This window comes from Bradyrhizobium cosmicum (assembly GCF_032290525.1).
Lineage (GTDB): Bacteria > Pseudomonadota > Alphaproteobacteria > Rhizobiales > Xanthobacteraceae > Bradyrhizobium > Bradyrhizobium cosmicum_A.
In genome coordinates this window covers 110,005-219,655 of record NZ_JASXTA010000012.1, presented here as the reverse complement: position 1 = coordinate 219,655, position 109,651 = coordinate 110,005, and the positions used below count along the sequence as shown (strand labels likewise).

The window sequence follows — 109,651 nt, the reverse complement described above, 5'->3', positions numbered from 1 at the left end:
GCATTGATCGCGAAAAGCTTTACCCGCTCGCGGAGGCCATCAAGATGGTCAGGGAGCGCGCCAAGTCGAAGTTCGACGAGACCATCGAGGTCGCGATCAATCTCGGCGTCGATCCGCGTCACGCCGACCAGATGGTCCGCGGCGTCGTGACCCTGCCGAACGGCACCGGCCGTACGCTCCGCGTCGGCGTTTTCGCCCGCGGCGCCAAGGCCGATGAGGCCAAGGCTGCGGGTGCCGATGTCGTCGGCGCCGAGGACCTGGTCGAGAAGGTGCAGAACGGCACGATCGATTTCGACCGCTGCATCGCTACTCCCGACATGATGCCGCTGGTCGGCCGCCTCGGTAAGGTGCTCGGCCCGCGCGGCCTGATGCCGAACCCGAAGATCGGCACCGTGACCATGGACGTCACCGGCGCGGTGAAGGGTGCCAAGGGCGGCTCGGTCGAGTTCCGTGTCGAGAAGGCCGGCATCCTGCAGGCCGGCGTCGGCAAGGCCTCGTTCACCGAGGAGAAGCTGGTCGAGAACATCAAGGCCCTGGCTGACGCTGTCTCCAAGGCCAAGCCGGCCGGCTCCAAGGGCACCTACATCCAGCGCGTTGCGGTGTCCTCGACGATGGGCCCCGGCGTAAAGGTCGAGCCGGGCACCATTCTCGGCTGAGGTTTGGAAATTGCATGAGGCGAGGGGCGGAATCGGGCAACCGATTCCGCCCCTCGTCGTTTGTGGCGGCGTTCACCGGAAACAAGAACAATGGCTGACAAGGTCCTGATCTACTCGCGCTTCCCGAAGACGATGATGGCGCGCTTCGCCGAGCGGTTCGAACTGCTCGACACCGGCGGCAAACCGCCGCGGGAGGTGTTTCCGGCGAAAGAGTTGAGCGGTGTCCGCGCGATGCTCACCGCGGGCGGCTCGCCGCTGGATGCCGAGGCGATGGACCTGTTTCCGAAGCTCGGCACTATCGTCTGCTACGGCACCGGCTATGACGGCGTCGACCTCAAGGCCGCTGCCGCCCGCAACATCGCGGTCGGCCACAGCCCTGGCGCCAATGCGGCCTCGGTCGCCGACATCGCCATGACCCTGATGCTGGCGACGACACGGCGGATCCTGGTTGCCGACCAGTATGTCCGCAGCGGCGATTGGGCCGCATCGAAGCCGTCGCCGATGATGCGGCCCCAGGCCGGCATGCCCGGCCGCCGCATCGGCGTCTACGGCATGGGCGAGATCGGCCGCAAGATCGCCGCGCGCTGCGCCGCGTTCGAAAGCGACATCGGCTATTTCAGCCGCAGCAAGTACGATCTGCCCTATCAATATTTCCCGACGCTCGAGGCGCTGGCCGACTGGTGCAGCGTGCTGATGATCGCGGTGCGGGCAGGGGCCGAGACCCAGCATGCCGTCGACGCCGATATCCTCAGGCGGCTTGGCGTGGACGGCTATGTGGTCAACATCTCGCGCGGCTCGGTGATCGACGAGAAGGCCCTGGTTGCGGCGCTCACCGACAAGACCATTGCCGGCGCCGGCCTCGACGTCTTCGAGAAGGAGCCGCACGCCCCCGACGCGCTGACGGTGCTGCCGAATGTGGTGTTCGCCCCGCACATTGGCGGCCACACCCTCGAATCGCACGTTGCCATGCAGAATTGCGTGCTGGCGAACCTCACCGCGTTCTTCGAGGGCAAGCCGCTGCCTTACGGGGTCAAATCGTCCTGAATCGGACCTTATCGGCCCAGGTCAAGCCCAGCCGGCAATCGATTGGAAGTGGTGCGAATTTTGCCCTTGGCAAGAGGGCTCCGAGCGGTTAAAGAACCGCTTCCGGACGTGCCGGCCTCGGCTGGCGCGTTCGTGCACGCATTCCGAAAACTCGACAAGACAGGAGATCATTCCTTTTCAGGACGTCCGTGAGGATTTGCCGGAAAAGGAAGGAAAACCCGTCGGTTGGTGGAATGCGGGCAGGGGTCGGACGGTTCGCCGGCTGACCTTGTCCTGTCCAAGACTGCAGGCGCCCGCGCGAAATTTCGATTTCTCAACGGCTTAATCGCATGGCCTGCATAGACGGGTGAAGACCGGATTTCACTTCGCCTTCCACCTTAAGGGTGGCTGCGGAACGGGTCTGGTTCGGACCTCGACACGCCGTGGGCCTTAACGGGCTCCCGGAGGGCAGGCTTTGAATTGTCGTCTCGCCCGGCGCGTGTCCGAAGGGTTTTGCCCCGAGGTTCAGGTTTTGGGTGGGACGATGGGTGCAACCCGGCGGTCCCGCTTCTTGCGATGACCGCCAACCGGAAAGAGCTTGCTGTGGAACGAGCGGCAAAAAAGGAAGCGGTCGAACAGCTCAATGGGGTCTTCAAGACCACGAGCGTCGCGGTCGTTGCCCAATATTCCGGCCTGACCGTTGCCCAGATGCAGAAGCTGCGGACGCAGATGAAGCAGGCTGGCGCCTCGGTGAAGGTCTCGAAGAACCGTCTCGCCAAAATTGCTCTTGAAGGCACTGACGTCGTTGCCATCGGCCCCATGCTGAAGGGACCGACCGTGATCGCCACTTCGAACGATCCGGTAGCGGCGCCGAAGGTCGCCATCGAATTCGCCAAGGCGAACGAAAAGTTCGTCATCATCGGCGGCTCGATGGGCAAGACCGTCCTGAATGTCGACGGCGTGAAGGCGCTTGCCTCGCTGCCGTCGCTTGACGAACTGCGCGCCAAGATCGTCGGCCTGCTTGTGGCCCCGGCGACCAAGCTCGCTCAGCTCGCCAATGCGCCCGCGGGCAAGCTCGCGCGCGTCATCCAGGCTCATGCCTCAAAGGGCGAAGCGGCCTGACGCCCTTCGCAAAACTCAAACCCGAACCAGACTTACACGTAAGGAAACTGAACAATGGCTGACTTGCAGAAGATCGTTGACGACCTCTCGAGCCTCACCGTGCTCGAAGCTGCCGAACTGGCGAAGCTCCTCGAAGAGAAGTGGGGCGTTTCGGCTGCCGCGGCTGTCGCCGTGGCCGGCCCGGCTGGCGGTGGCGCTGCCGCCGCCCCGGCGGAAGAGAAGACCGAGTTCACGGTCGTTCTGGCCGCTGCCGGCGACAAGAAGATCGAGGTCATCAAGGAAGTCCGCGCCATCACCGGCCTGGGCCTGAAGGAAGCAAAGGACCTCGTCGAGGGCGCGCCGAAGCCTGTCAAGGAAGGCGTAAACAAGGACGAGGCCGAGAAGCTCAAGGTCCAGCTCGAGAAGGCTGGCGCGAAGGTCGAGCTCAAGTAAGCGCAAGCTTGCCGGCACGAGATCCCGGGGCGCGCATCGAGCGGGGCCCGGGATCCTGGTCCTCCCTCAAGAGGGCGGGTCAGATGCAAAAGGCGTGCGACGGGACGTCCCGACGCAGGCCGAACACGAAAAAGTGTGGGGATTTGAGGGTTTGTCCCTCGAATCTGCACTATTGTCGCCCCATATCGGGTCGACAGCACGAAAGCGCGGTGGGCAGGGATGCCAGTTTCCCTGTAAGCCGTTGGGAGAGCAAGCTATTTCGGGCTTTTGCAGTCCGTAAGACAATCGTTGTGACGGGCGGGAGTGCCTATGCGCCCCGCGCGTCGTTTTGCGTTTTGAAGGTCTGAAGAACAGATTCAGGACATGACGGCCTGAAACTGGATTTTCGGTTCCCAAAAAACGGGTTCGAAAAATTCAACCCGGGGAGCGGTGGCAACCGCGTCCTGGACGGCGCGCCCAGAGCGGGCGACGAAATGAGAGGCCACGATGGCGCAGCAGACATTCACCGGTCGCAAACGCGTTCGCAAGTTCTTCGGACATATCAAGGAAGTGGCCGAGATGCCGAACCTCATCGAGGTTCAGAAGGCGTCCTATGACCAGTTCCTGATGGTCGACGAACCCCAGGGTGGTCGTCTCGACGAGGGTCTGCAGGCGGTGTTCCGTTCGGTGTTTCCGATCTCCGACTTCTCGGGCACCTCGATGCTGGAATTCGTCCGCTACGAGTTCGAGCAGCCGAAATATGACGTCGACGAGTGCCGCCAGCGCGGCATGACCTTCGCTGCGCCCCTCAAGGTGACGCTGCGCCTCATCGTGTTCGATATCGACGAGGAAACCGGCGCGAAGTCGGTGAAGGACATCAAGGAGCAGGACGTCTACATGGGCGATATCCCGCTCATGACGATGAACGGCACCTTCATCGTCAACGGCACCGAGCGCGTCATCGTTTCGCAGATGCACCGTTCGCCCGGCGTGTTCTTCGACCACGACAAGGGCAAGACCCATTCCTCGGGCAAGCTGCTGTTCGCTGCCCGCGTCATCCCGTATCGCGGCTCCTGGCTCGACATCGAGTTCGACGCCAAGGACATCGTCTATGCGCGTATCGACCGTCGCCGCAAGATTCCGGTGACGTCGCTGATGTTCGCCCTCGGCCTCGACGGTGAGGCGATCCTGTCCACGTTCTACAAGAAGATCCTCTACAAGCGGACCAAGGAAGGCTGGCGCGTTCCGTTCGACGCCAACCGTTTCCGCGGCTACTCGACCATCAACGACCTGATCGACGCCGATACCGGCAAGGTCGTGCTCGAGGCCGGCAAGAAGCTCACCGTTCGCGGTGCGCGTCAGATGCAGGAGAAGGGCCTGAAGGCGCTGCGTCTGTCGGATGAGGAACTCGTCGGCAACTATCTCGCCGAGGACCTCGTCAACCCGAAGACGGGCGAAATCCACGCCGAAGCCGGCGAGGAGATCACCGACAAGTCGATGAAGGCCCTCAACGAGCAGGGCTACAAGGAGCTGCCGCTGCTCGACATCGACCACGTCAATGTCGGCGCCTACATCCGCAACACGCTCTCGGCCGACAAGAACATGACGCGCGAGGACGCGCTGTTCGACATCTACCGCGTGATGCGTCCGGGCGAACCGCCGACGCTGGATTCGGCGCAGGCCATGTTCCAGTCGCTGTTCTTCGACGCCGAGCGTTACGACCTCTCCGCGGTCGGCCGCGTCAAGATGAACATGCGTCTCGACCTCGATGCGCCCGACACCCAGCGCACGCTGCGCAAGGAAGACATCCTCTCCGTCATCAAGACTTTGGTGGATTTGCGCGACGGCAAGGGCGAGATCGACGACATCGACCATCTCGGCAATCGCCGTGTGCGCTCGGTCGGCGAGCTGATGGAGAACCAGTACCGCATCGGCCTCCTGCGGATGGAGCGCGCGATCAAGGAGCGCATGTCCTCGGTCGACATCGACACGGTCATGCCGCAGGACCTGATCAACGCGAAGCCGGCGGCTGCCGCCGTGCGCGAGTTCTTCGGCTCCTCGCAGCTCTCGCAGTTCATGGACCAGACCAACCCGCTGTCGGAGATCACCCACAAGCGCCGCCTATCGGCGCTTGGACCGGGCGGTCTGACCCGCGAGCGCGCCGGCTTCGAGGTGCGCGACGTGCATCCGACGCATTACGGCCGCATCTGCCCGATCGAGACGCCGGAAGGTCCGAACATCGGCCTGATCAACTCGCTCGCGACCTTCGCGCGCGTGAACAAGTACGGCTTCGTCGAGACGCCGTACCGCAAGGTCAAGGACGGCCGCGTCACCGACGAGGTCGTGTACCTCTCGGCGATGGAAGAGGGCCGTTACACGGTCGCGCAGGCCAACGTGCCGCTCGATCCGAAGGGCCGCTTCACCGAAGACCTCGTGGTCTGCCGTCATGCCGGCGAAGTCTTGCCGGTGACGCCGGACAAGGTCGACTACATGGACGTGTCGCCGAAGCAGCTCGTGTCGGTGGCCGCGGCGTTGATCCCGTTCCTCGAGAACGACGACGCCAACCGCGCGCTGATGGGCTCGAACATGCAGCGCCAGGCGGTGCCGCTGGTTCGCGCAGAGGCGCCGTTCGTCGGCACCGGCATGGAAGGCGTCGTTGCCCGCGACTCGGGTGCCGCGATCGCGGCGCGCCGTTCGGGCGTGATCGACCAGATCGACGCGACCCGCGTCGTCATCCGCGCTACGGAAGATCTCGATCCGACCAAGTCGGGCGTCGATATCTACCGTCTGATGAAGTACCAGCGTTCCAACCAGTCGACCTGCATCAACCAGCGTCCGCTGGTCAAGGTCGGCGACATCGTCAGGAAAGGCGACATCATCGCCGACGGTCCGTCGACCGATCTCGGCGAGCTCGCGCTCGGCCGTAACGTGCTCGTCGCGTTCATGCCGTGGAACGGCTACAACTTCGAAGACTCGATCCTGCTCTCCGAGCGGATCGTCAAGGAAGACGTGTTTACTTCAATTCATATCGAAGAATTCGAGGTGATGGCCCGCGACACCAAGCTCGGGCCCGAGGAAATCACCCGCGACATTCCGAACGTCTCGGAAGAAGCGCTGAAGAACCTCGACGAAGCCGGTATCGTCTATATCGGCGCGGAAGTGCGCGCCGGCGACATCCTGGTCGGCAAGATCACGCCGAAGGGCGAAAGCCCGATGACGCCGGAAGAGAAGCTCCTGCGCGCCATCTTCGGCGAGAAGGCTTCCGACGTTCGCGACACCTCGCTGCGCGTTCCTCCGGGCGTGCAGGGCACGATCGTGGAAGTGCGCGTGTTCAACCGTCACGGCGTCGACAAGGACGAGCGTGCGCTGGCGATCGAGCGGGAAGAGATCGAACGTCTGGCCAAGGACCGCGACGACGAACAGGCGATCCTGGACCGCAACGTCTACAACCGTCTTGCCGAGCTGCTCGAAGGGCGGCAGGGCATCGCCGGTCCCAAGGGCTTCAAGAAGGACACCAAGATCACCCGTGCGGTGCTCGAGGAGTACCCGAAGTCGCAGTGGTGGCTGTTCGCTTCTCCGAACGACAAGCTGATGGCCGAGATCGAGGCCATGCGGAAGCAGTACGACGAGTCGAAGAAGGGGCTGGAACAGCGCTTCCTCGACAAGGTCGAGAAGCTTCAGCGCGGCGACGAATTGCCGCCCGGCGTGATGAAGATGGTCAAGGTCTTCGTCGCGGTGAAGCGCAAGATCCAGCCCGGCGACAAGATGGCCGGCCGCCACGGCAACAAGGGCGTGGTGTCCAAGATCGTGCCGATCGAGGACATGCCGTTCCTCGAGGACGGCACGCATGCCGACATCGTGCTCAATCCGCTCGGTGTGCCCTCGCGCATGAACGTCGGGCAGATCCTCGAGACCCATCTCGGCTGGGCCTGCGCCGGCCTCGGCAAGCGTATCGGCCAGACGGTCGATGCGTACCTGTCGAAGCAGGACATCAAGCCGCTGAAGGAAACCTTGAAGAAGGTCTACGGCGACGACGAGACGATCAAGTCGCTCAACGACAACGAATTGATCGAGCTCGGCCACAACTTGAGCCGTGGCGTGCCGATCGCGACGCCGGTGTTCGACGGCGCCAAGGAAGCCGACATTGAGGAGATGCTGAAGCTTGCCGGTCTCGACGCTTCGGGTCAGTCGACCGTCTATGACGGCCGCACCGGCGATCCGTTCGATCGCAAGGTGACGGTGGGCTACATCTACATGCTCAAGCTGCACCATCTCGTCGACGACAAGATCCATGCGCGTTCAATCGGTCCGTACTCGCTCGTCACCCAGCAACCGCTGGGCGGCAAGGCGCAGTTCGGCGGCCAGCGCTTCGGCGAAATGGAGGTGTGGGCGCTCGAGGCCTACGGCGCGGCGTACACGCTCCAGGAAATGCTGACGGTGAAGTCGGACGACGTCGCCGGCCGCACCAAGGTGTACGAGGCGATCGTGCGCGGCGACGACACGTTCGAGGCCGGTATTCCGGAATCGTTCAACGTGCTGGTCAAGGAAATGCGCTCGCTCGGCCTCAACGTCGACCTGCACAACTCCAAGATGGGTCCGGCGTCGACGTCGGAAGCGGCCGAGTAATTCGACCTTTCATGCCCGGCCGTCACGGCCGGGCATTGGCGCCCCTCCCGAGGCCTTGAGGGCAGGGCGCCCCGCTCGAGTGATTTTCGAATTTGCGGCCGGAGGCGACCGGCACGCGAGGAGAAGACGATGAACCAAGAAATTATGAATCTCTTCAACCCGACGACGCCGGCTCAGGTCTTCGACCAGATCCGGATCTCGATCGCGTCTCCAGAGAAGATTCTGTCCTGGTCCTACGGCGAGATCAAGAAGCCGGAGACCATCAACTACCGTACCTTCAAGCCCGAGCGCGACGGCCTGTTCTGCGCCCGCATCTTCGGGCCGATCAAGGACTACGAGTGCTTGTGCGGCAAGTACAAGCGCATGAAGTACAAGGGCATCATCTGCGAGAAGTGCTCAGTCGAGGTCACGCTGTCGCGCGTCCGGCGCGAGCGCATGGGCCATATCGAGCTCGCGGCCCCCGTCGCCCACATCTGGTTCCTGAAGTCGTTGCCCTCGCGCATCGGCCTTCTGCTGGACATGACGCTGAAGGATCTCGAGCGGATCCTCTACTTCGAATACTACGTCGTGCTCGAGCCGGGCCTCACCGCGCTCAAGGACCGTCAGCTGCTGTCGGAAGACGAGTATCTGAAGGCGCAGGACGAGTACGGCCAGGATTCCTTCACCGCCATGATCGGCGCGGAAGCGATCCGCGAGCTGCTCAAGGGCATGGATCTCGAGAAGCTCGAGGCCTCCTTGCGCATCGAGATGCAGGAGACCGACTCCGACATCAAGCACAAGAAGCTCGCCAAGCGCCTGAAGATCGTCGAGGCGTTCCGCCACTCCGGCAACAAGCCGGAATGGATGATCATGACCGTGGTCCCGGTGATTCCGCCGGACCTGCGTCCGCTGGTGCCGCTGGACGGCGGCCGCTTCGCGACCTCGGACCTCAACGACCTCTACCGCCGCGTCATCAACCGCAACAACCGCTTGAAGCGGCTGATGGAGCTGCGCGCGCCCGATATCATCATCCGCAACGAGAAGCGCATGCTTCAGGAGGCCGTCGACGCGCTGTTCGACAACGGCCGCCGCGGCCGCGTCATCACGGGCGCCAACAAGCGCCCGCTGAAGTCGCTCGCCGACATGCTCAAGGGCAAGCAGGGCCGCTTCCGTCAGAACCTGCTCGGCAAGCGCGTCGACTATTCGGGCCGTTCGGTGATCGTGGTCGGTCCCGAGCTGCGCCTGCATCAGTGCGGCCTGCCGAAGAAGATGGCGCTCGAGCTGTTCAAGCCGTTCATCTATTCGCGGCTTGACGCCAAGGGCCTGTCCACCACCGTGAAGCAGGCCAAGAAGCTGGTCGAGAAGGAGCGGCCCGAGGTCTGGGACATCCTGGACGAGGTCATCCGCGAGCATCCGGTGCTGCTCAACCGCGCGCCGACGCTGCATCGCCTCGGCATCCAGGCGTTCGAGCCCGTGCTGATCGAGGGCAAGGCGATCCAGCTTCACCCGCTGGTCTGCGCCGCGTTCAACGCCGATTTCGACGGCGACCAGATGGCCGTGCACGTTCCGCTGTCGCTTGAAGCGCAGCTGGAAGCGCGCGTCCTGATGATGTCGACCAACAACATCCTGCATCCGGCGAACGGACAGCCGATCATCGTGCCGTCGCAGGACATCGTGCTCGGTCTCTACTACGTCTCGATCATGCGCGAAGGCCTGCCCGGCGAGGGCAAGATCTTCGGCGACATGGCCGAGCTCGAGCACGCGCTGCACGCGAAGGTCATCCACCTCCACACCAAGATCAAGTATCGGTGGCAGGGCATGGATGAGACCGGCAAGGTCTCGACGCGGTGGATCGAGACCACCGCAGGCCGCGTCATGCTGGGCAATCTGCTGCCGAAGAACCCGCGCATCTCGTACGAGATCATCAACAAGCTGATGACCAAGCGCGAGATCTCCGGCGTCATCGACCAAGTCTACCGCCACTGCGGCCAGAAGGAGACGGTGATCTTCTGCGACCGCATCATGGCGCTCGGCTTCTACAACGCGTTCAAGGCCGGCATCTCGTTCGGCAAGGACGACATGGTCGTTCCGCACTCCAAGTGGAAGATCGTCGACACCACCCGTACGCTGGCGAAGGATTTCGAGCAGCAGTACAACGACGGCCTGATCACCCATGGCGAGAAGTACAACAAGGTCGTCGACGCCTGGTCGAAGGCCACCGAAGAAATCGCTAAGGCGATGATGAAGGAGATCTCCTCGACCAAGAAGACGGCGAGCGGGGCGGATGCCGACATCAACTCGATCTACATGATGGCTCACTCCGGTGCCCGCGGTTCGCCGGCCCAGATGCGCCAGCTCGCCGGTATGCGCGGCCTGATGGCCAAGCCGTCGGGCGAGATCATCGAGACGCCGATCATCTCGAACTTCAAGGAAGGCCTCTCGGTGCTCGAGTACTTCAACTCGACCCACGGCGCCCGCAAGGGTCTCGCGGACACCGCGTTGAAGACCGCGAACTCCGGCTACCTGACCCGTCGTCTGGTCGACGTGGCGCAGGACTGCATCATCACGCAGAACGACTGCGGCACCAAGCTCGGCATCAAGATGCGCGCCATCGTCGATGCCGGCACCGTGGTTGCTTCGCTCGGTTCGCGCATCCTGGGCCGCACGGCCTGCGAAGACGTGCGCGACAGCTCGGGCAAGGTGATCATCAAGCGCGGTACGCTGATGGAAGAGAGCCATCTGGACGCCATCCAGCAGGGTGGCGTGCAGGAGGTGAAGATCCGCTCGGCTCTGACCTGCGAGCTCGTCAACGGCATTTGCGGCATGTGCTACGGCCGCGACCTCGCCCGCGGCACGCCGGTCAACCACGGTGAAGCCGTCGGCGTCATCGCGGCGCAGTCGATCGGCGAGCCTGGCACCCAGCTGACCATGCGCACCTTCCACATCGGTGGTGCGGCGCAGCTCAACGAGCAGTCGTTCGTCGAATCCAACTTCGACGGCAAGATCGTGATCCGGAACAAGGCCATCGCCCGCAACAGCGAAGGCCACCTGGTCGCGATGGTGCGCAACATGGTGATCGCGATCGTCGATGCCGACGGCACCGAGCGTGCGACGCACCGTATCCAGTACGGCTCGCGCCTGCATGTCGACGAGGGCGACATGGTCAAGCGCGGCCAGCGCATCGTCGAGTGGGATCCCTACACCCGTCCGCTGCTCACCGAGGTCGAAGGCACCATCGGCTTCGAGGATCTGGTCGAGGGGCAGTCGATCTCGGAAACGCTCGACGAGGCCACCGGTATTGCCAAGCGCGTGGTCATCGACTGGCGCTCGACCCGCGGCGGCTCGGACCTGCGTCCGGCCATCGTGGTCAAGGGCAAGGACGGCAAGGTGCTCAAGCTCGCGCGTGGCGGCGATGCCCGCTACATGCTGTCGGTCGACGCCATTCTCTCGGTCGACGTCGGAGCAAAGGTCAATACGGGCGACATCCTCGCCCGTGTCTCGACCGAAAGCGCCAAGACGCGTGACATCACCGGCGGTCTGCCGCGGGTGGCGGAACTGTTCGAGGCACGGCGTCCGAAGGATGCGGCGATCATCGCCGAAATCGCGGGCACCATCCGGTTCGGACGCGACTACAAGAACAAGCGTCGCATCTCGATCGAGCCGATGGACAAGACCGACGAGCCGCGCGAGTACCTGATCCCGAAGGGCAAGCACATCCACCTTCAGGACGGCGACGTCGTCGAAAAGGGCGACTTCATCGTGGAAGGCAACCCGGCGCCGCACGACATCCTGGCGGTCAAGGGCATCGAGGAGCTTGCGGCCTATCTGGTCAACGAAATCCAGGAGGTCTACCGGCTCCAGGGCGTGCTCATCAACGACAAGCACATCGAGGTGATTGTCCGTCAGATGCTCCAGAAGGTGGAAGTCACCGACCAGGGCGACACGGACATGATCTCGGGCGAGCAGGTCGACAAGATCGAGTTCGACGCGCTCAACGAGAAGGCCAAGGAAGAGGGCAAGAAGATCGCCACGGGCACGCCGGTTCTGCTCGGCATCACCAAGGCGAGCCTCCAGACCCGCTCCTTCTTCTCGGCGGCCTCGTTCCAGGAAACCACCCGCGTCCTCACGGAAGCGGCGGTCAACGGCAAGGTCGATCCGCTCGAAGGCCTCAAGGAGAACGTCATCGTCGGCCGGCTGATCCCGGCGGGTACCGGCGCCTCCATGGCCAAGATCCGCGAAGTCGCCGTGAAGCGCGACAAGATGATCCTCGACGAGCGCGAGAAGCAGGCGGCGGTCGTGTCGCCCGCGCCGGAAGCGGAGCTTCCTGCGCTGCCGCCTGCGGAATGATCGTTCATCCGTAGGAATACCGAGGACAATGAAAAGGCCGGCGCGAGCCGGCCTTTTTGCTGCTTTGGTTACCTGTTGCGGTGCAGGATCAACCTTTGTTCATCTTTCCTTCAGGCGCAAAAGAGCTTCTGCTAGGAGAACTTAGACCGGTGGTCCCGCCACCGGGGGCAGGGCCGGAGACCACGGAACTCTCATGCTTGATCTCGCAATCGTAGGCGGCGGCCCCGGCGGGCTGATGAGCGCCTGGTACCTGAAGCGCAAGCTCGGCGATCTCTGCCGCGTCACCATCTACGAGGCGTCCGACCGGCTCGGCGGCAAGATCGTCACGCGCAAATTCGATTCCGCGCCCGCGATGTATGAGGCCGGCGTTGCCGAGATCTACGACTACTCGATGACGGGTCCCGATCCGCTGCGCGAGCTGATCCAGCATTTCGGGCTTCAGACCATCCCGATGGACGCCGAGCAGGTGCAGTTCGGCGGCGAGCTCCTCAACGACGTCGCCGGCATGCGCCGCAAATACGGTGCCAAAACCGCGGTCGCGATCGAGGCGTTCCGCAAGCGCTGCGCTGAAATGATGTCGCCGGTGGAGTATTACGAGGGCGTCGGCGCGCACGACAACGAGAACCCGTGGGCCTACAAGACCGCGGAGCAGGTGCTCGACGAGGAAATCGAGGACGAAACGGCAAAGCGTTTCTTCAAGGTGATGGCGCGGTCGGACCTCGCGACCGAAAGCCACAACACCAACGGTCTCAACGCGCTCAAGAACTATCTGATGGACGTCGACGGCTACATCGGCCTCTATTCCATCCAGAACGGCAACGAGCAGCTGATCGAATGCCTCCAGTCGGAGGTCAGCGCCGACATCCAGCTCAATCACCGCGTGCTCACCGTCGGCAAGGCGCCGACCGGCCGCTACCAGCTCAAGATGATGAACGGCAAGGGGCCGGAGACGCGCGACTTCGACCTCGTGCTGATGTGTCTGCCTCACTCCTGGCTCGCCACCGTTGGCTGGGAAGGCGAGCAGCTCCGTAAGTCGATGGTCAAGCATGTGTCGTATTTCGACCGTCCCGCGCATTATCTGCGCGTCTCGATCCTGTTCGAGGCGCCGTTCTGGGGCGACAAGATTCCCGGCGCCTGGTTCATGTCGGAAGCCTTCGGCGGCTGTTGCGTCTACAACGAAGGCGCGCGCCACGACGTCGGCAAGCACGGCGTGCTGAACTGGCTGATTCCCGGCTCCGACGCGTTGGCCTTCGCCAACCTCTCCGATCAGGAGCTGATCGATGCCGCGCTGAAATCGCTGCCGGCCTCGCTTGGCGATGCGCGTTCGTATTTCGTGGAAGGCAAGATCCACCGCTGGCTGTCGTCGGTGAATGCGATTCCGGGCGGTCTGCCCGTGCGCGACGTCATGACCAACCATCGGCCCGAGCCGAAAGAACATCCCGGCATCGTGGTGGTCGGCGACTATCTGTTCGACTCGACGCTGAACGGCCTGCTCGACTCCTCCGATGCTGCGACCGACATCATCCTGACCGAGATGATGCGCTTGCGCCGCGAGCGCGCGCAGCAGGAGGGTAAGCCGGTCTCGGACAAGATCGACCGCGATTATTTCGAGAACTATCGCGGCCTCGGTCCCTACAGCGAGGTATGGCAGCACTTCACCGATCCCGATTATCTTGCCAAGCTGATCGGCATCGTCTGGGGCAAGCCCAAGGGCGCCAGGCTGCTGGTCGCGGGCTCGGCCAGCGGCGAGCTGGTCGGTGCGCTGCGCGATCGCGGCATCGATGCCTTCGGTATCGAGAACAACCGCGCCATCCACGCCAGGACGCCGAAAGCGCTGAAGAAGTACAACAAGCTCGGCTCGATCACCGACATGCCCTTCAAGGACGGCAGCTTCGACTTCGTGTTCGAGACCAGCCTGTGCCATGTTTCCCCGAAGCAGGTGGTCCGCGCGATCCGCGAGCTCAACCGCGTGGTCAAGACCGGCCTCGTGTTCGGCTCCGTTACCTCGGACATGGCTTCGGTGGTGATCGACCGCTACGACCTGCTGCGTGGGGTCAAGAAGCTCGGGACCTGGTGGGAATGGTCCGAACTGTTCTTCGGCAACGGCTTCGACCTGTCGATGCACCGCAAGGACTGCGCGGACGCGCTCTGGGAGGCGACGCTCGCCGCCAACAAGGGGCCCGGGCAGTGGTATGCCGACGCCGACAGCTTGCGCTATTCCTTTTTCGACAAGGTCGAGGATGAGGACGACGACTAGACGCAGGGGTCGAACCGGCCTGGCCAATTGCTTTGCCGAATTCATCGTGATCGCATAGAATCGGTGCAATAGCGGTTACCGCTATTTCCTGCTTTCTCCGCGGTCATGCCGGCCGTCAGCATCGGTTGGTTTCATGGCGTCCAAGCCCCTCCCGCCCGACAAACAGAAGCTCGCCGCGGAAGAGGCGGCCGAGCTCGAGGACAAGCTCGTCCCCGCCAAGCCGGACCTCGAAGACGACGAGGACGAAGGCGAGGAGGATGACGAGCTGGAACTCGATGACGACGATGAGGACGAGGACCTTGTCGTCTTTACCGCGCGCGAAGCCGCCGGCGCGCTCGCGACCATCCTGGGCTTCGTCAAACCCTTCCTGACGAACTACAAGCGGATGCTGTCATTCGTGGCGTTCGGCGTCTTCGTCGAGACGCTGTTCAACGTCATCATGCCGCTCAGCCTGAAGTATCTGATCGACGACGCGCTCGGCGAAGAGGATTTTCAGGCGCTGTACAAGATCCTCGGCGTGCTCGCGGTCGCCGGTATCTTCACCTCGATCGTCGCCGTCTGGTACGAGCGCTGGGACGCGCGGCTCGCTGCCTGCATCATCTCCGACGTTCGCAAGCGCCTGTTCGAGCACGTCCAGGACCTGCCGGCGGCCTATTTCGGCCGCACCAGGCGCGGCGAGATCCTGTCGCGCTTTTCCGTCGACCTCTCGGCCTTCGAGGGCTCGGTCAAGACCTTCGCCAACAGCGCGGCGCTGCCGTTCCTGGAACTGATCGCCGGCATCATCCTGATGGTGTTCCTGAACTGGCAGCTCGCCGCGGTCGCGCTGCTGGTGTTCCCGATCACGCTGATCGGCCCGCGCATCCTCACCCCGAAGGCGGTGCAGGCCAATTACGAGCAGAAGCAGAACGAAAGCGCGCTGCTCGGCATGGTGCAGGAGAATGTGGCGGCGCAGGCGGTGATCAAGGCCTTCAGCCTGCAACGCAGGATGTTCGGCTTCTTCACCTTCCGCAACGACGAGACGCGCCGCAAGATCGCCTCAGCCACGTTCCTGTCGACCATGGTGGAGCGGACCGTCACCATCTCGGTGCTGTTGCTGCACCTCGTCGTGCTCGCGATCGGCGCGTATCTGGCGACCAAGGGCCAGATCACGATCGGCACATTCGTCACCTTCGAGAGCGCGTTCTGGGAGGTCTCCTACAACATCGCCCATGTGATGCACTTCATCCCGGTGTCGATCTCCTCGGCCGCCGCGATCCGCCACATGCAGGAGCTGCTGGACGAGCCGACCCGCGGCGCCGATCGTCCCGGCGCGCCCGACCTGCCTCGCGTGACCCACGACATCACCTTCGACCGCGTGACGTTCCAGTACGAGGGCGGCCAGGCGCCGGTGCTGGACAATCTCAGCCTCAAGCTCGACGTCGGCAAGCGCATCGCCATCGTCGGCCCCTCAGGCTCCGGCAAGAGCACGCTGCTCAACCTGATCCTGCGGCTTTACGTGCCGAACGAGGGGCGCGTCACCATCGATGGCGTCGACGTCCGCAAGGTGACGCTGGATTCGCTGCGCCGGAGCATGGCGGTGGTGTTCCAGGAGAACATGCTGTTCAACATGTCGATCCGCGAAAATATCCGGCTGGGCAAGGAAGGCGCGACCGACGAGGAGGTGGAGGAGGCCGCCAGGAAGGCCGAGATCCATCGCTACATCATGAGCCTGCCGCAGCGCTACGACACACCGGTCGGCGAACGCGGCGATACGCTGTCGGGCGGGCAGCGCCAGCGTATCGCGATCGCGCGCGCGATCATCCGCAATCCATCGGTGCTGCTGCTGGACGAAGCCACCTCGGCGCTGGACCAGACCACGGAAGCCGCGATCAACCGCACGCTGCTCAAGGTCGCCAAGGGCCGCACCATGATCTGGTCGACCCACCGCCTGACCTCGGTGGTCGAGATGGACGAGATCATCGTGATCTCAGGGGGCAGGGCGATCGAGCGCGGCTCGCATGCCGAGCTGCTCGCCAGGAACGGCACCTATCGCAAGCTGTGGAACGACCAGATCCACCAGCCGCATGGCGCCGTGGCTCAGGCCGACGGCGACGATGACGACGGGGATGAAGACGACCTCGACGAGGATGATGAGGACGACGAGGAGAAGTGACCGAAGAAGTCGAGGAGGTGACCAAAGCGGGCGATCCAGTTCTCGCCGGCAAAGGTCGCGCGGCGCGGCACCGATTCTCCGATTCCGGTCGTCAAGAATCGCTCGACCTGGGCGTGACCGCTGAGTTTTCGACTCGGAAATTCGCCGGATAGCTCTCCTGCGGATCGATCAACACCGTCGAAATGCCGACATGGCCGAGCATTGCGGCGGCGGTTGAGCCGGACAATCCCCCGCCGACCATGGCAATATCGGCGTACCGCATGATGCAAATATCTGCCGAAAGAGGCAAGCTGACGCATTAACGGGAAGGAAAGCCTCAGCAGGGGTAATAAAAGTATATTTCACCCGGTATAAATGTGTTTGAGCTGGCGGAAGATGGGGCCCATAGCCTTATCGGCGAGGCGCGGTGAGTGTGGGCAAACGGCGATTTTCACAGGCGCCAGAAGCGCTTTGTGACTGTCGTTTCGCCTTGACTTGATCGACTCTCACTTATAGAAAGCGCCTCACTTAACGACAGGCGGTGAGCATCGCCAACGTCGGAACGGGCCACCCGTTGATCCCCAGGGATTTGATCCCGAAGGATCGGATCCTCACGGATCGCTAAAGACGGGCACCAAACCTCGACGAATGCCGCTCAAACGCTGTCGATCATAGCTAGGCAATGCCAGTGCGATTCTAGTTCTCTTGAGCTTGGTCTCTTGAGATCGAATTCGGATGCATGACCTCGGTGCGCAGGCCACAGCTTTACGCTGATTGGCCTGGAGACTGCGGTCCTCTGTGGCGTCGTAACGCTTTCCGCTCGGTGATGGAGCGGTTGGCGCAATTTCGCTTTGCGCGGATTGTTCCGTGCGGAGCGGCCTCGTCGGGCGGGTAGCCTCGAAAAAAATTGCGGCCCGGCAGCGGGCCGCGGCAAGACAGCGGGCCCGGAAGGGGCCGCGGCAGAACAAAGGGTAAGGCCAGGATGCCGACGATCAACCAGCTGATCGCTCAACCGCGTGAAGTGCAGAAGTCGCGCAAGAAGGTGCCGGCGTTGCAGCAGTCGCCGCAGAAGCGTGGTGTTTGCACCCGCGTCTACACCACGACCCCGAAGAAGCCGAACTCGGCGCTTCGTAAGGTCGCCAAGGTGCGCCTGACCAACGGCTTCGAGGTGATCGGCTACATTCCGGGTGAAGGTCATAACCTTCAGGAGCACTCGGTGGTCATGATCCGCGGCGGCCGCGTCAAGGACTTGCCCGGCGTGCGCTATCACATCCTCCGCGGCGTTCTGGATACCCAGGGCGTCAAGAACCGTAAGCAGCGTCGTTCGAAGTACGGCGCGAAGCGTCCGAAGTAAGCGGGAACCAGCTCCATGTCTCGTCGCCACTCAGCGGAAAAGCGCGAAGTTCTCCCGGATCCGAAGTTCGGGAACATCATCGTCACGAAGTTCATGAACTCGGTGATGTACGCCGGCAAGAAGTCGGTCGCCGAAGGTATCGTCTACGGTGCGTTCGGCATCATCGAAGCCAAGACCAAGCAGAGCCCGCTCGGCGTGTTCGAGCAGGCGCTCGAGAACGTCATGCCGACGATCGAGGTGCGCTCCCGTCGCGTCGGCGGCGCGACCTACCAGGTTCCGGTCGAAGTTCGTTCGACCCGCCGGCAGGCGCTGGGTATCCGCTGGCTGATCTCGGCTGCGCGCGAGCGCAACGAGAAGACGATGACCGAGCGGCTCTCCGCGGAGCTCCTGGATGCGTCGAACAACCGTGGCAACGCCGTCAAGAAGCGTGAAGACGTGCACCGGATGGCGGAAGCCAACCGTGCCTTCTCGCACTATCGCTGGTAACGGCGAAACAAACGGACACGCAAGGAACACCCTATGCCCCGCCAACATGCCATCGAGGACTACCGTAACTTCGGTATCATGGCGCATATCGACGCCGGCAAGACGACGACGACCGAGCGCATCCTCTATTACACCGGCAAGAGCCACAAGATCGGCGAAGTGCACGAAGGTGCCGCGACGATGGACTGGATGGAGCAGGAGCAGGAGCGTGGCATCACGATCACCTCGGCTGCGACCACCGCCTTCTGGGCCGGCAAGCGCCTGAACATCATCGACACTCCCGGCCACGTCGACTTCACCATCGAAGTCGAGCGTTCGCTGCGCGTGCTCGACGGCGCCGTCTGCGTGCTCGACTCGAACCAGGGCGTCGAGCCTCAGACCGAGACCGTCTGGCGCCAGGGCGACAAGTACAAGGTTCCGCGCATCGTCTTCGCCAACAAGATGGACAAGACCGGTGCCGACTTCTTCAAGTGCCTGGCCGACATCGTCGACCGCCTCGGCGCCAAGCCGATCGCGATCCAGCTTCCGATCGGTGCCGAGAACAACTTCAAGGGTCTCGTCGACCTCGTGAAGATGAAGGGCATCGTCTGGAACGACGAGTCGCTCGGCGCGAAGTTCGACTATGTCGACATTCCGGAAGATCTCGTCGACCAGGCCAAGGAATACCGCGAGAAGATGGTGGAAGCCGCCGTCGAGCTCGACGATGACGCATTGGCTGCCTTCCTCGACGGCAACGAGCCGGACGAAGCGACGCTGAAGCGCCTGATCCGCAAGGCGGTGCTGACCGGCGCGTTCTATCCCGTACTGTGCGGCTCGGCCTTCAAGAACAAGGGCGTGCAGCCGCTGCTCGACGCGGTGGTCGACTATCTGCCGTCGCCGATCGACGTGCCCGCGATCAAGGGCACCGACGACCGCGGCAACGAGGTCGTGCGCAAGGCCGACGACAAGGAGCCGCTCGCGCTGCTCGCGTTCAAGATCATGGACGACCCGTTTGTCGGCACCATCACCTTCTGCCGCATCTACTCTGGCGTTCTCCAGAGCGGCACCGGCGTCGTGAACTCGACGCGCGAGAAGAAGGAGCGCATCGGGCGCATGTTGCTGATGCATGCGAACAACCGCGAAGACATCAAGGAAGCCTATGCCGGCGACATCGTCGCGCTGGCCGGCCTGAAGGAAGCGCGCACCGGCGACACGCTCTGCGATCCCGACAAGCAGGTGATCCTGGAGAAGATGGAATTCCCCGAGCCGGTCATCGAGATCGCGATCGAGCCGAAGTCCAAGGCCGACCAGGAAAAGCTGGGCGTGGCGCTGGCCAAGCTCGCCGCGGAGGATCCGTCCTTCCGCGTGTCGACCGACCAGGAGTCCGGCCAGACCATCCTCAAGGGCATGGGCGAACTCCATCTCGACATCAAGGTCGACATCCTCCGTCGTACCTACAAGGTCGACGCCAACATCGGCGCGCCGCAGGTGGCGTTCCGTGAGCGCGTCACCAAGAAGGCCGAAGTCAAGTACACCCACAAGAAGCAGACCGGCGGTACCGGTCAGTTCGCGGAAGTATCGATCGTGGTCGAGCCGAACGAGCCCGGCAAGGGCTATGAGTTCGAGTCCAAGATCGTCGGCGGTGCGGTTCCGAAGGAATACATCCCCGGCGTCGAAAAGGGCCTCAACAGCGTGATGAGCTCTGGTGTCGTCGCGGGCTTCCCCGTGGTCGACGTCAAGGTTCAGCTCGTCGACGGCAAGTACCATGACGTCGACTCGTCGGCGCTCGCCTTCGAAATCGCATCGCGCGCGGCGTTCCGCGAAGCCTTGCAGAAGGGCAAGTCCGTCCTGCTCGAGCCGATCATGAAGGTCGAAGTGGTGACCCCGGAAGACTACACCGGCTCGGTCATCGGCGACCTGAATTCCCGGCGCGGTCAGATCCAGGGTCAGGACATGCGCGGCAACGCCAACGTCATCAACGCGATGGTGCCGCTCATGAACATGTTTGGTTACGTGAATAACCTGCGCTCGATGAGCCAGGGGCGCGCAACCTTCACCATGCAGTTCGACCACTACGCAGAAGCGCCGGCCAACGTGTCGGCAGAAGTCCAGAAGAAGTTTGCCTGATTGTCGTCGGTCACGAACTGACGATTGAACGGAGAGTCAAATGGCCAAAGCAAAGTTTGAACGTAACAAGCCGCACTGCAACATCGGCACCATCGGTCACGTCGACCATGGCAAGACGTCGCTGACCGCGGCGATCACCAAGGTCCTCGCCGAAGCCGGCGGTGCGACGTTCACCGCGTACGATCAGATCGACAAGGCGCCTGAAGAGAAGGCGCGCGGCATCACGATCTCGACCGCGCACGTCGAGTACGAGACGCCGAACCGCCACTACGCCCACGTCGACTGCCCCGGCCACGCCGACTACGTCAAGAACATGATCACCGGCGCCGCCCAGATGGATGGCGCGATCCTGGTCGTGTCGGCCGCTGACGGCCCGATGCCGCAGACCCGCGAGCACATCCTGCTCGCCCGCCAGGTCGGCGTGCCCGCGCTGGTCGTGTTCCTCAACAAGTGCGACATGGTCGACGATCCGGAGCTTCTCGAGCTGGTCGAGCTCGAAGTCCGCGAGCTGCTCTCGAAGTACGACTTCCCCGGCGACAAGATCCCGATCATCAAGGGCTCGGCGCTGGCCGCTCTCGAAGATTCCGACAAAAAGCTCGGCCACGACGCCATCCTCGAACTGATGAAGAACGTCGACGAGTACATCCCGCAGCCGGAGCGTCCGATCGACCAGCCGTTCCTGATGCCGGTTGAAGACGTGTTCTCGATCTCGGGCCGCGGCACCGTCGTGACCGGCCGTGTCGAGCGCGGTATCGTCAAGGTCGGCGAGGAAATCGAGATCGTCGGTCTCCGCGCCACCCAGAAGACGACTGTCACCGGCGTCGAAATGTTCCGCAAGCTGCTCGATCAGGGCCAGGCCGGCGACAACATCGGTGCGCTGCTCCGCGGCACCAAGCGCGAGGACGTCGAGCGCGGCCAGGTGCTGTGCAAGCCGGGTTCGGTCAAGCCGCACACCAAGTTCAAGGCTGAGGCGTACATCCTCACCAAGGAAGAGGGCGGTCGCCACACCCCGTTCTTCACCAACTACCGTCCGCAGTTCTACTTCCGCACCACCGACGTGACCGGTGTCGTGCACCTGCCGGAAGGCACCGAGATGGTGATGCCGGGCGACAACATCGCGATGGAAGTGCACCTGATCGTGCCGATCGCGATGGAAGAGAAGCTCCGCTTCGCGATCCGCGAAGGTGGCCGCACCGTCGGCGCCGGCGTCGTCGCCTCGATCATCGAGTAATCACGAGAATAGGGATCGGCGAGTAGCGAGTGGTGACATTCGCTATTCGCTATTCGCCACCCAACGAAGAGAGACCACGGCAATGAACGGCCAAAACATTCGTATCCGTCTCAAGGCGTTCGACCATCGTATCCTCGATACGTCGACCCGCGAGATCGTGAACACGGCGAAGCGCACCGGCGCGCAGGTCCGCGGACCCATTCCGCTGCCCACCCGCATCGAGAAGTTCACCGTCAACCGTTCGCCCCACGTCGACAAGAAGAGCCGCGAGCAGTTCGAGATGCGCACTCACAAGCGCCTGCTCGACATCGTCGATCCGACCCCGCAGACCGTCGATGCTTTGATGAAGCTCGACCTGGCCGCCGGTGTCGACGTCGAGATCAAGCTCTAAGATTTTTGGATCCCGTTCGCCCAAAGCGGACAGAAAGAACAGGAAGCAAGCCGATGCGCTCCGGAGTGATCGCACAAAAGGTCGGGATGACGCGGGTCTTTACAGAGGCCGGCGAACATATTCCCGTGACCGTGCTGAAGCTCGGCAATTGCCAGGTCGTAGGCCACCGTACCGAAGAGAAGAACGGTTACGTTGCGCTCCAGCTCGGTTCTGGCAGCCGCAAGACCGTCTACATGCCCAAGGCGGAGCGCGGCCAGTTCGCGGTCGCCAAGGTCGAGCCGAAGCGTCAGGTCGAGGAATTCCGCGTCTCCGCGGATGCCATGATCCCGGTCGGCGCCGAGATCCTCGCCGACCATTTCGTCGTCGGCCAGTTCGTCGACGTCACCGGCACCTCGGTCGGTAAGGGCTTTGCCGGCGGTATGAAGCGCTGGAACTTCGGCGGTCTGCGCGCGACGCACGGTGTGTCGGTCTCGCACCGTTCGATCGGTTCGACCGGCGGCCGTCAGGACCCCGGCAAGACCTGGAAGAACAAGAAGATGCCCGGCCACATGGGTGTCGACCGCATCACCACGCTCAATCTTCGAGTCGTTCAGCTCGATGTCGAGCGTGGCCTGATCCTCGTCGAAGGTGCCGTTCCCGGCTCCAAGGGCGGCTGGATCCGCGTGCGCGACGCCGTCAAGAAGCCGCTGCCGAAGGATGCTCCGAAGCCCGGCAAGTTCAAGGTTGCTGGCGAAGCGGAAGCCGCTCCGGCTGCGCAGGAGGCGTGAGATGGAATTGAAGGTCACGACCCTCGAAGGTAAGGAAGCCGGCTCGGTCCAGCTTTCCGACGCCATTTTCGGCCTCGAGCCGCGCCAGGACATCATTGCGCGTTGCGTGCAGTGGCAGCTCAACAAGCGTCAGGCCGGCACCCACAAGGCTAAGGGCCGCGCCGAGATCTGGCGTACCGGCAAGAAGATGTACAAGCAGAAGGGCACCGGCGGTGCTCGTCACGGCTCGGCCCGCGTGCCGCAGTTCCGCGGCGGTGGCCGTGCCTTCGGTCCGGTGGTGCGTTCGCACGCCACCGACCTGCCGAAGAAGGTCCGCGCGCTTGCCCTGAAGCATGCGCTGTCGGCCAAGGCCAAGGACGGCGATCTGCTGGTGATCGACAAGGCCGCGCTGGAAGCCGCCAAGACCAAGGCGCTGCTCGGTCACTTCTCGGGCCTCGGCTTGACCAACGCGCTGATCATCGACGGCGCCGAGCTCAACAACGGCTTTGCCGCTGCGGCCCGCAACATCCCGAACATGGACGTGCTGCCGATCCAGGGCATCAACGTCTATGACATCCTGCGCCGTCAGAAGCTCGTTCTGACCAAGGCCGCCATCGATGCGCTGGAGGCGCGCTTCAAATGACGAAGAACATCGAGCCTCGCCACTACGACGTGATCCTGTCGCCGGTCGTGACCGAAAAGGCGACGATCGCCTCGGAGCACAACAAGGTGCTGTTCAAGGTGGCCGCGAAGGCGACGAAGCCGCAGATCAAGGAAGCGATCGAGAAGCTGTTCGACGTCAAGGTCAAGAGCGTCAACACGCTGGTCCGCAAGGGCAAGACCAAGATCTTCCGCGGCAATCTCGGCTCGCAGTCGAACTCCAAGCGCGCGATCGTGACTCTCGAAGAGGGTCACCGGATCGACGTGACCACCGGTCTGTAAGGTCGTACGACGATGGCACTGAAGACATTCAATCCTACGACGCCGGGCCAGCGCCAGCTGGTCATGGTCGATCGTTCGGCCCTGTACAAGGGCAAGCCGGTCAAGGCGCTTACCGAAGGCAAGCACTCCTCGGGCGGCCGCAACAACACCGGTCGCATCACCGTGCGTTTCCGCGGCGGCGGTCACAAGCGGACGCTGCGCACCGTCGACTTCAAGCGCGACAAGGTCGATGCGCCCGCGACGGTCGAGCGGCTCGAATACGATCCGAACCGCACCGCGTTCATCGCGCTGGTCAAGTATGAGGACGGCACCCAGGCCTATATCCTGGCGCCGCAGCGCCTGGCCGTCGGCGATTCCGTGGTTGCCGGCAACTATGTCGACGTGAAGCCGGGCAACGTCATGCCGCTCGGCAACATGCCGGTCGGAACGATCATCCACAACATCGAGGTCAAGATCGGGAAGGGCGGCCAGCTCGCCCGCTCCGCAGGCACCTACGCGCAGCTCGTTGGCCGCGACCAGGACTACGTGATCATCCGCCTGAACTCGGGCGAGCAGCGCCTGGTGCACGGCCGTTGCCGCGGCACCATCGGCGCGGTCTCGAACCCGGACCACATGAACACCTCGATCGGCAAGGCCGGCCGCAACCGTTGGCTGGGCCGCAAGCCGCATAACCGCGGCGTTTCGATGAACCCGATCGACCATCCGCACGGCGGTGGTGAAGGTCGGACCTCGGGCGGTCGCCACCCGGTCACTCCGTGGGGCAAGCCGACCAAGGGCAAGAAGACCCGCTCCAACAAGTCGACCAACAAATTCATTCTCCTAAGCCGCCACAAGCGGAAGAAGTAAGGAACGCCGGACATGGTTCGTTCAGTCTGGAAAGGCCCGTTCGTCGAGGGTTCTCTGCTCAAGAAGGCAGATGCCGCCCGCGCGTCCGGCCGTCACGACGTCATCAAGATCTGGAGCCGTCGCTCGACGATCCTGCCGCAGTTCGTCGGCCTGACCTTCGGCGTCTACAACGGTCAGAAGCACGTGCCGGTGGCCGTCAACGAGGAAATGGTCGGTCACAAGTTCGGCGAGTTCTCGCCGACCCGGACCTTCCATGGCCACTCCGGGGACAAGAAAGCCAAGAAGGCTTGAGGATTAAACGATGAGCAAACCTAAGCGCGAACGGAGCCTCGCCGAGAACGAGGCCAAGGCGGTCGCCCGGATGCTGCGGGTGAGCCCGCAGAAGCTCAATCTGGTCGCCCAGCTGATCCGCGGCCGGAAGGCGGCTGCTGCGCTCGCCGATCTGCAGTTCTCGCGCAAGCGGATCGCCGTTGACGTGAAGAAGTGCCTGGAATCGGCTATCGCCAATGCCGAGAATAACCACGACCTCGACGTCGACGATCTCGTCGTGGCGCAGGCCTTCGTCGGCAACGGCCTCGTGATGAAGCGCTTTGCCGCCCGCGGTCGCGGCCGTTCGGGCCGTGTCTACAAACCATTTTCGCAGCTGACGATCATCGTTCGTCAGGTCGAAGCCGAAGCAGCGGCTTAAGGGCGCAGGAGAACACGATGGGTCAAAAGATCAATCCGATCGGTCTGCGTCTTGGCATCAACCGGACCTGGGATTCCCGCTGGTTCGCCGGCAAGCAGGAATACGGCAAGCTCCTCCACGAGGACGTCAAGATCCGCGAGATCCTGCACAAGGAGCTCAAGCAGGCGGCCGTCGCTCGCATCGTGATCGAGCGTCCGCACAAGAAGTGCCGCGTCACCATCCACTCGGCCCGTCCGGGCGTGGTGATCGGCAAGAAGGGCGCCGACATCGACAAGCTGCGCAAGAAGGTCGCGGACATCACTTCGTCCGACGTCGTCATCAACATCGTCGAGATCCGCAAGCCGGAGCTCGATGCGACGCTGGTGGCCGAATCGATCGCGCAGCAGCTGGAGCGCCGCGTGGCGTTCCGCCGTGCCATGAAACGCGCCGTGCAGTCGGCGATGCGTCTCGGCGCCGAAGGCATCCGCATCAACTGCTCGGGTCGTCTGGGCGGTGCGGAAATCGCGCGTATGGAGTGGTACCGCGAAGGTCGCGTGCCGCTGCACACGCTGCGCGCCGACATCGACTACGGCGTCGCGACCGCGTTCACGACCTTCGGCACCTGCGGCGTCAAGGTCTGGATCTTCAAGGGCGAGATCCTCGAGCACGATCCGATGGCCCAGGACAAGAGAATGGCCGAAGGCGAGACCGGCGGCGGTGGTGATCGCGGTGGTCGCGGGCGCCGTGACAACGCTGCGGCCTGACGCCAGCACAGAGAATTTGAGGGCTTGAAGCCATGATGCAACCTAAGAAAACGAAGTTCCGGAAGGCGCATAAGGGCCGTATCCACGGCGTTGCGTCTTCGGGCGCGACGTTGGCCTTCGGCCAGTTCGGCCTGAAGGCGACCGAGCCGGAGCGCGTCACCGCGCGCCAGATCGAAGCGGCTCGCCGCGCGCTGACCCGCCACATGAAGCGCGCCGGCCGGGTCTGGATCCGCGTGTTCCCCGACGTTCCGGTGTCGAAGAAGCCGGCCGAGGTCCGCATGGGCTCCGGCAAGGGCGCGCCGGAACTGTGGGTGGCGCGCGTCAAGCCGGGCCGGGTGCTGTTCGAGATCGACGGCGTCAACACCCAGACGGCACGTGAGGCGCTGACCCTGGCGGCCGCCAAGCTGCCGATCAAGACGCGCTTCGTCGAGCGCATTGCGGAGTAATGGCCATGGCCCAGATGAAGATCGAAGATATCCGCGCGATGAGCCCTGATCAGCAGGATGACGCCATCCTGAACCTGAAGAAGGAGCGCTTCAACCTGCGCTTCCAGCGCGCCACCGGGCAGCTCGAGAACACCTCGCGCCTCCGCGAGGCTCGCCGTGACATCGCCCGCATCAAGACCGTCGCCGCGCAGAAGCGCGCGAAAGAGAAGTAAGGGGCTTACGAATATGCCGAAACGTACTTTGCAAGGCGTGGTCGTCAGCGACAAGACTGCCAAGACCGTCGTAGTGCGCGTCGATCGCCGCTTCACGCACCCGATCTACAAGAAGACGATCCGCCGTTCGAAGAATTACCACGCGCACGACGAGGACAACCAGTTCAAGCCGGGCGATATGGTATGGATCGAGGAATCGAAGCCGATTTCGAAGTTGAAGCGCTGGGTCGTGATCCGGGGCGAACACAAGAAAAGCGCCTGATCTGTTGGCTTTAGCGACTGACTTCAGGGAAATGTTGAGCGCCGGCTGGGCTGGCGCAAGAGAGAAGAGGACGAGGTGCATCAATGATTCAGATGCAGACCAACCTCGACGTGGCCGACAATTCTGGCGCACGCCGTGTCATGTGTATCAAGGTGCTCGGGGGCTCCAAGCGCCGCTACGCCACGATCGGCGACATCATCGTCGTCTCGATCAAGGAAGCGATTCCGCGTGGCAAGGTGAAGAAGGGCGACGTGATGAAGGCCGTCGTGGTGCGCGTCCGCAAGGACATCCGCCGCGCCGACGGTTCGGTCATCCGCTTCGACCGCAACGCCGCCGTTCTGATCAACAACCAGTCCGAGCCGGTCGGGACCCGTATCTTCGGGCCCGTGCCGCGCGAGCTGCGCGCCAAGAACCACATGAAGATCATCTCGCTCGCGCCGGAGGTGCTGTGATGGCTGCGAAGATCCGCAAGGGCGACAAGGTCGTCGTGCTGACCGGTCGCGACAAGGGCCGCACCGGCGAAGTGTTCGAAGTGCGTCCCGACGCCGGCACGGCGCTCGTGCGCGGCATCAACATGGTCAAGCGTCACCAGAAGCAGACGCAGGCCCAGGAGGGCGGCATCATCTCGAAAGAGTCGCCGATCCAACTGTCCAACATCGCGTATGTCGGCAAGGACGGAAAGCCGACCCGCGTCGGATTCAAGATTTTGGCGGACGGCAAGAAGGTCCGCATCGCCAAGAGCTCGGGAGCTGAGATCGATGGCTGAGGCCGCTTACACGCCGCGCCTGCGCGCGGAATACGACGCGAATATCCGCACGGCGATGACCGAGAAGTTCGGTTATGAGAACGTCATGCAGGTTCCTCGCCTGGACAAGGTCGTGCTGAACATGGGCGTTGGCGATTCCGTCAACGATCGCAAGAAGGCCGAGACCGCCGCTGCCGAGCTGACCCAGATCGCCGGCCAGAAGGCGATCGTGACCTATTCGCGTGTCGCGATCGCGACCTTCAAGCTGCGTGAGAACCAGCCGATCGGCTGCAAGGTCACGCTGCGAAAGGCCCGCATGTACGAGTTCATCGATCGCCTGGTGACGGTCGCGCTGCCGCGCGTTCGCGACTTCCGCGGCCTGAACCCGAAGAGCTTCGACGGCCGCGGCAACTACTCGCTCGGCATCAAGGAGCACATCATTTTCCCCGAGATCGACTTCGACAAAGTCTCGGAAGCCCGCGGTATGGACATCACCGTCTGCACCACGGCCAAGACCGACGAAGAGGCGAGGGCCTTGTTGACCGCTTTCAATTTCCCGTTCCGGCAGTGAGACGCTGACCTAAAGCCTCTCAAACGCGGATACCCAGGAGCCAAGCATGGCAAAGAAGAGTTCAGTCGAGAAAAACAACCGGCGCAAGCGGATGGTGAAGAACGCCGCCCCGAAGCGCGAGCGGTTGAAGGCGATCATCGCCGACAAGACGCTGCCGATGGAGGAGCGGTTCGCCGCGACCCTGAAGCTGGCGGAAATGCCGCGCAATTCGTCGGCGACCCGCATCCGTCTGCGGTGCGAGCTGTCGGGGCGCCCGCGCTCGAATTACCGCAAGAACAAGCTGTCCCGTATCGCGCTGCGCGAGCTTGGCTCCAAGGGCATGGTCCCGGGCCTCGTGAAGTCGAGCTGGTAAGGAGGGTCGTTTAGATGTCTACGCACGATCCAATCAGCGATCTGATCACCCGTATCCGCAACGCGCAGATGCGCTCCAAGAACAAGGTTTCCACGCCTGGCTCGAAGATGCGCGAGAACGTCCTCGAGGTGCTGAAGAGCGAGGGCTACATCCGCGGTTACGCCACGCTCGAGCATTCCTCGGGCCGCAGCGAGATCGAGATCGAGCTGAAGTATTTCGACGGCGAGCCCGTCATCCGCGAGATCGAGCGGGTCTCCAAGCCCGGGCGTCGCGTTTACGCCTCGGTGAAGAACCTGCCGCGGGTCAACAACGGACTCGGCATTTCGGTGTTGTCGACGCCGAAGGGGATCATGGCCGACCACAGTGCGCGTGAAGCGAACGTGGGCGGTGAAGTTCTCTTCACGGTGTTCTGAGAAGGATTTTTGATCCATGTCACGTGTTGGCAAAAGGCCGGTTCCGGTGCCGTCGGGTGTTACCGCGACCGTCGACGGGCAGACCGTCAAGATGAAGGGGCCGAAGGGCCAGCTTCAGTTCGTCGTCCATGACGACGTCGAAGTGAAGCTCGAGAGCGGCCAGATCAAGGTGAACCCGCGGGTCGAGACCAACCGCGCGCGGGCGCTGTACGGTACTGCTCGCGCCCAGGTCGCGAATCTGGTCGAAGGCGTCACCAAGGGCTTCGAGAAGAAGCTCGAAATCACCGGCGTCGGTTACCGCGCGGCGATGCAGGGCAAGAACCTGCAGCTCGCGCTCGGCTACAGCCACGATGTGGTCTACGCGATCCCGGAAGGGATCACGATCACCGTGCCGAAGCCGACCGAGATCACGGTGACAGGCAGCGACATCCAGCGTGTCGGCCAGGTCGCCGCCGAGATTCGCTCCTATCGTCCGCCGGAGCCCTACAAGGGCAAGGGTGTGAAGTATGTTGGCGAATTCATCTTCCGCAAGGAAGGCAAGAAGAAGTAACGGAGCCGGTCATGTCCAAAGCCAAGGTTACGAATGCCCGGCGCAAGCGGAGTGTGCGGCTGAAGCTGCGCCGCTCCGGTGTCGGCCGCCCGCGTCTGTCCGTGTTCCGCTCGTCGAAGCACATCTACGCCCAGGTCATCGACGACCTGAAGGGCGAGACGCTGGCCTCTGCCTCCTCGCTCGAGAAGACGATGCGCGACGGCGGCAAGACCGGCGCCGACATCGATGCGGCGAAGGCGGTCGGCAAGCTGCTGGCCGAGCGCGCTGCCGAGAAGGGCGTCAAGGAAGTCGTGTTCGATCGCGGCAGCTACCTCTATCACGGGCGCGTCAAGGCTCTTGCCGACGCGGCGCGTGAGAGCGGGCTGAGCTTCTAACAGAATTTGAGGATTGAGGCGTAAGCCTCTGAAGGATTGGAAAAATGGCAGAACGCGAACAACGTGGTGGACGCGATCAACGCGGCGGACGTGACCGTCAGCAGCGCGAGGAGCGCGACAGCGAGTTCGTCGACAAGCTGGTCCACATCAACCGCGTGGCCAAGGTCGTCAAGGGCGGCAAGCGCTTCGGTTTCGCAGCGCTGGTCGTGATTGGCGATGAGAAGGGCCGCGCCGGTTTCGGTCACGGCAAGGCGCGCGAAGTGCCCGAGGCGATCCGCAAGGCAACCGAGTCCGCCAAGCGCAACCTGACCCGCGTCTCGCTGCGCGAGGGCCGCACGCTTCACCACGACATCGCCGGCCGTCATGGCGCGGGCCGTGTCTATCTGCGTGCAGCTCCGGCCGGTACCGGCATCATCGCCGGCGGCCCGATGCGCGCCGTGTTCGAGACGCTCGGCGTCCAGGACGTGGTGGCAAAGTCGATCGGCTCGTCGAACCCGTACAACATGGTTCGCGCGACCTTCGATGCGCTGAAGCATCAGGATTCGCCGCGTTCGGTCGCAGCCCGCCGCAACATCAAGGTCTCCACCCTTCAGGCCCGCCGCATTGGCGGCGATGCCGAAGTGGCTGCTGACTAACGGAAGCTTTCGGAGTAGACCACGATGGCCAAGGCCGCAAAGACGATCAAGCTCGAGCAGACCGGCAGCGCGATCCGCCGCCATCACTCGCAGCGTTCGACGCTGATCGGGCTCAAGCTCAACAAGATCGGCCGCACCAGCGAACTGCCGGATACCCCGGCGGTCCGGGGCATGATCTTGAAGGTTCACCATCTCGTTCGCATCGTCGACGAGAAGTAAGCAAGAGCGCAGGATCCCGACCAGCGGACGTCCGTTGTCGGCGAAGATCATGCGCAAGACACAAGGAGCAGGGCGATGAAGCTCAGCGATATCGCCGACAACGCCGGCTCGCGCAAGAAGCGTATGCGCGTCGGCCGCGGCATCGGTTCGGGTAAGGGCAAGCAGTCCGGCCGCGGTGGCAAGGGCCAGACCGCGCGTTCGGGCGTGCGCATCAAGGGTTTCGAAGGCGGCCAGATGCCGATGCATCGCCGTCTGCCCAAGCGCGGCTTCAACAACATCTTCCGCATCGAGTTCGCCGAGATCAATCTCGACCGGCTCCAGGATGCGGTCGATGCCAAGAAGATCGACACCGGCAGCGTCGTGAACGTCGAGGCTCTGGTGAAGGCGGGCGTGCTGCGCCGCGCCAAGGGCGGCCTGCGGCTGCTCGGCCGCGGCGAGCTCAAGTCCAAGCTCAACATCGAAGTGCACGGCGCCACCAAGACCGCGATTGAAGCGGTCGAGAAGGCCGGCGGTTCGGTAAAGATCCTCGCCCCTGCCAAGGAAGAAGGCGAGGCGGCGTAACAACTGCGTCATCGGCCCGCGGCTCGCGGGCCTTTACGCATGCGGGACGTGGACTTATCGAAGCCGAGCCCCAGATAATGTCCGGCGTCCGCTAAAGTAGCCCGGCCGCGGGCATAACGGCGCAAAAGGCGGCGGGAGAAAGTCCAAGATGGCCTCTGCAGCGGAACAACTGGCAGCCAATCTCAATTTCGGTGCGTTTGCCAAGGCTGACGAACTGAAGAAGCGCATCTGGTTCACCCTGGGTGCGCTGCTCGTTTATCGGCTCGGGACCTATATCCCGCTGCCCGGCATCGATCCCAACATCTGGGAGCAGGTGTTCCGCTCCCAGGCGGGCGGCATTCTCGGCATGTTCAACATGTTCGCCGGCGGCGGCATCCACCGCATGGCGATCTTCGCGCTGAACATCATGCCGTATATCTCGGCCTCGATCATCATCCAGCTCCTCACCACTGTCTCGCCGCAGCTCGAGGCGTTGAAGAAGGAAGGTGAGTCCGGCCGCAAGCTGCTGAACCAGTACACCCGTTATCTCACGGTCATCCTGGCCGCGTTCCAGTCCTACGGCATCGCGGTGGGCCTCGAAGGCGCCGGCAACGTCGTCAGCGACCCCGGCATGTTCTTCCGTCTGTCCACGGCGATCACGCTGACGGGCGGCACTATGTTCCTGATGTGGCTGGGCGAGCAGATCACCTCGCGCGGCATCGGCAACGGCATCTCGCTGATCATTCTCGCCGGCATCGTCGCCGAGCTGCCCGCCGCGCTCGCCAACATGCTCGAGCTCGGCCGTCAGGGCGCGATGTCGACCGGCCTGATCTTGGTCGTCATCATCATGGCGGTCGCCGTGATCGCCTTCATCGTGTTCGTGGAGCGCGCCCAGCGCCGGCTGTTGATCCAGTACCCGAAGCGCCAGGTCGGCAACAAGATGTTCGAGGGCCAGTCCTCGCATCTGCCGCTCAAGCTCAACACCTCGGGCGTGATCCCGCCGATCTTCGCGTCCTCGCTGCTGCTGCTGCCGACCACGGTTGCGAACTTCAACGCGGGCAGCGGGCCGGAATGGTTCCAATGGATCAACACTCAGCTCGGCCACGGCCGTCCGCTGTTCCTGATCATGTATCTCGCGCTGATCGTGTTCTTCGCGTTCTTCTACACCGCGATCGTGTTCAACCCGACCGAGACCGCGGACAATCTGAAGAAGCATGGCGGCTTCATTCCGGGCATCCGCCCGGGCGAGCGCACCGCGGAATATATCGACTACGTGCTGTCGCGCATCACCGTGCTCGGGGCGGTCTATCTGGCGATCGTCTGCCTGATCCCGGAGATCCTGATCTCCTATGCCTCGGTGCCGTTCTACTTCGGCGGCACCTCGCTGCTGATCGTCGTCAGCGTCACCATGGACACGGTGGCGCAGGTGCAGGGCTATCTGCTGGCGCATCAGTACGAAGGTTTGATCCGGAAGTCGAAGCTGCGCGGCCGCCGTAGATGAGCAGGGAGCTCGCGCGCCGGATCGCTTTCACGATTGGCGCGCTACTCCTTTTCAGGATCGGCACTCAGATCCCGGTCGCGGGCGTCAACACCTCGGACCTGCCGCCGACGTCCGACCTCATCGGGCGGCTCTCGCTATTCGCACTCGGCCTCATTCCCTATCTGACTGCGGCGATCCTCGTCCGGCTGCTGTTGGTGGTTTGGCGCCGCCTGATTGCGCTTGAACGGTCGGGCGAGCGCGGCCGACGCAAAGTGGCCCGTGCCACACTCGGTCTCACATTGGTTCTTGCTGCCTTTCAGGCCTTCGGCATCGCCACCGCGCTGACGACCGTTCCGGGCTTCGTCAGGAATCCCGACGGCTGGTTCGTGTTGACGGCCACGGCCACGATGGTCGGCGGGGTGTTCGTGCTGGTGTGGTTGAGCGAGCAGATCACCCGCTACGGTATCGGCAACGGTCTCGCGCTGATCTTGAGCGTCGGCATGCTCGTCTCCCTTCCGCGAGACGTTGCCGACATCATGGAGCTGGTGCGGAGCGGGGCGGTCCCGGGCAGCCTGGTGCTCGGTCATGCCGTGTTCTGGGTCGTGACCGTTGCCGTGATGGTGCTCGTCGAGGGCGCGCGGCGAAATATCCGCGTCGAGTTCGCTCCACTCAGCGTTGGCACGCGGCAGTTGCCGGTGCGCGATGCGATGCTGCCGATCAAGCTCAACAGCGCCGGATTCCTGATTCCGGTCACCGTGGCGCCGTGGCTCTTCTTTCTGCCGCTCGCCCTTGCAGGCTTCCTCCTGGGCGGTGATCACTCCCTGGTCGCCGCGGCCTACCGGCATCTCCAGCTGGGGCAGCCGGCGCACCTCATCCTCATCTCGATCGCCGTGTTCGTGCTCGCCTTCGTCTACACCGCCTATGTCGCGGACCCTGAATACACGGCGAAATCCCTGGCGCAGCGTGATGGCACAATTCCCGGTGTCGCTCCCGGCGAAGCCACGGCCGACTATCTCGATCGCGTGGTGTCATTGACGACGGTCGTCGGAGCCGTCTACCTGACATTGTTGCAGTTGATTCCGGAGGTCTTCGAGCTTTACGGGATCGGTCTGCCTTATAGTATGATCGTCAATGGTGGTGCGGCGCTGGTTGTGGTTTGCACCGCTCTTGATATCAAAACGCAGGTGCGCGACGTATCGCTCACCAATCCGGGGGGCGTACGCCGATGAGAATTATACTTCTGGGACCGCCGGGATCGGGCAAGGGGACCCAGGCGCAGCTGCTGGTGCAGCGCTATGGCATCGTCCAGCTCTCGACCGGCGAGATGTTGCGCGCGGCCGTGGCGGCCGGAACGCCGGTCGGGCTGAAGGCCAAGGAGATCATGGCCAGCGGCGGCCTCGTTCCTGATGACGTCGTGGTGGGAATCATCTCGGACCGCATCGACCAGGCGGATGCGAAGAACGGTTTCATCCTCGACGGTTTCCCGCGCACCGTGCCGCAAGCCGAGGCGCTGGACGACCTGCTCAAGCAGAAGCATCTCAAGCTCGACGCCGTGATCGAGCTCCGCGTCAACGAGAGCGCGCTGCTGAGCCGCGTCGAGACCCGCGTCGCCCAGATGCGGGAGCGCGGGGAGGAGGTCCGGGTCGACGACACCCCCGAGGTCCTGACCAAGCGGTTAGCCAGCTACCGGAATCAGACGGAACCGCTGATTCACTACTATTCCGAGCGTCGGAAGCTCTCCACCATCGACGGCATGATGGCTATCGACGAGGTCACCCGCGCCATTCATCGCCAGCTGCTGGCGCTGGGAGCGGTCGAACCCAAGACGCATGCTCGCAGCGCGGCCAAGGCGGGTCCTGCCAAGACGGGGACAACAAAGGCCAAAACAGCCAAGAAGCCGACGAAAACGGCCAAAAAGGCCGCGAAAACCGCTAAAAAGGCCGCCAAGAAGGCAGTGAAGGGCCCCAAGAAGGCTGCCAAGAAAACCGTCAAGAAAGCAGCAAAAAAGTCCGCCAGGAAGGCCGTCAAAAAGGGTGCCAAAAGGGCCACAAAAAAGGTCACGAAAAGGCGAGCCAAGCGCTAGCAGCGGTTGACGAAAGCCCCTGGAATCCCCTAATAAGCCCGCATCCAAGTCGGATAGTTTCAAACGATGCCGGGCCCCAGGAAGACCAGGGGTGGGCGTCGTGTTCGCGTTTGTGAACACCTGCCCGAGAAACCAAGCACTTAAAGACCGGTTCCTGACGAGGGGTCGGCAACAGGAGAGAAAGCCGTGGCCCGTATTGCCGGCGTGAACATTCCGACCAACAAGCGCGCGCTGATCGCGCTCCAGTACATCCATGGCATCGGCCAGAAGATCGCCGGTGAGATTCTGGAGAAGGTGAAGATCCCCGTGGATCGTCGCGTCAATCAGCTCAGCGATGCCGAAGTGCTGCAGATCCGCGAAGTGATCGACCGCGATTATCTCGTCGAGGGCGATTTGCGTCGTGAGGTCGGCATCAACATCAAGCGTCTGATGGACCTCGGCTGCTACCGCGGCCTGCGTCATCGTCGCGGTCTGCCGGTGCGCGGTCAGCGTACCCACACCAATGCGCGCACGCGCAAGGGCCCGGCCAAGGCCATCGCCGGCAAGAAGAAGTAAGTTTTCGAATCCAATCGCGGCGTGTGGCGAAAGGCGAGAACCCGTTCGCCACACGCCTTTCGTTCCACAGGTGTAGCCGCTGGCACTACGGCGGCGTTTGAGATCTTCAGGAAAGGTACTCTATGGGCAAGGAAGCCACCCGCGTTCGTCGTCGTGAGCGCAAGAACATCGCCTCCGGCGTCGCGCACGTGAATTCGTCGTTCAACAACACGACCATCACCATCACCGACGCGCAGGGCAACACGATTGCCTGGTCCTCCGCCGGTACGATGGGCTTCAAGGGCTCGCGCAAGTCGACCCCGTACGCCGCGCAGGTTGCCGCCGAGGACGTCTCGAAGAAGGCGCAGGAGCACGGCATGCGCACGCTGGAAGTCGAAGTTGCCGGTCCCGGTTCGGGCCGCGAGTCGGCGCTCCGCGCGCTCCAGGCTGCAGGCTTCACCGTCACCTCGATCCGCGACGTGACAACGATCCCGCACAACGGTTGCCGTCCCCGCAAGCGTCGGCGCGTTTAATACGAGGTCGCGGGCGCCATCGTCGCCCGCGATAACTTTTTTTAAGAAGCCGCAGGTGCGACCTGCGGCCTTTCTCCAACGCCAGAATCTGCAGTGGCAGTTTGACTGGCCTGTATGGGTGAAAACAGTGACGATCCAGAAAAATTGGCAAGAACTGATTCGGCCGAACAAGCTCCAGGTGACCCCCGGCAGCGATTCGAACCGCTTTGCGACCATCGTCGCCGAGCCGCTTGAGCGCGGTTTCGGCCAGACGCTCGGCAACGCGCTGCGCCGCATCCTGCTCTCCTCGCTCCAGGGCGCGGCGGTGCAGTCGGTGCACATCGACGGCGTGCTGCACGAGTTCTCCTCGATCGCGGGCGTCCGTGAGGACGTCACCGACATCGTGCTGAACATCAAGGACATCTCGATCAAGATGCAGGGCGAAGGCCCCAAGCGCATGGTCGTGAAGAAGTCCGGCCCGGGCGTCGTCACCGCCGGCGACATCCAGACCGTGGGTGACGTCGTGGTGCTCAATCCGGACCTCCAGATCTGCACCCTCGACGAGGGCGCCGAGATCCGCATGGAGTTCACGGTCGCCACCGGCAAGGGCTACGTGCCCGCCGAGCGCAACCGCCCCGAGGACGCGCCGATCGGCCTGATCCCGGTCGACAGCCTGTACTCGCCGGTCCGCAAGGTCTCCTACAAGGTCGAGAACACCCGTGAGGGTCAGATCCTCGATTACGACAAGCTGACCATGACGATCGAAACCAACGGCGCGCTGACGCCGGATGATTCCGTGGCCTATGCCGCGCGGATCCTCCAGGATCAGCTCAACGTGTTCGTCAACTTCGAAGAGCCGCGCAAGGAAGTCGCCCAGGAGATCATCCCGGACCTCGCCTTCAACCCGGCCTTCCTCAAGAAGGTGGACGAGCTCGAGCTGTCGGTGCGTTCGGCCAACTGTTTGAAGAACGACAACATCGTCTACATCGGCGACCTCGTGCAGAAGTCGGAAGCCGAAATGCTCCGCACCCCGAACTTCGGCCGCAAGTCGCTGAACGAGATCAAGGAAGTGCTGGCCCAGATGGGTCTGCATCTCGGCATGGAAGTGCCGGGCTGGCCGCCGGAGAACATCGACGAGCTCGCCAAGCGCTTCGAGGATCACTACTGATCTGAACTTACAACAAGCGAAAGCGCGACTTCATCGCGCTCTCGCGGGCGAACGCAGGCAGCCCACCTGAGCAACAAGTCCGACGAACCGTCGCGACGAATGGAATCTAGGGAATACAAACATGCGTCACGGCAAGGTTCATCGTAAGCTCAATCGCACCGCCGAGCATCGCCGCGCGATGTTCGCAAACATGTGCGCCGCGCTGATCAAGCACGAGCAGATCGTCACCACGCTGCCGAAGGCCAAGGAATTGCGCCCGATCGTGGAGAAGCTGATCACCCTCGGCAAGAAGGGCGGCCTCGCCATGCGCCGCCAGGCGATCTCCGAGATGCGCGACAAGGATCAGGTCAGGAAGCTGTTCGACACGCTGGCGCCCCGCTACAAGGACCGCCAGGGCGGCTACACCCGCATCATCAAGGCTGGCTTCCGCTACGGCGACAACGCCCCGATGGCGGTGATCGAGTTCGTCGATCGCGACGTCGACGCCAAGGGCCAGGATTCCGGCCCGGTGCAGGAAAAGGAAGCCGAGGCGGCGTAAGCCGTTTCAGCAGGTACGGAATTGAAAGCGGCGCCCTCGGGCGCCGCTTTTGTTTTCGGACTGGCGAAGATCCGCGAGATCATTCCTCCTTGATTCCCGCCTTTTGTGCGATCTCCTTCATTTCGGCGGTCTCCTTGCCGACGGCTCCCGCCCAATCGGTGTATCGGGCGAAGCCGGGCTCAAAGCCGACCTTGCCGAACCGCTCGATGACGGAGGGGTTGTTGATGATCTCCTCCAGCGTCGCCGACAGCTTGTCGCGAACAGCCGGTGGCAGTCCCTTGGGAGCGACGACGGCGCCCCATGACGCGAAGTCGATGTTGCCATAGCCGAGTTCGGCGAGCGTCGGCACGTCGGGCAGGAACGGCGTGCGCTTGCCCGAAAACACGGCGAGCACTTTGACAGCGCCAGCCTCGATCTGCGGCTTGACGGCGATGACGGTGTCGACGTGGTACTGGATGTGCTTGCCGATCAGGTCGTTCATCGCCGGCGCGCTGCCCTTGTAGGGCAGGTGGACCATCTTGATCCCGGCGACCGATTTGAACAGTTCGCCCGCAAAATGCGAGACGGTGGCGACGCCGAAGGACGCCAGCGACAGCTTGTCCGGATTGGCCTTCGCCTCGGCGACGAGCGCGGCCACGTCCTTGACCGGGTTGTCCTTGTAGGTGACGAGGGCCAGCGTGATCTTGCCGACCTGGCCGAGCGGCTCGAAATCCTTGGCGGCATCGTAAGGCACGCTTTCCTTCACGGCCGCGGGCAGGGTGAAGCTCGAATTCGAGCTGAAGAACAGGGTGTAACCGTCGGGCGCCGAGCGCGCGACTTCCTTGGCTGCGATCGTGGTGCCGCCGCCGGGCCGGTTCATGATGACCACGGACTTGCCGAGCCGAGTCTCCAGTTCGCCGCCGATGATGCGCGCCACCACGTCGGAGGCGCCGCCGGGCGGGAAGGGGACGATCAATTGCAGCGATCTTTCGGGATAGACCGCTTGAGCCGGCGCGAGCGAATTACCGCCCATCAGACCAAGCAACCCGAGCGTAAGAGTAAGGGCTGTTCTCTTCATCGCGCGGTTCTTCCCGTGTTCACTTGAGCAAAAAGGCCTCAGTCCAGCTTTGCAATAATCGTTCCAGCGGCGACAGGGGCACGTGAGGTGTTGCGTTGCTGCTGGACCAGTCCTGATCGTCTCACTGATTGGTGAGCGCCAATTGCGGCCCAATCCGCCGCCTCCGATATGCTCGTCATCGCTCTATTGGAGACACGACATGAACATCGACCTTTCCGGAAAGACTGCCCTCGTGACCGGCTCGACCGCCGGTATCGGCCACGCGATCGCCAAGGGCCTCGCCGCCTCCGGCGCCAGCGTCGTGATCAACGGGCGCGGCCAGGACAAGGTCGATGCCGCCGTGCGAAAGCTGGAAGGGACGGGCGCCAAGGTCCGCGGCATCGCTGCCGACGTCTCGACCGTTGCGGGCTGCAAGGCGCTCGTGGCGGCGCTGCCGGAAGTCGACATCCTCATCAACAATGCCGGCATCTTCGAGCCGAAGGACTTTTTCGAGATTCCGGACGAGGACTGGAGCCGCTTTTTCGAGGTCAACGTGATGAGCGGCGTGCGGCTGTCACGCGCTTACCTGATGGACATGATCGAGCGCAATTGGGGCCGCATCGTCTTCATCTCCTCGGAATCCGGGCTCAACATTCCCGTCGAGATGATCCATTACGGCATGAGCAAGACCGCCCAGCTCTCGGTGGCGCGCGGGCTCGCCCAGCTCACCCGCGGCACCGGCGTCACCGTCAATTCCGTGCTGCCGGGCCCGACCATGTCGGAGGGCGTCGAGACCTTCGTCAAGGATCTCGCGAAACAGAACGGCCAGTCGGTCGATGAAGCCGCCGCCAACTTCGTCAAGCAGCACCGCCCGAGCTCGCTGATCCAGCGTTTTGCCAGCGTCGAGGAGATCGCCAACATGGTGGTCTATGTCGCCTCGAAGGAAGCGTCCGCGACCAACGGCGCGGCGCTGCGGGCCGAGGGCGGCATCGTCAACACGATTGCATGAGGCTGTGTTGTAGGGTGGGCAAAGCGAAGTGTGCCCACCGCTCGTTTTGTCCTCGCTGAGCGATAGTGGGCAGGCGCGAGTGCGCCTTTGCCCACCCTGCGCACCAGCGCTGTCGCTCCTACCACCCCTCCAGCACGATCTTGCCGCGCGACTTGCCGCTCTCGAGCAGCGCATGCGCGCGCTTGAGGTTGGCGGCGTTGATAGTGCCAAAGGTCTGGTCGAGCGTGGTACGCAAGACGCCCTTGTCGATGAGGTCGGCGACGTCGTTGAGGAGATGATGCTGCGCGATCATGTCGGGTGTCTGAAACGAGGAGCGCGTGAACATCGACTCCCAGTGCACCGAGATCGCCTTGCCCTTGAATGCGCTCACGGTGAACTCCGGCGGATCGTCGATCAGGCCGAACCGGCCCTGCGGCACCATGAAGTCGGCGATCGCCTTGTAGTGCTGGTCGGTGAAGGTGAGGCTCGCCACCAGCGCGACCGGCGGCAGCTTGAGCTTGTCGATCTGCTCCTTCATCGGCTTGCCGTGGTCGATCACCGCATGTGCACCGAGATCGAGACACCATTTTTGCGACTCCGGCCGCGTCGCGGTCGCCAGCACCGTGAGGCCGGTGAGGCGGCGCGCGAGCTGAATCAGGATCGAGCCGACGCCGCCCGCGCCACCCGTGATCAGGAGCGTGCGCGGATCGACGCTCTTGCCGGGCACCGCGCCGAGCCGGTCGAACAGCAATTCCCAGGCGGTGATGGAGGTGAGGGGCAGGGCGGCGGCCTGGGCAAACGATAGGCTCTTCGGCTTATTGCCGACGATGCGCTCGTCGACCAGGTGGAATTCGGCGTTGGTGCCCTGGCGCAGGATCGAGCCGGCGTAAAACACCTCGTCGCCCGGCTTGAACAGCGTGACCTCGGGCCCGACCGCATCGACCACGCCGGCCGCGTCATAGCCCAAAATCTTCACCTCGCCCTCGGGCGGGGCGGCGCGCTTGCGCACCTTGTAATCGACCGGATTGGCCGAGATCGCCTTCACGGCGACGCGGATATCGCGCCCCCCGGGCTCGGGCTTTGCGGTCTCGAAATCGATCAGCGCGTTCTGATCCTCGATCGGAAGCGATTTTTCGTAGCCGACGGCTTTCATGGCTTGTCTCCATCAGATGGCGTGCTCGCTCGCTGCCCCTAACTGTCGCCCTGGGTCCGGTTTTTGCAAGTCCTGTAAACCAACAAGCCGGCACGCGGCGTAAGTATCCGGGAGCGCGCCGTGTCGCTCCCGGAAGAGTTCGCATCAGAACGCAAACTGCGTGCGCATCGCGACCGCGTCGAACTTCGAGCCGACATCGGCGGTTGAAACCGGCGAGGCCTGCCGCGACACGGTGCCGTGCAGGTAGTCCAGCATGAAGCGGACGTTGCCGTTGACGTACCAGTTGAGCGCGGCCGTATAGACCGTCTGCCGTCCGCCGGCGATGCCGGTTGCCGTTCCCAAATGGTCGTTCAGGTCGATCGTGGAGAACCGACCCGCGATCTCCCAGGCGCCCCAGCCACCGCCCTCGAGCGAGAAGGGATGCGCCGGCTTGACGCCGCCATAGGCGGCGTTCGCCGCATTGTAGCTGCGGCTCTCGCCCGTCAGCACGTAGCCGGCTTGCGCGTAGCCCCCCTGGAATTTGACGCTCGGAGCGCCCAGCGGGGGCAGGCCGGTATTCGCGGTACGATCGATATTGTACCAGAAATACTCGCCTTGCAGGATCAGTGGCCCATAGGTGGCTGCGGCTTCGACGCTGTAGACCTGTGCGCCCGAGGCATTGGCAATCGCGCCGGTCGAAGCCAGCGCCGTCGGATCGATGCGTAGTTCCGGACGATCGTTCAGCGTGACCGTCTGCGCGCCCGTCACCAGATTGCGCGTCGGCTGGATCAGCCATTCGGCATTGCCGCCGAGATGGACCGAGTAGTCCTTGCCGCTGACGACCTGACCTGCGACGCGGGCGACCGCCCCGTACTGCTCGGTGGTGCCGTTCGGCGCGACGCTGGAGGCCGAGTGGATCGCCCCCGTGGCTGGACCGGTGACATAGGCGCCGGCCCAGAACACGTCATTGTACCAGCGCGTGCCGATGGCCGAACGGAAGTCGCCTGCGGCGATGCTGGTGGCGACGATGCCGGCCGAGGCGCGCTCCATGAACATGATGTCGTTGGAGCTCGTGGCCTCGTCGAGCGTGTAGGGCAGGTCCATGATGCCGCCCTCGATGGCCATCTTGCCGCCGAACGGTTTCAGACCGGTGTAGCTGAGATAGGCGTTCTCGACACCGGAGACGCCGCCGCCGGGCAGCGATCCCGGCGCTGCGCCGCCAAATCCGTCGGAGGAGCCGCCGAAGTCGTAGACCAGCGCGAAGTTCCAGTCGTTGAAGAATTTGCCGGTGACGCCGATCCGCGCGCGGCGGACGTTCTCGCCGCTGTCGAGCTTCTGCGGCACGGTGGCCGCCGTGTTGGGGCGATAGTTGTATCCTCCGACGTCCCAATGCACGCGGCTGGTGATGGCGACGCAATTCGCCTGGTCGGCGGTACAGATGGTCGGACGGTTGTTCGGCATGGTCACGATCACGCCGGAGGCCGGCGCGGGGCCCTTCACCGGGATCGCCGCGTTTGCATTGGCCACGACCGCCTTCGCCTCCGAGCGCGCTTCGGCTTTGGCCTCGGCTTTTGCTTCGGCTTTGGCCTTCGCGGTCGCCGCCGTGTTCGCGGCGGTCTGGCTCTGGAGCTTGTCGAGCTTCTGCTCCAGCATCTTCAACTGCTGCTTCAGCAGCGCGATCTCCTGCTCGCTGCTGCTTGCCGCCTGGGCCAGCGCCTGCGAGGCCGACAGCGCGGCGGCAACACCAATCGCCGTGGCTGCAAGTCTTGTTCTGCTCACGTTACGCCTCCATCGTTTGACGAACTTCCCCAAGTCGCAACAGCAGAGCGTAAGCGTGATCGATGACTGCCCCGCGACGCTGCGCCCGGTTGCGCGGTTCCCACTGATGCTAATTCGCCGCAACCGAATCCGCCTTGCATCACCATGCAAGATGACGCGCACCATGCCAATCCGCCGCTCAGGCAAATTGCCGATTCGCACGCCCGGCTTGCAGGCCGGACACACCGGAAACGGGCTCAATATTGCCGCCTGGCGCCCTTCTATTGGCGGGCGAACGCGCCTATATTCCGGCGTCTTTTCCAAGAGGTAGGAATGTTTCGATCGACCCGGACCGCCGTCGTCACGGCATTGTGTATGGCGTTTTCGGCCCACTTCAATCCGGCTGCCGCGCAGGACCGCCGTGTCCCGTCCTCGCCGGCCGAGCTGCGGCTGTCCTATGCGCCGATCGTGCAACGGGTGCAGCCGGCGGTCGTCAACGTCTATGCCGCCAAGGTGGTGCAGAACCGCAATCCGCTGCTCGACGACCCGATCTTCCGCCGCTTCTTCGGCGTTCCGGGCCAGCAGCCCGAGCAGATGCAGCGCTCGCTCGGCTCCGGTGTCATCGTCGATGCCTCCGGCCTCGTCGTCACCAACGTTCACGTCATCGAGGGCGCGGACCAGGTGAAAGTGTCGCTGTCGGACAAGCGCGAGTTCGAGGCCGAGATCCTGCTCAAGGATCCGCGCACCGATCTCGCGGTGCTCCGCCTGAAGGACAGCAGGGAGAAATTTCCGACGCTCGACTTCACCAATTCCGACGAGCTGTTGGTCGGCGACGTCGTGCTGGCGATCGGCAATCCCTTCGGCGTCGGCCAGACCGTGACCCAGGGCATCATCTCGGCGCTGGCGCGCACGCAAGTCGGCATCACCGACTACCAGTTCTTCATCCAGACCGATGCGGCGATCAATCCCGGCAATTCCGGCGGCGCGCTGGTCGACATGAGCGGCAAGCTCGCCGGCATCAACACCGCGATCTATTCGCGCTCGGGCGGATCGCAAGGCATCGGCTTTGCGATCCCCGCCAACATGGTGCGCGTCGTCGTCGCCTCCGCCAAGAGCGGCGGCAAGGCCGTGAAGCGGCCGTGGCTCGGGGCAAAATTGCAGGCCGTGACGCCCGAGATCGCCGAGAGCCTCGGCCTGCGTTCGCCGACCGGTGCGCTGGTCGCGAGCGTGGTCTCGAACGGCCCCGCGGCGAAGGCCGGCCTGAAATCCTCCGACCTCATCACCGGGATCGACGGCCAGACCGTCGATGATCCCAACGCCTTCGACTATCGCTTCGCGACGCGACCGCTCGGCGGCTCCGCGCAGATCGACGTGCAGCGCGGCGGCAAGCCGCTCAAGGTCACGATCGCGCTCGAGACCGCACCCGACTCCGGCCGCAACGAGCTCGTCATCACCGCGCGCTCGCCGTTCCAGGGGGCGAAAGTCTCGACCATCACGCCGGCGGTTGCCGACGAGCTGCATCTGGATGCCGACACCGAAGGCGTCGTGGTCACCGATCTCGGCGGCGACAGCGCGGCCGCCACTGTCGGCTTCCAGAAGGGCGACATCATTCAGGCCGTCAACAACCAGAAGATCAGCAGGACCGTCGACCTCGAAAAGGCCGCAGGCGAGCGCCCGCGCATCTGGCGCATCACGCTGGTGCGCGGCGGCCAGCAGATCAACGTCACGCTGGGCGGATGAGTCCGAAACGACCACAGCAGACGCCAACTCTCTTCGCTGCGGCGGGGCTCGATCACGACGCGCCGCATCCGCTGCCGGACCGGCTGCGCCCGCGCGCGCTGTCGGAGGTCGTGGGCCAGGATCATATCCTCGGTCCCGACGGCGCGCTGACGCGCATGCTGGAAACGCGCACGCTGGGATCGCTGGTGTTCTGGGGGCCGCCGGGTACCGGCAAGACCACCGTGGCGCGGTTGCTGGCGGATGCCACCGACCTGCATTTCGAGCAGATATCCGCGGTGTTCTCCGGCGTCGCCGATCTCAAGAAGGCGTTCGATGCCGCGCGCGCCCGCCGCGAGATGGGCAAGGGCACGCTGCTGTTCGTCGACGAGGTGCACCGCTTCAACCGCGCCCAGCAGGATTCGTTTCTGCCTGTGATGGAAGACGGCACCGTGGTCATGGTCGGCGCCACCACCGAGAACCCGTCCTTCGAGCTCAACGCGGCGCTTCTGTCGCGCGCCCGCGTGCTGGTGTTTCGCTCGCTCGATGCCGCCGCGATCGAAAAACTGTTCGCGCATGCCGAGGCGGTCGAAGGCAGGAAGCTGCCGCTCGATGACGAGGCGCGCGCGGTGCTGGTGCGCATGGCCGACGGCGATGGAAGGGCATCGCTGACGCTCGCCGAAGAGGTCTGGCGCTCGGCGCGAGCCGATGAGATTTTCAATGCCGCGCAATTGCAGGACATCCTGCAGCGCCGCGCCCCGATCTACGACAAGTCGGCCGATGGCCACTACAATCTGATCTCGGCGCTGCATAAGTCGGTGCGCGGCTCCGACCCCGATGCCGCGCTGTATTATCTCGCCCGCATGTTAGATGCCGGCGAGGATCCGCTGTTCCTGGCCCGCCGCGTCGTGCGCATGGCGGTCGAGGACATCGGCCTTGCCGATCCGCAGGCGCTCGTCATCGCCAATGCGGCCAAGGATGCGTTCGACTTCCTCGGCCATCCCGAGGGCGAGCTCGCGATCGCGCAGGCCGTGGTCTATCTCGCCACCGCGCCGAAATCGAATGCCGTCTACACCGCCTTCGGCGCGGCGATGCAGGCCGCCAAGCAGGCCGGCTCGCTGCTGCCGCCCAAGCACATTCTCAATTCCCCGACCAAGCTGATGAAGTCGGAAGGCTACGGCGCGTCTTACGAATACGACCACGACGCCCCCGACGCCTTTTCGGGACAGGACTATTTTCCGGAAGCCCTCGGCCGCCAGACCTTCTACGACCCGCCCGAGCGAGGTTTCGAGCGCGAGATCCGGAAGCGGCTGGATTACTGGGCCAAGCTGCGGAAGGAGCGGGGCGGCGGAGGCTAAATTGCCGTTTCGTCGTGACGTAAGGGCACTTTTGAGCTAGGCAGGCATCATGAGCCGCCGCATCAAGAGAATGAACCCAAAGCCCCGTTCGCGTGACGAGCGCGATGAAGCGCGCCCGTTCAAGGCGCGTAGCGCCAAGAAGGCGGGCCCGCGTCCCGGGGCCAAGCCGGGTGCGAAGCCGCCGCGCTTTGTGGCCGAACGCACCGAGCGGCGCGCGCCCAAGGCTGCCGTGCCGGAAGCGCCTGCCGCTGCAAAGCCGGTCGAGGCGCTGCTGCCGACCAAGGTGCAGACCGTCAAGGTGACGGCCGACGAGAACAACATGCGCGTCGATCGCTTCCTCGAAGCGCGCTTTCCCGGCCTGTCGTTCTCCCACATCCAGCGCGTCGTGCGTAAGGGCGAGCTTCGCGTCGACGGCAAGCGCGTCGACAGCAAGGACCGGCTCGAGGAGGGCCAGAGCGTTCGCATTCCGCCGCTCAAGCTCGATACGCCGAAGGCCGCCAGCGAGCTCTCGGAGGCCGCGCAGAAGACGCTCAAGGCGCTCAAGGAGATGACGATCTACGAGGACGACGACGTCCTCGTGCTGAACAAGCCCGCCGGCCTTGCGGTGCAGGGCGGCTCGGGCATGACGCGGCACATCGACCAGATGCTGGAGGTGATGCGTGATTCCAAGGGCCAGAAGCCGCGCCTCGTGCACCGCATCGACAGGGAGACGTCAGGCTGTCTGCTGATCGCGAAGACGCGCTTCGCGGCCTCGCATCTGACCAGCGCGTTCCGCTCGCGGTCGGCGCGTAAAACCTATTGGGCGCTGGTGCCGGGCCTGCCGAAGCCGAAGCAGGGCCGCATCTCGACTTTTCTCGCCAAGGAGGAGAGCGAGGACGATACCATCATGCGCATTGCCCAGCATGGCGACGAGGGTGCCAGCCACGCGGTGACGTACTATGCGGTGGTCGAGACCGCCGGCAACAAGCTGACCTGGGTGTCGCTGAAGCCGGTGACGGGCCGCACCCACCAGCTGCGCGCGCACATGGAGCACATCGGCCATCCCATCGTCGGCGATCCCAAATATTTCAACATCGAGAACTGGCAGCTCCCGGGCGGCCTGCAAAACCGGCTGCACCTTCTGGCACGCCGCATCGTGATTCCGCACCCGCGCGGCGGCTTCATCGATGCCACCGCGCCGCTGCCCCAGCACATGCAGCAGTCGTGGAATTTGCTCGGGCTGGACGCAAGCCGGTTTGATCCGATCGAGAACGCGCCGGAAGAGTAATTGGACTGAATGGGGATAGGTGATGCCTGCCTCATTTCAGGTGTCATCGCCCGCGAAGGCGGGCGATCCAGTATTCCAGAGACAGCAGTGATTGAGCCGAGAAGCCGCGGCGTACTGGATGCCCCGCCTGCGCGGGGCATGACAGCTGTGAATGTGGTGGCGATCGACAACCAGAACGCTCAGTTCCGAAACTGCTCCATAAACATCCGCAAGGAGTCATGCGGGCTCTCGACATCCGTGATCAGCCAGCCCTCGGGCCCGCTGACCAGCACGAAATTCAGCGCCACCGGGCGGCCGCGATTATCGAAATTCGCGGCGACATAGGTCTTGTCGTATTGCCTGCGGACGACCGCGATCGTGACGGGGCCGAGCTTCCAGCTCGGGCTCTGCACCAGGAAATCATACGGCTCGACCCTCGGCGTGCTCCAGGCCTTGCGCAGGGCGAGATCGAAGAATTGCCGGGCGGTCGCGGCATTCCGCGGCAGGCCTTTTGACAGCTCCGGCGCGCCCTCGCCGTAATAGGCATAGACGTTGCGGACCAGCGATTCCGGGGTGCGAAAGCCGGCCTCCGCCGAGGCTAGCCAAAGCCCGGCGAACATGGCCACAATGCCCGCAAGTTCCCTCATGCCTGCCGCCCGCTTTATCGGCCACCGGTCTTGGCTTAAAAGCCTAGCATTCAGCGGCGGAGACCGAAAACTCAAGATGCGCGAATTGTTCGATGAAGCCGCGGGGCAGGCCCCGCGCGATCCGCAAGCGGCTATCCGTCAGGCCGCACGCACGCCACAGCGCAAGCGCTTTTACAAGGAAGCCGCTGTCGCCGAGGCCGAGGGCGGCTTCGCCATCACGCTTGACGGCAAGCCGATCCGCACGCCGTCCAAGCGCCAGGTGGTCATCCCCTCACGCGCGCTGGCCGATGCGGTGGCCGCCGAATGGGCGGCCCAGCGCGAGACGATCGATCCCGTCACCATGCCGCTGACGCGGATCGCCAACAGCGTGGTCGAGGGCGTCGTCGACTGTGTCGAGCTCGTGGCCCAGGATCTTGCGAAGTATTTCGAGTCCGACCTGCTGTTCTATCGCGCCGGCCACCCGGAAGGGCTGGTCGCCCGCGAGGCCGCGCATTGGGACCCCGTGCTGTTCTGGGCTGCGGAGACGCTGGGGGCGCACTTCATCCTGTCCGAAGGCGTCATGCATGTGAAGCAGCCGGACGAGGCGGTTCAGGCCGTCCGCGCCGCGCTGCCCGGCGATGCCTGGCCGATCGCCGCCCTTCATGTGGTCACGACCCTGACCGGCTCGGCGCTGTTGGCGCTGGCGCTGGCCTATGGCGCGCGCGATGCCGATCAGGTCTGGGCCGCTGCCCATGTCGACGAGGACTGGAACGCCGACCAATGGGGCGTGGACGAGGAGGCAGCCAGCCGCCGCGCCGCCCGCCTGAAGGATTTTCAGGCCGCGGTGACGGTTTTGGCGACTGTGAAGCCGCTGGCGGCCAAAGGTCCTTAACGAGAGGTTTACGAGGACGGCCTTAGGGTGAGGCCAGCGTTCCCTGGGCCCCCGAGATGCCGACGCCGATAAGCTCGATCGTTCCGGTCAGTGCCGCCAGCTCTGTAGTTGATGCGGCGACGCCCGATCTTGTGCTCCAGCCCGGCAGCGTCGTGGACGCCAGGGTCGTCAGTGTGATGGCCGACAATCTGGTGCGCATCGCGATCGCCAACCTCTCGATGGACGTGATGTCGGAGGTGTCGCTGACACCTGGGCAAAATCTCCAACTCGCCGTATCGCAGAACGACGGCACCATCCGGCTCGCCGTCATGAACGGGGCAGGCGGGACAACGGCCGATCAGATCACGTTGACGCCGGCTGCCGCCTCATTGGTGGAGAGCCCGTCACTCGCGCCGACCGCGGGCACGGCACGCAATACTCTGACGCCTTCGGAACAGGTTGCCGTGACCGTGGCTTCGGCCGAAGCGGTCACAAAACAGGGCAGCCAGGCGCCGTTGTTCGCCAATCTCGCCTCCGTCGTCACCGGCAGCGATCTGCCGGCGGGGCTGAAGCAGGCGGTGCTGGACGTGCTTGCGCAGCAGACACCGCTCAACGCCGGGCTCGATGGCGGCGATATCGAATCCGCCTTCCAGAAGTCGGGTCTGTTCCTCGAGGCTTCGCTTGCCACAGGCGCGGCGCCGCCCTCGGGCACCATGCCGGATTTGAAAGCGGCGTTGCTGGTGCTGCGGCAGACATTGGCCACGCTCGAGACCTCGCCACAGGCGCAAGCTGCTGCGCCTCCGACTGCCACCACGGGGACACCGCAGGCCGCTGCCGCGCCAGTGCAGGCTGCATTGCCGTCAGCGGAATCCGAGATCCCTCAATCGCCGCAACTACCGCGCAACGCCACTCTCGCGGCCGCCGTGCTGGCCGACATCGCCGGCGGCGCTCCGCAAGCCGTGCTGCCGCGTACGATGTCTGCGGGCCTTGCCGCAAGCCTCCTGCAAGAGGTCATGCAAAACCTGCCGCGCCTGACCGGCAATTTGCCGGGCTCGAACAAGGCCGTACCCGACGGCCACATCTTCGAGGCAGCCACGCGCGCGACGCCACCGCCGTTCCGCGGCGCATTGCCAGCGCCGCAGGCCATCGCCTCGCCATCGCTCGCGCCTGATACACCGCTCTCCGCAACGGTGCATCGCCTGCTCGACGACACTGATGCCGCGATCGCACGGCAGACGCTGCTGCAGGTCGCCTCGCTTCCCGATCGCGGCGGCGCCGGCGGGCACCGCACTGATCCGGCTGTGCCGCAGTGGAATTTCGAGATTCCCTTTGCGACCCCGCAGGGCACCGCGATGGCGCAATTCGAGATCTCGCGCGACGGCGGCAACGAATCCGCCGATCCCGCCAAGCGGGCCTGGCGCGCGCGCTTCACGCTCAATGTCGAGCCGGCCGGCCCCGTGCACGCGCTGATCACGCTCAATGGCGACAAGACTTTCGTGCGGATGTGGGCCGAGCGGCCGGTGACCGCGCAGCAGCTCCGCGCCGGAATCGGCGAGCTCAACCAGGCCCTGACACGCGCCGAGCTCAAGCCCGGCGACATCATCGTGCGCGACGGCACGCCGCCGCAGCCGGCGCCGGCCCGCGCCGGCCATTTCCTGGATCGCGCCACATGAGCGATCCCTCCAAACTCGCGATTGCGCTGCACTACGAGCGGGGCACCAATGCGCCCGTTGTCGTCGCCAAGGGCAAGGGCACGATCGGCGAAAAGATCGTCGAGATCGCCAAGGCCAACGACATCCCGATCGAGGAGAACGAGATTCTGGCCGGCGCGCTCTCCAAGGTCGAGCTCGGCGAGGAGATCCCGCCCGACCTCTACAAGGCGGTCGCCGAAGTGCTGGTGTTCGTGCTGCGGCTGTCGGGCCGGGGGCGCTAGAGCATGATCCGGACCCGAAGGGCCGCGTTAGCGCAAAGTGTGCAGCGGTTTTCCGAAGAGATCATGCTCAAGATATAACCTGTCATCGTTTCACCACGTAGCGGCTGCATGCTCGTGCCGCTTTCATTGCTCAACGGATACCGCCCGTGCTGACCCGCCGCTCCACCCTCGGCCTTCTCGCCGCTACCGCGATCCTGCCCTCGCGCGCGCTCGCCCATGTCGCGCCGCCGCGCAGCGAGATCCGCGACAGCCTGGCAAAACGCTTCAGTGATCTCGGCACCTCAGGCACCTTCGTCGGCTATAAGGTCGAGGATTATCTGATCGTCGCGAGCGACAAGGAACGGTCGGGCGAGGGCAAGCTGCCGGCCTCGACCTTCAAGATTCCGAACTCGCTGATCGCGCTGGAGACCGGCGTCGTCGCCGACCCCGATAAGGACGTGTTTCCCTGGGACGGCGTGAAGCGCGGAATCGAGGCCTGGAATAAGGATCACACGCTGCGCAGCGCGATCGCGGTCAGTGCGGTGCCGGTCTATCAGGAGATCGCGCGGCGCATCGGCCATGAGCGCATGCAGAAATACGTCGACCTGTTCGACTACGGCAATCGCGACATCGGCGGCGGCATCGACCAGTTCTGGCTCACCGGGAATTTGCGCATTGATCCGGTCGAGCAGATCGATTTCGTCGACCGCCTGCGCCGCCGCGCGCTGCCGATCGGCAAGCGCAGCCAGGATCTCGTCGCCGACATCCTGCCGGTGACGAAGGTCGGCGACAGCGTCATTCGCGCCAAGTCCGGCCTTTTGGGCGCCGAGCGCGGCGAGCCGTCGCTCGGCTGGATGGTGGGCTGGGCCGAGAAGGGCGAGGCGCACACGGTGTTTGCGCTCAACATGGATTGCAAAGAGCCGCGCCTCGTCGGCGAGCGCATGCCGCTGACGCAAGCCTGCCTTGCCGAGATCGGCGCGATCTAGCGCATGATCCGGAAAAGTGTGGAGCGGTTTTCCGAATAGATCATGCGCAAAAGGAATGTGCGCAGCCGCGTGCGGACCTGCTAGCATCTTCCGACCAAGCAAAAGAAAAGGTCGGGAGGACATAATGAACGCAACGCCACTCTGGCTGTCATCGCTCACGTTGGCCGCTGCCGGCGGCTGGCTTGCCGCCACAAAACAACGGACCCGCGTGTCAATTCGGCGCGCGGCGATCGGCTCCAGCGTCATGGCCGGGCTTGTCCCGGCCATCCACGACCTTCTCTGACAGTGCAAAGAACGTGGATCCCCGGGACAAGCCCGGGGATGACGACCTTGCCGCCTCAGGCCTTGTCGGCGGTCTTCTTCACCGTCAGCGCCTGGTCGATCGCGAAGCCGCCGATCTCGCTCATCGCCTGCGAGATCACGTCGCCCTTGCGGGCAAAGCCTTCGGAGAGGAAATCGAACTGGGTGCGCGCCAGCCGCAGCACCTCGATCGGCACCGAGACCACGGTCTCGTTGAAACTGTCGACGGAGGCGCGCAAGTTGTCGAGCTCGGCGGTGAGCTTGCCGATATGGCTTTCCGCATGCTGCATCAGGCCGAGCAGCTTGTTGCGCTCGGCATCGAACGCCGCGCGCTCGGCGGCCGCCGCCGCGGTCACCTCGGCAAGCTGGGCCCGCAGCGCTTCGATCTGGCTGACCATGGCATCGGAGGCAAGTTCGGCCGTCTCGCGCAGCTCGACATGCCGCGTGCTCTCTTCCTGCGTCTGGTGATAGAGCCGCTCGGCCGTCATGGCCCGCTGGCTCAGCGACTCGATCAGGCTTGCTGCACGCAACAGCATCTCGCCGTTCCGCCCCGACACCATGCTGGCCATGCGCCGCAGGAAATCAGTGGTTTCAGACGATGAGTTCGGCGGCAGGGGGACGACCGTCGCGGACATGGTGATGCTTGAGCCAGGGCATAATGACCGCCGCCGTACCGACTGGGCTCACGCAACATTCGGCGCCTGATCGATGAACTCCGAGCAAGCCTGAATCGGCAGGCCGGGTCAACCGGGCCGAGTCGCCAAATTTGCGGCTCCGTCAGGCGTCCTTCTGCCGCCCGATCCGGCCCAGATGCGTGAAGCCGAACCCGGCCGAATATTTCAGGCCATAGCCCAGCGCCCGGTCAAGGCCGATATGAGCGAGCCAGATCAAGGCGATCGACAAGGTGAGGGGCGAGGCGAAGCCGAAACCGAGCGTCAGCAGCGCCACCGGGGCCATGTAGCTGTGGGCCGCATTGTAGATCATCGCCCCGAAGCGCACGTCTGAGAGATAAGCTAAAAAGCTCAGGTCGGGCACGAAGAAGAGCAGGGCGAACACTGCCCAAGAGCCGTCCCAGGCCGCGTAGAGCATCACCATCCCTGCGAACAGGGTCAGGCCCTCCAGGCGCAGCAGGATGTTGACGCCGCCGGTTGCCGCACCGGTCTCGGCCGTTCCTTGGTCCATCGTTGCCTCCTAGGCAAAACTTTGTAATTCCTTGCGCTTTGGCGCTGCGGCAAGGCAGCCCTGCGGCGCCGAAAGCCGCTTCCCGGCCCGCAAAATGCCGTGTTAGAACCCCCGGCAATCGCATTTAGGCTAAGAACTGGCGGGAGCAAATGAAGAACATCCTGGACGCCCTTGAAGATCGTCGCGCCGGAGCGAAGCTCGGCGGCGGGGAGAAGCGCATCGAGGCGCAGCATGCCCGCGGCAAGCTGACCGCGCGCGAGCGCATCGAGCTCTTGCTCGACAAGGGATCGTTCGAGGAGTTCGACATGTTCGTCGAGCACCGCTCGACTGAATTCGGCATGGAGAAGAACAAGATCCCCGGGGACGGCGTCGTCACCGGCTGGGGCACGGTCAACGGCCGCAAGACGTTTGTCTTTGCCAAAGACTTCACGGTGTTCGGCGGCTCGCTGTCCGAGACCCACGCGCTGAAGATCACAAAACTCCAGGACATGGCGATGAAGGCGCGGGCGCCCATCATCGGCCTCTATGATGCGGGCGGCGCGCGCATCCAAGAGGGCGTTGCCGCACTCGCCGGCTATTCCTATGTGTTCCGCCGCAACGTGCTCGCCTCGGGCGTGATTCCGCAGATCTCCGTCATCATGGGCCCCTGCGCCGGCGGCGACGTCTATTCGCCGGCGATGACCGACTTTATCTTCATGGTGAAGAACACCAGCTACATGTTCGTCACCGGCCCGGACGTGGTGAAGACCGTCACCAACGAGGTCGTCACCGCCGAGGAGCTCGGCGGCGCTAGCGTGCACGCCACGCGCTCCTCGATCGCCGACGGCGCCTTCGAGAACGACGTCGAGACGCTGCTGCAGATGCGCCGCCTGATCGACTTCCTGCCGTCCAACAACACCGACGGCGTGCCGGAATGGCCGAGCTTCGACGACATCGGCCGGGTCGACATGTCGCTCGACACGCTGATCCCCGACAATCCGAACAAGCCCTACGACATGAAGGAGCTGATCCTCAAGGTCGTGGACGAGGGCGACTTCTTTGAGATCGCGGATGCCTTCGCCAAGAACATCGTCACCGGCTTCGGCCGCATCGCCGGCCGCACCGTCGGCTTCGTCGCCAACCAGCCGATGGTGCTGGCCGGCGTGCTCGACTCTGATGCCTCCCGCAAGGCCGCGCGCTTCGTCCGCTTCTGTGATGCCTTCAACATCCCGATCGTCACCTTCGTCGACGTGCCGGGCTTCCTGCCCGGCACCGCGCAGGAATATGGCGGCCTGATCAAGCACGGCGCAAAACTGCTGTTCGCCTATTCGCAGTGCACCGTGCCGCTGGTCACCATCATCACCCGCAAGGCCTATGGTGGCGCCTTCGACGTCATGGCCTCCAAAGAGATCGGTGCCGACATGAACTACGCCTGGCCGACCGCGCAGATCGCGGTGATGGGCGCCAAGGGCGCGGTCGAGATCATCTTCCGCGCAGACATCGGGGACCCCGACAAGATCGCTGCCCGCACCAAGGAATACGAAGACCGCTTCCTGTCGCCGTTCATCGCCGCCGAGCGCGGCTACATCGACGACGTCATCATGCCGCACTCGACGCGGAAGCGCATCGCGCGGGCGCTGTCGATGCTGAAGGACAAGAAGGTCGAGACGCCGGCCAAGAAGCACGACAATTTGCCGTTGTGAGGACGTGTAGCCCGATGAGCGCGGCGATATCCGGGGTCTTGCCTTTGGGCCCGCATGCCGCGTCGCTCATGCGGGCTGCCGGTTCCGTCTCTGACTTTTCACCTTCGATCTAGACTCGAATGACCGAAAACGATCCGACCGACGAGATTTCCGATATCGAAGCGCGAATCGAGCGGCTCGCCGAGATCGCCGAGCGCTGCCGAAAGTACATCCTCGCGTCCAAGATCGCTATCGGCGGCGGCGGCGCGCTGCTGTTGATCATGATCCTCGGTCTGTTCGGCGCAGGTCTGACCGCGGCACTGGGATCGATCGCCTTGGTGCTGGGTGGGATCGTGTCCCTCGGTTCGAACATCAGCACGTTGCAGCAAACCGAAAGCGCGATTGGTGATGCGGAAGCGCTTCGGTCTCAACTGATCAGTCGCATCGATCTTCGCGTGGTCGCGGATGCGCCGATGAAGTTGGTGTGACGCGCCGCTTGTCGGCCAACGTCACGCCGCAGCCCTGCGCGTCAGGATCTGCAACTCCTCGCGGCATTCGGCTGCGAACGCCTGAAGCTGCTCCACGGTGTGCCGGTCGAGGATCGCCTTTGCCAGCCGTTCGGCGCGGGCAAGCTGCTCTCTGAGATATGCGATGCGGGCCATGTGTCACCTTCCGCAGGGGTTATTTGCTGGCGGGAAACCTATCGCTAACACCGGATTAATTATGTGAGGCACGTCACGCTCCAGCGCGCCCCGCATCCGCCGCAGCGAAATGCGCCATCTGGTCCGCGTGGGCCTTGGCGAAGGCGGGGCGGGCGGTAGCGCGGGCGACGTAGGCGCGGCAGGCAGGACTGTCCGTCAACCCGTCGAAGCTATCGACGACGCGCAGCACGTCCGACATCAGGATGTCGGCGACAGAGAACGTGCCTGCCAGCCATTCGCGGTTGGCCAGTACCGCCTCCATGTGCTTGAGGCGGAGCTTGAGGAAGTCGTCCACGAATTTCCACGCCGCCGTATCGCTCGGATGACCCATGAACTTCGACATGGTCCAGGGCAGGCTCGCCATCTCCACCGAATTGAGCGCGGCGAACAGCCATTCCGTGGCTTCGTTGCGGCCGCGCGGATCGGCGGGCATGAGCTTTGCGCTGTGGCCGCCGAGATGCAGCAGGATCGCGCCGCTCTCGAAGATCGAGAGGTCGCCATCGGTCAGCCACGGCACCTGGCCGAACGGCTGGTGCGCGAAATGCGTAGGCCCGCGGTCGCCGAACGGCACGCTCGCGACGCGATAGGGGAGCGCTGCCTCTTCCAGCGCCCATCGTACGCGAAGATCGCGCACGAAACCGCGCGGCATTTCGGGAACCCAATCGAAGGTCGTCAAGGTGAGTTCGGCCATGGCTCGTCTCCGTGCTGTCTTGAGCGTAGGACGGATGAAGGGCGCGCGTTCCGACACCGCTGCCGACTATTTTGTCGTCGGTGCCGCAAGCGGTTAGTCTGACGCCAAACAACAGGAGGAAACCAAAATGCCCGCCGCTTACTTCGTCGTTCGTGCCATCGTCACCGATGCCAGCAAGCGCGCCGCCTTCGACAGATGGTACGAGACCGAGCACACGCCGGACGCGGTGAAGGCGTTCGGCGTCGCCAAGGCCTGGCGGTTCTGGAGCCTGGACGATCCCTCGCTGCATCAGGCGATGTATCAATTGGAGAGCGAAGTTGCGCTGCACGCCATGCTGAAGGGCGAGGCGCTGAAAAAGCTCGTCGCCGATTTCAACCGCGACTGGCCCGAGGTGACGCGCACGCGCGAGCTGTAGGTGCTGGCCAGGAATTCGCGAAGTAAGCACCCCTCCATGCCGCTTTCAATAAACCTGAATGCGCGATTCAGCTTTGGTTCATGTCGCGACCGCGACACTTCCTTTGCATCACTTGCTCGATAGCCAGAGGGACATGTCATGGAACGCCGCAATTTTCTGAAACTCGCAATCGGTGTCGCGGCGGGCGCCGCCGCGTTCACGACCGCGGCACAAGCCGCGCCGTTGGCGCCGCAGCCGCTCGGTGATCCCCGCATGCCGCAAGGCAATCCCGACGCGCATCCCGCCGTCACCAGCCGCGAGGAGGCCGCGCAGCTCAAGCCCGAGGAGGTGCACTGGCACGGCCGTGGTCGCTGGCATCGCCGCCATTGGGGCTGGCGCCGCCGGCGCTGGCATCGCCGCCACTGGTAAGCTTCGCGCAAGCCAGACACGAACGGGGACCGCGATTGCTGTCCCCGTTTTGATTCTCGGCCCCGGTATCAGACGCGCAAAAAGAAAATGGCCGCGCCAGCCAACGCTGCGCGGCCATTTCGCAATGCGAAAAGACGAGATCAGAACGGACGGCAGCGGCCGGCGTACCAGCGGAAACCATAGGGGCAGACGCGCGCGCGGGGCACGACGACGACAGGGGCCGGCGCGACCACGATCGGACGCGGGCGCACGACGACCGCACCGCGCATCGGACGGCAATTGCCGTAAGCGCCGCGGTACCAGCCGGGGCCGCAGCCGCCGGCGGCGCTGGCCGCCTCGCTGAAACCGACGACCGCGCTGGCGAGCATGACGGCGGCAAACAGGTATTTCATTTGATCTTCCTTCTCGTCCTTGGGACAGACTGTTGGGGTTAGACTCTTGGGGCCGCGCCTCGCGGCGCACAATGAATCAAAAGACACGATTCGACACGTTAAATCTGGGGAAGACACGTGCCGATACGTCGCGATCCAAATCTGCCAATCATGACCTGAATGCGGCATGAACGTTGCTCGCATCCTGCTTGAGGCGACGCGCCGGCGTCGCTAGCGGCCGAGAAAGCCCAGCACCAGCTCCCGGTACTTCTCCGGCGCCTCGAGGAAGACGAGATGGCCGGTGTCGGCGATCACCTCGGCCCGAGCATTCGGCATCTTCGCGGCGAGCGCCTTCGCGAGCTCGGCGTTCTGGCCCATCTTGGCGCGGAGCGCTTCCGGCGCGTTCGGACGGCCCGGCGCGTTGTGATCGTCGGCGCCCATCACGAACAACGTCGGTTCGGTGATCAGGGGGATCTCGTGTGCGACCGGCTCGCGATAGATCATCTGGCCGGAGCTGACGAAGGCGCGCAGCCAGCGCGGATAATCCGGGCTGCCCTTGATGTTGAAGCGGGCGTCGATGAACGGCGTGATCGCCTCGCCCGGCAGCTTGATCGCGTAATTGGTCTGGAGCTGCTTGCGATAGCCCTCCGCCGTGAGCTTGTCCTCGCTCTCGATGATCTTCTCGGTCGGCACCGGCGGCACGTAGAGACGGTAATCCTCGAGCCCGATCGGCGCGGTCAGCACGAGATGAGCGACGCGATCCGGATAGGCGCGGGCGATGCGGACCCCCAGCATGCCGCCGAGCGAATGGGCGACGATCTCCGCCTTGTCGATCTTGAGATGATCGAGCAACGCGATGGTGTTACGCGCCAGGTTGTCGAAATGCAGCTCGCCTTGCGGCTTGGAGGATTTGCCGAATCCGATCTGGTCCGGCACCACGACGCGATAACCGGCCTCGCTCAGCATCTTGATGACCGGCGCCCAGTAGCTCGAGGGGAAATTGCGCCCATGCAGCAGCACGACGGTGCGTCCATTCGGCTGCGCAGGAGCGACATCCATATAGGCCATGCCGAGCTGCTCGCCGTCGTTGACGACGGGCAGCAGGTGCACGGGATAGGGATAGGCAAAGCCTTCGAGCGCGATGCCGTAGGGCTCGCGCGGGGCCGTGTCGGCGGCGCGGGATGTAAGAGGAGCGGCGAGAAGAGCGGTGCAAAGCACGGCCGGGAGGAGGCGGATCATTGAAGGCTCTGAGTCATGTTGGCGCTAGGAGAGACATTCTCCGTCATGCCCGGCTTGACCCGCCTGCGCGGCCGAAGCCGCTTCGGCGAGGCGAAGGCCCGGACATCCACGTGGTGTCGCGCAAACTGCACTAAAGACGTGGATGGCCGGGTCAAGCCCGGCCATGACGAGAAGAGACGCTTACACGCGCTTGTGTTTAGTCCCGACCGTCGCCGAACAGCACGGCAAACTGCTTCTCGCCGGTGCGGGTGAAGTTCACCACGCGGCTGCCCGGAGTGGGGTCGCGCGCCGCCCATTTCAGCTCGTTGAAGCGCTGCATCATGGCGGCCCCCAGCGTGCCGGCGAGATGGTGGCGCCGCTCGCTCCAGTCGAGGCAGGCCTTGCACACCGGGCGGCGCGGATGGGTGAGCATCTCGAGCGAGATCTGCAGATGTTTGGCGAGGAAGCGCGCGCCCTCGGCCGTCAGCTCGATGTCCTGCTTCTTCTGCCTGATCAGGTTTCGCGTGCGCAGGCTGTCGAGCATCTGCACGCCGAGATCGCCGGCGAGATGGTCGTAACAGATCCGCGCGCGTCGCAGCGCCGGATCCTTCGGCCCGGTGCGCACGCGCATGTGGCCGGTGCGCGCGGCAAGGCCGGCAAGACCTTCGAGCACACCGGCGACGTCGTCGTCGGTGAGGCGATAGTAGCGGTGGCGACCCTGTTTCTCCGGCTCGACCAAACCGCCGGCCTCGAGCTTCGACAGATGCGAGCTTGCGGTCTGCGGCGTGATGCCGGCTTCCTGTGCCAGCTCGCTCGCGGTGAGCGCGCGGCCGTTCATCAGCGCCGTGAGCATGTTGGCGCGGGCGGGATCGCCAACCAGAGCGGCGACCATGGCGATGTCGGGTCCTGATTTCATGCTTCGATGGTAGCCGAAGCATTGTGGTCGGGCAAGGCGTAGCGTGCTGCTACATCGTCGTTGCGAACGAACGGCGAAGCAAATCCGGAAGCCAGATCCCACCCTGAGGAGCGCGCTCTTGCGCGCGCCTCGAAGGGCGAGGCCGAGAGCCGGGCCTTGCATCCTTCGAGACGCGCGTTCCGCGCTCCTCAGGATGAGGGGACAAACACAGGAGCCCATCATGTCCGTCACCGTCTTCATCCGCTACCAGCTCGATCCCTTCAAGCGCGCGCAGTTCGAGGAATACTCGAAGCGCTGGCTCACCATCATCCCGAAATGCGGCGGCGACCTGATCGGCTATTTCATGCCGCACGAAGGCACCAACAATATCGCCTTCGGGCTGATCACCTTCGAGAGCCTCGCCGCCTACGAGGCCTATCGCGCCCGGCTGCGTCAGGATTCGGAGAGCATGGCCAACTTCCACTTCGCCGAGGAGCACAAATTCATCCTGGCAGAAGAGCGCACCTTTTTGCGCAAGGTGGTATTGTAAGCCACCCACGAAAAGGAGACGCCCATGATCGCCGTGATCTTCGAGGTCTGGCCCAAGCCGGAACACCGCCAAACCTATTTTGACCTCGCGGCCGATCTGAAGCCGATCCTGCAAACCATCGACGGCTTCGTCTCGGTCGAGCGCTTCGAGAGCCTGAGCGAGAAGGGCAAGATCCTGTCGGTGTCGTTCTGGCGGGATGAGGCCGCCGTGCAGGCCTGGCGCAACACGGTGGAGCACCGGCGTACCCAAGCCAAGGGCAGGGCGCAGATCTTTGCCGACTATCATCTGCGCATCGCCAGCGTCGTCCGCGACTATGGCATGAATGATCGCGACGAGGCGCCAAAGGACAGCCGCGCGGTGCACGATTCGGACTGGCGCGCTTGAGATCGCGTGCCTATCTCTGCGCGGCCAACAAGGGAGAGAAACATGCACGTGACAACCGCGGACAAGCGCGCGACGTTTAGGAAGCTGCACGAGAGCGGCTGCTTCATCCTGCCCAATCCGGTCGACATCGGCGGCGCGAAAGCCTTGCAGCATCTCGGCTTCAAGGCGATCGCATCATCGAGCGCGGGCTTTGCCTGGACCATCGGCAAGGCCGACAACCACGTCACCGTCGAGGACGTCTGTCAGCATCTGGCAGCATTGAGCTCGTCGGTGGACATCCCGGTGAACGCGGACTTCGAAGGCGGCTTTGCAGTCGAGCCGGACAAGGTTGCTGACAATGTCGAGCGCGGTGTGCGCACCGGCGTCGCAGGCCTCTCGATTGAGGATTCCACAGGCGACAAGGACAAGCCTCTCTACGACCGCGCGCTCGCGGTCGAGCGCATCAAGGCCTCGCGCAAGGCGATCGGCGACAGCAACACGCTGTTGGTCGGCCGCTGCGAGGCTTACCTGTGGGGCGTGACCGATCTCAAGCTCGTCATCGACCGGCTCACCGCGTATGCGGACGCCGGCGCCGACTGCCTCTACGCGCCGGGCCTGAAGACCCGCGAGGACATCACGGCTGTGGTGCAGGCGGTGCATCCAAAGCCGTTCAACCTGCTGATCGGCGGCTCCGGCCTGTCGCGGCAGGAAGCCGAAGACCTCGGCGTGCGCCGCATCAGCGTCGGCGGCTCGCTCGCCCGCGCCGCCTGGGGCGGCTTCATGCGCGCGGCAAAGGAAATGGCGGAGAAGGGCACCTTCGTAGAGCTCGCGGGCGGCTATCCCGGCGGCGAGCTCAACAAGATGTTCAGCTAGAGCCAAACCAACAGCGGCGGGATGTGAGGTCCCGCCGCCGTCGCATGTTGCTGCAAATCGTTACTTCGAGCCGTCAGACGGCGTCTGCGTATCCGGTGCCGCCTTGCTTGGCGCCGCACCTGTGGTCACGCCCGCTCCGGTGTTGCCGCGCGGCGTCACGTCGCGCATGCCGGGAGGCGCGGCCGGATTGGCAGAGGGCGCCTGCTGCGCGGTCTGCGATGTCGGCGGATTGCTCGCCTGGTTGTTGCCGGTGGTCGTATTGTTCAAGCCGTAGAACACGGCGCCCAGCACCAGGGCGACCGCTACCGCAAACAGCGCGACCTTGCCGCTGGAGGCGGGGCCTTCGCCAAGCTCGGGATCCGGCTGCAGGTCGGCATCCCGGCGTGCCGCGCGAAGATACTCATCGTCGGCGAGGTTCGGGCGATACGGATCGTTCGTAAAACGGTCGTCGGCCATCGATTGGTCTCCTCGGGTTATGACGGCGAGACAACCTCAGGTGCGAGATTCGGTTCCGCGCTCCCACTGCTTTCGTCGCATGTTGCCCTCGTGCCGGGAATCGGGAACCGTCCACCCGGGAACTGGCCGCAAGTTCCGTGGCCACCGAGGGATCAATCGATGTGGAGCCTGCCGCCAACTGACAGTGTGTTGCATTTGCTGGCGTTCGTCGCCCTCACGGCGGAGGGCATGACGGCAGCGTTGGCCGCTGGGCGGCGCAGCATGGACTATGTTGGCGTCTGTCTTCTCGCCTGCATCACCGCGCTTGGCGGCGGCACGCTGCGTGATCTGTTCCTCGGTCACTATCCGCTGGTCTGGGTCGCAAATCCGGTCTATCTCGCGCTGCCGGGCGGCGCGGCACTGCTGACGATCCTGATCGCGCGACTCGTGCATCGGCTGCACGTCGCCTTCATCGTGCTGGACGCCATCGGTCTCGTCGTCTTCACCATGATCGGCTGCAACGTCGCCTGGCAGATGGATGCCTCGCTGCCGATCGTGATCGTCTCGGGCATGGTGACGGGATGCGCCGGCGGCGTATTGCGCGACGTGCTCTGCAACGACGTGCCGCTCCTGTTCCGCTCAGAGCTCTACGCCAGCGTCTCGGTGGTGACTGGGCTGTTCTACGCCACCGCCTTCGGCCTCAATCTCAACGCCGAGCTCTGGACGATCTTGACCTTCGTGCTCGGCCTCGGCTTCCGCCTGCTGGCGGTGCGCTACAAATGGGAGATGCCGAAATTCGTGTTCACGGGCGAGGAGAAGTAGCTACGGCTCCTGCTTCCGCGCCTTGGCCACCTGCGCCGGCGTCACCAGCGGCGCGGCGTTGCCCCAGGAATTGCGGATGTAGTTGGTCACCGCCGCGATCTCCCCGTCGGACAATTGCCTGGCATAGGGCGGCATCTCGCCGGTGTTCGGCGCGCGCGGTGTCGTCACGGTGTGGGCGCCGTCGAGGATGATGCGCAGGGTCGAGGACGGATTGACCGATTGCAGCAGCGCGTTGCCCGGCAGCGGCGGATAGATCCGCGGTGCGCCCGAGCCGTCGGCCTCATGGCAGGCGATGCAGAACTTCGCGTAGACGGCTTGGCCCCCCTTCATCTCGGTACCGTCAAGCGGCGTCACGATCGTCTCGCGCCGTGCCGGCGGCAGGCTCTTCAAATAGACCGCGATCGCGCGCACGTCTGCATCGCTCATCTTCGAGGTCGAGTTCACGACCACTTCCGCCATCAAGCCGCCGGCATGGCTTTTGGCGTTGCGGCCGCTCTGAAGATATTCGGTGATATCCTCGACGCTCCACGATTTCAGCCCGGTGCGGGTGGCACCATCGAGCCTTGGCGCGTACCAGTCGCCGACCTCATTGCCCGATAGCGCCTGCGCTTGCTTGTCTGCGCCAAAATAGTTCTTCGGCGTGTGGCAGGCGCCGCAATGGCCGAGCCCGGTAACGAGATAGCCACCCCTGTTCCACGCAGCGCTCTGGCTCTGGTCCGGCTCGAACAGGCCAGGCTTGAAATACATGCTGTTCCAGACCCGTATCAGGCCGCGATAGCCGAACGGCCAGCGCAGCTCCGGCGGCTTGTTGCGGTTCACCACAGGCGTCAGCGTTCCGAGATAGGCCCGGATTGCCAGCGTGTCGTCCTTCGTCATCCGCGTGAAGTAAGGGTAGGGGAAGGCCGGATAATAGTTCGACCCGTCAGGGGCGATGCCGGTGCGCACCGCGCGGGTGAAATCGGCGTCGGTCCAGGCGCCGATCCCGGTGTCGCGATCCGGCGTCAGGTTCGGCGCATAGATCGCGCCGAACGGCGTGTCGATGCGCTTTCCGCCGGCGAACGGCTTTGCCGGGTCGGCGGTATGGCAGCCAGCGCAGTCGCCGGCCTCGACCAGCGTCTTGCCGTAGGCGATCAGCTCCGGCGACGGCTCAGCAGCGAGGGCTGCGCTTCCAACTGCACTGCACAACGCAAGACCAGCCAGAATCGTCCGCATCGAATGCTCTCCTGCGACCAATCGAAGTCGTCCCGGATAATGGGAGCGTCAATTCATTTCGCGACGGCCGGGGTATGGTGACACAAATTGAAAATGGCCGGGCACCTTCCGGGCACTAAATTGCGATTTTTACCCGGCGCCGGCCAAGCGGCAGATTTGTGATGCGGAGCGTGAAATATCCGACATAGAGTGGCGAAGATGGTCGGCGCGCCCTAGCTAAAAACGACGGGCAGGCAACGGCTTAAGTGGCCAGGCGCCAAAAAGGGCGGAAGAGGACAGAATGGGCATCAACCAGGGTCCGATCAGTCTCGATCAGAAATACACCCAGGAAACCGGACACGTCTTCACCACGGGCATCCAAGCCCTGGTCCGGTTGCCGATGGCCCAGATCCGGCGTGATCGCGCCAATGGCCTCAACACCGCGGGCTTCATCTCCGGCTATCGCGGTTCGCCGCTCGGCGGCTACGACCAGCAGCTCTTCGCCGCGCGAAAACATCTCGAGCAGTACAACATCAAATTTCAGCCCGGCGTGAACGAGGATCTGGCGGCGACCGCGGTCTGGGGTTCGCAGCAGCTCAACCTCTCGCCCGGCGCCAAATACGATGGCGTGGTCGGCATCTGGTACGGCAAAGGGCCCGGCGTCGACCGCTGCGGCGACGTTTTCCGCCACGGCAATGCCGCAGGCTCGGCCAAGAACGGCGGCGTGCTGTGCCTTGCCGGCGACGACCACGGCGCAAAATCCTCCACCGTCCCGCATCAGTCCGACCACGCCTTCATGTCGGCGCTGATGCCGTATCTTTATCCATCCAGCATCCACGAGATGATCGAGATGGGTCTGCTCGGCATCGCGATGTCGCGCTACTCGGGCTGCTGGGTCGGCATGAAGGTGATCACGGAGACGGTGGAAACCACCGCCGAGATCGACCTCACCGACGAGATGAAGCCGTTCATCATCCCCCCCGATTTCGAGCTGCCGCCCGGCGGCCTCAATCTGCGCTGGCCGGACGATCGTTTCGAGCAGGACCGCCGCCTCCAGGACTACAAGGGCTTTGCCGCGATCGCCTTTGCGCGCGCCAACAAGGTCAACCGCGTCACCATGGATTCGCCGAACGCCCGTTTCGGCATCATGGCCTCAGGCAAGAGCTATGAGGACCTCCGGCAGGCGCTGCGCGAGCTCGGCATCACCGAGCAGGTCGCCGCCAAGATCGGGCTTCGGCTTTACAAGATCGGCATGCCCTGGCCGCTGGAGCCGGAAGGCGTGCGACAATTCGCGGTCGGCCTCGAAGAGATCTTCATCATCGAGGAACGGCGCGAGATCGTCGAGAACCAGGTCAAGCAGGAGTTGTTCAACTGGCGCGACGACGTCCGCCCGCGCATCGTCGGCAAGATGGACGAGCACGACAAGCGATTCCTGACGTTCTCCGCCGAGCTCAGCGTCGCCTCGCTCGCGACCTCGCTGACCGAACGCCTGCTTCGACTTGATCTCAACCCCGAGATCGCGGAGATGCTCCGCGCCAAGGCCGACTGGTTCAACGGCCGTCAGGCGACCCAGATGCAGGCGGTCGCGCCGGTCTCCCGCACCCCGTATTTCTGTTCCGGCTGCCCCCACAACACCTCGACGAAAGTCCCCGAAGGCAGCCGCGCCATGGCCGGCATCGGCTGTCACTTCATGGCGCTGTGGATGGACCGCTCGACCGAGACGTTCACCCATATGGGCGGCGAGGGAGTGCCCTGGGTCGGCATCGCGCCCTTCACCAACGAGAACCACATCTTCGCCAATCTCGGCGACGGCACGTATTTCCATTCCGGCCTGCTGGCGATCCGCCAGGCGGTCGCCTCCAAGACCAACATCACCTACAAGATACTCTACAACGACGCCGTCGCCATGACGGGCGGCCAGCGCCATGACGGCGATCTCTCGCCGCAGCAGATCACCTTCCAGCTCCACGCCGAAGGCATCCGCGAGATATACCTGGTCTCGGAGACCCCCGACGCCTATCCGGCCAGCACAATCGCGCCCGGCGTGAAGAAGTATCATCGCGACGAGCTCGACAACGTCATGAAGATGTGCCGCGAACACAAGGGCACCTCGGCGATCGTGTTCGTGCAGACCTGCGCCGCCGAGAAGCGCCGCCGCCGCAAGCGCGGCCTGATGGAAGATCCGGCGCGCCGCGTCATGATCAACCCGGCCGTTTGCGAGGGCTGCGGCGACTGTTCGGTGCAGTCGAACTGCATCTCGGTCGAGCCGCTGGAGACCGAGTTCGGCCGCAAGCGCGCCATCAACCAGTCGTCCTGCAACAAGGACTATTCCTGCGTGAAGGGTTTTTGCCCGTCCTTCGTCACCGTCGACGGTGGCAAGCCGCGCCACCGCGCCCCGGCCGATCTCTCTGATATCGGCGCGATTGCCGAGCCGGCGTCGCGCCCCAATCTGGACAAGCCCTACAACATCGCCGTCGGCGGCGTCGGCGGCACCGGTGTTCTGACCATCGGCGCGCTGCTCGGCATGGCCGCGCATATCGAGGGCAAGGCCTCGATGATCCTCGACATGTCCGGCCTTGCGCAAAAAGGCGGCGCGGTGCTCAGCCATGTCCGCCTGTCGGACCATCCGGCGGAGGTGACCTGCTCGCGCATCGTCACCGGCACGGCCGATGTCGTGCTCGCCGCCGACGAGGTGGTGGCGGTTGCCAAGGATACGATCTCGCTCTGCGACACCAGCCGCACCCGCGGCATCATCAACAGTCACGTCATTCCAACCGCGGACTTCGTGCTCAACCGCGATTTCAACTTCCAGACCCGCAAGCTAAACGGGCTGCTGGAGACGGCGCTGCACAAGGACTCCGTGTTCTTCGATTTCACAAAGCCGGCCGAGCAGCTGCTCGGCGACAGCATCGCCACCAACATGATGATGATGGGCTACGCCTATCAGAAGGGGCTCTTGCCGCTGTCTGCGGAAGCGATCGAGCAGGCGATCGAGGTCAACGGCGTCTCGATCAAGATGAACAAGGAAGCTTTCCGGCTCGGCCGCCTCGCGGTCGCCGATCCCGCACGTCTTGCTGGCATGCTGAAGGGAACGGACGAAGTTGTCGCGCCGAAGGCACTGGACGCAATGACGCTGGACGAGGTCATCGAGCATCGCACCAGGCACCTGACCGCCTATCAGAACGGTCGTCTCGCCAGGCGCTATCGCAAGCTGGTGGATCAAGTCCGCGATGCCGCTCTGAAGGGCGGCTATGACGATGCACTGCCGCGCGCGGTCGCGATCAATTACGCAAAGCTGCTGGCCTACAAGGACGAATACGAGGTCGCGCGGCTCTTCACCGACGGCGCCTTCGAAAAACAGCTCCGCGACCAGTTCGAGGGCGATTTCAAGTTCAGCTTCAATCTGGCGCCGCCGATTTTGTCATCCGGCGTCGATGCGCTCGGCCGCCCGAAGAAGCGCGCCTTCGGCCCGTGGATGCTCGGGGTGTTCGGCGTGCTGGCGAAGTTCAAGTTCCTGCGCGGCACCCCCTTCGACATCTTCGGCCGCAGTGCCGATCGCAAGCTCGAGCGCGATCTGATCGCCGGCTACGAAAAGGACGTCGCCACCGTGCTCGGCCTGTTGTCGCCGCTCACGATCGACACCGCGGTCGAACTGCTCTCGCTGCCCGACCGCATCCGCGGCTACGGCCCGGTGAAAGAGAAGGCTGTCGCCGACGCCAAGGCCCGTTACGCCCAACTCGCCGCCGACCTGGCGAACCCGCCGCCTGCGCCGCGGCAGATCGCGGCGGAGTAGCGGTGGTCTCGTGAGGTGGGCAAAGGCGTAAAGCGCCGTGCCCACCGCCTTCCCGAGATCGTAGGAAGGTGGGCACGCTTCGCTTTGCCCACCTTACGAATTCCTGTTTGAAATCAACCTCCGTTCTACTGTGCATGGGGTTGTTTTCGATGAATCTGGTTGTTTCGGTAAAACGAAATCGTTTGTGTCGTCGGGCAAAACACCTTTAGGATTTTTGCTGTCGCCCCCGTCTTTGGGAGCCCCACTTGCCCCAACCCGCCGCCCTCTCGCCCGACGGAATATTTCCGCGCTTGCCAATCACGCCACCGCGGTTCAGAAAAACGGAGCAACAAGAAGCGCGAGCGGAGACTTTATTTGACCATCAAGGGCAAAGCCTACATCGCCGGGATCTACGAACACCCGACCCGGCATGCGCCGGACAAATCCACCGCCCAGCTCCACGCCGAGGTCGCCAAGGGCGCGATCGAGGACGCCGGGATCAGCAAGGACGATGTCGACGGCTATTTCTGCGCGGGCGATGCGCCCGGCGGCGCTTGGCCGATGGTCGATTATCTCGGCCTCAACACCAAGAAACTCCGCCACGTCGATTCCACCGAGACCGGCGGCTGCTCCTACATCATCCATCTCGGCCATGCGGCTGAGGCGATCGCCGCCGGCAAATGCTCGATCGCGCTGATCACGCTCGCCGGCAAGCCGCGCACCGGCGCGATGCCGCCGCGGGCAGCCGGCGCGGAGGCCGATTTCGAGACCGCTTACGGCGCGACCACGCACAATGCCTATGGCATGTGTGCCATGCGCCACATGCACGACTATGGCACCACGAGCGAGCAGCTCGCCTGGATCAAGGTGGCGGCCTCTCACCATGCGCAATACAATCCGCATGCGATGCTCAAGGACGTCGTCACTGTCGAGGACGTCCTGAACTCGCCGATGATCTCCGATCCCTTGCACCGCATGGATTGCTGCGTCGTCTCCGACGGTGGCGGCGCGCTGATCGTGACCACACCGGAGATTGCCAAGAGCCTGAAGAAGCCGCTGGTCAAGCTGATCGGCCATGGCGAAGCCATGAAGGGCCCGCGCGGCGGCAAGGATCTCGACCTCACTTACTCCGCCGGCATCTGGTCCGGCCCGCGCGCCTTCGAAGAAGCCGGCATCACGCCGAAGGATATCAAATACGCTTCGATCTACGACAGCTTCACCATCACCGTGCTGATGCAGCTCGAGGACCTCGGCTTCTGCAAGAAAGGCGAGGGCGGAAAATTCGTCGCCGACGGTAATCTGATCTCGGGCGTCGGCAAGCTGCCGTTCAACACCGACGGCGGCGGCCTGTGCAGCAACCACCCCGTCAACCGTGGCGGCATGACCAAGATCCTCGAGGCCGTGCGGCAGCTGCGCGGCGAAGCGCATCCGAAGGTGCAGGTCAAGAACTGCGATCTCGCCATCGCCCATGGCACCGGTGGCCTTCTGGGTGTTCGCCACGCCGCCTCGACGGCGATTCTGGAGCGCGTGTGATGAGTGAAGCCAAGAAATACCCGGCCCCGGTGACCAACCCCGAGACCGCCGCGTTCTGGGACGCAGCGAAAGAGGGCAAGTTCATGATCAAGCGCTGCACCGCCTGCGGTGAGGCGCATTACTTTCCGCGTTCGATCTGCCCGTTCTGCTACTCCGACAAGACGGTGTGGGAAGAGGCTTCGGGCGAGGCCACGATCTACACCTGGAGCCTGATGCGGAAGTCGCCGACCGGGCCCTACGCGATCGGCTACGTCACGCTGAAGGAAGGCCCGTCGCTGCAGACCAATTTCGTCGATTGCGATCTCGAGAAGCTGAAGATCGGCCAGAAGGTGAAGGTGGTGTTCAAGCCGACGGATGGCGCACCGCTGCCGTTCTTCACGCCTGCTTAGGACGGTCCTCATCCTGAGGAGCTTGCGAAGCAAGCGTCCCAAAGGATGGTTACGACGAAGAAAGCGTTTCGGGCATCCTCGTGGTTCGAGACGGCGCGAAAGCGCCTCCTCACCATGAGGATGAGAACCACCGGGAGGAAACAAACAAGATGTCCGCCAGATACGAAGAACTCAAAGGTCTGAAAAACATCGGCCAGAAATATGCCTACACCGACCGCGAGGTGATGCTCTACGCCTACGGCATCGGCCTCGGCGCCGATCCGATGGACGAGAACGAGCTCGCCTTCGTCAACGAGGGCACGCTGACGCCGCGACCGCTCAAGGTGGTGCCGACGTTTGCCTCCGTCGCGGCGTGGGGGGCGGGGCCGGGCGAGATGAACCTCAACCGCGTGATGGTGGTTGACGGCGAGCGCGACATTACCTTTCACCAGCCGCTGCCGGTCGCGGCCAACATCACCGCCGACTCCTCCGTCGTCGAGGTCTACGACAAAGGCAAGGACAAGGGCGTGGTCATCAGCCACCAGACCGTGCTGAGGGACGAGAAGGGCGAGAAGCTTGCGACGCTGGTCGCCTCGCGCTTTGCGCGCGGCGATGGCGGTTTCGGCGGGCCGAACCTGACCCAGCCCGATCCACACAGGATCCCGTCGCGCAGCCCCGACAAGACCATCGACATCGTCACGCGTCCGGACCAGGCGCTGGTCTATCGGCTCTGCGGCGACCGCAACCCGCTGCACAGCGATCCCGAATTCGCCAGGAAGGCCGGCTTTCCGCGGCCGATCCTGCACGGCATGTGCACCTACGGCATCACCTGCCGGGGCGTGCTGCAGACCTATGCCGACTACGATGCGAGTGCCTTCCGCCAGCACGTCGCGCGGTTCTCCTCGCCGGTCTATCCCGGCGAGACCGTGACCATGGACCTCTGGAAGGACGGCAACGTGGTCTCGTTCGAAGCCAAGGTGAAGTCGCGGGGCGTCACTGTGATCAAGAACGGCAAGACGGTGCTGGGTTAGCAGCACGCGACGGCCGTCGTCTCCCTCGCCCCGCTCTTGCGGGGAGAGGGCGGGGTGAGGGGCTCTCACCACCAGCCGTGACGGTATTGAGACCTGTACCCCCTCACCCGATCGCTGCGCGATCGACCTCTCCCCGCAAGCGGGGCGAGGTAAGAAAGAAACAAAAACAAACCAGGGAGACGCCACCATGGGACTGCTCGACGGCAAGGTTGCGCTGATCACCGGCGCGGGCGGGGGGCTCGGTGAGGCCTACGCAAGGTTGTTCGCGCGGGAAGGCGCCTCCGTCGTGGTCAACGATCTCGGCGGGCCTCGCGACGGCTCCGGCGCCGACAAATCGATGGCGCAGCAGGTCGTGGACGCGATCAAGGCCGAGGGCGGCAAGGCCGTTGCCAATGGCGCCGACATCTCCACGATGGAGGGCGGCCAGTCGGTGTTCGATGACGCCATCAAGCACTTCGGCCGCGCCGACATCCTCGTCAACAATGCCGGCATTTTGCGCGACCAGACCTTCGCCAAGGCCTCCGAAGCCGACTGGGACAAGGTCATCAAGGTGCATCTCAAGGGCACCTTTTGTTGCACTTTGCCGGTGTTTCGCTGGATGCGGGAAAACGGCGGCGGTGTCATCGTCAACACCTCCTCGACCTCAGGCCTGATCGGCAATTTCGGCCAGACCAATTACGGCGCGGCCAAGGGCGGCATCTGGGGCCTGTCCAACGTGCTGGCGATCGAGGGGCGCAAATACAACATCCGGATCTGGACGCTCGCCCCGGGGGCGCTGACCCGCATGACCGCAGACCTGCCCCGCTATAAAGAGAACCCCGGCGCGGCGCTGGGGCCGGACGGCATCGCGCCGGCCGTGCTATACATGGTCAGCGACTTGTCGGGCGACCAGACCGGCAAGGTGCTGGGCGTGTCCGGGCCCCGCGGCGTGCGCGAAATGCGGATGATGGAAATGGAAGGCTGGAAACCGCCGCACACGGGCTGGAAGGCCCAGGACATCGCCGATCATGCCAAGGAGATATTCTTCTCCGAGGAGCAGATCAAGATGGGGGCGCGCCGGTTTTAGGCCATGGTCGTCCCGGGGCGCGCAGCGCGCGAACGCGGGACCTCGAGATTCCGGGTTCGATGCTGACGCATCGCCCCGGAATGACGAACAAAAGGATAGAGATTCCCGATGAAACTTACCGCCGACGCCAAGGGCACCTTCGCAATCGCGCCGACGCCGTTCCACGATGACGGCCGGATCGACGAGCGCTCGATCGACCGCCTGACCGATTTCTACGAAGAGGTCGGCTGCGACGGCGTCACGGTGCTGGGCATCCTTGGTGAGGCGCCCAAGCTCGATGCTGCCGAGGCCGAGCAGGTCGCGGTTCGCTTCGTCAAGCGCGCCAAGACAATGCAGGTGATCGTCGGCGTCTCCGCGCCTGGCTTTGCCACCATGCGTTCGCTGGCGAAGGCGTCGATGGACGCGGGCGCGGCCGGCGTGATGATTGCGCCCCCGCCCAGCTTGCGCACCGACGACCAGATCGTCGGCTATTTCAAGCAGGCGGCCGAGGCGATCGGTCCCGATGTGCCCTGGGTGCTCCAGGACTATCCGCTGACGCTCTCGGTGATCTTCACCCCCGCGGTGATCCGCAAGATCGTCACCGACAATCCGAACTGCGTGATGCTCAAGCACGAGGACTGGCCGGGGCTGGAGAAGATCACGACGCTGCGCGGCTTCCAGAAGGAGGGCTCGCTTCGTCCACTCTCGATCCTCTGCGGCAATGGCGGCACGTTCCTCGATTTCGAGATGGAGCGCGGCGCCGACGGCGCCATGACCGGCTATGCCTTCCCCGAGTTGTTGATCGACGTCGTGAACCTCTCCAAGGCCGGCAAGCGCGACGCCGCGCATGATCTGTTCGACGCGCATCTGCCGCTGATCCGCTACGAGCAGCAGCCGGGCGTCGGCCTGACTATTCGCAAATTCGTGCTCCAGAAGCGCGGCATCATCGCCTCCAGCGCGCAGCGCAAGCCCGGCGCCACCATCACGGCGACGGCGAAAGCGGAGGTCGAGTATCTGCTGTCGCGCGTTGCCCGCTTCGACAAGCGCGCCAATCTTGGCCCGCAATCCAGCGCCGCAGGTTAGCTGAATGCCCGAGACATCAGCATCGCGTCCGGCCTCGACGATCCTCCTGCTCCGTGACGGTGCCAGGGCCGACGGCAAGGGCCGCGGCGAAGTCGAGGTCTTCATGATGGTTCGCCATCATCAGATCGAGTTCAACTCGGGCGCGCTGGTGTTTCCCGGCGGCAGTGTCGATGCCGGCGATCAGGAGATCGTCAAGCGGTCCGACCTGTATTCGGGCGGCGAGGGCTTAAGTGAATCGGACCGCGGGTTTCGTATTGCCGCGATCCGCGAGACCTTTGAGGAGAGCGGCATCCTGCTGGCGCGGTCGAGGGAGACGGGCGCGCCAATCGACGCCAAACGCGCCGGCGAAATCGCCGACGCGCATCGCGTCGCGCTCAACGAGCACAAGGTCAGATTCCTGAATATCCTGGCCGACAACAACCTTCAGCTCGCGCTCGACACGCTCGTGCCCTATGCGCACTGGATCACGCCCGAGGGCATGCCGAAGCGGTTCGACACCTGGTTCTTCCTCGCCGCCGCACCGCCCGATCAGCTCGGCGCGCATGATGGCCGCGAGTCCACCGATTCGATTTGGGTCTCGCCGCGCGAGGCAGTGGCGGGCGGGCAGAGCGGCCGCTTCAAGCTTCCGTTCCCGACCACGCGCAATCTGATCCGTCTCGCCAAGCAGCCGACAGTGCAGGCCGCAATGGACCATGCCCACGGCATGTCGATCGTCACGGTGATGCCGGTCATGACCAAAACCGAAACCGGCCGCCAGCTCCGCATCCCCAAGGACGCCGGCTATGACGGCGAAGTGTTCGAGGTGGGAGCGGTCGGCTAACACACTTCGACGCTCGGCGAAGTATCGGGGATCGCGGCCGCGCTAGGTTCCGTCCAGAAGCACGACGGTACGCGCCATGGACCACCGGCAGGACACCAACATCGCCGTCGAGCTGGCGCTGCTGGTCGCGCTCGCAACGCTCTGGGGCGGCTCCTACACCTTCATCAAGCTCGGCGTCGCCACCATTCCGCCGATCACGCTGATCGCGGCCCGCACCACAATCGCGGGTCTGTTGCTGCTCGCGATCATGTGGGCGCGGGGCGTCAGGATGCCGATGGACGCCGCGACCTGGCAGCGCTTCGCGTTCCAGGCCGTGCTCAACAGCGTCATCCCGTGGACGCTGATCGCCTGGGGCGAGTGCCATGTCGACGCGTCGCTTGCCACCATCCTCAACTCGGCCGGCCCGATTTTCACCTTCCTGCTCACGGCGATCGTCACCCGCCACGAGGTGACGAGCCCGCGAAAGCTGTTCGGCGTGGTCGCCGGCATGGCCGGCATCCTGCTGATCGTTGGCGTCGATGCCTTTCATGACGTCGGCAGCGGCCTCGTCGCGGAAGCCGCCATCGTCGCGGCCACGATCTGCTATGCCTGGGCCGCGATCTTCGGCCGCAGCTTCAAGGGCCTCGATCCCATGGCGCCGGCGGCCGGCTCGCTGCTGGCGGGCGCCGCCGCGCTGATCCCGGCCTCGCTGGTGTTCGAGCAGCCTTGGACGCTGTCGCCGTCGTTGAGTTCCGTGCTGGCGCTGCTCGCGCTCGCCGTGTTCTCGACCGCGGCGGCGTTTGCGATCTATTTCCGCCTGATCCAGACCCTGGGCTCGGTCGGCACCACCGCGCAGGCCTATTTGCGCGTCCCGATCGGGGTGGCCATCAGCGTCGCCTTCCTCGGCGAAAGCCTGAGCCGGACTGCCTGGATCGGCCTTGCCTGCGTCGTCATCGGCGTCGCCGCCATGACCATCCCGGCCCGGCGGCCGGCCAGCGTCAAAACGTCGTAATTCGGGAGGGCCGCGGACCAGCAATATTAAGGATATTCGGCGGCCCGAGGCATGTTCCCCCGGAGGGGCAATACGTCGTATATTGGGCCTCCAGCAGCCCGGTCCTCAAAACGCACCAATGTCCGCCGAATTGACGCCGACCCCTGAGAAAAAGCGAACATTCTCGCTCTCCATCGGCCAGCTCACCTTCGGCAGCTTCCTCCTGGTGCTGGCGGTGATGATCGTCACCTCCACCGCGAGCGTGATTGCGATCCGCCACATCGACACGACGTTTGCCGAGTTGCAGCGGCTCCAGAGCGTCGGCGACCTCGCCGAGGACATCGATCGCCGCATGAACGAGCTGCGCCTCGCCGCGCGCGACTTCGTCACCGATCCCGGCGCCGGCATCCAGTTCCAGCAGGTGGGCGAGGCGGCCTCGACACTCAGTGACATCCTGAAGAAGACCCGGATCGAGCTTGCCCCCGAGCAGCAGGACATGATCGACGGGGTCACCGAGCGCCTCGCAACCTATCGCAATGGCCTGGAACGGATCTCGACCCTGATCGACCGTCGCGCCCAGCTGCTCGCCGGCCTGCCGCCGCTGCGCGACCGGTTCGACGTGGCCGTCGGGGGCACGGCGGATCGCGAGCTGGCGTCCCGCCTGTCGGAAGCGCAGAGCCGGATTGCACTCGGGCTGCTCGCGCGCAACCCGTCCGCGGCCGAGCAGGCCGCGGAGGGAATGCGGCAAATGGACTTCGCCGATCCCAGGCTGAAGTCGGCCGTCAACGATTACGCCGAGGCGATCATGGCCGTGGCCGTCCGGGAGCGGCAGATCGCCGACATCGACCGCGAGGTGCTAGGAACCGAGGGCCGCCTGATCGGCCGCGTCACCGAATTGCTGCGCGAGGTCAGTTCGCGGCGCGGCCACGTGCTGTCGCGCGATTTCGCGCGCACGCTGACGGAAGCACGGTGGCAGAGCATCGTGCTCGGGTCCATCGGCGTGCTGATCGGCATGGTTGCAGCCGCTTTCGTGGTGCGGCGGACCGTCCGGCCGCTTGCGAAGATCGCAAGATCGATCCGCGCCCTTGCGGCGGGCGAGAAGAACACCTCGATCCCGTCCGCCGACCTCGACAACGAGATCGGCGACATCGCACGCGCGGCCGAAGTGTTCCGCCGCGCGCTGGAGGAGGCCGACACGGCGCGCGAGGCGGCAGTGCGCGCGCTCACCGAGCAGCGCCTCGCCGAGGAGAGCTACCGCAAACTGTTCGAGGGCTCGGTCGACGGCATCTACGTCACGACGCCGGCCGGCGACCTCCTCAACGCCAATCCTGCGCTGGCGCGGATGATGGGCTATGACAGCCCGCAGCACCTGATCGACAGCATCAACGACATCGCCCACACAATCTATGTCAACCCCGAGGCGCGCGTCGAATATCAGCGGCTGATGGCGCGGGACGGCATGGTGCGCGAGTTCGAGTACCAGGTGCGCCAGCGCAGCGGCGACATCCTGTGGCTTTCCGACAGCGCCACCGGGGTGCGGGACGAGCAGGGCAACATCGTCCGCTACGAGGGCACGCTGCGCGACATCACCGATCAGAAGCGGGCGGAGGACGCCATCGCCGAAGGCCGGCGCCTGCTCCAGCAGGTCATCGACACCGTGCCCGCGGTCATCAACGTTAAGAACCGCGACCTGCGCTATGTGCTGATGAACCGCTACATGGCCGGCATCTTCGGCATCGAGCCCGGCGATGCGCTCGGCCGCACCACGGCCGACCTGATGTCGCGCTACGGCGCGGCCAAGTCCGACGAGAGCGACAAGAGAGTCCTCAAGCTCCGCAAGGGGCTCGGTTTCTACGAGGAGGAGTACAAGGATAGCTCCGGCAACATGCGGCAATGGCTGGTCAACAAGCTGCCGCTGCTCGATGCCGAGGGCGAAATCGAGCGGATCGTCACCGTGGCGCTCGACATCGGCGAGCGCAAGCGTGGCGAGCAGGAGATGCGCAAGGCCAAGGAGGCCGCCGAGACCGCGCTGCGCAACCTCCGCGAGACCCAGGCCTCGCTGATCGAGGCCGAGAAGCTCGCCGCGCTCGGACGGCTGGTTGCCGGCGTCGCGCATGAGGTCAACAATCCCGTCGGAATCAGCCTCACGGTCGCCTCCGCGCTGGAGCGCAAGACCGCGATGTTCACCGCCGAAGTCGAGCGCGGCGAGCTCCGCCGCTCCACGCTGAACGACTTCCTCCACACCAGCCGCGACGCGTCCTCGCAGCTCGTCTCCAATCTCAACCGCGCCGCCGAGCTGATCCAGTCATTCAAGCAGGTTGCGGCCGACCGCAACTATTCGGACCAGCGTAGCTTCGACCTCGGCGATCTCACCGAGCAGGTGGTGATGAGCCTGCGGCCCGGCCTGCGCAAGCACAATCTGACGCTCAACGTCGAGTGTCAGCCGGATCTGACCATGAACAGCTATCCCGGCCCGTACGGCCAGGTGCTGACCAATCTGTTTCTGAACTCGGTGGCGCACGCCTTCCCGGACGGCCGGCCGGGAACCATCGATATCGAGGTGCGCGAGTCCGGCAAGGACAATGTCGAGATCATTTTCTCGGACAACGGCTGCGGCATGTCGCTCGACGTCCGCCGCCGTGCCTTCGATCCATTCTTCACGACGCGGCGCGACCAGGGCGGCACCGGTCTCGGACTGCACATCGTCTATAGCATCGTCACCAACCGGCTGGGTGGACGGCTCGATCTCGATTCCGAACCGGGCCGTGGCACACGCATCCAGATCATCCTGCCGCGCGTGGCGCCGCTCGAGCAGGCCGCCGAATAGTCCGCGCCCGGTTAATCGGCTTCGGCGAGCTTGTGCAGGGTGGCGCCGAAAATCAGGCTGGCCTTGCCGACGAGCGCCGTCCCCGTCATCTCTGCCTTGGTGTCCGTGTAGGTCCCGCTGACGCCGATGCCGACCGGCGCAGGGCCGCCGAACAGCGGATTGTCATCGCCCCGCGGCGACGTGTGCCGTTGCACCAGCACCTCACCCTTGAAGGTGTGGTCGTCCTTCACGACGTAGCTGCCGGTGTAATAGAGGTAGGCATCGCCGCCAAGGATCTTGCCGTCGCGAAAAAGAATGACGCCGCTGCCCTTGCCGACCCGACCATCGAGCAGGTTGACGTGAATCGAATAGAGGCCGTTCTTCATAACGTCCCGAGGCCGGCCGCCATCGCCCAATAACGTAACCGGTAGAGCTTTTATGCCAAAGCGCATCCCCTCGCGCAACGCGGCAGTTTGCCGGCCGGCCTCGCAAGCCGCCCGCCGCAAGCCGTATTTGTCCCGGCTTGTCTGTGACAGCGCTATGACCGTCTCATTGTGGGGCGAGGCCAGTCGGTGCGAATCAAAACTGGCCCGCGAAATGCATAACCATTGTTGCACTAGCCGCGGGGTGCTGGAGCAAGAGCAACGTGACCAACTGGATCGATTCCGGCGGCGATGAGCCGCGTCTGTACAGTGCGCGTTCCACGAATTGCAAAAGCGAAAACCGAAGGACTGGCAGTACGACACGCTGGCGACGCGTGGCGAGCCTCGCTTGCGTCCTCGCGCTCATTGCCCCGCTCGGGCACGCGCGTGACCGCGGTCAGTTCGTCAACACCAATGCCGATTTGAAGGCTTGGTTCGACAGCTTGCGCAGTGGCAAAGGGCCGTGCTGCTCCGATGCCGACGGCTCGGCGCTCTCGGACACCGACTGGGAGAGCAAGGACGGGCACTATCGTGTCCGCGTCCCGCGCTATGGTTATGCGCTCGACGGCCAGAAGCAGGAGCTCGTCTGGATCGACGTGCCCGAGGAGGCCGTGATCTCGGAGCCAAACCGGGTCGGCCGGACCATGGTGTGGCCGATCTACGGCTACACGGGCGTCACCATCCGCTGCTTTATGCCTGGCAGCATGACATAGCCGGGCAACGGCACGTCCGGCGTCGCGTCGGCATCGGATGCGGCACCTTGTCAGGTGTACTTCTTGTCGCGCTCGAGCAGCTCGATGGAAATACCTTCGGGTCCGCGGATGAAGCAGATGCGCACGCCGGGGCGGATCGTGGTCGGCTCGCGCGTGAAGGTGACGCCCTTGGCCTTGATCTCGGCCGCGACGGCGTCGATGTCCTTCACCGTGAGACCGAAATGGTCGAGGCCCTGATGCGGATGCGGCGGCGGCGGGTTGACGACGTTGTCGCCCTCGAGCGGTGCGATGAAGATTTTCGCGCCGCCAAGGTTCACGTCGATCCGTCCCGGTGCGTGCACGATCTCGCCGCCGAGGACGTCCCGTAGCCAGGCCGCGGTGGCCTCCGGATCGGGGCTGCGCAGATGGACGTGATCCCAAGTGACGACGACTGCCATTTCAATATTCTCCCAACGGGGGCTTCGATGTTGCAGCGCATGTTAGCGGCCTCGGGCGGTGATCGCCATCGTCCTTGCCGACTCGATGGCTGCGCGGGAACCTTAGTTCGTCTGCCGGATTAGGTAAGCAATGGCCGTGTCCGTCGTTGAAGATGCCGCCATCGGTGATGCACCCATGAACGCCAGGTTTGACCGAATCGGGTTGGCGCGCTTCGCGGGGCGCGGCGAACGGCTGGCACGGATCGTAACGATCGCGAGCGTCTCGTTCGGCCGCAGCCTGCTGTGGCTGCTGGCGGCCATCATCGTCGGCTGCGGCGTCTGGATGCTGCTGCCGCTCTCCAAAGGCAACAGCGCCGAGCCGGCGAAGTCCGACGTGGCAGCCGTCGAGCTGGCTGCCCCCGGCGATACGACAGCTGTGGTCTCCCCGATCCTCCAAGCTCAGGCCCCGGCTGCAGCAGAACTCGATCGTCTCAAAATTTCATCGCAGACATGGCGCCGCGGCGGCCTCGGCTCGAAGGCGCTGGTGACGTTCACGCTGCGAAACGACAATGACTATGCCGTAAAGGATCTGGAGATCGCCTGCGTATTCACGCGGCGCGACGGCAGTCATCTCACCGACCGCAGCCGCGTGCTTTCCGATACGGTAACGATGAAGAGCCGCAAGACCTTTGCGCGCATCCCCGTTGGCTTCGTCAACGTTAATGCCGATCAGGCGAAGTGCTCGCTGGTCGCAGCACGGCGCGCATAAACGGCGCTCGCCGATAGCGGAAAAGTTACCGTTCGCGGGCCTCGGCAGCTCTTGGCCAAAAAACCCGGCATTGCCATTTGAACCAAAGGCTGGGTGCAGGAACCAATTAGAGAATCGCCTGTTAAGGCGAAGAGCCCACGCGGGGATGCGGGGGGCGGAGCGTGGCCAATGCCCATCTTTCGGTATTTCATTTTTGTCGGTGGAGCCTTGCTCGCACTATTGTTCGTGGCGGATTACGGTCTGCCACCACAGCCCGTTGCGAAGGCCATTGCCACCGCAAGCAATGATCAGCCGCTGATCCGGATCCGGTCCGATCGCCATTTGCCTGAGCGTGTCGTGCTCGACACCAGCCAGCCGACGATTGCCGCTCCCGCGGTGAAGACCGCCGCGGTGGTTGCGCCGCAGCCGCCGGTGCAGGAGAGGGTGCACGAGAGCATGTCGCCGGCGCTGGCCGAGATCACGGCCAAGGCACGGGTGCGCGAGACCTTCGCCCAGTTCACGCCGGCCCCGAAGGCCGGTACCACTGCGGCCAGGAAGGCCGACGCCAAGCCGCAAGTTCAGGCGCAGGCCGAGCTTCCTCCGCAAAGCCCGGCTCCCCCGGCTCAGCCCAGGCGCAAGGTCGCCAAGACCCATCCGGCGCCGCAGCAGGGCCGGCCGATGGTGCTGGTGGCGCAGCAGCCGCATTTCGGCCTCTTCAACACGACCTGGTGACAGCACCTCTGACCCGTCTCGAAACGCGGCGGGGAGGGCTTTTTATTGGTCAGTCACTCTGCTAATTCGAACCCATCCGAACGCCGCCCGACGTGCTGGCTTGCCAGCTGCCGATCCGGCGCTTCTCGGTTGCGGCCCAATGACCGGGCCGGGGCGCTCGTAGCTCAGCTGGATAGAGCATCGGATTTCGATTCCGAGGGTCGGGAGTTCGAATCTCTCCGAGCGCGCCATTGCCGGGTCGGAGCTCGAGGCCTGCCCCGCACAATCCGCTAGATCCGTCCACTTTGCCCCGTCTACCTTATTTGCCCTGGATCTTCAGCCCATTGGGGCCGACATTGATTTGCAGGCCGTCGGGGGGCTGCTTCGCCTGGTAGAGATTGTAGCCAAGCACGGCTGCCGTGACGGCCAGAGCGCCAATGATCAGAAACAGGACATTGCGGTTGATCGACATGCTTTTCCCTGAATCGCTCGGTTGACGGCGAGAAAAAGCCCCGCGTGGACGCGCGGGGCTTTTCAGTACGCCACCGGGGCTGGCGGGCGGCGCACAACTCCGGCTGGATAACGCGGCTCTACGGAACTGGTTCCGCGACGATTGACGCGCAAATGCGGGCCGGCCGTCGCCGCAGCCGGCCAATATCAGCTTGCCGAAATACCGGCTTGCCGGGCCCGTGCCAGCGTGTCCGAGGGCGCTTCGTGGAAGGTCGCACGATAGGCGGCTGCAAACTCGCCAAGGTGATGAAAGCCCTGGGCGCGCGCGCAGGTGGCGACCGATGCGCCACAGCCCCTGAGGAGCTGCGTGCGGACGGCCCAGAGCCGCTTCAGGCGGATGTATTGGTGCAGGCTCATGCCGCGCACCTTGCTCACCGCACCGCCCAGCGTCCGGACCGAGACCCCGAACTCGCCGGCGAGATCGGCCGTATAGATCGGCGCGGACGGATAGGCTGTGACGTAGTCGTCGATCTGCTGCACGAGCCTGGCGGATCGCGCGCTTGCATTCGGGGCACTGCACTCCGACAGCGGTTCGATTTGAAACAGGTCGTCGAAGGCGAGCAGCAGGCCCTCCTGGAGATGCGCGGCGACCTCTGTGGTTTCGAACATGTGCGGCTCGACCGAGGCGGTCCGCAGGATGTCTTGCACCAGCTGCCGTGCATAGAGGTGAGCGGCGGGGTCCGCGAGACGAACGCACAACGTATCGGCGTGATCGAACCAGCCGCGATCCCTGAGCGCGGGCGAGAACATGATCAGCGCGTGGTAATTGGTCTGGTGCTCGACGAAATGGCAGTGATGATTGCCGCGCAAGGCGATGAAGACGCGCGAGTCGAGATCTATCCCGCTCGAGCTGGCGCGCAGATCGTCGGTCATCGGCAGGATCACCATGCCGCCCGGCGCGCGATATGCGGTATCGAGAATGCGCGCAAACGACCGCGCCACGATAATCCGGCACCCCGGCAGATTCACGACCGCACGGGCTGCTGCGAAATTGGCGACGTCGAGCGGAATGCTCCGGGCATCTTCCATCGACTCGGCCGGACGAAACGCGTCGACATCGGCGAATCGGATCAACTGGAGAGCGGAGGAGGGGGCGAGAGCCTCGAAGAACATGCGCCTGGCCGGATGCTGCAATGTGACAAACAAATGAAGGTCGATACATCGCAATCAATGGCGAAACACGACGATTCAGTAAACCGGATTCCTGGCCGTAGTATTGCGGACATCATGCCACGAGGCGCCGGTAGAGCTCTGGCAGATCGATGTCACCGTCAACGTTCACGGCTGATCGGTTGCCCGGAGGCAAGGTCGATGAAATGCAGACGCGTGCAGGCGGGACAGGTGAAGGACTCGAAGCTACGCCCTTCGGGTCGTCGCTGCTTTTCGAGATGCGTTTGCACGTTCATGCCCGTCTGGGGGCATCGGAAAACAATAAAATCCGCCATCGGCACAGCATGACGGGATCGCGCCCGTCGTCCTTGATCTAGATCAGCTTTGGAGCGGACCTCGATTGGAAGGCACATTGCCGCCTGCAATCTCGCCAAAGCGAAGGGGCGCTGTGGGCCCCTTCAGAAATCACCAGCCGCGATAACCGTAATAGCGTGGTCCGTAGACGCGCGGGCCATAGTAGCGTGGCCCAGACCCACCATAATATCGGGGCCCGTAATACGGCCGCGGCCCATAATACCCATAATAGTTCGGACGCCAGAAACAGCGCCCCCAGGCGTCGCAGACCATGCGGACCTGCTCGACGTCGGAGACCTGCGGTGCCGCTGGCGCCGGTGCGATGGGCATGGCGGACGCCGCCGACGATGCCGCCAATGCACCGACCAGGGATGCGGCGACGAGGCCAATCCTAAGCTTCATGATGTATTCCTCCACTTACGCAGGACAGAATATCGAAGTTGTTCTGATCAAATTGTGGCGGAACCGAAATGTAATGCTGATGAACAAATCTTCAGCCAGCCCGCCGCAGGCCCGATGCCTCACGCGCATCGCCGCATGCTTGATCCTGCGCATTCGCCCTCGCAGCTTCGTCCCTAGCTGGTGCCGCCGTCGCCAGAGGAGCAGGCGCGCGACGTTGCTTGGAGACTACACAAGGGCGACTGGCTGGTCGTCTGCGACCGGCGCAAGGCGCGCGCTGGCAGCCCTCAGTAGCAGGGGTGCCGGCGACGGTCCTGGCCGACATAGGCGGCCGCGCTCTGGTAGCAGTGGTTGGTCGAGGGACCGTCGTAAAAGGCGAAGGTGCCGGGGGTGATGCCGGGGCCGTAATTGTGCAAATAGCTGATCGGGTAGGGCAGCGGATTGGCGTAGGCGCGGTGGTACCGGTGGTGTCCCCGCGCCTCCGCAAGGCTGGGGGCGAGGATTGCGGCCGACAGGGCAGCAACCGCGGCTGCAAGCTTCAACGTGCTCATTTCGATTCTCCGGAACCCGCGCGAATAGGTCAGCCGCTTTATAGCCATTTCGGGCCGCCGGGGCATCCGTCCGTCGCCCGGAAATTGGGGCTAGTCCCGCAGATTCCCGGATGGGTGTGACAGAATTGCCGGAAGCGGGGTCAAAGGCTGCCCATTTTTGGCCTTTTCGGGATGCTTAACGAATTCCCCACACAAGTATGACCAAGAAGAATTCGGTTAAAGATTCCCGTCGGCCGCTTGGGGTGCTTGAGGCCGGCTCGTTCCTGCAAGGTTTTCACCGTCACGCCGCCATGCGCATCACGCCTCTGAGCCTGTTGTTGCTCTGCCTAGCCGCCGCCACGCCGGCGCGCGCGGAGCTGCATATCACCCGCGACCATGGCGGCTACGTCGAGGAGTACAAGGCCAAGTACAAGCGCGTCCGCGAGAAGGGTGAGCGCGTCATCATCGACGGGATCTGCAACTCGGCCTGCACGCTGGTGCTCGGCATCGTGCCAATGAACAAGATCTGCGTGACGCCGCGGGCCAGCCTCGGCTTCCACCAGGCTTACTACGACAAGGCCTTCACCTTCGGCATCAAGGTCACCAGCGCGGAAGGGACCTCGGATCTGATGTCCTACTACCCCGATACGGTAAAGGACTGGATCCGTCGCAACGGCGGGCTCACCACGGACATGAAGAAGATCAAGAACGGCGTCGAGCTCTGGAAGATCATCAACCCCTGTCCGGACGAATGGTGAGCGGCTGAGCTGAGCCGCGCCGTCGCTCGCAGCGCAACATCGCTCAGGTCGAAATTCGCATTGCCGCACAGGCCCCGCTGGGGCAATGAGGGCGGCAATGAGCCACAATCAAGAAGCCCTGTCCGCCCGCGCCGCGCCGATCCTGTTCGTGCTGCTCTGGAGCACCGGATTCATCGGCACCAAATACGTCGTCGACAACGCCGATCCCTTGACCTATCTCGCCATCCGCATGGCGATCGTGGTCGGCCTGATGACGGTCATCGCAGGCATCGTGCGACCGAAATGGCCGGACCGTATCGGCATCGCGCACAGCGCGGTTGCCGGCATCCTCGTCCACGGCTTCTATCTCGGCGGCACCGCGATCGCGATCGCGCATTCGATTCCGGCCGGGCTCTCCGCGCTGATTCCGGGCCTGCAGCCGATCCTGACCTCGACCATCGCCAACCGCTGGCTCGGCGAGAAGGTGACGCCGGTGCAATGGGCGGGACTCGTGCTCGGTCTCGGCGGCGTCGTGCTGATTCTCCACGGCCGCCCCATGAGCGGCGAAGCCGGACTCGGCTGGCTCGCCTCGGTGGTCTCGCTGATCTCCATCACGCTCGGCACGCTCTATCAGCGCCGCTACTGCAATCACATCGACTGGCGCGCCGGCAATCTGGTGCAATATGTCGCCGTCACGATCTTCTTCGCCGTCGGCGCCTTCCTGTTCGAAGACCGCGTGGTGCACTGGACACGGGAGTTCGTGCTCGCACTCGCCTGGCTCGCCGTGGCGCTCTCGATCGGATCGATCGGACTGTTGTACTGGCTGATCCGCCACGCCGCGGCGACGTCGGTCGCGAGCCTGTTCTACCTGGTCCCAGCGGTCACCGCGCTGATGGCCTATCTGCTGTTCGGGGAAAAACTCGACGCGCTGGCGATTGCCGGCATGGCGATGTGCGCGGCGGCAGTGTTCGTGGTCAACCGGCGCTTCTAGAAAGGCCGCAGCGAGGAAATACATCCCTGACGTGCACGGCGCGGCGTGTTACGCTGACCGCATTTCAGCTTCCCTTTCAAACGGTGATTTCATGAAGAAAGCGCGGCGCGCACTGCTCGGCAGGTCGCTGAAGCCGGTCCGGATCGCCTGCATCAATTATGCGGAAGAGATGATGAGCGACCGGATGATGGCGAGGCTCACGGCCGCGCTTCAGAAGTGCTACGACGACCATTTCCTCCCGATCTGGGGCTATCCCGTCGATCTCGACGTCACCCGCAAGCCAAAACCGACCGACTGGCAGCTGGTCTATTTCGACGATGCCACCCACAAGAAGTTCCTCGGCCGGCATGAGCTGACGCATCGCGGGCAGCCGATCTCGAAGATCTTCCTCAAGGCGCTCGGTGAGAACGATCCGGTCAGCCTGGCGGCCTCGCACGAGCTGTTCGAGATGGTGCTCGATCCCATGGCCAATCTGTGGGCCGACAAGACCCGGCACACCCAATATGCCTATGAGGTCTGCGACGCCGTCGAGGAAGAGGCGTTCCTCGTCAACGGCCTTCCGATGTCGAACTTCGTCTATCCGTCATGGTTCGAGCCGTTCAAGCACCCCCGCGGCACCAAATTCGACCACATGGGATCGCTGAAGGCGCCGTTCTCGATGACCGAGGGCGGCTACGTCATCAAGAAGGTCAACGGCAAGAGGGTGATCAAGCAGTTCGGCTCACCCGAGAAGCGGCGGCGCTTTGCCAAGGAGGACCGGCGCGGCCATCGCAGTGAATTTCGCGATCCGCAAGGCGAGCATCACGCCGTCCGGCGTGCCGCAAGACCGCGAGGATAGGGCGCAAGCGAAGTCTCCGGGCGCGCTCGCCCCCGGAGACTTGCGCGTTGCGATCAGCGCTTGGCCTTCTTGGCCTTCTTTTTCGATTTGGCAGCCTTGGCCTTCTTTGCAGACTTCTTGGCCGTTTTCTTCGACGACTTTTTCGAAGTTTTCTTCGAAGCCTTCTTGGCGGTCTTCTTCTTAGTGGCCTTCTTCTTGGCGGCTTTCTTCGGCGCCGTTTTTTTCGCGACCTTCTTGGCGGCTTTCTTCACCTTCTTGACGGCGGCGACAGCGGCTTCCTTGGTCGCTTCCACGGCGGTGGTGATCGTCTCCATCGCCTGTTCGGTGATCGGCTTATCGTCGTCCATATCGTCCCCCACGGTTTGTATGGAGCGATGACGATAGCGGGTTTCAAAATTGTGTCAAAGCAACGCTCAACCCTTTGCGGCTCGTTGCGTAGGGCGGCGAGCGCGCGCTCGCGTCCTTCGGTATGATCGACATCGGTCGCGGATGAGTCCTGCCGAGCGTGACGCCGGCGCTCGCAAGGTCGATCGGTGTCGCCTGCCAGGGGGCTGCTGGATCAGCCTGGCCGGCACGTCTTTCAGCCCCGGCACCCGGCGCCGGACATAGGCCCCATCGCGGCGCACTGTTCGCTCTGGCGTTGCGGATCGAACAGGTGGAAACGGGCGCGGCGTCAGCGCCGCAGCCGGCGCCCCATTGCCAGCTGGCCGGACTGCTGCCGGCATCCGCCTCGCCCGGCGGCGATGAAGGGACAGGGTGGGCGGACAGGCGGAGGTCATCGCGAAGCCAGGCGCCGACGGGCGATGCGCTCGGCGGGGGCCGGGATATCCCCGTTTACGATCTGGTAAGCATCCCGCGCGTGATGCTGGAACCACCATTAATGGGACCGTAAGGCGATTGCACGAATATGCAGGGATTACGGAGATGCATTGATGTCCAACTTTCTAACGGCGAAAATCCTGCCGCAGTTCAAGCTCGGTACCAAGGCCGTGCTGTGCGCGGTGCTGCTGATCGCCGTGAATACTGCGCTCGTGGTCGGCGCCGGCTACTGGTCGCTCACCTCGGCATTCAACGATCGTGCGCTCCGCGAGATCGAGATCAGTTTGCGCACCCTGGCGTTGGCCTTTGCGGAGGTCGTTCCCGACGCGAAGATCACGATGCGGGACGGCGCGGTGGCCCGCGCCGAGCTTCCCAGGATGCCCGACTTCAGGGATCATGCCATCGTCGATCGCGCCGTATCCTATGTCGGGGGCAACGCCACCCTGTTCGTGTTCGACGATGCGAGCGGGCAGTTCGTGCGACGCTCGACCAACGTGAAGAAGGAAAATGGCGACCGCGCTGTCGGCACCCAGCTGGCCGCCGACCATCCGGCGCAGGCTCCGCTGCGCCGTGGCGAGGCCTATAAAGGCCCGGCCGTGTTGTTCGGCAAATCCTTCATGACCGCCTATTTGCCCATCGCCGACGCAACGGGCAAGGTCACCGGCATCCTCTATGTCGGCATCCCGATGGCGCAGTTCGAGAGCATGCTGACCCAGGCCATCGAGAGCATGGCCGTTGCCGCCGGCATTGCCGCGCTCCTGGTCCTTGTCCTCACCTTGCTGGTTGTCCGCCGTGTCACCAAGCCGCTCACCTCGGTCACGCGCTCGCTGACGGCGCTGGCCGAAGGCCAGAGCGACGTCGCGATCGATTGCGAGGATCGCGCCGACGAGATCGGTGAGATCGCCCGGACGGTTGCGGTGTTCAAGAGCAATTCGCTGGAGCGGGCGCGCCTGCGCAGCGAGCAGACTGCGGCCACCGCTGCCGCGGCGGAGCAGCGCAAGGCCGAGCTGCGCAATTTCGTCGAGGAGTTCCGCGGCAGCGTCGGCGGCATTCTCGACAAGGTGCTGAGCTCCTCCGGTGAATTCGAGCGGGTGGCGCGGCAGCTCACCGATGCCGCGCGCTCCACGGCCGATCTGTCGGCGCAGTCGGCCGGCGCTTCCGAGGACGCCTCCGAGCACGTGCGCTCGGCGGCCTCGGCCTCCGACGAATTGTCCCAGTCGATCTCCGAGATCACCCGCCGGGTGCAGGAATCGAATGCGATCTCCGCCGAGGCCGTGCGGCAGGCCGAGGCCACCGACCAGCGTATGGCGCAGCTCTCCGAGGCGGGCGCGCGCATCGGCGACGTCGTCAAGCTGATCACCTCGATCGCCGAGCAGACCAACCTGCTCGCACTGAACGCCACCATCGAGGCCGCGCGTGCCGGCGATGCGGGCCGCGGCTTCGCTGTGGTGGCCCAGGAGGTCAAGACGCTTGCCGGCCAGACCGCCAAGGCGACCGACGAGATTTCACACCAGATCGCCAGCATGCAGCTGGCGACCGAGGAATCGGTCGTCGCCATCAAGGCGATCGGTCAGACCATCGAGCGCATCAGCGGCATCGCCGGCTCGATCTCGACCGCCGTCGAGCAGCAGAGGAGCGCCACCGACAACATCGCGGCCGGCGTTCGCGCCGCGGTATCCGGCACTGCCGATGTCGCGGTCAACGTCCGCCACGCCGCCAAGGGAGCCAGCGAGACAGGTGAGACCTCGAGCCGGATGTTTGCCTCCGCCCAGGCGTTATCGGGCGAGAGCCTGCATCTGAAGGCCGAGGTCGATGGTTTCCTCGACCGCGTGCACGCGGCGTGACGATCGGCCCCAATGCGCAACGCGCATTGGGGAATTTCGAGATCCCGGGTTCGCGCTTCGCGCGCCCCGGGATGACTTTTTTGCGGTCGCTATCCGCGACCGCCAAAAGTCACTTCGGCTGCGGCACGATGCGGATGTAGGGCTTCGGCTCTTTCCAGCCTTGCGGGTAGATCGTCTTGGCCTCGTCGTTGGAGACCGAGCCGGCGATGATGACGTCGTCGCCCTGCTGCCAGTCGGCCGGCGTCGCGACGCGATGCTTCGCCGTCATCTGGAGCGAGTCGATGACACGCAGGATCTCCTGAAAATTCCGGCCCGTGGTCATCGGATAGACCAGCACCAGCTTGATCTTCTTGTCGGGGCCGATGATGAACACGTTGCGGACGGTCTGGTTGTCGGCCGGCGTGCGGGTGAGGGGATCGCCCGAGGTCGAGGCCGGCAGCATCTCGTAGAGTTTCGAGACGTTGAAATCGGTGTCGCCGATCATCGGATAGTTCGGCGCTACGCCTTGCGTCTCCTTGATGTCCTCGGACCATTTGGAATGGCGGTCGACCGGATCGACCGAGAGGCCCATCAGCTTGACGCCGCGCTTGTCGAATTCCGGCTTCAGCTTGGCGAGAGCGCCGAGCTCGGTCGTACAAACCGGCGTGAAGTCCTTGGGGTGCGAGAACAGCAGCGCCCAGCTGTTGCCGATCCAGTCGTGGAACTTGATCTTCCCTTCGGTGGTCTCGGCTTCGAAGTCGGGGGCTGTGGTGCCGATCGGAAGTGTCATTGTTCTACCTCATCTCATTGAATTTGCTTGAGAAATGGTCTCTCGCCGTCACAGGCAGTATAGGGTCTTCGCGATCCCAAGTGAACGCCGGAGTGAACCGCTTCAAGTAAAATGTGAATTCCTGCTCGGAAGAACCGATCTCCTAGCACTTTTCTGTTACAGCGGCACCTGCGGCGAAACATCTCCACCGGGGCCGCGCGGTCTCGATTGCCCCGATAAAACCGTTTATGACCCGCATCACGCCCGCCGACGGTTCGATGAAACCAATACGGTCCTGACAGCGACCAATTGGCAACCATTGAGAAAAGTCGCGATCCCCGTATCGAATCATTAACCACCCCTTTACGTCCGCATGAAAATGCTGGTCGATCAGAAGAAATCTGGAAGTGAACTATGTCTGCCGCTGCGCATAAGCCTGTTGAGTCTTCGTCCCTCGAACCGTCCTGCCGCGATACCGCGGCTCATGCATTGACCGTCGTGCGCGACGGCGTGATCACGGGTGAAGGCCCGACCACCAAGGGCCGGGTCCACTTTTCCCGCTCGCTCGATGCCGATGACACCGCCTGGTGCACCCGCATCCTGACCGCCACAGCCGTCAACGACCAGCCAATCAGCCGCGGCGAAGCCGAGGCGCTGTTCGAGATCAACGAGGCCGCGACCGAGCGCACCGATGGCGGCCGGTTCGACGACCTGCTGGCCAAGGCGGTGGCCCACTACGCCGCGAGTGCCTCGGGCCTGAAAGTGCCGCCGCGCAGCGTTGCGCTGTCGGCCGACAGCGACATCGAGAGCTGGGCGCCGTCCTACGCCTCCAAGGTCAACAGCGAGATGCTGGAGTGGATTGCCGGGCAGATGCGCGGCAAACGCCAGAACAACCGTCGCCTGATGGCGATGGTGGCGACGTTCCTGGGCGCCACCGCGCTCCCTTTGGCGGGCCAACTGCCGAACGTGTTCGACATCGGCATGTAAAATTTTGGGCATGCAAGATTTTGGGCATGCAAGATTTCCGCGCCTCTCACGCGGACGCATTGAACGGCGGGGTTATTTCCCCGCCGTTTTTTGTTTGCCGGTGTCAGGCTCGAGGCCGAGCGTGCGGCCGGGGAAGCCGGCGGCGTCGAAATAGCGCTGGCTGCCGACGCGCTGGAACTTCAGCACGGTCACTAAGCCGCCTTCGGCAGGCTTGGACTTCTGCGTGCCGGCATAGGCCTTCGGCACGGCGCCGTTGGGCAGGGCCTCGGACATCACGCGACCGACCAGGCCGCCGTTCTGCGAGGCGCGCAGGCCCATGAGGTGGGCGGCGGTCATGCCGACATCGGCATTGCTGACCGGGATCTCGTCGACGTAGCCGGCTTTGAAGTCCGGACCGATCGCGGCCATGAAGTTCATGGTGTCGCCGCGGCTGAAGCTGCCATGCATGCCCTGGCCCTGACGCAGCACGGTGTCGGCGACCTGCACCGAGCAGTTGGTCGGCGCCTCGCCGCAATCGCTGGCATAGGAGCGGAAGTTGACGACGATCGCAGGGGTCGGCGTCGCCGACTTGCCGCGCAGATTGATGCTCGACAGCGGCAGCGTGCCGGGGAAGCGGCCGAGCGAGTCCTCGACGAACAGGCCGGAGACGTAGTCCTGCTCGAGCAGCGTCTTGACGGTCTTTGCGGCCAGCTTCTTGTCCATGTTGGGCAGATAGATCAGGTCCGAACCGCCGTTGGTGGCGACGACGAGATCGGGCTTCTCCGGATCCTTGCCAAGCACGCCGTTGCCGGCCTTGGGGTGCTTGTTGCCCTCGACCTTGGTGTTCTTGTCGTTGGGATCGAACAGCGGCAGGTCGAGCGCTTTCGCAAGGTCGAGCGCCAGAAAGCCCATCGGCAGGAAGTCCTTCGGCGTGTCGTCGTAGCTGAGCTTGGCCGAGGGGCTGGTCTTGCTTTCCTTGGAGATGGTCGAAAAGCCGTGGTCGGCCTGCACCATGATGTTGGTGTTGGCGGCAAGCCCAAGCTCGTCCAGCGCCTTGCGGATCTGGGCGAGGTTGTTGTCGGCATTCTTGATGCCGGCCATCGAGGTCGGCCCGTTGATGCCGGGTAGGATCTGATTGAGGCTGTCGCCGGTGTTGTGCTGGCTGCCATCAGGGTCGCGTGACCAGAACACCAGCACGAACGGCTTGTTGCGGGCCTTGAACATCGGCAGCACGACCCTGGTGGTGACGTCGGCGAAATAGGCCTGCTGCGCGACGTTGGCGACAATGGTGCCGGGCGTCTTGGCATCGCCCGCCTTGGAGTTGTCGCCGCGGGGCGGGGTGGCGAGGGGCAGGCCGGCCTTGGTCAGCGCATCCTTCACCTCGTCCGACAGCGCCACGCCGTTCTTGCCGCCGGTAGAATCGTCGAACACGACCGAATGCTGGCCGGCCTTTTCGGGCTTGTCGGTGTGGTCGAACTGGTAGGTCGGGCCGACCTTGCCGATCGCCGCGGTGCTCAGCCCCTTGTCGCGGGCCAGCTTCAGGATGGTTTCTTCGTTGAGATAGTCGCCCTTGAAATGCTCGTCGATGTCGCCGAGCACGGCGTCGTTCTCGATGAAGGGGACCACGGTGTCGCCGGCGGGTGCCGAGGTGTAGTTGGTCCAGATCGTGTTGGAGAACACGCCGGTGTCGCCGAGATAATGGCCGGTCGACATCGCCGAGCCGTTGGCCATGGTGAAGGTCGGGAAGAGCGAATGCGGGTTCTTGAAATTGACGCCCTTGTCGCGAATCTCCGCCATTGCCGGCGCGGTCTCCGGCGTCACCTTGAGCGCACGCAGGCCGTCGGGGATGAACAGGATCAGGTTACGGGGCGTGTTGTTCTGGGCGGAGGCAAATCCGGTGGACAGCACGGTCAGTCCCGCGGACAGCAACACCAGTGAACGGCGCATCAAGATCTCCTAGCGGTGAGGCGGCTCGGCCGCGACCGCGGCCCCGCCTTCGTTTAGTTTTGCTGTGTGACGGTCTTGTTACAAGGCCTGTTATTGATGCAAGACGGGTGGGGAGGGCGAGGTTCTCGCTACTCTCGTGTCCCGGACGCGCTGCAGCGTCCTTACGCTGCTGCGCTGAGCCGGGATCCAGCCACGGCAATCGCTTGATGCATGGGCCCCGGCTCTGCAGCGCATCACACAATAGCGTGTCGAAGACGCGCGTAGACGCGCTTATGGTGCTGCGCAGCGTCCGGGGCACGAGTCCTCGTGGATGGCTAGAGCGCGCCGATGTTGCCTGCGTCCACCGCCGTCCGGCCCGCGTTCGTGACGATCGCGATACGCCCCTCTTCCTTGGGCCGGGTTGGACAAATATCTAACAAAATTCAGAATTCTAATAAAGCGAATTATTTCGGTGTCGTTCTCTTGACCCGCGGCTTGGGTGTTTTGCCCGACGGGCTGCACGAGGGCTTGTGGTCACGACCGCTACTCCGGTGCGGTCGGCACCCGCGGATTCTGCGCAAGGGCCTGTGCCGGCTTGACCGTTGCCGGGTTGGCTTCGCTTCTGGACCGGTCGCGCCGCAGCGAAAGCGGGGCTGTCTTGAGGGCATAGATGATCGCGATCTGGGTCCGATTCTGAAGTCGGTATTTGCGCATGATGTTGCCGATATGCGCCCGCACCGTGTTCTCCGAGATCTTGAGCTCGTAGGCGATGTTCTTGTTCTGCAGGCCCCGCGCGATGAGCATCATCAGCTCCCGCTCACGCGGCGTTGGTGTGATCAAATCCTTTGGATCCGGGCTCATGAGTTGCTCCTCGCTGACCTCTAGGTTTGTGGCCACCCCAGCATGTCCTCACTCCGTCTTGAGCGCCTCGATTGGACTGAGCTTGGACGCCTTGTGCGCGGGATAGAAACCGAAGACGAGGCCAGTCGCGATCGAGAAGGCGAGGGCAAGGCCGATCGCCTGGCTGTCGATCGAGGTGATCCATCCCGCCATGCGGGCGACCGTCATCGACAGCGTGATGCCGCCGGCAACGCCGATGGCGCCGCCGAGCAGGCAGAGCACGAGCGCCTCGCACAGAAACTGAAGGCGGATGTCGCGCATGCGCCCGCCAAGCGCGCGGCGAATGCCGATCTCCCGTGTGCGCTCGGTGACCGAGACGATCATGACGTTCATGATGCTGATGCCGCCGACGAGCAGAGAGACCGAGGCGATGGCGACGAGCAGCAGCGCGACGGTGCGGATGGCTCCCTGCTGGGCCTCCATCGCGGCGGCGGGGTCCTGAACCTTGAAGTCGTCCTCCTGGCCGGCGGGAATACGGTGGCGCTGCCGCAGCAGGCTTTCGATCTCGGAGCGCGCCCCCGCCATCTGTCCGTCCGCGGCCACCTTGGCGATGATATAGGCGACCGAATCCCGGTTGATGTTGCTCGCGCTGCCGAGGAAGCGCAGCTTGGCCGTGCTGAGCGGCACGAAGGCGACGTCGTCCTGCGCCGGTCCCTTGCGATCGAGCACGCCGACCACTTCGAGCGGCACCTTCATGATCCTGATCTGCGCCCCGATCGGGTCGTCGCCGGGCCCGAACAGCTCGCGCGCGACCGTGCTTCCGAGGATCACGACCTTGCCGGCACCGGCTTCTTCGGTGCCGGAGAAATAGCGCCCGGCCGCGAGCTGCCAGTCCCGTACCATGAAGTGTCCGGTCGTCGTGCCGTTGATGGTCGTGTTCCAGTTCCTGCTCTCGTGGATGGTTTGCGCTGTTCCGGCGATCGAGCCGGCCGCGGCCTGGATCTCCGGAATCTGCTCGAGGATGGCCTGCACGTCGCTCTCGGTCATCGTCAGCTTGCTGCCGTCCTTGAGACGCACACCGCCCTGGTAGACCGCACCGGGCGTGATCATCAGCACGTTGGCGCCGATCGAGCGGATCTGCTCCTGCAGCCGAAGCTGCGCGCCCGATCCGATCGCGAACACCGTCACGATGGAGGCGACGCCGATCACGATGCCGAGCATGGTGAGGAAGCTGCGTAGCGGATTGAGGCGCAAGGCGTGTAGAGCGATCTGAAAACCCTGGAGCATGGTCATGACGCAATGCTCCGCTTCGGCAGGAGCGGAGCTGTCGTCTCGTCGCCGACGAGCTCACCGTCGTGCAGGCGGATGGTGCGCCGGCACCGGGTCGCGATGGCCGGATCATGCGTGATCACCACGATGGTCTGGCCGGTCCGGTTCAGCGCGGCGAACAGGGCCAGGATTTCGGCGCCGGTGCGGCTGTCGAGAGCGCCGGTCGGCTCGTCGGCCAGCACGATCAGCGGTGAGGTTATCAGCGCACGCGCGATCGCGACGCGCTGCTGCTCGCCGCCCGAGAGCTGCCGCGGAAAGTGGTGGGCCCGGTGCAGCATGCCGACAGCCTGAAGGCTCTGCTCGGCGCGCGCCGACCGTTCCTTGCGACTGACGCCGCAATAGACCAGTGGCAGTGCCACGTTCTCGATCGCGTCGTGGCGGGCGAGCAGATTGTAGGACTGGAACACGAAGCCGATGCTGCGGGCGCGCAAGGAGGATCGGCGATCTTCCGGAAGATCCGCGACGTTGGCGCCTTCGAAATAGATCGCGCCCTCGCTGGGCAGGTCGAGCAGCCCGATCATGTTCATCAGCGTCGACTTGCCGGAGCCTGACGGTCCCATCACGGCGACGATCTCGCCTTGCGTGATGTCGAAGCTGACATTGCGCACCGCGGTCACCGCGACACCCTCGGTGCGATAGGTCCTGCTGACCGACTGGAGGCTGATGAGGGGCAGGGAAGCGGTCATGATCCGAACCTGATTCCGAAAAACTCCATGCCCGCCGGCCGGATGGCCTGGCCGACGGCGACCTGGCTGCCCTCGACGAGGTCTCCACTCCGGAGCGCGACCTGCTCGGTTCCGGCGGCGCCGACCGTCACGGCAATGCGCTGGAGCGAGCCGCTTGCTGTGCGCACCCACACGCCGCTGGGTGCGGTGGTCTCCGGCCGCTTGCCGGAGGGCTGGAACCGCAGTGCGGCAAGCGGCACCTTCAGCACGTCGTCCTGCCGCTCGATCACGATCTTCACCAGGGCGGTCATGCCGGGCAGCAGCGCGCCGTCGAGATTGGAGGTCGCCAAGACGACGGTGTAGGTGACGACATGCTGCTGGTTCTGCGGCGCCTTGCGCACCTGCCGCACCACGGCCTCGAAACGGCGGTCGGGATAGGCATCCACCGTGAAATGGGCGCGCTGGCCGGGGGCAATGCGTCCGATATCGGCCTCGTCGACCTGGGCGTGGATCTCCATGTCCTCGAGGCGGCGAGCAACCACGAAGGTGGTGCGCGATTCAAGCCCGACCGCAAGCGTCTGGCCCTCGTTGACGAACCTGCCGACGATGACGCCGTCGATCGGCGACCGGATCACGGTGCGGTCGAGATCGGCCTGGGCCGCGGCGAGCACGGCCGCTTTCTCCGGGACCGCCATTCTCGCCTGTTGCAGCTCAGCCTCGATCCGGCGGACGTCGGCCTGCGCGCCGTCCACGGAATAGGCGTTGAGGGACATCATGATCTCGGCCTCGCGCTCCTGGGCGAAGCGTGCCGTAAATTCGGTCTGGGCGTCGTCGACTGTCGCTGAGGCCACCACGTTCTGCGACTGGAGCGCCAGCTTGCGCTGCAAGATCTTCTGCGCCGAGCTCTTGACGGCCTGGGCGCTCTCGAGCTTGGCGGCGAGCACGTCACGGGCGCCCCTGGCGTTCTGCAGGTCGATCCTGGCGCGATCGAGCTTGGCGCGCGCGATGTCGACGAGCGAACTGGCGACCGCCATGGAGGCGCTGGCTTCGTCGACCTTGGCCGCAAAGCTGCGCGGGTCGATCAGGGCGAGCGGCTGGTCCTTGCTAACGGTGTCGTTGAAGTCGACATAGACCCGTGCGAGCTGCCCGGACAGCTGGGACCCCACCTCGATCGTCTTGACCGGCTGGAGCGCGCCGGTGACGGTGATGGTCTGCTCGATGCTGCCGCGCAGGATCGCGGCATAGCGGAACACGGGCGCATCCGACCCGAACGTCGGCGTTTCGCGCCCGTCGGGCACGAGCAGCCGCTTCGCCGAATCATAGGCTTGAGCCGCCGTGCCTGCCGCGCTTCCGGCGGCGCTGGCGATGACGGCCGGCCTCGCGGCGTAGACCGCGGCGAGGCCACATGCAGTTCCCAGCAAGGCAATAATTGGCACAAATCGCATATCAAAAACCCGCGTGCTTGAAATGGCCTCGTCGGCGGCACGGATCGAGGTCGCGCTGTGGTTGCAAAAGGTCCAAAGCAATATCGATCGTCAGTATGTCGTCGTGGCCGGGGCGACGGTCGGGCGCGTCGAATGATCCAGAAGTAAAGGACAAGGCTGCGACTTTTCGTGATTTGCTGAGGATGCATACGGAGCGTATCGATATGGTGCGCGCGGTATCGAACTCGATAAGCTGACTGAACGTCCCGTATGATCCGGCCGAAGCGGCCGGTCGTCGGCGTTGAAGTCGGCGCATGGGCGGCGATGCCATGACGCGGTCGGCGATACCGCGGCCAGGAAGCCGGATTGCCGCATTCCCGATGCCGCATCTCGCCGCGCTTCGGCCCGCAGCGGGATTGAGTCCCTGCCATCACGAAGCCCGATATGTGAACGCCTTCACTCGTCTTCACGGCGTGTTGGCCCTAAGACATCGAGCCGATGGACCGACGCTATTCGCTCGATGCCTGCGAATTCGATCAAGCACCTTGTTATCGCTTGCAAGAAGAAGGCAGGGCTCGTTGCTTGCTCATCGAGCCCCTAAGCCGGGGAGTCCGCTGCCATGAGTTCGGCTCAAGCCACAGTTTACGTCGTTGACGACGAGATCCAGATTCGAACCGCGATTGGAAGTCTCTGCGAGGAGACCGGACACCAGGTGAAGTTGTTTGCGTCGACCGACGAATTCCTTGCGGAGAGTCTTTCCGGCGGACCATCGTGCCTCGTGCTCGACGTTCGCTTTCCCGGGACCTCGCCGACCGGTCTCGAGCTGCAGCGCCGGCTGGCCGAGACGGGTGTGGCGATTCCGATCGTCTTCATCAGCGGCCATTCCGATGTGCGTGTCTCGGTCGAGGCGATGAAGCGCGGCGCGGTCGAATTTCTGCCGAAACCGTTTCGCGAGCAGGAGATCCTCGACGCGATCCGGCATGGCATCGAGCGCGACCGCAGGCGGATGCAGCGCGAAGACGCGGTGCGCGACGCCCGGCAGCGCGTCGAGACGCTGACGACAAGGGAGCGCGAGATCATGCTGCTGATGGCAGAGGGGTTGGTTGCCAAGCAGATCGCGGCAAGGCTCGGCGTGAGCGAGGTGACGGTGAAAGTCCATCGCGCGCGGATGATGCGAAAGCTGGAGCTGCGTTCGCCGATCGAAGTGGTGCGGCTGGTCGACAGCATCGAGCGCGACGCGGCGGCGGCACGCGCCGGTGCGGGACAGTCGCAAATCTAGGGCTGCGCGTGGTGACACACCGCGCGGCGTCTAGTCCGTACCAACTAACATGAACTGCAGTCTATCGCATCGAGCACCATCGGTTCAGAGTCATCCCACGATGTCGGCCGCATTCCAGACCGCCATCTGAAACCAGTCAGACAACTTGGCCAGAAAGGGATACTCCATGCGCAAATTGTTTTTTGCTTCCGTTGCCGTGCTCGCCCTGTCTTCCGCGGCTCAGGCTGCCAATACTTCGACCACGGTGCAGCTCGGCGTCGTCAACGGCTCGAGCGTCACGCAGAACGGCCTCACCAATTCCAGTTCGTCGACCACCCAGGTCGGCATTCTGAACGGTGCGAGCACCATGCAGGGCACGAGCTCGCCCTCGCTCAACAACGCCAGCACCGTGAACCAGGCCGGCGTGCAGAACTCGGCGACCACCGGCCAGGTGGCGTTCGGCAACAACACCAGCGGGATCACCCAGAATTCGTTCGGGCCCGCCGCGCTCCAGAACAACTCCGCCGGTGTCGGCCAGCTCAGTGGTTTCGGCATCAACACGAGCACCGTCTCGCAGACGGCGCACTGAACCACCTCGTCGACCGGACGCGTCACAGCTCGGCGCGTCCGGCCCAATCTGGCGGAGGACATCACATGCGGATCACCTATCTCGTTGCGACGGCCATCACGCTCACTGCGTTGACCGCCGTCGATGCGCAGGCCGGCAACTCGGCCAGCGTGCTGCAGTTCGGCGCGACCAACAGCTCATTCATTTCGCAGGCGGGCTCAACCAGCAACAGCGCCACGACGATGCAGTTCGGCGCGACCAATACGGCGACCACCTTGCAGACGGGCTCACTCCTCACCGTCAACACCGCGGTGACCGGTCAGGGCGGCACCACCGCGACGGCGTCCAACACGGCGCTGACCGGCCAAATCGGCGGCTCCAATTCCAATCTGATCGGCCAGATCGGCGCCAACAACATGGCCGGTGTCGGGCAGCTCGGAATCCTGAACGGCTCGACCATTCTCCAGCAGACGCCCTGAGCAGGCGTGAAGTGGTGAGGCATGTCATGAAACGCTATTTGGGCGGCGCATGTGCCGCAACGCTCGCTCTGTACCTGGCCAGCGCCGCGTCTGCGAGAGCGCAGACCGCCGACATCAAGACCATCGTGTCTATCGGCGGACCGCCGGTCGTGCTGAATCAGAACAGCCAGCTCAACATGGCGGGCGTGTTCATGATCGGCGGCAGCACCAGCGCGACTGTGAACCAGAACGGCACCAGCAACGCCGCGGGCGTTCTGCAATTCGGCGGGACGAATTCCGCATCGGTCGGGCAGACCGGGATCAACAATTTCGCCTTCGTCGGCCAGACCGGCCAGTCGGCAACCAGTCTGGTGTCGCAGCTCGGCGCCATGAACACCGGTACCGTGGCGCAGTTCGGCGCGGTCAATGCGTCGACGATCGTCCAGGCCGGTCCGTAAAGACGCGAACTCATCGGCGTCGGGAACCAGCGGGGAAGCGCGATGCAATTTTGCAGAGATGTGCTGAAGCAGGTTCTGGCCGCTGCGGCATTGCTTGCCGCCATCGGCTCGGCGACGCAGGCGTCGGCCGGATCGATCCAGCGCGGGACGACGAACCGGGCCGTCAGCATCGAGACGATCGTGCAGTTCGGCGACAACGTTCAACCCGTCACGATCGAGGAGAACAGCCGAGTCAACGTCGCGCGCGTCATCCAGATCGGCGGGACCGGCACGGTGGATGCGACGATCATCCAGAACGGCACGCGCAACTATGCCAATGTGATCCAGGTGGGTGGCACCACCAATGCCGCCATCGGTCAGTCCGGCCTGAGCAACACCGCCGAGATCACCCAGATCGGCAATTCCACCAATGCGCTCCTGCTCCAGGTCGGTGACATGAACTCGGGAGCGGTGAGGCAGTTCGGACGTTTCAATTGGCTGGCGATCTTCCAGTTCGGCCGATGATGGAGGTGTGACATGCGCTTGCTTCTGCTGGCATCCGGAATAGGATTCATGAGCGCCGTCGCGATGGCGCCGGCCGGGGCCGGCGACGGCCACACCACATCGGTCCAGGACGAAAACGGAACGGCGACGATCACGCAAAGCGGCGATCCCGCACAGGCCGAAGTCAGGATCGACAAGGAGCCCGGGCGCACCACCGTCTATCGTCGCAGTGGCGGCAACACCGTCATCGTGACGCAGGGCAGCGGCAATGCGCAGGACATGCTCGACTGGCTGCGCAAGCAGCAGGGCCGCTGACGCACGAAGGCCCACTGTCCGCGTGGACGATGGGCCCTCGAACTGGGCGGCGTTACCAGCGATAGACGCCGGTCCGTGTGCCGTTGTTGTTGCCTTCCGGGCCGACATCGCCCTGTGTCGAACTCGGCGCCGGATGGTTGGAGCCGTTGAGTGCGCCATACGGCCCAGTGGCTTCCGGATAGTAGGCGTGCGGCTGAACCGGCTCGTAGCCGGGGGCGGTGCGGTCCCAGCCTGCGCGCGGTCCGTTCCAGCTGTAGCCCTGCGCCGATGCGGCCGTGGTGCCCGCAATGAGTGATGCCGTAATCAGGCAGAGGAGTTTTGACTTGTTCTGCATTGAGGATGCTCCTTGCTTTCTTGTCGGGGGCCAACGACCGCGATGCGGGAGCGTTCCGGGCTTGGGCGACCGGCGCGATCAACTCCGATCAACAGGTTATGAAGGTCGTTCCCGGGAACGACGAGCCCGAAATGAGCCGGGAATTGCGGGCGTCTTGCCGCACCCTGTTCCCGCCTAATCCCGTGTCTTAACCAATAATTAATTATACGTTTGCGGGTGGGCGACAGCCCGGCCTAGCGTGCGGTGGGGAGCCGCCGAAGCCAAACGAGTTGGTGCGTATCATGATGTCCAGATCATATGGGGCGCTCGTCGCCTCGTTCAGCGCAGCCGCGCTGCTTCTTGCCGCCAGTGACAGTTTTGCAAGGACCGGCGGCGGCGCACCGCATGGCGTCACGACCGCTGCCGCGCCGACGGCGCACGCGCGTGCGCCGATCGGGCCGGGCGCCCGGTTCCGCGGCCGCAACACGCCCTGGGTCTACTGGCCGGGCGGCGGCGGCTTCTTCTACGACAACGCAGGCTACGGCCAGCCCTTCGCCGATGCCGGGCAGCCGGTCTCGACCGACGTGCGCTACACCTACACCTATGACGTTCCCTGGGACTGGACGCATCGCTTTCCGCCGAACGTCGTTCCGTCCGACCGGCCTTATGTGCCGAGCTGTCCGACGGAGCAGGTGACCGTGCCCGGCCGCGGTGGCGCCGAGCACACCGTCAACATCATGCGCTGCTACTGAGCGGCGTCGTCCGCTCAGCTAGCCCAGCTCAAAGCTGGTGACGCCGAAGACGCGGTCGATCCGCAGCGGCGGGATTGGTCCCGTGTACATCCGCGCCGTCTCGAATACAGGCTTGAGCCCGAGCGACTCCGCGAGCGCGATGGCCTCGCGATTGACGGCCGGAACATCGAGGGAGATGTCGCCGCCGCCTACGCTTGCCAGCAGGGCCTGCACGATTGCCTCCGCCGCCATGCGGCCGTCGGCAACGAGCGGGCCGATTTTGCAGCCGGTCCGGCAGGGCCGGATCACACCCCATGCGGCAAGCTTGCCGTCGCGCAGCAGCGCGCGACCGACATGGCCCGGCGTGTTGATCCAGGCGCGCAGGAAGGCGCTGCGCCTAGCCGGGAAGACGGTCGCGTCATCGGCTTCAACGAACGCAAACGGGATCTGGTCGAGTGCGACGACATCGGCGGGCGGCTTCGTCGGCGCGGCGACGATGCCGCCGTAGCGGATGTTGGCGTAGGCAAGCCCGAAGCCGGATTTCTTGTAATTGTCCTGCTGCGCCACGACGCCGTCGAGCCCGATGACGCGAGCACCCGCATGCGCGAGTGCGGCGTTCCAGATGCGTAAGCCGTGGCCCGAACCGCGATAGCCTGAGCGCACGATGTAGAAGCCGAGGAAGGCGAAGCGATCATCGTAGTTGACACAGGAGACGGTCGCGACCGGCTGGCCGTCGATCTCGCCGACGAAGAAACCTTTCGCGTCGGGAATCGCGAAGCAGGCGGCGTCCGCCAGGCCCGGATTCCAGCCCTCGGCCGCGGCCCAATCGATCGCGAGGGAAACCTCCTCGGGGCGCAAATTGCGAATCTGCAGATCGCTCATGACGAATGCTCTCGGCGGTGGACCTGCCGGCGGGTTCGGCGGTAGAAGGCCTGATGATAGGCCGGGCCGCGGCTCGCCTCAACGATATCGCAGGGGATGATCGGTCATGGCAGCAGAGAAGGTCGCACTCGTCACGGCAGGCGGCAGCGGCATGGGGGCAGGGGCTGCGCGCCGGCTCGCGGCCGACGGCTTTCGCGTCGCGATCCTGTCGTCCTCCGGCAAGGGCGAGGCACTGGCGGCCGAGCTCGCCGGCCTCGGCGTCACCGGCTCCAACAACTCGAATGACGATCTGAAGCGCCTTGTTGACGGCGCGATGGCCAGATGGGGACGCATCGACGTGCTCGTCAACAGCGCGGGCCACGGCCCGCGCGCGCCCATCACCGAGATTACCGACGAGCAGTGGCATACCGGTCTCGACACCTATCTGCTCAACGTGATCCGGCCGACTCGGCTGGTGACGCCGGTGATGCAGGCGCAGAAGGCCGGCGCCATCATCAACATCTCGACCGCCTGGGCGTTCGAGCCGAGCGCGATGTTTCCGACCTCGGCGGTCTTCCGGGCAGGCCTTGCCGCCTTCACCAAGATCTTCACCGACACGCATGCCGCCGACAACATCCGCATGAACAACGTGCTGCCGGGCTGGATCGACAGCCTGCCGCAGCTGGATGCGCGTCGCGATAGCGTGCCGATGAAGCGCTACGGCAAGGTCGAGGAGATCGCGGCGACCGTCGCGTTCCTCGCCTCCGACGGCGCGGCCTACATCACCGGGCAGAACATCCGCGTCGACGGCGGGCTGACGCGCTCGGTCTGAGATGCGGAGAGTCGAATCGCGCTTCGCGCTCTTGTCGCGACGCGACACGGCCGTGCGTCGTGCGCCGCGGATGAGGGATGGCGCGTGGCCCCTCGGTCACACCAGTCACGCGTTCGCGCGCCGCACGGCTCACACTACGTCACAGTCCCTATGAACTTCGCCGCAGCCCAAGACGGCACGGGACCGGCGGCCTATGCCCGATCTGCGCCGGATGCCTTTCGCTCGCGCGCATTCGAAACGCGAGTTTTGTCGCGCGGGGCAAGGAGACTGGAATGAAGACGTTTTTGCTGGCGGTCGCATCGATTGTCTTGGGCACAGCGACCGTGTCCGCGGCGGATCTCGCGGCGCACTACACCAAGGCGTCGACGATGGCAGCGGCTTACAACTGGACCGGATTCTATGTCGGCGCCAATGTCGGCGGACAATGGGGCAGCGCCGATCCGGCCACCTCGACCGTGTTCGATCCCCCCGGCTATTTCGCGAGCGCCAGTGTTTCTGCGATTGCAGCAGCCGGTGCCCAGCGGGTCAACAGCTCCAGTGTGACCGGAGGCTTCACCGCCGGTTATAACTGGCAGGTCAACCAGGCCGTGCTCGGCCTCGAAGGCGACATCAACTATTTCGGGTTCAAGGGCAGTGCGTCCGGCTCGGCGCTCTATCCCTGCTGCGCACCGACCGGATTTACGGTGTCGTCGCAGGTCTCGGCCGACTGGCTCGCCACCATCCGCGGCCGCATCGGCTTCCTCGCCGCTCCGACCTGGCTGCTCTACGCCACGGGCGGCGCAGCCATCGCGGAGGTGAAGGTTAATTTCAACTTCACCGACACGTTCGCTTCGGCGACGGAATCGGCCGCGATCCGCGACACCCGCCTCGGCTGGACCGCTGGTGTGGGCACCGAATATGCGTTCGGCGGCGGCTGGTCGCTCAAGGCCGAATATCTCTATGTCGATCTCGGCCGCAGCACCGTGACGAGCGCCAATCTGCTTGGCGGCGCGTTCCCGAGCAACGTCTTCACCCACTCTGTCGACATCAAGTCGAACATCGTGCGCGTCGGCGTGAACTATAAGTTCGGCGGCCCTGTCGTCGCCAGATACTGAGCTTGACCCCGTTCGGGATCTGGCGTGGAAAGCCCCGGCTCGGCTGGGGCTTTCTGTTGCGTCGTTAGCCAGCGTGCGATGCCACCAGGCGGGCCAGCGCGGGCAGGATCTTGTAGCGGGCGATCTCGTGCGGATATTCGCCGCGATTGGCCAGCAGCACGATGCCGATCCGCCGCGCCGGCACGAGGCCGAGATAGCCGGAGGCGTTGTTGAGGCCGCCCGGCTTGTCGATGATGGTGGCGCCGGGAAGATGGACAGTCTCCCAGGCTATGCCTTGTCCGAATTTCTCGTCGACGCGGAAGGCCTCGCGTAGCGTCATCCGCAGCGCCTCGCGCAACTGCGGATCGAGCGCGCGGCCGTCGACACAAGCCGAAACGAAGGCCGAAAGATCCCGCGGCGACGAAAACATCTGGCCGGTGCCGGGAAAGTCAAAATAGCTTTGCTGGTTGCCGGGCGGGCCGATCACCGTGCCCTGATCCGAATAGCCCTGGACCACGCGCTGCATCCACGCGGTATCTATGACGGCGCGGTTGTCTTCGCCGCGTTCGGGCAACGAAGTTGCGGTCATGCCGAGTGGTTCGAAGATGCGCTGCTCGAACAGCGTCGCGATCGGAGCGCCGTAGCAGCGCTCGAGCACGAGCTGAAGCAGGACGTAACAGGCATGGCTGTAGATTCGCTGCTTGCCGGGCGCTTCGCCGGCCTGCGGCGTCCAGGCGTTGAACAAGTCGATGAACTGTGCCCGCGTGAAGGAGTCGTTCGGCCAGGGCGGATGATCGGTCGAAAGCAGAATGCCTGACGTGTGCGTGGCGAGCTGGCCGATTGTGACGCGGCGGACATAGTCTCCGGTGAGCTTGGGCAGATATTTCGGCAGGCGATCGTCGAGCCGCAATTCACCGCGAAGCGCTCCCAGCGCCACCAGCGCTGCCTCGAAGGGCTTGCGCAAGGAGGCGAGGTTAAACAGCGTGTCCGGCGTCACCGGCCGTTTGCTGCCGCCGTCAGCGAAACCGTAGCTGAAGAACTCGACATGACGGCCCGCATAGAGCGCGGCGGCGAGGCCGCCCGGATGGCTCGAGGTCGCCGTCGGCGCCAGTTCCGCGGCGACGATGTCGCGCATCTGCGCGATCATGTCGGAATCCGCCGCGGCCTCGTGTGGCGCGAGGGTGACCGCAAGCGGAAGCAGAGCCGCCTTGGCGAAGCCCCGCCGGGTGATCGAACGAGATTCTGGGAGAACAAAAGAGGACACGTGCTTGGATGAACAGACTGCCGACGCCCCGGCATCGGTCGTACCGGCAAACCGCCTCCAAGCTCAATTCACAATTGCGCGTTGAAAGTTCCGCCCGCTGCTTTAACCGCCGAGCTTGTAGTTCACGCCAACGCGAATGATGTCGTTGCGTACGGTGGACCGGGTGCCCATGGTCGGAAAGCCCGGATCCGGTGTGGCGAATGTGTGATTGAAGCTGCCGAGATCGACATGGAGATATTCGATCTTTCCGGTCCAGTTGCCGAGCAGCCAGGCTTCGATGCCGCCGCCGGCGACCCAGCCGCCTTTGGTTTGCTTGAAGGTCGAGCTGTAGACCGCCGCGCCCGAGAATACGTCGGTCTCCTCGACCTCGGCCCATGCGCCGCCTGCTGTCACGAACAGGAGATAACCGCGGTCGGCATAGCCGAGCCGCCCGCGCACCGTCGCAAGCCAGTTGAAGCGTTGCGTAACGGTCTCGATCGGGCCGCCGGTTGCAAAGCAGCTCATGGCGCAAGCGGTGTCCTTCTGGCCGCTCCATTGCGCGTCACCCTCGACGCCCAGCACGACAGCGCCCGACTGCCAGTTATAGCCGAGCTGGCCGCCGCCGAGCGCGCCCTGCGGGGACACCTTCTGCGGCGCGAACGAAGAGATGTAATGGGTGAGTTCGCCGAACAGCGGCGGCGCCGCCGGGTCGAAAAACTTGAATTCACGAAACGAGGTGTTGCCGACCCCGTAGCCGCCGTTGAGGCCGCCATAGGCGCCTGTCCAGCGCCAGGCGTTCGCCGCGGGATCGACCGGCAGCGGTGCCGCGGCCTGGGTATTCCACAGCCGGTAATTGAGGCCGACGCGGACGATGTTGTCGGTGACGTGGCTGCGCACGGTGTTGGTCTCGTTGAACGGCAGCAGGCCCGCGGTTGTGGCGATGTTCGTCGTCGTGGTCGTCGGGGAGAAATCGAGATGCAGATACTCGAACTTGATCGTCCAGTTCTGCCAGAGCCGGCTCTCGATACCGCCGCCGAGCACCCAGCCGCCGACCGTGTTCCTGACCGTCGACGAGGCAACGGAGTCGTCGAATTGGAGTGTCGCGGTTTCGCGCAGGCCCGCCCAGGCGGCGCCGCCGGTGACGTAGAGCAGGTAACCGGCATTGGCGAGGCCCAGGCGGGCGCGTGCCGTTGCAAACCATTCGAGCTCGTGATGCACGCTCGCGGCGCCGACCTCGGCATTGTAATTCTGAATGCACTCGAAGCCGCCGCAGCCGCGGTCGCGCTGGCCGGTCCACTGGGCGTCGCCCTCCAGCCCCAGCACCCAGCGGCCGGCCTGCCAGTTGTATCCGAGCTGGCCGCCGAAGACGCCGCCCGTCGGCAGAACCCGTCCTGGGGCCGCCTGCTCGCGTCCGGGAGGAACGCCTGCGAGAGCTTGATCAAACGTATCCCTACCAAAGCTGTAGCCGGCGTTGACGCCGCCATAGAGACCGCTCCAGCTCCAGAGCTCAGCCGGCGGCGCCTTGTATTTGACGGGGAGATCGGCAGCCGATGCGCCGAAGGCCGATGCCAGCAGTATCGTCGCCGGCAGGCCAATCCGTTTCAGTGCGATTGTCATTTCAAATATGCCTGCAGGCGGCATCGCCGCGACACGTGGAATCGAGAAATCAATTGGCTGCATTTGACCACAAGTAAGGAGTTGCTGGCTGTGGCGGCGCTGCCACAGCCCAAGCAATTTCGGTTCGCTGTTTTCGATCCTTGGGGCTCGACCCGAGATAAACTTAGCCGCAAGGATAACAATTGTTGACAATGCCAAGGCCTGGATTATAGTTAGCTTCATGGCTAACCAATTATCCCGTCTCGACCAGGTTTTCGCGGCCCTTGCCGATCCCACGCGGCGGGCGATCGTGATGCGGCTGTGCGCCGGCGAAGCATCGGTCGGCGAGCTCGCCGACCCCTTTGAGATGGCGCTGCCGAGCTTCATGAAACACATCCGGGTGCTGGAGGCGAGCGGGCTCGTCCAATCCGAAAAGTCCGGTCGCGTGCGTACCTGCCGCCTCAGCCCGGACGCGCTTGTCGGCGCGGAAGACTGGTTCCAGCAGCAGCGCGCGATCTGGGAGGCGCGGCTCGACCGGCTCGAGGCTTACGTGATGCAGCTCAAGAAGGCGAAGGAGAGGGCGGCCGCCAAGCGGCCGTCCCGCACAACCAAGAAGAAAGGTTCTGAGTGATGACGAATTCTGCCAATCCCGCTTTGTCGCAATGGTCGCTGGACCGCGAGATCGTGATGTCGCGCGTGATCGACGCGCCGCGCGATCTGGTGTTCGAGGCGTGGTCCGATCCGAAGCATCTGCCGCAATGGTTCGGGCCGAAGGGCTTCAAGGTCGAGACCTTCGAGATCGACGTGCGCGTCGGCGGCGTCTGGCGTTTCAACATGATCGGCCCCGACGGCACCGTCTATCCGAACCGCATGCGTTTCCGCCGGATCGAGCGGCCCTCGCTGATGGAGATGGATCACGGCGTCGACCAGGACGAGGATCCCGGCATGTTCCGCTTCACCGTCACCTTCGCCGAGCAGAGCAATGGCAAGACGGTTCTGATAATGCGGCAGCTGGCCTCGAGCACCGAGCAGCGCGACGGCATGGTCGGCTTTGGCGCCGTCGAATACGGCTACCAGACGCTGGACAAGCTCGCGGCCTATGTAGGCGGGATGAAGCGATGAGAGAGCGTCGTCATTCCCAAAGATTTCTCGGGGTCATCTGAACGCGTTCTGAGTTCATCCCTCAGCCGTTCGAAAAGATGACTGCGGCCCCGGCGGAGAGGGCCGGGGCCGCACTCAGGTCGGCATCGTCTCTGGCCCGAAGCTACAACCCGGCGTTGGGCCACGCGCTTTGCGAACCGCGGGTCGCGCGCAGCGTTGCTCCGGCGGAGAACGCGTTGGATGTTCTGCTATCGCAGGTTAGCGCCGGGTCCGAAGATGGAATGTCGCCACGGCATGCGTCATATGCAGCATGCGTCAGACATTGTCTTATCTACCTAGGAACGATCCCTCCAACTTGTTGGTTTGCAGGAACGAGGTCAGTCGGATGGAGGACAGGAAAATGGCCGGTGCAGCCCGCGACACATTTGACCGGCAGGAACGATAGTGGCCCTCCGGCTTTGCCGATGATGACGCACATTATCTTCAGCGATTACCGCAACCCCGCCGCCGAGCAGGCCTACGAGATTGCGTGGGACTTTCTCGCGCGGACCGGCGCCATCGGCGACGAATTCGAAGCCTGCGTGTTCCTGGCGCAGCGTATCGCCGTGATGGTGGATGAGGGACAGGCCAACCGGATCCGCATGGCCAATCGCGCGATCTCCGAATATCAGCGCCATGCCGAGGAGCGCGACGAACTCATCCGCAGCGGTGGCCGCCGCGCCAAAGGGCGCTGAGCGTCGCATCGGACCTCATGCGCTGGCAGCTTCACTCCTTCGCCTCGTCGGTCACGACATCGCCGAGCTTCTGCCAGCGCAAGCCGTCGAATTGCACCATCTGAAACTGCTTGTTGACGCGGTAGTCGGTCGGCGTGGTCGTGACCGATATTCCGGGCAGCGTCAGGTCGAGCTCGACGTTCGTCAGGTTGGCGCCCTGCCGCATGACGTTCTCGCGTGTGAGGTCGTCGCCGCATTGCTTCAGCACCTGTGCGGTGATGTAGCCGTAGACGTTCAGGTTCGAATCCTTGTCGCCGTCCGGATAGTACTTGGCCATGAAGGCGAGATAGCGCCTCATGCCGGGATCGTCCTTCCATTCGGGATCGGCGGCATCCTTGACGTAGCCGACGCTGACGACGCTTTTGGCGTTGTCGAGGCCTGCGGGCTTCAGCACGGCGCTGACCGAGGAGGCGTTGATGTCGATGATGTGCAGCGGCTTCCAGCCGATTTCGGCCACCTTCTTGATCGCCTGCGCCGCCTGTTTCGGGGTTGTCGCGCTGAACAGCACGTCGGCACCCGCATCCTTCAGGCGCAGGATCTGCGAGTCGATCGTCGGCTCGGTGATCTCGTAGGACGTCTCGGCCACGATCATCTTCGCCTTGTCGCCGAGACCGGCCTTGAGGCCTGCAAGATAGTCCTTGCCGAGGTCGTCGTTTTGGTAGAGCACACCGATCTTTGCGTCCGGATGGTTCTTCAGGAGGTACTGCGCGTAGATCCGGCCCTCGACGAGGTAGGAGGGATTGAAGCCCATGATCCAGTGAAAGTTCTTCGGGTCGGTGAAGCGCGCTGCGCCGGTCGCGGCGAAGAGCTGCGGCACCTTCTTGGCGTTGAGATATTTCTGGACCGCGACGTTCGGCGCGGTGCCAATGATCTGGAACGTCAGCAGCACTTCGTCGCTTTCGACCAGCCTGCGGACCTGCTCCACCGTTTTCGGCGGCGAATAGGCATCGTCATACTGGATCAGCTCCACCTTGCGGCCGTTTAGGCCACCCTGGTCGTTGATCATCCTCATATAGGCAGACTGGGTCTTGCCGATCACGGCGTAGGCCGAGGCGGGGCCGCTGAGCGGCACGGTCTGTCCGACTTTGATCTCGGTATCGGAGGCGCCGGAATCGTATTTCTTCTGAGCCTGGGCTTGTGCGATCGACACCGCCAGAGCGAGCGCTGAGGCTGCGATGCGGATGCGAAGACGGTGCTTCATTTCCATTCCCTGTTCTTGCCGGTGTTCTCGGCGGTGTTCTTGGCGGTCATCCGCCCTTGAGCCCGGCGTCGCGGATCAGCTTGGTCCATTTCTGTGTCTCGTTGTCGATGAACCGGCCGAACTCGGCCGCGGTGCCGGGCCGCACTTCGAGGCCCTGGGCGGTCAGCTTGTCCTTGATCGCGGGCTCGGCGAGCGCGCGCAGCACCTCGGCCTGGAGCTTGTCGACGATCGCGCGCGGCGTCGTCGATGGCGCCATGAAGCCGTACCAGCCGGCGGCGGCCAGGTTGGGAAAGCCCTGCTCGCGCAGGGTCGGCGCCTGCGGATAGAGCGCGCTGCGCTCGGGCGAAGCGACGCCGAGCACGATGAACTTGCCGTTCTGGATGTAGGGCAGCGCGGTCGGCAGCGCCGTCAGCGTGGCGTCGACGCGGCCGGCGAGCAGCTCGGTGTAGGACGCCGCATCGCCACGGAAGGGAATGTTGAGACCCTTGACGCCGG

General features: G+C 64.2%; 119 protein-coding genes, 1 tRNA gene and 2 pseudogenes (2 of these 122 running past the window's edge). 88 read left to right on the top strand and 34 right to left on the bottom strand.

Features of this window, described 5'->3' with window-relative positions:
- From rplA to QSV46_RS22500, 8 genes are all read left to right on the top strand, one after another.
- Positions 1 to 656, top strand: partial view of a 50S ribosomal protein L1 gene (gene rplA, locus QSV46_RS22535; protein ID WP_314956894.1) — the 3' portion only. It extends 37 nt beyond the left edge of the window; only the last 656 of its 693 coding nucleotides appear in the window; the start codon falls outside the window, past its left edge; it ends in the stop codon at positions 654 to 656.
- A 90-nt stretch (positions 657 to 746) separates the two neighbouring features.
- Complete coding sequence (locus QSV46_RS22530) at positions 747 to 1,700, top strand: 2-hydroxyacid dehydrogenase (RefSeq protein WP_314956892.1); 954 nt, start codon at positions 747 to 749, stop codon at positions 1,698 to 1,700.
- Positions 1,701 to 2,282: 582 nt separating this feature from the next.
- Positions 2,283 to 2,801 carry a 50S ribosomal protein L10 gene (gene rplJ / locus QSV46_RS22525; protein WP_314956890.1) on the top strand — a complete coding sequence of 173 codons (519 nt, stop codon included), beginning with the start codon at positions 2,283 to 2,285 and terminating at the stop codon, positions 2,799 to 2,801.
- Between the two features lie 54 nt (positions 2,802 to 2,855).
- On the top strand, positions 2,856 to 3,233 hold the full coding sequence (gene rplL, locus QSV46_RS22520) for a 50S ribosomal protein L7/L12 (protein WP_094895389.1): 378 nt from the start codon (positions 2,856 to 2,858) through the stop codon (positions 3,231 to 3,233).
- Positions 3,234 to 3,719: 486 nt separating this feature from the next.
- Positions 3,720 to 7,838 (top strand): DNA-directed RNA polymerase subunit beta, encoded by a 4,119-nt coding sequence (rpoB, locus tag QSV46_RS22515; protein WP_314956885.1) that lies wholly within the window; start codon positions 3,720 to 3,722, stop codon positions 7,836 to 7,838.
- Between the two features lie 129 nt (positions 7,839 to 7,967).
- Entirely contained in the window at positions 7,968 to 12,164 is a 4,197-nt protein-coding gene (gene rpoC / locus QSV46_RS22510) for a DNA-directed RNA polymerase subunit beta' (RefSeq protein WP_314956883.1), read from the top strand.
- 193 nt (positions 12,165 to 12,357) lie between these two features.
- Positions 12,358 to 14,421: an FAD-dependent oxidoreductase gene (locus QSV46_RS22505; RefSeq protein ID WP_314956881.1), complete on the top strand. Its 2,064-nt coding sequence runs from the start codon at positions 12,358 to 12,360 to the stop codon at positions 14,419 to 14,421.
- A 133-nt stretch (positions 14,422 to 14,554) separates the two neighbouring features.
- The gene (locus tag QSV46_RS22500; protein ID WP_314956879.1) at positions 14,555 to 16,573 is read left to right on the top strand and encodes an ABC transporter ATP-binding protein; all 2,019 of its coding nucleotides are present in this window, start codon (positions 14,555 to 14,557) and stop codon (positions 16,571 to 16,573) included.
- An 8-nt stretch (positions 16,574 to 16,581) separates the two neighbouring features.
- Here the strand turns inward: QSV46_RS22500 and QSV46_RS22495 are convergent.
- Positions 16,582 to 16,835 (bottom strand): annotated as a pseudogene (locus QSV46_RS22495) (FAD-dependent monooxygenase); the annotation flags it as partial.
- Positions 16,836 to 17,534: 699 nt separating this feature from the next.
- Between QSV46_RS22495 and rpsL the strand changes: the two are divergent.
- The 32 genes from rpsL to rplQ all read left to right on the top strand — a co-directional run bounded on the left by rpsL (position 17,535) and on the right by rplQ (position 37,719).
- Positions 17,535 to 17,906: a 30S ribosomal protein S12 gene (gene rpsL / locus QSV46_RS22490; RefSeq protein ID WP_007603006.1), complete on the top strand. Its 372-nt coding sequence runs from the start codon at positions 17,535 to 17,537 to the stop codon at positions 17,904 to 17,906.
- A 15-nt stretch (positions 17,907 to 17,921) separates the two neighbouring features.
- The gene (rpsG, locus tag QSV46_RS22485; protein WP_028152987.1) at positions 17,922 to 18,392 is read left to right on the top strand and encodes a 30S ribosomal protein S7; all 471 of its coding nucleotides are present in this window, start codon (positions 17,922 to 17,924) and stop codon (positions 18,390 to 18,392) included.
- 33 nt (positions 18,393 to 18,425) lie between these two features.
- Positions 18,426 to 20,498, top strand: coding sequence for an elongation factor G (fusA, locus tag QSV46_RS22480; RefSeq protein WP_314956873.1), 2,073 nt, complete (start codon positions 18,426 to 18,428; stop codon positions 20,496 to 20,498).
- A 40-nt stretch (positions 20,499 to 20,538) separates the two neighbouring features.
- Positions 20,539 to 21,729 (top strand): elongation factor Tu, encoded by a 1,191-nt coding sequence (gene tuf / locus QSV46_RS22475; RefSeq protein WP_008136415.1) that lies wholly within the window; start codon positions 20,539 to 20,541, stop codon positions 21,727 to 21,729.
- Positions 21,730 to 21,811: 82 nt separating this feature from the next.
- Positions 21,812 to 22,120, top strand: a complete 309-nt coding sequence (rpsJ, locus tag QSV46_RS22470; protein ID WP_002712302.1) for a 30S ribosomal protein S10 — start codon at positions 21,812 to 21,814, stop codon at positions 22,118 to 22,120.
- Positions 22,121 to 22,173: 53 nt separating this feature from the next.
- Positions 22,174 to 22,887, top strand: a complete 714-nt coding sequence (rplC, locus tag QSV46_RS22465; protein ID WP_314956781.1) for a 50S ribosomal protein L3 — start codon at positions 22,174 to 22,176, stop codon at positions 22,885 to 22,887.
- 1 nt (position 22,888) lies between these two features.
- Positions 22,889 to 23,509 carry a 50S ribosomal protein L4 gene (gene rplD / locus QSV46_RS22460; protein ID WP_011088150.1) on the top strand — a complete coding sequence of 207 codons (621 nt, stop codon included), beginning with the start codon at positions 22,889 to 22,891 and terminating at the stop codon, positions 23,507 to 23,509.
- Positions 23,506 to 23,808: a 50S ribosomal protein L23 gene (locus tag QSV46_RS22455; RefSeq protein ID WP_007603019.1), complete on the top strand. Its 303-nt coding sequence runs from the start codon at positions 23,506 to 23,508 to the stop codon at positions 23,806 to 23,808. The genes rplD and QSV46_RS22455 overlap by 4 nt, the downstream gene beginning before the upstream one ends.
- Before the next feature lie 12 nt (positions 23,809 to 23,820).
- Positions 23,821 to 24,654, top strand: a complete 834-nt coding sequence (gene rplB, locus QSV46_RS22450) for a 50S ribosomal protein L2 (RefSeq protein WP_007611609.1) — start codon at positions 23,821 to 23,823, stop codon at positions 24,652 to 24,654.
- Between the two features lie 12 nt (positions 24,655 to 24,666).
- Positions 24,667 to 24,945 (top strand): 30S ribosomal protein S19, encoded by a 279-nt coding sequence (rpsS, locus tag QSV46_RS22445; protein ID WP_008136357.1) that lies wholly within the window; start codon positions 24,667 to 24,669, stop codon positions 24,943 to 24,945.
- Positions 24,946 to 24,955: 10 nt separating this feature from the next.
- Positions 24,956 to 25,342 carry a 50S ribosomal protein L22 gene (gene rplV / locus QSV46_RS22440; RefSeq protein ID WP_008136353.1) on the top strand — a complete coding sequence of 129 codons (387 nt, stop codon included), beginning with the start codon at positions 24,956 to 24,958 and terminating at the stop codon, positions 25,340 to 25,342.
- A gap of 17 nt (positions 25,343 to 25,359) precedes the next feature.
- Complete coding sequence (gene rpsC, locus QSV46_RS22435; RefSeq protein ID WP_063982580.1) at positions 25,360 to 26,085, top strand: 30S ribosomal protein S3; 726 nt, start codon at positions 25,360 to 25,362, stop codon at positions 26,083 to 26,085.
- Between the two features lie 32 nt (positions 26,086 to 26,117).
- Positions 26,118 to 26,531 carry a 50S ribosomal protein L16 gene (gene rplP, locus QSV46_RS22430; protein ID WP_063982581.1) on the top strand — a complete coding sequence of 138 codons (414 nt, stop codon included), beginning with the start codon at positions 26,118 to 26,120 and terminating at the stop codon, positions 26,529 to 26,531.
- A gap of 5 nt (positions 26,532 to 26,536) precedes the next feature.
- Positions 26,537 to 26,743 carry a 50S ribosomal protein L29 gene (rpmC, locus tag QSV46_RS22425; protein ID WP_008136348.1) on the top strand — a complete coding sequence of 69 codons (207 nt, stop codon included), beginning with the start codon at positions 26,537 to 26,539 and terminating at the stop codon, positions 26,741 to 26,743.
- A 13-nt stretch (positions 26,744 to 26,756) separates the two neighbouring features.
- Complete coding sequence (gene rpsQ, locus QSV46_RS22420; RefSeq protein ID WP_008136346.1) at positions 26,757 to 27,005, top strand: 30S ribosomal protein S17; 249 nt, start codon at positions 26,757 to 26,759, stop codon at positions 27,003 to 27,005.
- A gap of 83 nt (positions 27,006 to 27,088) precedes the next feature.
- Positions 27,089 to 27,457 carry a 50S ribosomal protein L14 gene (rplN, locus tag QSV46_RS22415; protein WP_007603030.1) on the top strand — a complete coding sequence of 123 codons (369 nt, stop codon included), beginning with the start codon at positions 27,089 to 27,091 and terminating at the stop codon, positions 27,455 to 27,457.
- Positions 27,457 to 27,771 (top strand): 50S ribosomal protein L24, encoded by a 315-nt coding sequence (gene rplX, locus QSV46_RS22410; RefSeq protein ID WP_007603031.1) that lies wholly within the window; start codon positions 27,457 to 27,459, stop codon positions 27,769 to 27,771. The genes rplN and rplX overlap by 1 nt, the downstream gene beginning before the upstream one ends.
- The gene (rplE, locus tag QSV46_RS22405; RefSeq protein ID WP_314956741.1) at positions 27,764 to 28,321 is read left to right on the top strand and encodes a 50S ribosomal protein L5; all 558 of its coding nucleotides are present in this window, start codon (positions 27,764 to 27,766) and stop codon (positions 28,319 to 28,321) included. The genes rplX and rplE overlap by 8 nt, the downstream gene beginning before the upstream one ends.
- Positions 28,322 to 28,367: 46 nt before the next feature.
- Complete coding sequence (rpsN, locus tag QSV46_RS22400; RefSeq protein WP_314956739.1) at positions 28,368 to 28,673, top strand: 30S ribosomal protein S14; 306 nt, start codon at positions 28,368 to 28,370, stop codon at positions 28,671 to 28,673.
- A 14-nt stretch (positions 28,674 to 28,687) separates the two neighbouring features.
- The gene (gene rpsH, locus QSV46_RS22395) at positions 28,688 to 29,086 is read left to right on the top strand and encodes a 30S ribosomal protein S8 (RefSeq protein ID WP_007603034.1); all 399 of its coding nucleotides are present in this window, start codon (positions 28,688 to 28,690) and stop codon (positions 29,084 to 29,086) included.
- A gap of 16 nt (positions 29,087 to 29,102) precedes the next feature.
- Complete coding sequence (gene rplF, locus QSV46_RS22390; RefSeq protein WP_092192681.1) at positions 29,103 to 29,636, top strand: 50S ribosomal protein L6; 534 nt, start codon at positions 29,103 to 29,105, stop codon at positions 29,634 to 29,636.
- A gap of 11 nt (positions 29,637 to 29,647) precedes the next feature.
- Entirely contained in the window at positions 29,648 to 30,010 is a 363-nt protein-coding gene (gene rplR, locus QSV46_RS22385) for a 50S ribosomal protein L18 (protein ID WP_314956734.1), read from the top strand.
- Between the two features lie 44 nt (positions 30,011 to 30,054).
- Positions 30,055 to 30,645 (top strand): 30S ribosomal protein S5, encoded by a 591-nt coding sequence (gene rpsE / locus QSV46_RS22380; RefSeq protein ID WP_314956732.1) that lies wholly within the window; start codon positions 30,055 to 30,057, stop codon positions 30,643 to 30,645.
- Positions 30,646 to 30,669: 24 nt separating this feature from the next.
- Positions 30,670 to 30,864, top strand: a complete 195-nt coding sequence (gene rpmD / locus QSV46_RS22375) for a 50S ribosomal protein L30 (protein ID WP_247324961.1) — start codon at positions 30,670 to 30,672, stop codon at positions 30,862 to 30,864.
- 75 nt (positions 30,865 to 30,939) lie between these two features.
- Positions 30,940 to 31,425: a 50S ribosomal protein L15 gene (gene rplO / locus QSV46_RS22370; RefSeq protein ID WP_314956728.1), complete on the top strand. Its 486-nt coding sequence runs from the start codon at positions 30,940 to 30,942 to the stop codon at positions 31,423 to 31,425.
- A gap of 148 nt (positions 31,426 to 31,573) precedes the next feature.
- Positions 31,574 to 32,905, top strand: coding sequence for a preprotein translocase subunit SecY (secY, locus tag QSV46_RS22365; RefSeq protein WP_314956726.1), 1,332 nt, complete (start codon positions 31,574 to 31,576; stop codon positions 32,903 to 32,905).
- Positions 32,902 to 34,113 carry a preprotein translocase subunit SecY gene (locus QSV46_RS22360; RefSeq protein ID WP_314956724.1) on the top strand — a complete coding sequence of 404 codons (1,212 nt, stop codon included), beginning with the start codon at positions 32,902 to 32,904 and terminating at the stop codon, positions 34,111 to 34,113. Before secY ends, QSV46_RS22360 begins: the two co-directional genes overlap by 4 nt.
- A complete protein-coding gene (locus tag QSV46_RS22355) occupies positions 34,110 to 34,967 on the top strand; it encodes an adenylate kinase (protein WP_314956722.1) in 858 nt (285 codons plus the stop codon). The genes QSV46_RS22360 and QSV46_RS22355 overlap by 4 nt, the downstream gene beginning before the upstream one ends.
- A gap of 186 nt (positions 34,968 to 35,153) precedes the next feature.
- Complete coding sequence (gene rpsM, locus QSV46_RS22350) at positions 35,154 to 35,522, top strand: 30S ribosomal protein S13 (RefSeq protein ID WP_314956720.1); 369 nt, start codon at positions 35,154 to 35,156, stop codon at positions 35,520 to 35,522.
- 122 nt (positions 35,523 to 35,644) lie between these two features.
- Positions 35,645 to 36,034 carry a 30S ribosomal protein S11 gene (gene rpsK, locus QSV46_RS22345; protein WP_007603045.1) on the top strand — a complete coding sequence of 130 codons (390 nt, stop codon included), beginning with the start codon at positions 35,645 to 35,647 and terminating at the stop codon, positions 36,032 to 36,034.
- A gap of 118 nt (positions 36,035 to 36,152) precedes the next feature.
- Positions 36,153 to 37,181: a DNA-directed RNA polymerase subunit alpha gene (locus QSV46_RS22340; RefSeq protein WP_314956609.1), complete on the top strand. Its 1,029-nt coding sequence runs from the start codon at positions 36,153 to 36,155 to the stop codon at positions 37,179 to 37,181.
- Between the two features lie 121 nt (positions 37,182 to 37,302).
- On the top strand, positions 37,303 to 37,719 hold the full coding sequence (gene rplQ, locus QSV46_RS22335) for a 50S ribosomal protein L17 (protein ID WP_007603047.1): 417 nt from the start codon (positions 37,303 to 37,305) through the stop codon (positions 37,717 to 37,719).
- 79 nt (positions 37,720 to 37,798) lie between these two features.
- On the opposite strand, the gene QSV46_RS22330 is transcribed toward rplQ, so the two are convergent.
- Positions 37,799 to 38,776: a tripartite tricarboxylate transporter substrate binding protein gene (locus tag QSV46_RS22330; RefSeq protein WP_314956598.1), complete on the bottom strand. Its 978-nt coding sequence runs from the start codon at positions 38,774 to 38,776 to the stop codon at positions 37,799 to 37,801.
- 199 nt (positions 38,777 to 38,975) lie between these two features.
- On the opposite strand from QSV46_RS22330, the gene QSV46_RS22325 reads away from it, so the two are divergent.
- Positions 38,976 to 39,764 carry an SDR family oxidoreductase gene (locus QSV46_RS22325; protein ID WP_314956595.1) on the top strand — a complete coding sequence of 263 codons (789 nt, stop codon included), beginning with the start codon at positions 38,976 to 38,978 and terminating at the stop codon, positions 39,762 to 39,764.
- A 118-nt stretch (positions 39,765 to 39,882) separates the two neighbouring features.
- Here QSV46_RS22325 and QSV46_RS22320 read toward each other — a convergent pair whose 3' ends face one another.
- Both QSV46_RS22320 and QSV46_RS22315 read right to left on the bottom strand, forming a co-directional pair.
- The gene (locus QSV46_RS22320; RefSeq protein WP_314956593.1) at positions 39,883 to 40,896 is read right to left on the bottom strand and encodes a zinc-binding alcohol dehydrogenase family protein; all 1,014 of its coding nucleotides are present in this window, start codon (positions 40,894 to 40,896) and stop codon (positions 39,883 to 39,885) included.
- Between the two features lie 144 nt (positions 40,897 to 41,040).
- Positions 41,041 to 42,654, bottom strand: coding sequence for an OprO/OprP family phosphate-selective porin (locus QSV46_RS22315; protein WP_314956591.1), 1,614 nt, complete (start codon positions 42,652 to 42,654; stop codon positions 41,041 to 41,043).
- Positions 42,655 to 42,966: 312 nt separating this feature from the next.
- On the opposite strand from QSV46_RS22315, the gene QSV46_RS22310 reads away from it, so the two are divergent.
- The 3 genes from QSV46_RS22310 to QSV46_RS22300 are packed head-to-tail and all read left to right on the top strand — an operon-like array spanning position 42,967 to position 46,974.
- Positions 42,967 to 44,373 (top strand): DegQ family serine endoprotease, encoded by a 1,407-nt coding sequence (locus QSV46_RS22310; protein WP_314956588.1) that lies wholly within the window; start codon positions 42,967 to 42,969, stop codon positions 44,371 to 44,373.
- Complete coding sequence (locus QSV46_RS22305) at positions 44,370 to 45,707, top strand: replication-associated recombination protein A (RefSeq protein ID WP_314956585.1); 1,338 nt, start codon at positions 44,370 to 44,372, stop codon at positions 45,705 to 45,707. Before QSV46_RS22310 ends, QSV46_RS22305 begins: the two co-directional genes overlap by 4 nt.
- A 49-nt stretch (positions 45,708 to 45,756) precedes the next feature.
- Complete coding sequence (locus QSV46_RS22300; RefSeq protein WP_314956583.1) at positions 45,757 to 46,974, top strand: RluA family pseudouridine synthase; 1,218 nt, start codon at positions 45,757 to 45,759, stop codon at positions 46,972 to 46,974.
- 179 nt (positions 46,975 to 47,153) lie between these two features.
- Here QSV46_RS22300 and QSV46_RS22295 read toward each other — a convergent pair whose 3' ends face one another.
- The gene (locus QSV46_RS22295; protein ID WP_314956580.1) at positions 47,154 to 47,600 is read right to left on the bottom strand and encodes a hypothetical protein; all 447 of its coding nucleotides are present in this window, start codon (positions 47,598 to 47,600) and stop codon (positions 47,154 to 47,156) included.
- 76 nt (positions 47,601 to 47,676) lie between these two features.
- Here QSV46_RS22295 and QSV46_RS22290 point away from each other — a divergent pair, with 76 nt between their 5' ends.
- From QSV46_RS22290 to QSV46_RS22270, 5 genes are all read left to right on the top strand, one after another.
- Positions 47,677 to 48,471 carry an ATP12 family chaperone protein gene (locus QSV46_RS22290; protein WP_314956578.1) on the top strand — a complete coding sequence of 265 codons (795 nt, stop codon included), beginning with the start codon at positions 47,677 to 47,679 and terminating at the stop codon, positions 48,469 to 48,471.
- Between the two features lie 56 nt (positions 48,472 to 48,527).
- Complete coding sequence (locus QSV46_RS22285; RefSeq protein WP_314956575.1) at positions 48,528 to 50,123, top strand: flagellar hook-length control protein FliK; 1,596 nt, start codon at positions 48,528 to 48,530, stop codon at positions 50,121 to 50,123.
- Positions 50,120 to 50,383 (top strand): EscU/YscU/HrcU family type III secretion system export apparatus switch protein, encoded by a 264-nt coding sequence (locus tag QSV46_RS22280; RefSeq protein WP_314956571.1) that lies wholly within the window; start codon positions 50,120 to 50,122, stop codon positions 50,381 to 50,383. Before QSV46_RS22285 ends, QSV46_RS22280 begins: the two co-directional genes overlap by 4 nt.
- Positions 50,384 to 50,529: 146 nt before the next feature.
- Complete coding sequence (locus QSV46_RS22275) at positions 50,530 to 51,348, top strand: penicillin-binding transpeptidase domain-containing protein (protein ID WP_314956568.1); 819 nt, start codon at positions 50,530 to 50,532, stop codon at positions 51,346 to 51,348.
- Positions 51,349 to 51,472: 124 nt separating this feature from the next.
- Positions 51,473 to 51,631 (top strand): hypothetical protein, encoded by a 159-nt coding sequence (locus QSV46_RS22270; protein ID WP_314956565.1) that lies wholly within the window; start codon positions 51,473 to 51,475, stop codon positions 51,629 to 51,631.
- 55 nt (positions 51,632 to 51,686) lie between these two features.
- Here QSV46_RS22270 and QSV46_RS22265 read toward each other — a convergent pair whose 3' ends face one another.
- Positions 51,687 to 52,283 (bottom strand): hypothetical protein, encoded by a 597-nt coding sequence (locus QSV46_RS22265; RefSeq protein WP_314956562.1) that lies wholly within the window; start codon positions 52,281 to 52,283, stop codon positions 51,687 to 51,689.
- Positions 52,284 to 52,425: 142 nt separating this feature from the next.
- A complete protein-coding gene (locus QSV46_RS22260) occupies positions 52,426 to 52,830 on the bottom strand; it encodes a DUF4260 domain-containing protein (protein ID WP_314956559.1) in 405 nt (134 codons plus the stop codon).
- A 149-nt stretch (positions 52,831 to 52,979) separates the two neighbouring features.
- Between QSV46_RS22260 and QSV46_RS22255 the strand changes: the two genes are divergently transcribed.
- Both QSV46_RS22255 and QSV46_RS22250 read left to right on the top strand, forming a co-directional pair.
- The gene (locus QSV46_RS22255; protein WP_314956556.1) at positions 52,980 to 54,512 is read left to right on the top strand and encodes an acyl-CoA carboxylase subunit beta; all 1,533 of its coding nucleotides are present in this window, start codon (positions 52,980 to 52,982) and stop codon (positions 54,510 to 54,512) included.
- A 119-nt stretch (positions 54,513 to 54,631) separates the two neighbouring features.
- A complete protein-coding gene (locus QSV46_RS22250) occupies positions 54,632 to 54,979 on the top strand; it encodes a hypothetical protein (RefSeq protein WP_314956553.1) in 348 nt (115 codons plus the stop codon).
- A 21-nt stretch (positions 54,980 to 55,000) separates the two neighbouring features.
- On the opposite strand, the gene QSV46_RS22245 is transcribed toward QSV46_RS22250, so the two are convergent.
- Entirely contained in the window at positions 55,001 to 55,153 is a 153-nt protein-coding gene (locus tag QSV46_RS22245) for a hypothetical protein (RefSeq protein WP_314956550.1), read from the bottom strand.
- 73 nt (positions 55,154 to 55,226) lie between these two features.
- A complete protein-coding gene (locus QSV46_RS22240) occupies positions 55,227 to 55,883 on the bottom strand; it encodes a glutathione S-transferase family protein (RefSeq protein ID WP_314956548.1) in 657 nt (218 codons plus the stop codon).
- Positions 55,884 to 56,010: 127 nt separating this feature from the next.
- Here QSV46_RS22240 and QSV46_RS22235 point away from each other — a divergent pair, with 127 nt between their 5' ends.
- Positions 56,011 to 56,298, top strand: coding sequence for a hypothetical protein (locus QSV46_RS22235; protein WP_314956545.1), 288 nt, complete (start codon positions 56,011 to 56,013; stop codon positions 56,296 to 56,298).
- 138 nt (positions 56,299 to 56,436) lie between these two features.
- A complete protein-coding gene (locus QSV46_RS22230; protein ID WP_314956543.1) occupies positions 56,437 to 56,706 on the top strand; it encodes a twin-arginine translocation signal domain-containing protein in 270 nt (89 codons plus the stop codon).
- Positions 56,707 to 56,846: 140 nt separating this feature from the next.
- Here the strand turns inward: QSV46_RS22230 and QSV46_RS22225 are convergent, their stop codons facing one another.
- The 3 genes from QSV46_RS22225 to QSV46_RS22215 form a co-directional block, all read right to left on the bottom strand.
- Positions 56,847 to 57,098, bottom strand: coding sequence for a GCG_CRPN prefix-to-repeats domain-containing protein (locus QSV46_RS22225; protein WP_314956540.1), 252 nt, complete (start codon positions 57,096 to 57,098; stop codon positions 56,847 to 56,849).
- A gap of 210 nt (positions 57,099 to 57,308) precedes the next feature.
- Positions 57,309 to 58,316: an alpha/beta hydrolase gene (locus QSV46_RS22220; protein WP_314956538.1), complete on the bottom strand. Its 1,008-nt coding sequence runs from the start codon at positions 58,314 to 58,316 to the stop codon at positions 57,309 to 57,311.
- 196 nt (positions 58,317 to 58,512) lie between these two features.
- The gene (locus tag QSV46_RS22215) at positions 58,513 to 59,211 is read right to left on the bottom strand and encodes a winged helix-turn-helix domain-containing protein (protein WP_314956535.1); all 699 of its coding nucleotides are present in this window, start codon (positions 59,209 to 59,211) and stop codon (positions 58,513 to 58,515) included.
- Between the two features lie 220 nt (positions 59,212 to 59,431).
- On the opposite strand from QSV46_RS22215, the gene QSV46_RS22210 reads away from it, so the two are divergent.
- The 3 genes from QSV46_RS22210 to QSV46_RS22200 are packed head-to-tail and all read left to right on the top strand — an operon-like array spanning position 59,432 to position 60,976.
- A complete protein-coding gene (locus QSV46_RS22210) occupies positions 59,432 to 59,740 on the top strand; it encodes an NIPSNAP family protein (protein WP_314956532.1) in 309 nt (102 codons plus the stop codon).
- A 24-nt stretch (positions 59,741 to 59,764) separates the two neighbouring features.
- Positions 59,765 to 60,124, top strand: coding sequence for an antibiotic biosynthesis monooxygenase (locus QSV46_RS22205; RefSeq protein WP_314956530.1), 360 nt, complete (start codon positions 59,765 to 59,767; stop codon positions 60,122 to 60,124).
- A gap of 42 nt (positions 60,125 to 60,166) precedes the next feature.
- A complete protein-coding gene (locus tag QSV46_RS22200; RefSeq protein ID WP_314956527.1) occupies positions 60,167 to 60,976 on the top strand; it encodes an isocitrate lyase/phosphoenolpyruvate mutase family protein in 810 nt (269 codons plus the stop codon).
- Between the two features lie 60 nt (positions 60,977 to 61,036).
- Here QSV46_RS22200 and QSV46_RS22195 read toward each other — a convergent pair whose 3' ends face one another.
- Entirely contained in the window at positions 61,037 to 61,432 is a 396-nt protein-coding gene (locus QSV46_RS22195) for a hypothetical protein (protein ID WP_314956525.1), read from the bottom strand.
- 159 nt (positions 61,433 to 61,591) lie between these two features.
- On the opposite strand from QSV46_RS22195, the gene QSV46_RS22190 reads away from it, so the two are divergent.
- Positions 61,592 to 62,233, top strand: a complete 642-nt coding sequence (locus tag QSV46_RS22190; protein ID WP_314956522.1) for a trimeric intracellular cation channel family protein — start codon at positions 61,592 to 61,594, stop codon at positions 62,231 to 62,233.
- Here the strand turns inward: QSV46_RS22190 and QSV46_RS22185 are convergent, their stop codons facing one another.
- On the bottom strand, positions 62,234 to 63,445 hold the full coding sequence (locus QSV46_RS22185) for a cytochrome c (protein WP_314956519.1): 1,212 nt from the start codon (positions 63,443 to 63,445) through the stop codon (positions 62,234 to 62,236). It lies immediately after the preceding gene.
- Between the two features lie 280 nt (positions 63,446 to 63,725).
- On the opposite strand from QSV46_RS22185, the gene QSV46_RS22180 reads away from it, so the two are divergent.
- From QSV46_RS22180 to QSV46_RS22140, 9 genes are all read left to right on the top strand, one after another.
- A complete protein-coding gene (locus tag QSV46_RS22180) occupies positions 63,726 to 67,217 on the top strand; it encodes an indolepyruvate ferredoxin oxidoreductase family protein (protein WP_314956516.1) in 3,492 nt (1,163 codons plus the stop codon).
- A 354-nt stretch (positions 67,218 to 67,571) separates the two neighbouring features.
- Positions 67,572 to 68,729, top strand: coding sequence for a thiolase domain-containing protein (locus QSV46_RS22175; RefSeq protein ID WP_314956513.1), 1,158 nt, complete (start codon positions 67,572 to 67,574; stop codon positions 68,727 to 68,729).
- A complete protein-coding gene (locus QSV46_RS22170) occupies positions 68,729 to 69,118 on the top strand; it encodes a Zn-ribbon domain-containing OB-fold protein (RefSeq protein ID WP_314956510.1) in 390 nt (129 codons plus the stop codon). Before QSV46_RS22175 ends, QSV46_RS22170 begins: the two co-directional genes overlap by 1 nt.
- 149 nt (positions 69,119 to 69,267) lie before the next feature.
- Positions 69,268 to 70,128, top strand: a complete 861-nt coding sequence (locus tag QSV46_RS22165; protein ID WP_314956507.1) for a MaoC family dehydratase — start codon at positions 69,268 to 69,270, stop codon at positions 70,126 to 70,128.
- Between the two features lie 187 nt (positions 70,129 to 70,315).
- On the top strand, positions 70,316 to 71,194 hold the full coding sequence (locus tag QSV46_RS22160; protein WP_314956504.1) for an SDR family oxidoreductase: 879 nt from the start codon (positions 70,316 to 70,318) through the stop codon (positions 71,192 to 71,194).
- 108 nt (positions 71,195 to 71,302) lie between these two features.
- Complete coding sequence (locus QSV46_RS22155; protein ID WP_314956502.1) at positions 71,303 to 72,256, top strand: dihydrodipicolinate synthase family protein; 954 nt, start codon at positions 71,303 to 71,305, stop codon at positions 72,254 to 72,256.
- 4 nt (positions 72,257 to 72,260) lie between these two features.
- Complete coding sequence (locus tag QSV46_RS22150) at positions 72,261 to 73,076, top strand: NUDIX hydrolase (RefSeq protein ID WP_314956499.1); 816 nt, start codon at positions 72,261 to 72,263, stop codon at positions 73,074 to 73,076.
- 76 nt (positions 73,077 to 73,152) lie between these two features.
- The gene (locus QSV46_RS22145; protein WP_314956497.1) at positions 73,153 to 74,067 is read left to right on the top strand and encodes a DMT family transporter; all 915 of its coding nucleotides are present in this window, start codon (positions 73,153 to 73,155) and stop codon (positions 74,065 to 74,067) included.
- A 118-nt stretch (positions 74,068 to 74,185) separates the two neighbouring features.
- On the top strand, positions 74,186 to 76,873 hold the full coding sequence (locus QSV46_RS22140; protein ID WP_314956494.1) for a PAS domain S-box protein: 2,688 nt from the start codon (positions 74,186 to 74,188) through the stop codon (positions 76,871 to 76,873).
- A gap of 11 nt (positions 76,874 to 76,884) precedes the next feature.
- Here the strand turns inward: QSV46_RS22140 and QSV46_RS22135 are convergent, their stop codons facing one another.
- Positions 76,885 to 77,238: a GrlR family regulatory protein gene (locus QSV46_RS22135; protein ID WP_314957004.1), complete on the bottom strand. Its 354-nt coding sequence runs from the start codon at positions 77,236 to 77,238 to the stop codon at positions 76,885 to 76,887.
- A 260-nt stretch (positions 77,239 to 77,498) separates the two neighbouring features.
- On the opposite strand from QSV46_RS22135, the gene QSV46_RS22130 reads away from it, so the two are divergent.
- Positions 77,499 to 77,987: a hypothetical protein gene (locus QSV46_RS22130; RefSeq protein ID WP_314956492.1), complete on the top strand. Its 489-nt coding sequence runs from the start codon at positions 77,499 to 77,501 to the stop codon at positions 77,985 to 77,987.
- A gap of 50 nt (positions 77,988 to 78,037) precedes the next feature.
- Here the strand turns inward: QSV46_RS22130 and QSV46_RS22125 are convergent, their stop codons facing one another.
- Complete coding sequence (locus QSV46_RS22125; RefSeq protein WP_314956489.1) at positions 78,038 to 78,424, bottom strand: VOC family protein; 387 nt, start codon at positions 78,422 to 78,424, stop codon at positions 78,038 to 78,040.
- 175 nt (positions 78,425 to 78,599) lie between these two features.
- Between QSV46_RS22125 and QSV46_RS22120 the strand changes: the two genes are divergently transcribed.
- From QSV46_RS22120 to QSV46_RS22110, 3 genes are all read left to right on the top strand, one after another.
- The gene (locus tag QSV46_RS22120) at positions 78,600 to 79,172 is read left to right on the top strand and encodes a hypothetical protein (protein WP_314956486.1); all 573 of its coding nucleotides are present in this window, start codon (positions 78,600 to 78,602) and stop codon (positions 79,170 to 79,172) included.
- 168 nt (positions 79,173 to 79,340) lie between these two features.
- The gene (locus QSV46_RS22115; protein ID WP_314956483.1) at positions 79,341 to 79,883 is read left to right on the top strand and encodes a hypothetical protein; all 543 of its coding nucleotides are present in this window, start codon (positions 79,341 to 79,343) and stop codon (positions 79,881 to 79,883) included.
- Positions 79,884 to 80,036: 153 nt separating this feature from the next.
- Positions 80,037 to 80,113, top strand: a tRNA-Arg gene (locus QSV46_RS22110).
- 68 nt (positions 80,114 to 80,181) lie between these two features.
- Here the strand turns inward: QSV46_RS22110 and QSV46_RS22105 are convergent.
- The 4 genes from QSV46_RS22105 to QSV46_RS22090 all read right to left on the bottom strand — a co-directional run bounded on the left by QSV46_RS22105 (position 80,182) and on the right by QSV46_RS22090 (position 82,786).
- Positions 80,182 to 80,334 carry a hypothetical protein gene (locus tag QSV46_RS22105; protein WP_314956480.1) on the bottom strand — a complete coding sequence of 51 codons (153 nt, stop codon included), beginning with the start codon at positions 80,332 to 80,334 and terminating at the stop codon, positions 80,182 to 80,184.
- 185 nt (positions 80,335 to 80,519) lie between these two features.
- Complete coding sequence (locus QSV46_RS22100; protein WP_314956478.1) at positions 80,520 to 81,485, bottom strand: helix-turn-helix domain-containing protein; 966 nt, start codon at positions 81,483 to 81,485, stop codon at positions 80,520 to 80,522.
- Positions 81,486 to 81,947: 462 nt separating this feature from the next.
- Positions 81,948 to 82,238, bottom strand: coding sequence for a hypothetical protein (locus QSV46_RS22095; RefSeq protein WP_314956475.1), 291 nt, complete (start codon positions 82,236 to 82,238; stop codon positions 81,948 to 81,950).
- A gap of 284 nt (positions 82,239 to 82,522) precedes the next feature.
- On the bottom strand, positions 82,523 to 82,786 hold the full coding sequence (locus QSV46_RS22090; RefSeq protein ID WP_314956472.1) for a hypothetical protein: 264 nt from the start codon (positions 82,784 to 82,786) through the stop codon (positions 82,523 to 82,525).
- A gap of 290 nt (positions 82,787 to 83,076) precedes the next feature.
- Here QSV46_RS22090 and QSV46_RS22085 point away from each other — a divergent pair, with 290 nt between their 5' ends.
- The 3 genes from QSV46_RS22085 (at position 83,077) to QSV46_RS22075 (ending at position 85,331) form a co-directional block, all read left to right on the top strand.
- Positions 83,077 to 83,523: a hypothetical protein gene (locus QSV46_RS22085; RefSeq protein ID WP_314957002.1), complete on the top strand. Its 447-nt coding sequence runs from the start codon at positions 83,077 to 83,079 to the stop codon at positions 83,521 to 83,523.
- 97 nt (positions 83,524 to 83,620) lie between these two features.
- Positions 83,621 to 84,493, top strand: a complete 873-nt coding sequence (locus QSV46_RS22080; protein ID WP_314956469.1) for a DMT family transporter — start codon at positions 83,621 to 83,623, stop codon at positions 84,491 to 84,493.
- Between the two features lie 91 nt (positions 84,494 to 84,584).
- Positions 84,585 to 85,331, top strand: a complete 747-nt coding sequence (locus QSV46_RS22075; protein WP_314956466.1) for a hypothetical protein — start codon at positions 84,585 to 84,587, stop codon at positions 85,329 to 85,331.
- Positions 85,332 to 85,384: 53 nt separating this feature from the next.
- On the opposite strand, the gene QSV46_RS22070 is transcribed toward QSV46_RS22075, so the two are convergent.
- Both QSV46_RS22070 and QSV46_RS41435 read right to left on the bottom strand, forming a co-directional pair.
- Entirely contained in the window at positions 85,385 to 85,678 is a 294-nt protein-coding gene (locus tag QSV46_RS22070; protein WP_314956464.1) for a histone, read from the bottom strand.
- A 43-nt stretch (positions 85,679 to 85,721) separates the two neighbouring features.
- Positions 85,722 to 86,063, bottom strand: a pseudogene (locus tag QSV46_RS41435) (FAD-binding domain-containing protein); the annotation flags it as partial.
- Positions 86,064 to 86,263: 200 nt separating this feature from the next.
- Here QSV46_RS41435 and QSV46_RS22065 point away from each other — a divergent pair.
- The gene (locus tag QSV46_RS22065) at positions 86,264 to 87,994 is read left to right on the top strand and encodes a methyl-accepting chemotaxis protein (RefSeq protein ID WP_314956461.1); all 1,731 of its coding nucleotides are present in this window, start codon (positions 86,264 to 86,266) and stop codon (positions 87,992 to 87,994) included.
- Positions 87,995 to 88,103: 109 nt separating this feature from the next.
- On the opposite strand, the gene QSV46_RS22060 is transcribed toward QSV46_RS22065, so the two are convergent.
- Entirely contained in the window at positions 88,104 to 88,763 is a 660-nt protein-coding gene (locus QSV46_RS22060; protein WP_314956458.1) for a peroxiredoxin, read from the bottom strand.
- 393 nt (positions 88,764 to 89,156) lie between these two features.
- Between QSV46_RS22060 and QSV46_RS22055 the strand changes: the two genes are divergently transcribed.
- On the top strand, positions 89,157 to 89,729 hold the full coding sequence (locus tag QSV46_RS22055; RefSeq protein WP_314956455.1) for a hypothetical protein: 573 nt from the start codon (positions 89,157 to 89,159) through the stop codon (positions 89,727 to 89,729).
- A gap of 72 nt (positions 89,730 to 89,801) precedes the next feature.
- Here the strand turns inward: QSV46_RS22055 and QSV46_RS22050 are convergent, their stop codons facing one another.
- The 5 genes from QSV46_RS22050 to QSV46_RS22030 all read right to left on the bottom strand — a co-directional run bounded on the left by QSV46_RS22050 (position 89,802) and on the right by QSV46_RS22030 (position 95,913).
- The gene (locus QSV46_RS22050) at positions 89,802 to 91,655 is read right to left on the bottom strand and encodes an alkaline phosphatase family protein (protein WP_314956453.1); all 1,854 of its coding nucleotides are present in this window, start codon (positions 91,653 to 91,655) and stop codon (positions 89,802 to 89,804) included.
- Between the two features lie 522 nt (positions 91,656 to 92,177).
- Positions 92,178 to 92,495 carry a response regulator transcription factor gene (locus QSV46_RS22045; RefSeq protein WP_314956450.1) on the bottom strand — a complete coding sequence of 106 codons (318 nt, stop codon included), beginning with the start codon at positions 92,493 to 92,495 and terminating at the stop codon, positions 92,178 to 92,180.
- A 48-nt stretch (positions 92,496 to 92,543) separates the two neighbouring features.
- Complete coding sequence (locus QSV46_RS22040; protein ID WP_314956447.1) at positions 92,544 to 93,767, bottom strand: ABC transporter permease; 1,224 nt, start codon at positions 93,765 to 93,767, stop codon at positions 92,544 to 92,546.
- Positions 93,764 to 94,489, bottom strand: coding sequence for an ABC transporter ATP-binding protein (locus QSV46_RS22035; protein WP_314956444.1), 726 nt, complete (start codon positions 94,487 to 94,489; stop codon positions 93,764 to 93,766). Before QSV46_RS22035 ends, QSV46_RS22040 begins: the two co-directional genes overlap by 4 nt.
- Positions 94,486 to 95,913, bottom strand: coding sequence for an efflux RND transporter periplasmic adaptor subunit (locus tag QSV46_RS22030; protein ID WP_314956441.1), 1,428 nt, complete (start codon positions 95,911 to 95,913; stop codon positions 94,486 to 94,488). The genes QSV46_RS22035 and QSV46_RS22030 overlap by 4 nt, the downstream gene beginning before the upstream one ends.
- 13 nt (positions 95,914 to 95,926) lie before the next feature.
- Here QSV46_RS22030 and QSV46_RS22025 point away from each other — a divergent pair, with 13 nt between their 5' ends.
- From QSV46_RS22025 to QSV46_RS21995, 7 genes are all read left to right on the top strand, one after another.
- A complete protein-coding gene (locus QSV46_RS22025; protein ID WP_314956437.1) occupies positions 95,927 to 96,049 on the top strand; it encodes a hypothetical protein in 123 nt (40 codons plus the stop codon).
- 462 nt (positions 96,050 to 96,511) lie between these two features.
- Complete coding sequence (locus QSV46_RS22020; protein WP_314956433.1) at positions 96,512 to 97,171, top strand: response regulator transcription factor; 660 nt, start codon at positions 96,512 to 96,514, stop codon at positions 97,169 to 97,171.
- Positions 97,172 to 97,337: 166 nt separating this feature from the next.
- Complete coding sequence (locus QSV46_RS22015; RefSeq protein ID WP_314956430.1) at positions 97,338 to 97,739, top strand: curlin subunit CsgB; 402 nt, start codon at positions 97,338 to 97,340, stop codon at positions 97,737 to 97,739.
- Positions 97,740 to 97,804: 65 nt separating this feature from the next.
- Positions 97,805 to 98,197: a curlin gene (locus QSV46_RS22010; RefSeq protein WP_314956427.1), complete on the top strand. Its 393-nt coding sequence runs from the start codon at positions 97,805 to 97,807 to the stop codon at positions 98,195 to 98,197.
- 26 nt (positions 98,198 to 98,223) lie between these two features.
- Complete coding sequence (locus QSV46_RS22005) at positions 98,224 to 98,634, top strand: curlin (protein WP_314956424.1); 411 nt, start codon at positions 98,224 to 98,226, stop codon at positions 98,632 to 98,634.
- Between the two features lie 42 nt (positions 98,635 to 98,676).
- Entirely contained in the window at positions 98,677 to 99,138 is a 462-nt protein-coding gene (locus QSV46_RS22000; protein ID WP_314956422.1) for a curlin, read from the top strand.
- Between the two features lie 12 nt (positions 99,139 to 99,150).
- Entirely contained in the window at positions 99,151 to 99,432 is a 282-nt protein-coding gene (locus tag QSV46_RS21995; protein WP_314956419.1) for a hypothetical protein, read from the top strand.
- A 52-nt stretch (positions 99,433 to 99,484) separates the two neighbouring features.
- Here QSV46_RS21995 and QSV46_RS21990 read toward each other — a convergent pair whose 3' ends face one another.
- Complete coding sequence (locus QSV46_RS21990) at positions 99,485 to 99,766, bottom strand: hypothetical protein (RefSeq protein ID WP_314956417.1); 282 nt, start codon at positions 99,764 to 99,766, stop codon at positions 99,485 to 99,487.
- A 281-nt stretch (positions 99,767 to 100,047) separates the two neighbouring features.
- On the opposite strand from QSV46_RS21990, the gene QSV46_RS21985 reads away from it, so the two are divergent.
- Positions 100,048 to 100,497 (top strand): hypothetical protein, encoded by a 450-nt coding sequence (locus QSV46_RS21985; RefSeq protein WP_314956413.1) that lies wholly within the window; start codon positions 100,048 to 100,050, stop codon positions 100,495 to 100,497.
- An 18-nt stretch (positions 100,498 to 100,515) separates the two neighbouring features.
- Here QSV46_RS21985 and QSV46_RS21980 read toward each other — a convergent pair whose 3' ends face one another.
- Positions 100,516 to 101,358 (bottom strand): GNAT family N-acetyltransferase, encoded by an 843-nt coding sequence (locus tag QSV46_RS21980; protein WP_314956410.1) that lies wholly within the window; start codon positions 101,356 to 101,358, stop codon positions 100,516 to 100,518.
- 106 nt (positions 101,359 to 101,464) lie between these two features.
- Here QSV46_RS21980 and QSV46_RS21975 point away from each other — a divergent pair, with 106 nt between their 5' ends.
- Positions 101,465 to 102,169: an SDR family oxidoreductase gene (locus QSV46_RS21975; RefSeq protein ID WP_314956407.1), complete on the top strand. Its 705-nt coding sequence runs from the start codon at positions 101,465 to 101,467 to the stop codon at positions 102,167 to 102,169.
- Positions 102,170 to 102,441: 272 nt separating this feature from the next.
- Complete coding sequence (locus tag QSV46_RS21970; RefSeq protein ID WP_314956405.1) at positions 102,442 to 103,263, top strand: porin family protein; 822 nt, start codon at positions 102,442 to 102,444, stop codon at positions 103,261 to 103,263.
- Positions 103,264 to 103,327: 64 nt separating this feature from the next.
- Here QSV46_RS21970 and QSV46_RS21965 read toward each other — a convergent pair whose 3' ends face one another.
- Both QSV46_RS21965 and QSV46_RS21960 read right to left on the bottom strand, forming a co-directional pair.
- Positions 103,328 to 104,389: a serine hydrolase gene (locus QSV46_RS21965; RefSeq protein WP_314956404.1), complete on the bottom strand. Its 1,062-nt coding sequence runs from the start codon at positions 104,387 to 104,389 to the stop codon at positions 103,328 to 103,330.
- A gap of 219 nt (positions 104,390 to 104,608) precedes the next feature.
- Positions 104,609 to 106,102 carry an outer membrane protein gene (locus QSV46_RS21960; protein ID WP_314956402.1) on the bottom strand — a complete coding sequence of 498 codons (1,494 nt, stop codon included), beginning with the start codon at positions 106,100 to 106,102 and terminating at the stop codon, positions 104,609 to 104,611.
- Positions 106,103 to 106,322: 220 nt separating this feature from the next.
- Here QSV46_RS21960 and QSV46_RS21955 point away from each other — a divergent pair, with 220 nt between their 5' ends.
- From QSV46_RS21955 to QSV46_RS21945, 3 genes are all read left to right on the top strand, one after another.
- Positions 106,323 to 106,712, top strand: coding sequence for a metalloregulator ArsR/SmtB family transcription factor (locus QSV46_RS21955; protein ID WP_314956400.1), 390 nt, complete (start codon positions 106,323 to 106,325; stop codon positions 106,710 to 106,712).
- Entirely contained in the window at positions 106,712 to 107,203 is a 492-nt protein-coding gene (locus QSV46_RS21950; RefSeq protein ID WP_314956398.1) for an SRPBCC family protein, read from the top strand. Before QSV46_RS21955 ends, QSV46_RS21950 begins: the two co-directional genes overlap by 1 nt.
- A 443-nt stretch (positions 107,204 to 107,646) precedes the next feature.
- Positions 107,647 to 107,916, top strand: coding sequence for a hypothetical protein (locus tag QSV46_RS21945; protein ID WP_409997196.1), 270 nt, complete (start codon positions 107,647 to 107,649; stop codon positions 107,914 to 107,916).
- Between the two features lie 31 nt (positions 107,917 to 107,947).
- Here QSV46_RS21945 and QSV46_RS21940 read toward each other — a convergent pair whose 3' ends face one another.
- Positions 107,948 to 109,156, bottom strand: a complete 1,209-nt coding sequence (locus tag QSV46_RS21940) for an ABC transporter substrate-binding protein (protein WP_314956395.1) — start codon at positions 109,154 to 109,156, stop codon at positions 107,948 to 107,950.
- A gap of 46 nt (positions 109,157 to 109,202) precedes the next feature.
- Positions 109,203 to 109,651, bottom strand: partial view of a tripartite tricarboxylate transporter substrate binding protein gene (locus QSV46_RS21935; protein ID WP_314956392.1) — the 3' portion only. Its footprint extends 520 nt past the window's final position; only the last 449 of its 969 coding nucleotides appear in the window; its start codon lies off the right edge, out of view; the stop codon is at positions 109,203 to 109,205.

Coding starts and splice junctions, on each gene's coding strand:
- QSV46_RS21970 (WP_314956405.1), top strand. CDS start 102,442: ATGAAGACGTTTTTGCTGGCGGTCGCATCGATTGTCTTGGGCACAGCG.
- QSV46_RS22305 (WP_314956585.1), top strand. CDS start 44,370: ATGAGTCCGAAACGACCACAGCAGACGCCAACTCTCTTCGCTGCGGCG.
- QSV46_RS22260 (WP_314956559.1), bottom strand. CDS start 52,830: ATGGACCAAGGAACGGCCGAGACCGGTGCGGCAACCGGCGGCGTCAAC.
- QSV46_RS22455 (WP_007603019.1), top strand. CDS start 23,506: ATGACGAAGAACATCGAGCCTCGCCACTACGACGTGATCCTGTCGCCG.
- QSV46_RS22360 (WP_314956724.1), top strand. CDS start 32,902: ATGAGCAGGGAGCTCGCGCGCCGGATCGCTTTCACGATTGGCGCGCTA.
- QSV46_RS22235 (WP_314956545.1), top strand. CDS start 56,011: ATGCCCGCCGCTTACTTCGTCGTTCGTGCCATCGTCACCGATGCCAGC.
- rpsL (WP_007603006.1), top strand. CDS start 17,535: ATGCCGACGATCAACCAGCTGATCGCTCAACCGCGTGAAGTGCAGAAG.
- QSV46_RS22100 (WP_314956478.1), bottom strand. CDS start 81,485: ATGTTCTTCGAGGCTCTCGCCCCCTCCTCCGCTCTCCAGTTGATCCGA.
- QSV46_RS22330 (WP_314956598.1), bottom strand. CDS start 38,776: ATGAAGAGAACAGCCCTTACTCTTACGCTCGGGTTGCTTGGTCTGATG.
- QSV46_RS22000 (WP_314956422.1), top strand. CDS start 98,677: ATGCAATTTTGCAGAGATGTGCTGAAGCAGGTTCTGGCCGCTGCGGCA.
- fusA (WP_314956873.1), top strand. CDS start 18,426: ATGCCCCGCCAACATGCCATCGAGGACTACCGTAACTTCGGTATCATG.
- QSV46_RS22170 (WP_314956510.1), top strand. CDS start 68,729: ATGAGTGAAGCCAAGAAATACCCGGCCCCGGTGACCAACCCCGAGACC.
- tuf (WP_008136415.1), top strand. CDS start 20,539: ATGGCCAAAGCAAAGTTTGAACGTAACAAGCCGCACTGCAACATCGGC.
- QSV46_RS22045 (WP_314956450.1), bottom strand. CDS start 92,495: ATGAGCCCGGATCCAAAGGATTTGATCACACCAACGCCGCGTGAGCGG.
- QSV46_RS22310 (WP_314956588.1), top strand. CDS start 42,967: ATGTTTCGATCGACCCGGACCGCCGTCGTCACGGCATTGTGTATGGCG.
- QSV46_RS22355 (WP_314956722.1), top strand. CDS start 34,110: ATGAGAATTATACTTCTGGGACCGCCGGGATCGGGCAAGGGGACCCAG.
- QSV46_RS22530 (WP_314956892.1), top strand. CDS start 747: ATGGCTGACAAGGTCCTGATCTACTCGCGCTTCCCGAAGACGATGATG.
- rplB (WP_007611609.1), top strand. CDS start 23,821: ATGGCACTGAAGACATTCAATCCTACGACGCCGGGCCAGCGCCAGCTG.
- QSV46_RS22155 (WP_314956502.1), top strand. CDS start 71,303: ATGAAACTTACCGCCGACGCCAAGGGCACCTTCGCAATCGCGCCGACG.
- QSV46_RS22205 (WP_314956530.1), top strand. CDS start 59,765: ATGATCGCCGTGATCTTCGAGGTCTGGCCCAAGCCGGAACACCGCCAA.
- rplC (WP_314956781.1), top strand. CDS start 22,174: ATGCGCTCCGGAGTGATCGCACAAAAGGTCGGGATGACGCGGGTCTTT.
- QSV46_RS21990 (WP_314956417.1), bottom strand. CDS start 99,766: ATGCAGAACAAGTCAAAACTCCTCTGCCTGATTACGGCATCACTCATT.
- QSV46_RS22220 (WP_314956538.1), bottom strand. CDS start 58,316: ATGATCCGCCTCCTCCCGGCCGTGCTTTGCACCGCTCTTCTCGCCGCT.
- QSV46_RS22125 (WP_314956489.1), bottom strand. CDS start 78,424: ATGGCAGTCGTCGTCACTTGGGATCACGTCCATCTGCGCAGCCCCGAT.
- secY (WP_314956726.1), top strand. CDS start 31,574: ATGGCCTCTGCAGCGGAACAACTGGCAGCCAATCTCAATTTCGGTGCG.
- rpsK (WP_007603045.1), top strand. CDS start 35,645: ATGGGCAAGGAAGCCACCCGCGTTCGTCGTCGTGAGCGCAAGAACATC.
- QSV46_RS22295 (WP_314956580.1), bottom strand. CDS start 47,600: ATGAGGGAACTTGCGGGCATTGTGGCCATGTTCGCCGGGCTTTGGCTA.
- QSV46_RS22075 (WP_314956466.1), top strand. CDS start 84,585: ATGAAGAAAGCGCGGCGCGCACTGCTCGGCAGGTCGCTGAAGCCGGTC.
- rpsQ (WP_008136346.1), top strand. CDS start 26,757: ATGCCGAAACGTACTTTGCAAGGCGTGGTCGTCAGCGACAAGACTGCC.
- QSV46_RS22165 (WP_314956507.1), top strand. CDS start 69,268: ATGTCCGCCAGATACGAAGAACTCAAAGGTCTGAAAAACATCGGCCAG.
- rpmC (WP_008136348.1), top strand. CDS start 26,537: ATGGCCCAGATGAAGATCGAAGATATCCGCGCGATGAGCCCTGATCAG.
- rplF (WP_092192681.1), top strand. CDS start 29,103: ATGTCACGTGTTGGCAAAAGGCCGGTTCCGGTGCCGTCGGGTGTTACC.
- QSV46_RS21945 (WP_409997196.1), top strand. CDS start 107,647: ATGATGACGCACATTATCTTCAGCGATTACCGCAACCCCGCCGCCGAG.
- QSV46_RS22190 (WP_314956522.1), top strand. CDS start 61,592: ATGTGGAGCCTGCCGCCAACTGACAGTGTGTTGCATTTGCTGGCGTTC.
- rplL (WP_094895389.1), top strand. CDS start 2,856: ATGGCTGACTTGCAGAAGATCGTTGACGACCTCTCGAGCCTCACCGTG.
- rplE (WP_314956741.1), top strand. CDS start 27,764: ATGGCTGAGGCCGCTTACACGCCGCGCCTGCGCGCGGAATACGACGCG.
- QSV46_RS22070 (WP_314956464.1), bottom strand. CDS start 85,678: ATGGACGACGATAAGCCGATCACCGAACAGGCGATGGAGACGATCACC.
- QSV46_RS22105 (WP_314956480.1), bottom strand. CDS start 80,334: ATGTCGATCAACCGCAATGTCCTGTTTCTGATCATTGGCGCTCTGGCC.
- QSV46_RS22300 (WP_314956583.1), top strand. CDS start 45,757: ATGAGCCGCCGCATCAAGAGAATGAACCCAAAGCCCCGTTCGCGTGAC.
- QSV46_RS22280 (WP_314956571.1), top strand. CDS start 50,120: ATGAGCGATCCCTCCAAACTCGCGATTGCGCTGCACTACGAGCGGGGC.
- QSV46_RS22055 (WP_314956455.1), top strand. CDS start 89,157: ATGTCTGCCGCTGCGCATAAGCCTGTTGAGTCTTCGTCCCTCGAACCG.
- QSV46_RS22250 (WP_314956553.1), top strand. CDS start 54,632: ATGACCGAAAACGATCCGACCGACGAGATTTCCGATATCGAAGCGCGA.
- rpsG (WP_028152987.1), top strand. CDS start 17,922: ATGTCTCGTCGCCACTCAGCGGAAAAGCGCGAAGTTCTCCCGGATCCG.
- QSV46_RS21980 (WP_314956410.1), bottom strand. CDS start 101,358: ATGAGCGATCTGCAGATTCGCAATTTGCGCCCCGAGGAGGTTTCCCTC.
- QSV46_RS22010 (WP_314956427.1), top strand. CDS start 97,805: ATGCGGATCACCTATCTCGTTGCGACGGCCATCACGCTCACTGCGTTG.
- rpoC (WP_314956883.1), top strand. CDS start 7,968: ATGAACCAAGAAATTATGAATCTCTTCAACCCGACGACGCCGGCTCAG.
- QSV46_RS22185 (WP_314956519.1), bottom strand. CDS start 63,445: ATGCGGACGATTCTGGCTGGTCTTGCGTTGTGCAGTGCAGTTGGAAGC.
- QSV46_RS22115 (WP_314956483.1), top strand. CDS start 79,341: ATGCCCATCTTTCGGTATTTCATTTTTGTCGGTGGAGCCTTGCTCGCA.
- QSV46_RS22240 (WP_314956548.1), bottom strand. CDS start 55,883: ATGGCCGAACTCACCTTGACGACCTTCGATTGGGTTCCCGAAATGCCG.
- QSV46_RS21955 (WP_314956400.1), top strand. CDS start 106,323: ATGGCTAACCAATTATCCCGTCTCGACCAGGTTTTCGCGGCCCTTGCC.
- rpmD (WP_247324961.1), top strand. CDS start 30,670: ATGGCCAAGGCCGCAAAGACGATCAAGCTCGAGCAGACCGGCAGCGCG.
- rplN (WP_007603030.1), top strand. CDS start 27,089: ATGATTCAGATGCAGACCAACCTCGACGTGGCCGACAATTCTGGCGCA.
- QSV46_RS22040 (WP_314956447.1), bottom strand. CDS start 93,767: ATGACCATGCTCCAGGGTTTTCAGATCGCTCTACACGCCTTGCGCCTC.
- rplR (WP_314956734.1), top strand. CDS start 29,648: ATGTCCAAAGCCAAGGTTACGAATGCCCGGCGCAAGCGGAGTGTGCGG.
- QSV46_RS22195 (WP_314956525.1), bottom strand. CDS start 61,432: ATGGCCGACGACCGTTTTACGAACGATCCGTATCGCCCGAACCTCGCC.
- QSV46_RS22500 (WP_314956879.1), top strand. CDS start 14,555: ATGGCGTCCAAGCCCCTCCCGCCCGACAAACAGAAGCTCGCCGCGGAA.
- QSV46_RS22200 (WP_314956527.1), top strand. CDS start 60,167: ATGCACGTGACAACCGCGGACAAGCGCGCGACGTTTAGGAAGCTGCAC.
- QSV46_RS21960 (WP_314956402.1), bottom strand. CDS start 106,102: ATGACAATCGCACTGAAACGGATTGGCCTGCCGGCGACGATACTGCTG.
- QSV46_RS22160 (WP_314956504.1), top strand. CDS start 70,316: ATGGGACTGCTCGACGGCAAGGTTGCGCTGATCACCGGCGCGGGCGGG.
- QSV46_RS22060 (WP_314956458.1), bottom strand. CDS start 88,763: ATGACACTTCCGATCGGCACCACAGCCCCCGACTTCGAAGCCGAGACC.
- QSV46_RS22140 (WP_314956494.1), top strand. CDS start 74,186: ATGTCCGCCGAATTGACGCCGACCCCTGAGAAAAAGCGAACATTCTCG.
- rplO (WP_314956728.1), top strand. CDS start 30,940: ATGAAGCTCAGCGATATCGCCGACAACGCCGGCTCGCGCAAGAAGCGT.
- QSV46_RS22255 (WP_314956556.1), top strand. CDS start 52,980: ATGAAGAACATCCTGGACGCCCTTGAAGATCGTCGCGCCGGAGCGAAG.
- QSV46_RS21995 (WP_314956419.1), top strand. CDS start 99,151: ATGCGCTTGCTTCTGCTGGCATCCGGAATAGGATTCATGAGCGCCGTC.
- rpsC (WP_063982580.1), top strand. CDS start 25,360: ATGGGTCAAAAGATCAATCCGATCGGTCTGCGTCTTGGCATCAACCGG.
- QSV46_RS22225 (WP_314956540.1), bottom strand. CDS start 57,098: ATGAAATACCTGTTTGCCGCCGTCATGCTCGCCAGCGCGGTCGTCGGT.
- QSV46_RS21940 (WP_314956395.1), bottom strand. CDS start 109,156: ATGAAGCACCGTCTTCGCATCCGCATCGCAGCCTCAGCGCTCGCTCTG.
- QSV46_RS22085 (WP_314957002.1), top strand. CDS start 83,077: ATGCGCATCACGCCTCTGAGCCTGTTGTTGCTCTGCCTAGCCGCCGCC.
- QSV46_RS22035 (WP_314956444.1), bottom strand. CDS start 94,489: ATGACCGCTTCCCTGCCCCTCATCAGCCTCCAGTCGGTCAGCAGGACC.
- QSV46_RS22270 (WP_314956565.1), top strand. CDS start 51,473: ATGAACGCAACGCCACTCTGGCTGTCATCGCTCACGTTGGCCGCTGCC.
- QSV46_RS22020 (WP_314956433.1), top strand. CDS start 96,512: ATGAGTTCGGCTCAAGCCACAGTTTACGTCGTTGACGACGAGATCCAG.
- QSV46_RS22285 (WP_314956575.1), top strand. CDS start 48,528: ATGCCGACGCCGATAAGCTCGATCGTTCCGGTCAGTGCCGCCAGCTCT.
- QSV46_RS22050 (WP_314956453.1), bottom strand. CDS start 91,655: ATGCGCCGTTCACTGGTGTTGCTGTCCGCGGGACTGACCGTGCTGTCC.
- rpsH (WP_007603034.1), top strand. CDS start 28,688: ATGTCTACGCACGATCCAATCAGCGATCTGATCACCCGTATCCGCAAC.
- rpsE (WP_314956732.1), top strand. CDS start 30,055: ATGGCAGAACGCGAACAACGTGGTGGACGCGATCAACGCGGCGGACGT.
- QSV46_RS22005 (WP_314956424.1), top strand. CDS start 98,224: ATGAAACGCTATTTGGGCGGCGCATGTGCCGCAACGCTCGCTCTGTAC.
- QSV46_RS22120 (WP_314956486.1), top strand. CDS start 78,600: ATGAACGCCAGGTTTGACCGAATCGGGTTGGCGCGCTTCGCGGGGCGC.
- QSV46_RS22095 (WP_314956475.1), bottom strand. CDS start 82,238: ATGAAGCTTAGGATTGGCCTCGTCGCCGCATCCCTGGTCGGTGCATTG.
- QSV46_RS21985 (WP_314956413.1), top strand. CDS start 100,048: ATGATGTCCAGATCATATGGGGCGCTCGTCGCCTCGTTCAGCGCAGCC.
- QSV46_RS22030 (WP_314956441.1), bottom strand. CDS start 95,913: ATGCGATTTGTGCCAATTATTGCCTTGCTGGGAACTGCATGTGGCCTC.
- rplD (WP_011088150.1), top strand. CDS start 22,889: ATGGAATTGAAGGTCACGACCCTCGAAGGTAAGGAAGCCGGCTCGGTC.
- rplX (WP_007603031.1), top strand. CDS start 27,457: ATGGCTGCGAAGATCCGCAAGGGCGACAAGGTCGTCGTGCTGACCGGT.
- QSV46_RS21950 (WP_314956398.1), top strand. CDS start 106,712: ATGACGAATTCTGCCAATCCCGCTTTGTCGCAATGGTCGCTGGACCGC.
- QSV46_RS22135 (WP_314957004.1), bottom strand. CDS start 77,238: ATGAAGAACGGCCTCTATTCGATTCACGTCAACCTGCTCGATGGTCGG.
- QSV46_RS22290 (WP_314956578.1), top strand. CDS start 47,677: ATGCGCGAATTGTTCGATGAAGCCGCGGGGCAGGCCCCGCGCGATCCG.
- QSV46_RS22505 (WP_314956881.1), top strand. CDS start 12,358: ATGCTTGATCTCGCAATCGTAGGCGGCGGCCCCGGCGGGCTGATGAGC.
- rpsN (WP_314956739.1), top strand. CDS start 28,368: ATGGCAAAGAAGAGTTCAGTCGAGAAAAACAACCGGCGCAAGCGGATG.
- QSV46_RS21975 (WP_314956407.1), top strand. CDS start 101,465: ATGGCAGCAGAGAAGGTCGCACTCGTCACGGCAGGCGGCAGCGGCATG.
- QSV46_RS22265 (WP_314956562.1), bottom strand. CDS start 52,283: ATGTCCGCGACGGTCGTCCCCCTGCCGCCGAACTCATCGTCTGAAACC.
- QSV46_RS22090 (WP_314956472.1), bottom strand. CDS start 82,786: ATGAGCACGTTGAAGCTTGCAGCCGCGGTTGCTGCCCTGTCGGCCGCA.
- QSV46_RS22210 (WP_314956532.1), top strand. CDS start 59,432: ATGTCCGTCACCGTCTTCATCCGCTACCAGCTCGATCCCTTCAAGCGC.
- QSV46_RS22145 (WP_314956497.1), top strand. CDS start 73,153: ATGGACCACCGGCAGGACACCAACATCGCCGTCGAGCTGGCGCTGCTG.
- rplV (WP_008136353.1), top strand. CDS start 24,956: ATGAGCAAACCTAAGCGCGAACGGAGCCTCGCCGAGAACGAGGCCAAG.
- QSV46_RS22320 (WP_314956593.1), bottom strand. CDS start 40,896: ATGAAAGCCGTCGGCTACGAAAAATCGCTTCCGATCGAGGATCAGAAC.
- QSV46_RS22180 (WP_314956516.1), top strand. CDS start 63,726: ATGGGCATCAACCAGGGTCCGATCAGTCTCGATCAGAAATACACCCAG.
- rpsJ (WP_002712302.1), top strand. CDS start 21,812: ATGAACGGCCAAAACATTCGTATCCGTCTCAAGGCGTTCGACCATCGT.
- rplP (WP_063982581.1), top strand. CDS start 26,118: ATGATGCAACCTAAGAAAACGAAGTTCCGGAAGGCGCATAAGGGCCGT.
- QSV46_RS22215 (WP_314956535.1), bottom strand. CDS start 59,211: ATGAAATCAGGACCCGACATCGCCATGGTCGCCGCTCTGGTTGGCGAT.
- QSV46_RS22245 (WP_314956550.1), bottom strand. CDS start 55,153: ATGGCCCGCATCGCATATCTCAGAGAGCAGCTTGCCCGCGCCGAACGG.
- QSV46_RS22080 (WP_314956469.1), top strand. CDS start 83,621: ATGAGCCACAATCAAGAAGCCCTGTCCGCCCGCGCCGCGCCGATCCTG.
- QSV46_RS22065 (WP_314956461.1), top strand. CDS start 86,264: ATGTCCAACTTTCTAACGGCGAAAATCCTGCCGCAGTTCAAGCTCGGT.
- QSV46_RS22015 (WP_314956430.1), top strand. CDS start 97,338: ATGCGCAAATTGTTTTTTGCTTCCGTTGCCGTGCTCGCCCTGTCTTCC.
- rplQ (WP_007603047.1), top strand. CDS start 37,303: ATGCGTCACGGCAAGGTTCATCGTAAGCTCAATCGCACCGCCGAGCAT.
- QSV46_RS22325 (WP_314956595.1), top strand. CDS start 38,976: ATGAACATCGACCTTTCCGGAAAGACTGCCCTCGTGACCGGCTCGACC.
- QSV46_RS22230 (WP_314956543.1), top strand. CDS start 56,437: ATGGAACGCCGCAATTTTCTGAAACTCGCAATCGGTGTCGCGGCGGGC.
- QSV46_RS22150 (WP_314956499.1), top strand. CDS start 72,261: ATGCCCGAGACATCAGCATCGCGTCCGGCCTCGACGATCCTCCTGCTC.
- QSV46_RS21965 (WP_314956404.1), bottom strand. CDS start 104,389: ATGATCGCGCAGATGCGCGACATCGTCGCCGCGGAACTGGCGCCGACG.
- rpsS (WP_008136357.1), top strand. CDS start 24,667: ATGGTTCGTTCAGTCTGGAAAGGCCCGTTCGTCGAGGGTTCTCTGCTC.
- rpoB (WP_314956885.1), top strand. CDS start 3,720: ATGGCGCAGCAGACATTCACCGGTCGCAAACGCGTTCGCAAGTTCTTC.